Raw genomic sequence first — 113,301 nt, 5'->3', positions numbered from 1 at the left:
TGGAACGGGACCTGGGGGTCACCCTGTTCGAGCGCAGCGGCCGCCGGCTGACCCCCAGCCGCGAGGGGCAGGTGCTGTACGAACTGGCCCAGCCGCTGGTGGCGGGCTTGGACGGACTGGACGCGACCTTCCGCGAGAAGGTCAGCGGGCTGGAAGCCGGCGAGCTGAACGTGGCCGCCAACAGTTCGACCATTCTCTACCTGCTGCCGAAGATCGTGGAGCACTTCCGCCAGCAGCACCCGGACGTGAAGCTGACCCTGCACAACGCCGCCACCGCCGACGGCACCGACCTGCTGCGCTCGGACGCGGTGGACCTGGCGGTGGGCTCCGTGCTCGATGTGCCCGCCGATCTCAGCTACGCGCCGGTCTACCGCTTCGAGCCGATGCTGATCACGCCGCCGGAGCATCCGCTGGCGAAGAAGCGCGACCTGCGCCTGGAGGACCTCTCACCTTACGGCCTGATCCTGCCGCCGAAGCGCCTGATCACCTACCGCCTGGTCGACCTGGTGTTCCAGCAGGCGCGCGTGCCGTACACGGTCGCGCTGGAAGTCGGCGGCTGGGAGGTCATCAAGCAGTACGTCAGCATGGGCATGGGCATCTCGATCATCGCCTCGATCTGCCTGACCGACAGCGACCGCGACCGGTTGGCCGCACGTTCGCTGGCGCAGTGGTTCCCGTCGCGCAGCTACGGCGTGGTGGTGCGCAAGGGCAAGTTCCTGTCGCCACAGGCACGTGCGTTCATCGAACTGATCCAGCCGCACCTGTTCGAGCGTCGCGATTACGATGAGAGCGGACACTCCGAGCGCTGACGCCCCTTCATGAGCGGCCGTTACCGACAACACGATTTCGCGGCTGGCCAAGCCCTGCTGTGTCGCTGGGACTATCTGCAGGGCGCGCAGGCGATGCCTGCGCTGGTGCTGCCGGATGCCTGCGTCGACCTGCTGTGGGACGGCACGCGGCTGAGCATCGCGGGGCCGGACACGCGCGCGCAGTACGCCCGCATCTGCCCCGGCCAGCGCGTGCAGGGGCTGCGCTTTGCGCCCGCGGTGGCCGCACACTGGCTGGGCGTGCCACTGCATGTGCTCGCCGACCAGCGCGTGGAGCTGCGGGATCTCGGCGTTTCCCGCCTTGCGACGCTGGCCGACCGGATGGCGGCCCGCACCGATGCGATGGGCTGGCTCGCCGACCGGATACTGGCCGACACGCCGTCAGGCACGGACACGATGCAGGTCGTGCATGCACGACTGGCACGAGCGCAGCCCGATTCGGTCGCGCACCTCGCGCGCGACCTCGGCCTCACCGAACGCACCCTGTTGCGCCGGTGCGACGACGCGTTCGGTTACGGACCGAAGCTGCTGGCCCGCATCCTGCGGCTGCAGCGATTCCTGCAATCAACGCACGCCTCCGCCAGCGTCGTGGACGCAGCGCTCGATGCCGGCTACTACGACGCCGCCCAGCTCGCCGGCGACGCGCGACGGCTAACAGGCCTGACGCCGACACAGCTGCTGGCGCAGGTCGCGCGCTGACGGTCCGATTTCGCCAAGACAGGGCTGATGGACTCGCGCAGACTGTCGGCCTCTTCCACGGACACCTGCCATGAGCACCGCCGAACACCATCACCGCATCGACTACCTCGAGTTCAACGTCGCCTCAATCGCCGCTTCGAAGGCCTTCTATGGCGACGCATTCGGCTGGACGTTCCAGGACTACGGCCCGGACTACTGCGAATTCCGCGACGGCCGGCTGACCGGCGGCTTCGCGCACGGCACGCCGCAGCCAGGCGGCGCGCTGGTGGTGCTGTATTCGACCGCGCTGGAAGACAGCCTGGCGCAGGTCGAGAAGGCCGGCGGCCGCATCACCAAGCCGATCTTCGCCTTCCCCGGCGGACGCCGCTTCCAGTTCACCGATCCCGACGGTTACGAACTTGCCGTCTGGTCGACGACCTGAGTCAGCGCGCGTCGTAGCGGGCCAGCAACGCGCGGTGGCCCGAGCGCCATTGCGCGAGCTCCGCGGATGAACCACCGTACGCCGTGTCGATGAAGGCCAGCGACAACGACGCTGTCGCCTGCTTGACCTGCTCGCTGACCTCGCGCGAATCGAAGTAGCGGTGGTCGGTGAACACGTTGTGGGTGCCGTGGCGATACACCGCCAGCACCTTGTGCGCGCCGCCGATGGCATCGAACACCTTCAGCCGGTCCTCCACGCCCGAGCCGAAACCGGGGATGCGGATGATGTCGTCGGCCGTGGTGACGTGCAGCGTGGGCATGGTGATGCCGGCGAGGATCGGGCGGAAGTCGTCGTCGCCGTAGAACGGCGGCGCGGAGATCACGATGGCGGCGCCGAAACGCGGATCGCGCAGTTGGATCGCCTTGCCGTCGCGCACCACGCGCGCACCGGCCGACATCAGCGTGGTGTTGGCGCCATAGGAATGGCCGGCGGCGACGATGCGCGCACGATCAACGTGCTGGCCCCACTCGCCGGCCAGCACCCGGTCGAGCGCGAAGCGCTGGTCGCGCACGCGGGCGACGGCTTCTTCCTCGCTGGCGGCGTGCTGGAAGCGCGACACCAGCCCGAACGGATTGCCCTGCCACAACGCACGGTCGCTGCCGACATGCTGCACATGGAGGCTGGCGATGCCGTGCTTCGCCCAGTAGTGGCCCAGGTAGGTGTAGCCATCGCGCGCGCTGCCGATGCCGTGTGAGAACACCACCAGCGGCACCTTGCCCGTGCGCGCCGCGTCCGGCCAGAACAGTTTTACCGGCACGGCGCGGCCGCGGGCGGGATCCACCCAGTCCAGGTCCTGCACGCGGTAACCCGCGTGCATCTCGAAGCCGGCATCGCCGCCCATACGCACATGCGACGACGCCACCAGCATCGGCGCCAGCAGCAACAGGGACAGCAGGACCGCCACGCGATGGCGGCGGAAGAAGGCGGCAACGTTCATCGACACCACATCCGTAACTGGGGAATCCCACGCGCCCGACAGCGCATGGACGGGACAACACGGCCGTCGCGTGGGCGCGGCCTCTACTTCTTCTTCGGACGACCGGCCTTGACCGGCGCCAGCGCATCCAGCGCCTTCGCCAGCGCCTGCGGCGACAGGCCGGACAGGGCATGCAGGCCGGCGCGCAACAGCTCGCTCTTCTTCACCGGCCGCTGCACCTGCAGCCCGCGTGCCTTCAGCACATCGACCAGGGCGAAATCCTCGGCCGGCATGGTGAAACTGTCGCGGACCAGCCGGGCCGGCGCCGCGGCCTTGGCCTCGTCCATATCTGCGGCACCACGCGTCTTGCGGGACTTGGCCACGGCGCACCTTGAAATCGTATAAACGATTTATACCTTTTCCCGCGCGCACCGCCAAGGGCGTCGCGAGCCGACGGGCGGCACGCATTCAGCCAGTGGAGGTGCCGGCCGCGGCGGTGCCCGGACGTAGACTGTCGACTCTCCCGCCCGTGGAGCCTGCCCATGTGCCCCCGCGCCGACGCCTCCTGTACCGGCGAACGCGCCGCCGCGCTCGCGGCCGGCGATGCCGGAGCGCTGGCCGCGGCACTGGCGATCGCCCCCGTCGACCCGACGGGCGTGCACGAGGCCCGCAAGAGCGTCCGCCGGCTGCGCTCCCTGCTCGCGATGGGCCGGCGCGTGCTCGGCAGGGACGCGGTCGATGCGATCGACGATGAACTGCGTGCACTGGCACGGGACCTGTCCGCCCTGCGCGACGGGCAGGTCGTGATGGAGACGGCCCGGCAGGTGGCGGACGAGACGGACGATGCCGGCGAACGCGCCACATGGGACGCCTTGCGGCCGTTGCTGGCCGAACGCCAGCGGCAGCGGCTCGCCGACGCCCTGCGCGCGGATCCCGGCTTCGTGCGTCGGCAGGCACAGGCGCACCGGCAGGCCGAACGGCTGCAACAACTGCCCTGGCAGCGGCTCCGCGGCAGCGACCTGCGCGAGGCGCTCGAGCGCTCGGTACGCCGGCAGGCGCGGGCCCAGGCCACGGCGCTCGCATCGGGCGCCGTCGATGACCTGCATGAGTGGCGCCGGCGTTCGCGACGGCTGCGCATGCAGCTGAGTGCGTTGCGCAAGCTCCACGTGCGTCCCGGCCTGGCCGGTCGGGGCGGCGTGAGCCTTCGCCATGTCTCCCGGCTGGTCGACCAGCTCGGCGTCCTGCAGGACCTGGCGCTGCTGTCGCAGGCACTGGAAGCCCTCGAGCAGGCCCGGCCACCCTCCCGGTCCGTCCCCCTCCGCCTGGCCCGGACACCGTCCCCCATCCAGCCCCTGGCCTGAGCGTTCCGGCGCGCGCCGTTGCGCGCCCCGGTGCGTCAAGAACGTCACACAGGGGCCGATAGTGACACTGACGGTCCTTCGGGCCGGCTTCGGGGCCGGCGGAGAGGCCGCAGATCCGGTTCCCGGGGCGCGGCCCGTCTGGCACGAAGCCTGCTTCCCCTCCGGATCGGCGCCCGTCGGCTCGCCCTTCCCTCACGCAGGATCTAGGCCCAGGTGGATTCCACCCCCGCCCTTCCCGGCGATGCCCTGGCATTGCCGGCTCCGCCCCCCCGCCGCGCCGGCCTGTCGCCGCGCGCCTGGGCGGCGGCTGTCCTGCTGCTGGGCCTGGCATGCACCGCGGTCGTGGCCCAGCGCGAATGGCGCGACCTGCAGGAGCGTGCCGAAGAAGCCCACCGCGCACTGGCCGATGCCGGCACCTCCCAGTTGCGCGTGCCGCTGGAACAGGCAGCGTCGATGCTGCGCGCCATGCAGACCCTGTACCTGGCCAACGACCAGATGGACCAGGCGCGTTTCAGCCAGTACCACGCCAGCCTGCGCAGCCCGCTCGCACCCGGCGCCTACACCTCCGTGGCGTTCGCGCGCCGCATGCCGGCGGGCCAGCCGCTGGCCGACCACGTGTCGTACCGCTACGAATTCGTCGCCCCCTACCAGGCCAACACCTCGCTGATCGGCTTCGACATGGTGGGACAGAAAGCGAACCTGGCCGCGCTGCTGCGTGCCCGCGACACCGACACCGTGGTGATCTCCTCGCCGTTCGCGCTGCGGCAGACCACGCCGTCCGGCCAGAATCCGTTGGGCGTGACGCTTCGCTTGCCGGTGTATTCCGACGGCCCGACGCCGGCCACGCCGAACCAGCGCCGCGCGCGCGAGATCGGTGCACTGGCCATCGGCATCCGCCTGCAGCCGCTGGTCGAAACGGCGATGGCGGGCGCGGTGCTGGACGGCTTCCGCGTGCGCATCTACGACGCCACCGCCGACGCGCATCCGTTCTACGACTCCGCCACCGCGGCCGCGGCGGACCAGCCGGTGCAGGTGCGCCGGCTGGATTTCGGCGGTCGCCAATGGCGCCTGGAGATGCAGCCGCGTCCGCAGCCGCTGGACGCCGGGCGCCTGCAGGCAATCGTGGCCGGCGGTGGCGTCATCAGCCTGTTGCTGGCGGCGCTGGCATGGTCGCTGACCACGACGCGGCGGCGCGCGATGGTGCTGGGCCAGCAGATGAGCCAACGCTACCGCGAGAGCGAACTGCGCTTCCGTGCGCTGAACGAACTGCTGCCTGCGCTGGTGCTGCTGGCCGACGCGCGCGACGGGCGCATCGTCTACGTCAACCAGGCCGCGCGCCTGCGCCTGGGCGACACCACCGGGCTGCCGCTGTCGGCCCTGTTTTCCGACCCGCAACTGCAGGCGCGCGCCCGCGACGCGTCCACCATCGGCAACGACTGGGGCAACCTGGAGGCGGTGCTGTTGAGCCCGGGTGGCGGCGCGTTCTGGGCGAATGCGTCCATCGCCCAGGTCGACATGGACGGCGCACCGCACCTGCTGATGGTGGCGACCGACATCTCCGAGCAGCGCGAACTGACCGAGCGGCTGAGCTACCAGGCCACCCATGATGCGTTGACCGAACTGTGCAACCGGCGCGAGTTCGAGCGACGCGTGGAAGAGGCGCTCGACGAACGCAAGGGCCGCACGATGTGCGATCCATGCGCGCTGCTCTACATCGACCTGGACCAGTTCAAGCTGATCAACGACGTCTCCGGCCACATGGCCGGCGACCAGTTGCTCGCGCAGCTCGCGCTGGCCATGCGCCAGCAGCTGCGCGGCGGCGACGTGCTCGCCCGGCTGGGCGGCGACGAGTTCGGCCTGATGGCCTTCCACATGGACGCCGACGGCGCACGCGCGCTGGCCGAACGGCTGCGCGAGCGCATCGAGGCGCTGATGTTCGTCTGGCAGGACCGCACCTACACCGTCAGCGCCAGCATCGGCGTGGTGGTGGTCGACCAGCAGGAGCCGACACTGAAGGACCTGCTGGCGTGGGCGGACACCGCCTGCTACCTGGCCAAGGAGAATGGCCGCAACCGCGTGCACATGTACCACGAGGACAACGAGACCACGCGCCGGCACGGCGAGATGGAATGGGCCAACCGCCTGCGCTGGGCGATGGAACAGGACCGCCTGCTGCTGGATTACCAGGAGATCGTGCCGCTCGACGGCCGCGACACCGCCACCAGCATCGAACTGCTGCTGCGCCTGCGCGACGAGGAGGGCGGCATCGTGCTGCCGGGCGCCTTCCTGCCCGCCGCCGAACGCTACGGCCTGATGCCGGCGATCGACCGCTGGGTGATCCGCAACGCGCTCGCCCACTTCGCCGGGCTGCACCATTCGGGCATGCGCCTGGGCACCTGCGCGATCAACCTGTCCGGCGCCAGCATCGAGGACGAAGGCCTGGCCGATTTCATCCTCGCCCGCATCACCGAGTACGCGGTGCCGCCGCAGGCGCTGTGCTTCGAGATCACCGAGACGGTCGCCGTGCGCAACCTGCTGAAGGTGGTGAGCGTGATCGAACGCCTGCGCCGGGTGGGTTGCCGCATCGCACTGGACGATTTCGGCGCTGGCATGTCCTCGTTCGGCTACCTGAAGAACCTGCCGGCGGACCTGATCAAGATCGACGGCAGCTTCATCCGCGACCTCGAAACCGACCCGATGAGCCGCACCATCGTCAGCGCCATCGCGCAGATCGGCCACCAGCGCGGCCTGAAGGTCGTCGCCGAGTGGGTCGCCAGCCCGAAGATCTGCGACGCGCTGCGCTCGCTCGGCGTGGACTACGGCCAGGGCTACGCCCTGCACCGCCCCGAACGCGTGCTGTTCCAGCGCGAGGAGCCACCGCCGCGCCGGCTGGCGGTGGTGCGCTGAGGCGGATTACTCCGCCGGCCGCTCGAGCGTGCGTGGCCGCACGTACTCCAGCAGGCTGACCAGCGTCTTACCCGGCTCTTCCCACGGGATCATGTGGGCGGAGTGCTCGAACCAGACGCCCTGCTTGTACGGGGCGCGCACCTGCGCCAGCCATGCGGCGGTGGGTTCGGACGGCGTGGTGTAGTCGTGCCGGCCCATGAACATCACCACCGGAATGGGGAAGTCCTTCACGCCGGTGAAGTCCACCTGCAGGAATTCGTCCAGCAGCCGGCCGAGCGTGAACACGCTGCCTGCGTCGATCGCGCAGCGCGCCGCATCGTCATAGTCGGGCGATAGCCGCGGTCCCCGGAAGAAGTACATCGAGTCCGACCGGTAGGCACTCAGTCCGCCGTAGAACTGCGGCCACTTGCGCGCGATGACGATGCGCTCGCGCGTGATCGGCTGGTCGCCGGGATACGGCGCGATCGATTCCATCTCGCGCACCGCCTCGGCATTGCCCTTCCCGCGCGCGGTGCGCAGGCCGTAGTCGAAGCTCACCTGTTCGTTGGTGCGTACGTTGATCACCTGGCCGATGCCGACATAGGCGTCAAACAGGTCCGGCCGCTGCAGGGCGGCGTGCATCGCCACCACCGTGCCCCAGCTGTGCGCCATCAGCACCAGCTTGCGCTTGTGGTAGCGGGTGCGCAGGTGCTGGGCGAGCGCGATCGCATCGTCCACGTAGCGCTGCACGTGCAGGGTATCGGCGACAGCATCCCGCGGGTTCAGCAGCAGCGTCTTCCCTGCACCGCGCTGGTCGTAGTTCACGACGGTGAAATATTCCTCCAGCGGGCGCTGGAACTGCCACAAGGTGGGGATGACCGGCGACGCCGGCCCGCCATGCACGAACAGCACCATCGGGTTGTCGCGGTCCTGCCCGCGGACGTTCACCCACTGGCGGATGCCGCCGATCTCGACGGCATAGTCTTCCTGCACGCCTGCCGGCGCGGTGATGCGTTGCAGGTCGGCGACGATCTCGCGCGCCGGCGCGTACGCGCTGCGGTCGGGGCACGTGTCCTGCGCATGGCCCGGATGCGGCGCGCACGACAGCGCGAGCAGCAGCAACGGGGAGAAGGCGGTTTTCATCGGCACGGCTCCAGTGGCGGAGGACCAGTGTCGCCGCCACGACCGTCACGGGCGTGTGTCGATGGTCGTGCCGCGTGTGGCGCCGGTCATGTCGTCGGTGCCGGTGGCGTGAACGGAACGGTGTTCAGATGTGCGCCATCCATTGCCGCAGCAGGTCCTGCAGGCCGGCGGCCCGCGCCTCGACGTCCTCGCGCCCCGCGAACGACCACGTCGCGCGATCCGCGCCCAGCCATGCCAGCTGCCGCTGCGGATCGGCGATGGCGCCATCCGCCAGCGCGCGCTTGCCCGCACCCAGGTGCAGCACCAGCAGCATGCGGTCGGCCCGGCGCAGCTGCATCGTCGCGAAGTGGCGGCCCTCGACATGGAAGCTGGGCGCGTTCCACTTGATGGCCTCGCCGATGCGGGGATCGGCCGCCAGGATCACGGCGCGCAGGCGCCGCACGCAGGCCTGCTGCGATGGTGGAAGCGCGGCGAGGAACGCATCGACATCGTCGGTCGGCGAACGCGGCATGTCCGGACGTCCTGCTCAGCGGCCACGCAGGCCTGCACCCAGCCGGCGGTACAGCGTGCTGCGGCTGATGCCCAGGCGGCGGGCCGCATGCGCGATGTTGCCGCCGCAGGCGTCCACGGCGGCGCGCATGCTCGACAGGGTGATCGTATCGAGATCGGCATCTGCCGGCGGAGCGGCGGCGACGGTCGGCGGCAGCGACGTGCGCAGGTAGGCCGGCAGCGCGCCCACGTCGATCTCGCTGCCGGGCTCGCTGAGCGCCGCGAGCGTGCGCAGGCTGGCGACCAGCTGGCGCAGGTTGCCCGGCCACGCGTAGCGCGACAGCGTGTCCTGCGCCGCCGTCGTCAGGCGGCGACCCTGCCCGATGCGCTGCCAGAGCGTCTGCACGCGCGCCTCGCGGTCGGTGGCGTCGCGCAGCGGCGGCAGCGCGACGGTGTGGTGCGAGATGCGGTAGTACAGGTCCGCGCGGAAGCGACCCTCGGCGACCGCGTCTTCCAGGTGGCGATGGGTCGCGCAGACCAGGGCGAAATCCAGCTTCACCGGCTTGCCGCCACCCAGCGGCGACAGTTCGCGGTCCTGCAGCACGCGCAGCAGGCGCGGTTGCAGCGCCATCGGCATGTCGCCGATCTCGTCGAGGAACAGCACGCCGCCCTCGGCCTGGCGCAACAGGCCCGCGTTGCCGTCCTTGCGCGCGCCGGTAAAGGCGCCGCTCTCGTAGCCGAACAGTTCCGCCTCGATCAGCCCTTCCGGCAACGCGGCGCAATTGACCGCCACGAACGGCCGCCCGGCACGCGCGCAACGCCGGTGCAGTTCGCGCGAGAACACCTCCTTGCCCGTGCCCGTTTCGCCCAGCACCAGCACCGGGATGCCCGCGTCCAGCACGCGGCGCGCCCGCTCCAATTCGGCATGCTGGGCGTCGTCGAACAGCGGCGCATCGGCCTCTGCTCCCGCGACCGCCGGCGAGACCGTGATCGGCGACGCCGCGCGTGCGCGGCGGGTGCGCGTGGGTTCGTCCACGTGGCCGTACAGCACGCGACCGGTACGGTCGTGCACCGCGCCGTCGGCGCGCAGCCGCGAGACCGCGCCATCGAACAACGCCTCGTACGGGGCGCGTCCCAGGTCGCCGCGCTCCAGCCCGAACAGCGACAGGCCCACCCGGTTGGCGGCGACCAGCCGCCCGTTGCGGAAGGCGAGCAAGCCCTCGCGGGCGGTACCCAGCAGCGCGCGGTTGCTGTGCACGCGCAGCAGGTCGGCATCGACGATGCCTTCGTCGAAGTAGCGATGCTCGATGTGGGCCACCGCCAGTTGCGCGAGTCCGAGCGCATGCACCTGCGCGACCGCGGCATCGCCGGAGATGTCGAGTACGCCGACCATGCGGCCGTAGGGATCGAAGATCGGCGCGGCGGCGCAATTGAGGATGCGGTGCGGCGCGGCGTAGTGCTCGGCACCGCGCACTTCCACCGCATGGCCATCCGCGATCGCCGTGCCGATGGCGTTGGTGCCCACGCGCGCTTCGCTCCAGCAGGCGCCCGGCATCAGCGCCACGCGCCCGGCCTTGTCGAGGAAGGCATCGCTCCCTTCGGCATCCAGGATCCAGCCATCGGCATCGGTGAGGATGGCGATGCTGCCGGTGCTGGTGGCGTCGGCGGCGAGCATTTCCACTTCGGCCCGCGCCAGCCGCCACAGGCGCTCGTGCTGCTCACGCATCGCGCGCAGGCTCGGCGCATCGATGGGCTCGATCGCCGGACGCGCGTTCGCGGCCAGGCCCAGGCCACGGCAGCGGCGCCACGACTGCAGGATGGCGCCGGGCACCTGGCCGACCGGCGAGCGGCCCGCTTCGAAGAACGCACGCCGCGCCTCGAGGAGGGTGTCGTTGCCCGGGGATGCCTGCGTACGTGCCATCGTCCTGTCCCGCCGGCGATGTGTCGCATTCTGCGACAGCCCGACCGCCCGCTGTTCCGATACACACCACAGGCTGCGACAGCCTGCAATCGCTTTCGATGTTGCGTTGCCGCAGACGCAGGTACGAATGCACGTCGCCACGGCATCCGGCGACGTGACGCGCCGCAGCACGCAGATCTGGCACGCCGCCTGCGACTAGGGGACGCACCCGCACCGGGTCCACCTTCCCTTGGAGTCACGATGAACGCAGTCGCCTCGCCCCGCCCCCAGGCCGTCGATCCTTCCGCCCTCTTCAAGCCGCGCTACGGCAACTTCATCGGCGGGCAGTGGGTCGAGCCACGCTCGGGCCAGTATTTCGACAATCCCACACCGGTCACGGGCAAGGTGTTCACCCAGGTGCCGCGCTCCAATGCCGAGGACATCGAACTCGCCCTCGATGCCGCCCACGCCGCCAGGGACGCCTGGGGCAGGACGTCCACCACCGACCGCGCCAACGTGCTGCTGAAGATCGCCGACCGCATCGAGCAGAACCTGGAACTGCTGGCCCACGCCGAGACCTGGGACAACGGCAAGCCGATCCGCGAGACGCTCAACGCGGACATCCCGCTGTGCGTGGACCACTTCCGCTACTTCGCCAGTGCCATCCGCACGCAGGAAGGCAGCATCGGCGAGATCGGCGGCGACACCATCGCCTACCACTTCCATGAGCCGCTGGGCGTGGTCGGCCAGATCATCCCGTGGAATTTCCCGCTGCTGATGGCGTGCTGGAAACTGGCGCCTGCGCTGGCCGCCGGCAACTGCGTGGTGATGAAGCCGGCCGAACAGACGCCGGCCTCCATCCTGGTGCTGATGGAGGTGATCGGCGACCTGCTGCCGCCGGGCGTGCTGAACGTGGTCAACGGCTTCGGCCTGGAAGCGGGCAAGCCGCTGGCCTCCAATCCGCGCATCGCCAAGATCGCCTTCACCGGCGAGACCACCACCGGCCGGCTGATCATGCAGTACGCCAGCCAGAACCTGATCCCGGTGACGCTGGAACTGGGCGGCAAGTCGCCGAACATCTTCTTCGCCGACGTCATGGCCGAGGACGACGATTTCCTCGACAAGGCGGTGGAGGGCTTCGTGCTGTTCGCCTTCAACCAGGGCGAAGTCTGCACGTGTCCGTCCCGCGCGCTGGTGCAGGAATCGATCTACGACCGTTTCATGGACAAGGTGCTCGCCCGCGTCGCCGCGATCAGGCAGGGCAACCCGCTGGACCCGAACACGATGGTCGGCGCGCAGGCGTCCGGCGAACAGCTCGAGAAGATCCTGAGCTACATCGACATCGGCCGGCAGGAAGGCGCCGAGGTCCTGGCCGGCGGCGGGCAGGCCATGCTCGACGGCGACCTGGCCGGCGGCTTCTACGTGAAGCCCACCGTCTTCAAGGGCCACAACCGCATGCGCATCTTCCAGGAGGAGATTTTCGGGCCGGTGGTGTCGGTGACCACGTTCAAGGACGAAGCCGAGGCGCTGGCCATCGCCAACGACACGCTGTACGGCCTGGGCGCGGGGGTGTGGAGCCGCGACGCATCGCGGCTGTACCGCATGGGCCGCGCGATCCAGGCCGGCCGCGTGTGGACCAACTGCTACCACGCCTATCCGGCGCACGCGGCGTTCGGCGGCTACAAGCAGTCGGGCATCGGCCGCGAGAACCACAAGATGATGCTCGACCACTACCAGCAGACCAAGAACCTGCTGGTCAGCTATTCGCCCAAGGCGCTGGGCTTCTTCTGACACCGCATGCGCGGTGCCGTCCGACCGGCGGCATCGCGCCGTTCCCGTGGATTGATCGGAATCAACGTGCCTGCCGCGCTGCCGGCGTAGGTTGGGGCTTCACCAGTAATGACAGGAGCAATGAATGGACAGCACCATGAAAGCCGCCGTCGTGCGGGCGTTCGGCAAGCCGCTGGTGATCGAGGAAGTCCCCGTGCCTCGGCCTGCGGCCGGCGACATCCTGGTGAAGATCGAGGCCTGTGGCGTCTGCCACACCGACCTGCATGCCGCCGAGGGCGACTGGCCGGTCAAACCCAATCCTCCCTTCATTCCCGGCCATGAGGGCGTCGGCCACGTGGTCGCCGTGGGCGCGGGCGTGAGCCACGTGAAGGAGGGCGACCGCGTCGGCATCCCGTGGCTGTACTCCGCCTGCGGCTACTGCGAACACTGCCTCGGCGGCTGGGAAACGCTGTGCGAGACGCAGCAGAACACCGGCTATTCGGTCAACGGCGGTTTCGCCGAATACGCACTGGCCAACGCCGGCTATGTCGGCCACTTGCCGAAGAACATCGGCTTCGTCGAGGTGGCGCCGATCCTCTGCGCCGGCGTGACCGTCTACAAGGGCCTGAAGGTCACCGACACCCGGCCCGGTGACTGGGTGGTGATCTCGGGCATCGGCGGCCTCGGCCACATGGCCGTGCAGTACGCGAAGGCGATGGGCCTGAACGTGGCGGCCGTCGACGTCGACGACGCCAAGCTCGACCTGGCCCGCCGCCTGGGCGCGACCGTCGCCGTCAACGCGAAGACCACCGACCCGGTCGCCTACCTGAAAAAGGAGATCGGCGGTGCGCACGGCGCGCTCGTCACCGCGGTCTCGCCGAAGGCGTTCGAACAGGCCATCGGCATGGTGCGCCGTGGCGGCACGGTGTCGCTCAACGGCCTGCCGCCGGGCCAGTTCCCGCTGGACATCTTCGGCATGGTGCTCAACGGCATCACCGTGCGCGGCTCCATCGTCGGCACGCGGTTGGACCTGCAGGAGTCGCTCGACTTCGCCGCGATGGGCAAGGTCGCGGCCACGGTGGCGACCGACCGGCTGGAGAACATCAACGACGTGTTCGCCCGCATGCACGCCGGCGCGATCGAGGGCCGCGTCGTACTGGATTTCGCCGCCTGAGCGCGGCCGGCGTCCCGCCCATGCACGCCACGCCCCGCGCTTCCGTGCCGCCGCAGGTGACAGCCACGCCGGCGGCGCTGGCGTTGCTCGCACGGCTGCAGGCACGCCATGGCCCGGTGCTGTTCCACCAGTCGGGCGGCTGCTGCGATGGTTCCTCGCCGATGTGCTATCCGGTGGGCGACTTCATCGTCGGCGACCGCGACGTGCGGCTGGGCGAGATCGGCGGTGCCGATGTCTACATCAGCCCGTCGCAGTTCGAATACTGGAAGCACACCCAGCTGATCATCGACGTGGTGCCCGGGCGCGGCGGCATGTTCTCGCTGGAGAACGGCGAAGGCGTGCGCTTCCTGGTGCGCTCGCGGCTGTTCACCGACGAGGAGTTCGCGGCATTGGCGGAGGCGGGGCGGGTCTGACCTCAGTCGGCGGCGGTCCGTTCCTCCGTTCGCGTGCGGGCCAGTCGCGCCTGCGCGTCGCGGGCGGGAAGCGGCATCACGCGCAGCCCGTGTGCACGGCACAGGTCGAAGGCCGGATACAGTGCGCGTCGACCGTTGGCGAAGACGACATGGAGGTCGTGCACGCAGCCCTCGCCGCGGATCTCGACGGTGGCGGCTTCGCCGCCGCCGGCCAGCCGCGTGCCGGCCAGGAGCTCGCGACGGTCGTCGGCGCCGGCCGGTGCCGCGGACAGGGACACGATCGCATCGTGGGCACGGTTCACGACGTACAGATAGTGGCTGCGTTCGCCCGCCTGGACCGGGGCGAACGGAGCGGCGGCGACGAGCAGGGCAACGACGGACAGGCGATGCATGGCGTGATCTCCGGTGACGGGGGCGCCACCGGCGACGCGGGATTGCGTGCGGGGCAGGCGCATCCCGCGCTTCTCCGGACAGGGCGGCAACGGATCCGTGACGAATCGTCGTGCCACCGGGACGAATCGTAGTCCGTGACCTCCGCGCCTTCCCGCGATGCTGGCCCCGCCCTACGATGCGGACGCCGATCAGGAGGGCCGCATGAAAATCCGTCTGGGCAATACCGAGATCGGCCTGTTCCGTTACCTCGCCTTGTGGACGGCGGTCGCGCTGCTGTTCACCCTGCAGACGAAACTCAACAATGGTCTGCATCGTCCCAACTGGCCGCTGTGGGATCTGATCCGCTGGTCGCTGATCCAGTGGTACACGTGGGCAGCGCTGGCTCCCCTCGTGTTCCGCCTGGCCGAGCGCTACCCGGTGAGCAGCCCGCTGCGCCTGCGCGGGCTGGGCAAGCAACTGGTGGCCAGCCTGTGCACGACCTTCGTCGCGATGATGATCGGCGCGCTGGTCTCCACGCTGTTCGAGCCCAGCGGCTTCTTCGAACAGCTCGGCTACTTCCTGGAGCAGCACTTCGCCATCGGCCTGCTGACCTACTGGCTGCTGTTCGCCATCCAGCAGGCCATCCAGTTCCACGCCGAGAAAGCGCGACGCGAACTGGAGGCCAGCCAGCTGGCGACCGAACTCGCGCAGTCGCGCCTGCAGGTCCTGAAGACGCAGCTGCAGCCGCACTTCCTGTTCAACACGCTGCATGCCATCGTCACCCTGCTCGACGAGGACAAGGTCTCCGCCGAAGACATGCTGCTGCGCCTGAGCGAACTGCTGCGCGCGTTCCTGGAGGACTACGACGGCCAGGAGATCCCGCTGCGGCGCGAACTGGAACTGCTCGAGCTCTACCTCGGCATCCAGCGGCACCGCTTCAAGGACCGCCTGACCACACGCATCCACGTCGCGCCCGACGTACTGGAGGCCGCCGTCCCCAGCCTGGTGCTGCAACCCATCGTGGAGAACGCCATCCGCTACGGCATCGGCCAGCACGTCGGCGACGACCGCGTCGAGATCGACTGCCGGCGCGAGGGCGGCGTGCTGTGCATCGACGTACGCAACTTCAACAGCACGCTGGACGAGGGCGGCCATGCGGGCGGGCATGGCATCGGCCTGTCGAACACCCGGATGCGCATGCGCGAACTCTATGGGGACGAGGCCAGCCTGCGGCTGGACCTGATCGTCCCGCGCGGCGTCGCCTGCCGGCTGCGGCTCCCGTTCCGCGAACTGGACGACGACCCGCTGCCGGAGCACGTGCCCGCATGAGCCTCACCGCGCTGGTGATCGACGACGAACCGATCGCACGCCATGCGGTGGTGCGGTTGCTGCGCGAGGATCCCGACATCGAGGTGGCCGGCGAATGCGGCGATGGCGTGTCCGCGGTGGCGGCGATCCGCGACCGGTCGCCCGACCTGGTGTTCCTCGACATCCAGATGCCGGCCATCACCGGCCTGGACGTGGTGGCGACGATCGGCGCGGCGCGCATGCCGGCGACCATCTTCGTCACCGCCTACGAGCAGTTCGCGGTGCGCGCGTTCGAGGCGAACGCGGTGGACTACCTGGTCAAGCCCTTCAGCCGCGAGCGCTTTGCGGAAACGCTGCGCCGGGCGAAGCAGCGGCTGCTGGGTGCACGCGGTGCGGACGCGGACACGACCGCGCGCATCATGCAGGCGCTGGCGTCGCTGCAGCAGCGCAACGCCTACCTGGAGCGGCTGCCCGTCCGCGAGAACGAACGCGTGGTGCTGGTCGACGTGGACGACATCGTCTGGATCAAGGCCAGCGGCAACACGGTGCGACTGCACCTGGCCGACCGCGTGCATGAAGTGCGCGAGACGATGTCGGCACTGGCGGCGCGATTGGATCCGCGCCACTTCGCCCGCGTGCACCGCTCGGCGATCATCAACGTGCGCCGGGTGAAGGACATCCACCCGTGGTTCAACGGCTACCACGTGGTGACGATGGACACCGGCCAGCAGCTGCGCATGAGCCGCTACCAGCACGAAGCGTTCCTGAAACTGGCGACGCTGCGCCGCGAGGACTGACGCGGGCGTTATTCCGATTCCACGCCCGCCAGCGCGAGCACCCAGCCCGGCACCACCGGCTCGCCGGCGTAGAAGTCCTTCGGCTTCTTCTCGGCCATCGCCCAGCGGTGCAACCAGCTGGGGTCGTAGCGGCCGTTGTAGCCGTCCTCGCCACGCGCGTACGCGGGATCGCGCATCGCCTCGTCCAGTGTCACCACGCGGTAGCCGCGGCGCTGCACGCCGGCCACCAGGTCCGCGTAGGCCACGGCGTTCAACTCGTTGGCGTGCAGCAACCAGACCTGCGGCAAGGCATAGCCCAGCAGCGCCTGCGATTGCTGTTCGTAGTAGTCGACCTTGTTGAGCATGTACGGGATATAGCCGCGGCGCAGCCGCTCCAGCGTGGCCGCACGTTCGGGCGTGTCGGGCTGGCCGTCGAGCACGTTGGCGTAGGCGAACGCCCATACCCACTCGCCGTTGTCGACGGTCACCGGCGCGATGCGGTAGCCGTGTTCGCGGAGGAAGGCGGACAACACCGTGCGATCCTCCGGCGTGCGGCCGGCACGCAGGTAGGGATGGCGGAACCAGCGCGGCGCCTGCCCGCGCTCGGCCAGCAGCGGCCGCAGCACGCGCTCGCCGTCGAGGATGTCCTGCTGGAAGGCCGGCAGCCCCACCGCATGCACGTCGAGATGGCCATGCGTGTGGTTGCCCAGTTCGTAGCCGGCGTCGAGCCAGTCGCGCAGCATCGCCACGCGCGCCGGCTGCACCTGCCCGTGGACCTCCAGCTTCCCCTCGTTGACGAAGCCCACCACCGGCACGCTGGCCTGCTTCAGCTGCGCCATCAGCTGCGCGTGGCGCGCGGCCAGTTCCGCCGGTGGCGTCATGTCCATCCGCTGCCACGGCAGGTCGTCGATGGTGATGGCGATGCGACGGTCAGGCTCGGCGGCGTGCGCCGCCAGGGCAGCCAGCGACAACACGATGACTCGCAGGAGAAAGCGCATGCGCGCTCCGGATGGGTGGGGGAGGGGCGAGCTTACCTGTCGCCGCCGTCGCGCCACCACCCCGCCGCACGGAATCACTCACGCATCGTGGTGCGCCTGCAGCCACCGTGCGATCGCAGGCGCCAGCGCGGGATGGTCGGGCACGCGCAGGCCGAAGCCCTCCCGCAGCTCGGCGATTACGTCCTCCACGTCCACCAGCGCGCGCCGCTCGCTGGCGTGGCCGATGCGGTGCAAGGCGACGCTGCCGTTGCCCAGTGTCCTGCGCCAGCCGGGGCCGGTGCGTGCCACGCGCAGCTCGTCGAGGAAGGGCGAATCCGGATGCGTGCTGACGTACCAGTTGCCGACGACGTAGTCGATCTCGGCCTGCGGCTGCAGGTCGAACACGTACAGCGCGCGCCAGTCGGCGGCCACCTGCGCCTGCAGCAGGTACTGCTCGCCTTGCCGCGTGATGCGATACGGCTCGTGCGGCGTGAACTGTGCGTCTTCGCGGTCCAGCTGCAACGACGCGGTCGGGACCATGCCGCCGAAGCCGACATCGACGGTGTAGCGCACGCCGTCGAGGGTCACCAGCGACAGCAGGTGGGTGCGGGCCGTGACGGTACCTTCCGCCTCGCCCATCACCACGCGGCCGGTGATGCCGCGCGCGTCGAACCCCTGCGCCAGCAGCAGCGCCAGGAAGGCGCGGTTGAGCTCGTAGCAGTAACCGCCACGTCCCTCGTGCAGCAGCTTGTGCTCGATGTCGTGCAGGTCCATCGACACCGGCAAGCGCATCAGCGTCGACAGGGTTTCGAACGGGAATGCGGCCGTGTGCCGTCGCTGCAGTTCGCGAAGTGCGTCCAGCGTGGGCGGTGGCGGCCGGTCGTAATCCAGTCGTTGCAGGTATCGGCTGATATCGGTGAGGGAGGGGGACATGGCGACTCCTGGCATGGCAGGCCGCCACGATGCCCCCTCAACCGCGATTGAGGTCAAGCCTGCACAGGCTTTGCGCCAGACCTTTCCGATACCTTCATTCCGCGTGATGACGCCGTGTCCTGCCGATACGGCATGATGCGTAAGAAGGACCACGGACCCCCAAGGATCATCTGATGCGTGCATGGCTGTTGCTGCCCCTCCTGCTGCTGTCTTCCTTCGCCGCGCGCGCGGCCGATGCCTGTCCGCAGCTGTCGCAACAGACGCCGACGGACGTCGCCACGCGCATCGCCGCAGTCGCCTGCCGCGAGCACCTGATGTGGTATCGCCCCTTCATCGACCGCAACGGCCGGCTGGCGAACGCACCGGTGATGGAAGCCGAGGCGTCGCTGCTGTCGATCGGCGACGACCGCGCCTGGCAGCGCGTCGCGCGCTACTGGCGCGACAGTGGCCTGCTCGCTGCCATCGGCCACCGTCGCGGCGCGACCGATTGCCTGTACGCCTCGGCGACCGGGCCGCAGGCCGAGGCCTGCCGCGGCTTCGTGGTGGACACGCCGTGGTCGGCCGCCTTCATCTCGTGGGTAATGCGCGAAGCGCGCGTGCCGGGCTTCCGTGGCTCCAGCCGCCACTTCACGTACGTGCAGGCCGCGTTTCAGAACCCGTCGACGAATGCCTTCGACGTCATCGATGTGGCGCACGCCAAACCGCTGGTCGGCGACCTGATCTGTTACGTGCGCCAGTCCGGCCGGCTGTTCGGTCACGAAGGGCTGGTGCCGTTGCTGCGCAGTGGCAGCTCGCTCGACATGCATTGCGACATCGTGGTGGCGGTCAATCCGGGCAACGACGCCACCGCGTACGCGATCGGCGGCAACGTGCAGCAGGCCGTCACCATGCGGATGCTGCCGCTCAACCGCAACGGCGAGTTCTGGGGCGGGCTGCCGCTGCGCATCGGCGACGGCACGCTGTGCGCGCCCGACAACGAGGCGGCCTGCAACATGAACCGCCAGGACTGGGCGGCGATCCTGCGACTCAAGTCGCCGGAGCAGCTGGCGAAGCTGCCGGGCTACCTGCCGCCCGCGCAGGAAACGCCGGGCAACGAGGGGCCGGAGAAAGCGGAGTGCTGCATTCACTGTGTCGTCGGATCCGGTGTGCCAAGGTGCCCCGCCGACGCCGCCACGCCCGCCGGTACCGCCCCGACGTCCGACACGGAATAGACCCCATGATCCTGCGCCACCGCACTTCCCTGCTCGCCGGCCTGGCCGCGGCCTCGATGACGCTGCTGGGCGCCTGTGCGACGACACCTGCCGCGCCCACCAGCGCCACGCTCGCCGCGGGGCAGCAGGCCACCGTCGACGGCACCATCGTCAGCGTCGACACCACGCCGTGGACCTACGACGGCAGCGCCATCATCAGGATCGCCGCGGCCAACGGCCAGGTCGACGTGCACCTGCCCGCCCGCTGGAACCTGTGCAAGGCACCGCCGCCGGACGATGTGCAATCGCTGAAGGCCGGCGACCGCGTGCAGGCGACCGGCACGGTCACCGACGACGGTGCGCTGGTCGTCTGCGAAGGCCCGCAGCACGGGCTGCGCAGGACGCCCTAGCCCGCCGGCTCACTCCGCTTTCATCCACCGCCCGCTGCCCTGCGACACGACTTCGAAGCGGGCCCACGCACGGAACTCCTCCACGCTGCAGGCACCGGATTGCGCCGCCTGGTCGCCGGCGATCACGTGGTGGTGCAGGCGGTCGGGTGCGGCGTCCGTCGGCCGCTCCTCCTGCGTCAGCACGCGCCGCACGCTCCACAGCTTGCCCAGCTTGCCGTTGCTGTAGGCGCGGCCGGCGATGATGTCCTGCGGGTGGGTGATGTTCTTCTCGGCGTGCTGCTTGGCGAGTTCCAGGAGCTCGGTGAGGTTCTCGGTGGTGATGTCGACGTAGGAGTTGAGCTGCTCCATTGCCGCGGAGAAGTCTTCCTGGGTCAGTTCGAACTGGCGCGCGGCCGGGCGCGTGGCGGGGATGGGCTGGCGGCGCTTGTGCAGGTGCGCGGGGTAGCGGCGCCACGGGAAAAGCGCGTTGAAGGCGATGGCCATGGACAGGATGGCGACCACGTTGATCAGTACCGGCATCAGCAGGTAGCCGTAGCCGAGTTCGTGCACCTGCGAACCGCCGATCACCGCCGCCAGCGCGGTGGCGCCGCCGGGCGGGTGGATGCAGCGCAGGTAGTACATGCCCAGCACGGCGAGGCCGACCGCGAGGGCGGCGGTCCAGGCGTGGCCGGGGAACAGTTTCTGGCAGCTCACGCCGATGAAGGCGGACAGCAGGTGCCCGCCCACCACGGCCCACGGCTGCGACAGCGCGCCCTGCGGCACGGCGAACAGCAGCACGGCGGACGCGCCCATCGAGGTGACCATCAGCACGCCGCCGACGGCACCGGATGCGTGTTCGGGAAAGGTCCAGCGGGTCAGCCAGACCACCGCCACGATGCCGAGCAGCGCGCCGATGCCGGAGATCCACTTCTCGCCGTGGCGCGTGGTGTTGCGCTCGATGCCCAGCAGCAGGCGCAACTCGGTCAGGCGGGAGGGCGGGCTCATGGGCGGGCGAACGAGGGCGGCGACGCAGTCTATGCGAAGGACGCGCCCATTCCGCCACGTAGGGCGGGCCCAGGCCCGCCATCGCGGAACGTCAGGCGCGCTCGCTGAGCAATCCGATCCGGCGGAACCACATCTCCAGCGGCACGGTCACCAGCGGCGGCACGGCAACTCGTCTGTTGTCGCTCCAATCCGATGCCAATGACGGGTGCAGACAGATCCACTATCCTGGAACGCGGGGTCGGGAGTGGACGCATGGCGATCGAAGACGGGGTAGCTGGGGAATCGTGGTCGGCCGCTGAGGTCGAGGTCACGGTGCTTGCTTACCTGCGCATGCTTCGGATGCAGGAGTTGGGACAGACGTTCGTCAAGGCTCAGGTCATTCGGCAGCTTGCCAGCCAGATTCCCGCGCGGAACACGGGCGCCATCGAGTACAAGTTCCGCAACATCAGCGCCGTGCTCCATGCCTTGGGCGTGCAGTCCGTGTCCGGATACAGGCCGTTGGCCAACGTCCAGAAGCTGCTGATCAATGTTGTGGGCGAGCTACTGACGCGGGATGTGGCGCTTGATCAAGCCGCCATTCGAAGCGTGGAGACCGCTGCCGAGCCGCCGCTGATCACGGATTTCTCAGACTTCGTGGTCGGGGTGCCTGCGCCGAAGTATCGAGTCAACGATGCGGCCGCCGCAGCCATCCAGCGCATCGCCATCAAGCGCGACTATCTGGAGCGGGAGGCGCGGAATCGCTCGCTTGGGCATGCAGGCGAACTGGTCGTCATGGAGTTCGAGGCCCGCAGGTTGTTCAACGAGGGTGCCAAGCAACTGGTCGACCGCATCGAGCACACGTCCAGTCTGAAAGGCGATGGACTCGGCTACGACATCCTGTCGTATGACGCCGACGGCCGCGAGAGGTTCATCGAGGTAAAGACCACGTCCTATGACGCGGAGACACCCTTCTTCGTGAGTTCGAACGAGGTGGGCTTTTCGGAAGAGGCCGTTGACCGCTTCCACCTCTACCGCCTGTTCGACTTCCGCAAGAGCCCGCGCATGTTCTCGCTCAACGGCCCCATTACGGCGAATTGCCTGCTGGATCCGGTGAGCTACCGAGCAACACTCGTAGGCAACTGAGTCCGACAACAACGTAGGGCGGGCCCAGGCCCGCCGCCCTGCGGTATCAAACGCGTGCGCTGAGCAATCCGATCCGGCGGAACCCCATCTCCAGCGGCACGGTCACCAGCGGCGGCACGGCGGCGAGCACCGCCAGCAGCGTGGCCCACCACGGCCAGCGCAGGCGCAGCGCGGCCAGCACGGTGACGACGACGTAGAACAGGAACGCGCCGCCATGCAGCGGCCCGAATATCTTGACGCCCAGTTCGTTGGCCACCGGCCCGTACTTGAGGAACATGCCGATCAGCAGACCGGCCCAGGTGAAGCCTTCCAGGAAGGCAGCGACAGCGAACAGGCGCCCGGCGGGCGCGAGTGGGCGGGACATGCGGGAGCTCCAGTGAGGGAATGCCGGATGCGATGGCGGCTGCGCTCGCTGGCGGTGAAATTCTACGCGTCCAGCCCTTCCGAGTTCGCAGGTCAAACGAGGCAGCACACCAAGGACTCAAGGACTGGTCACTTGCATTGAACTAGCGAGGAAGAACTCATACTGCTGACAACATTGCCAACGCGCCATCTGAGACAAGCGTTTTCTTCTTTCCGGACGAGGTAGAAGCAATTGTTTCCAAGGAGTCTTTCAACCAAACAAGCAAGGCAGCCGCAACATAAGTTGCACGCTTCATCTCTGGAACTGCGGACTCCGGCTCAGGAATTGATGCCAGCCCATCTCTTGCGGCTCTTAGAATTTTTAAGAGGTCACCGACTTCAACACTGCTTCCCTCATAGGGATACCAAGAGCCGTAATCGAACCTGTAGTTCACTGAATTCCTGATCTCCGATAACCACGATCCATTGGCCGAACCGCCAAAGCTTAAACCAGAACCCAAAGAAGACAGCTCTTTCAAAGCTGCAGCTTTCTCAGCACTCAACCTGGAACTCGCCTTGATGGAGATTTTAAGGTCGTCGAGAAACCGTTTGAATCCAATCCAGAACTGGATGTGTACTCCGCCAGCGCCATTCAAAGCATCAATTCCAATCGAGCTTCCCGTCGTGCCTATCGGCCTAACAAAATAAAGTCCTTGCCCCAAAACATGCTTGCTAGAGCTTCCTTCAAAGCCGGTGAGCCGAGCCATTTCGTTGATTGATGCACACTCGACTGAGTTGAGATTCGTGCATGAATACCCAGAAAATCTCATCAACGCGTTAGCGGCAAAGAAAGCGGCGTAGTAGATAGATATGACCACCCAGGCACAGCGCCGCTCATCCATACCTTTGGGAACGCTGAGAAAAGAGCCAGCGCTCTCCAACGAAGCAATAGAGAGCCGCAATGCGTCATTTACCGACGCCTGAGCAAATCCATCATAGGCGTTCGCAGAAATTCGCGCCCGATTTTTTCCAATCCTATCGTCGAAAACCCAGTCACCGTCAACAAGCCAGTCCCTGACCCCAAGCTCAGAGGAAGCTTGCTTTCTCGTGACGCCCGACAACCACATTTCCCTACTGAGTACGGATAGTGATTTCATATGGTCAAGCCGGACTTCAACCTCTTCTTCATCTCCATTGAAAGATCGAGAATGGAGCTCTTAGGATTGACGAAGGTAGATGACGTCAAGTCAAAGATTGGCGATATGACGGCAGCGAAATTGTCCGCAGTGTATTTGGCCTTGTATTTATCTTGAACTCTTTGAACCACATCGGGAAAGACGTCCAAGAACGCCCGAAAAGTTGTCTTTCTAGCAATCGAGGCCTCTACGCTTTTTGCCCTCAGTCCCGAAGTGACGGCAATGAAGTACGCATTGAAAGTCGTGTAAGTAAAAACAATATCTTTTCCTTCAAACATATCTAGGTGCTGTCGCAACCCAACGTTGAATGTGACCCTATCAATCTTCTGCGCTGCTTTTTTTGTTGAACTTGTCCAACCAAGTAGTGCACTCTTGGAGTCAGCATGAAACAGGTCGAATAGCTGACTGAGTGTAGCCTCGACATCGCTCTCCGTTTTAGCAAGCCCCTTGATGGCCAGCAGAAGCTCCTTCGGAACAGGACGCTGCTTGGTGTTTATGTCGATGAATAGCTGCGCCTCTTGCTCTTTTGAGAGTCCGTCATAAACAACGACCGGAACGCGAAGTGAGGTCTTCGCTTTTGCGAAGCCAAAAACTCGGTGTTGCCCGTCAAGAATTAGAAATGCAGTCGGCCCAAATTTGAATGCGGCAGTCTTTGATCTGTCTACACTCCGGAAGTCAGACTCACTTTGTGCTGACAACACAACGGAGCTTGGAATGGTTCCGCCTCCATCTACATAATCAGCGATTTCCTGAGCACGCTTTTCACTCAGAACTCTCTGAAAGCCATGCTCGGGATCCTCGTCTTTAGAGGTCGCATAGCAGCAAGCCGCCAGAACGTTCGACGGCATTGTTAACGTATAGAACCGGTGATCCCCTTGGCGTACCAAGCTAATGGCGTAGCGCACCTCATCACCAACACTCGGCACTTCATCTTCCGCCAATTTGGCGAGCTTCTTCTTTCTTGCCGTGGCCATATAAGACATCACTCCTCTAATTCTCAAAGATGGGGAGACACGCGAAGTCGACCAAACAGAAGTGGACCGTTTGTCAATCTCCAAGATGCAGGCCTGTCTCCAGCTCAGACTAGGTGTCTACCAAACCTGATGAACGGCGCGAACCGTCCACGCTCTAAGCTGCTCAAGCTCGGCCTTACGGCATCCCTTACTCAAGGATTGAGGGACCTTCATCCTCCAGGCCCAGGAAGGCGCTTAGGCGCCAAAACTCTACCTCAAGCGCTACCCGAAAGGCCTTATCCCTCGGCGCACGCCCCTCCACATACCCAAACGCCGCTCGCAGCTCCCCCTCTACCACACTAAGATTCGCCCACCCGATCACCCGCTCACCCCACAGCACCGGTAGCGCGTAATACCCCAGCTTCCGCTTCGGTGCCGGCGTGTACGCCTCGAAGCGGTACGTCCAGCCCCAGAACATCTCGAACCGACGCCGATCCCACACCACCGGGTCGAACGGCGTCAGCAGGCGCACCTGGTCGTCCGGTTTCCAGCGCCGCGAGCGCGGATCCTCGTCGGCCGGCCAGTACCAGTCCACCCCGTCGACCCGCGCCGTGCCCAAGCGCTGGAGCGCACGCTTCAACGCCGCCGCACGCAGGCCCGTCCACTGCGGCACACCGCTGCGCAGATAGCCCAGCAACTGCCCCAGGCTGGCCGCCGGCAACGGGGCGTACGTGTTGACGATGATGTCGAGCAACGCATCCAGCCGCGCCTCCGCATCGGACATCGCGACCGGTGTCGCATCGCCGATGCGTGGCGCATAGACCCGCGTGCCGCCCTCGCGCCGCGCGACCCGCAACAACCCGCGGTAGTGCATGCCGTCCAGCAACTGCGTGCTGGCATTGGACGAACCGCCGAACCAGTTGGTAGTCTTGCCATGCCCGAAATGCGCATCCACCTCGCGCGGATGCGCGGTGCCGCGCTCGCTGACGAAGTCCAGCACCGCACGCGCCTGCTTCCAGCGCGCGGGCGTCCACGCCTCGCGCGCCGTGCGCGGATGCATCAGATGATGATGCTCGCGCGGGAGAAAACCGTAGTTGACGAAGAAGTCTTCTTCCAGCGGCAGGCGGGGATATCGCCGCTCCAGGTCGCCGGCGCAATAGCCGGCGACGCGGTGGCGCAGGGTCAGGTCCTGCGCGCGTGCCGGCGCCCGGATCGGGTCTGCCTGCACGAAGCCCAGCCGCTGGATCGCCCGCGGCAGGGTGGTCGGTTTGAACAGGCTGCGAGCGATGGCATAGCGGCGCAGATGGTCGAGGGTGAGTGTCATGCCGAAGGCGCACGCTGCCGGACGGTGTTGGCACTCATCCCTGTTTGACCTGCGCGACACGCCGCTTGCCTGCGCCGATTGGCGCGGCCGGTGCCACAGTCCGCTTGCCCACCTTGCGGCCCGGCTTGGCTCGCTTGCTGACCAGCGCAAACCGGTAGCCCATGGCATCGGCCACCTTCAGCACCGTGCCGAAGCTCGGGTTTCCGCTGCTGGACAACGCCTTGTACAGGCCTTCGCGCGTCAACCCGGTGTCGCGCGCCAGCTGGCTCATGTTGCGGGCCCGTGCCGCCACGCCCAGCGCATGCACCAGGAACGCCGGATCATCACCCGCCTCCTCGAAGCACGCGTCGAGATAGGCGGTGATGTCCGCCTCGGACTTCAGGTACTCCGCCGAATCCCAGGGCGTGGTCTTCAGTGCCATGTCAGTTCTCCAACGCGTTCGCCAACGCCAATGCCGCCTTGATGTCCGCACGCTGCGATGCCTTGTCGCCTCCGCACAGCAGCACCACCCACGCATCGCCGTGGCGGGTGAAGTAAACGCGGTAGCCCGGGCCGTAATCGATCTTCATCTCGCATACCCCGCCGGACAGCACGCGATGCTGCCCCGGATTGCCGAAGCCGAGCCGATCGATCCGCGCCTGGATGCGCATCCTCGCCTGACGGTCGCGCAGTGAAACGAACCAGTCCTCGAACATCCGCGTCTTCCTGACCTCGATCATGCAGCGTCATCCTTGACGTCGATCTGGCCGGAACTGTGAACCCTGGTTTACGGACTGTCAATCGGTCGGCCAACAAAAAAGCGGCCGAAGCCGCTTGCATGACGGGAGGTGCGAGGGCCGTTCCGCCATCCTTCCAGGCGTCACTTCGTCAGCGCGCGCTCACGCCGCGACGTCGACGTACTCCACTTGGCTCAAAGGCAACGGAATCGCCATGCCGTCCTCGCGCAATCCCGTGAGATGCAACGCAATGGCGTCGCGGATCAGCCGCCCCACCTCAGCCTTGGTCGCGCCGGTAGCCACACAGCCCGGCAAGTCCGGCACATAGGCGGAATAATTGCCGCCCGTTTGTTCGATGACGATGGCATAGCGCATGGACGTCACCTCTCGATAGTGCGGCTCATGGCTTCGAGGACCGCACGTAGCGTCGAGCTTGCTCGACTCCGCAGTAGCGATCGTCACGCTGAGGAATCGCGAAGCAGCGGAGCAAGCTCCGCTCTACGACTTACCTCTCCCGCATGCGGGAGAGGGAGTGCGCGACATCACACGGTGACCGGGTTCGCCTTGTCCACGTCGATCTTGTACTGCTTGATCGCGCGGGCGACGTCCTTGCCGGTCATCTTGCCTTCCTTCGCCAGCGCGGCGATGGCGGCGTGGGCGATGTAGTAGCGGTCGACTTCGAAGTGGCGACGCAGGTTGGCGCGGGTGTCGCTGCGGCCGAAGCCGTCCGTGCCCAGTGCGGTGTACGCCATCGGTACGAATGCGCGGATCTGGTCGCTGTAGGCGCGCACGTAGTCGGTGGCGGCGATGGCCGGGCCCTGGCGGCCTTCCAGCAGCTCGGTCACGTACGCCTTGCGCGGCGTCTTCGCTTCCGGGTTCAGGCGGTTCCAGCGTTCGGCATCGAATCCATCGCGACGCAGTTCGTTGAAGCTGGGGCACGACCAGATGTCGGCGGTGACGCCGAAATCCTTGTCCAGCAGCTCGGCCGCCGCGATCGCCTCGCGCAGGATGGTGCCGCTGCCCAGCAGCTGCACGCGCAGCTCGCCCTTCTTCGGCTTGCCGGCGTCGGTGAGCAGGTACATGCCCTTGATGATGCCCTCGGCCGCGCCTTCCGGCATGTCCGGGTGGGTGTAGTTCTCGTTCATCAGGGTGACGTAGTAGTACTCGTCCACCTGCTCCTGCAGCATCTTCTGCATGCCGTGCTGCAGGACCACCGCGACCTCGAAACCGAAGGTCGGGTCGTAGCTGCGCACGTTGGGGATGCTGCCGGCGATGACGTGGCTGAAACCGTCCTCGTGCTGCAGGCCTTCGCCGTTGAGCGTGGTGCGGCCCGCGGTGCCGCCCAGCAGGAAGCCGCGCGTGCGCATGTCCGCCGCCTGCCACGCGATGTCGCCGATGCGCTGGAAGCCGAACATGGAGTAGTAGATGTAGAACGGCAGCATCGGCACGTTGCTGACCGAATAGCTGGTGCCCGCCGCCATCCACGACGACATCGCGCCCGGCTCGCTGATGCCCTGCTGCAGTACCTGGCCGGACTGGTCTTCGCGGTAGTACATCAGCTGGTCGGCGTCGACCGGCTTGTACTTCTGCCCGAACGGCGCGTAGATGCCGATCTGGCGGAACATGCCTTCCATGCCGAACGTGCGCGCCTCGTCGGCGACGATCGGCACCAGGCGCGGACCGACCTGCTTGTCGCGCAGCGCGATGTTCAGGCCCTGCACGAATGCCATGGTGGTCGAGATCTCGCGCTCGCCGGTGCTCTTCAGCAGACGGTCGAAGGCTTCCAGCTTCGGCGTCTCGAACGATTCGCTGGCCTTGCGGCGACGCTGCGGCAGGTAGCCGCCGAGCGCGGCGCGGCGCGACTTCAGGTACTGGATTTCCGGCGAGTCCTCGCCCGGGTGGTAGAACGGCACCTGCGCCGACTCTTCCAGCTGCTTGTCGCTGACCGGGATGTTGAAGCGGTCGCGGAACGTGCGGATGGCTTCGTCGTCCAGCTTCTTGGTCTGGTGGGTCGGGTTGAGCGATTCGCCCGCCGAGCCCATGCCGTAGCCCTTCACCGTCTTGGCCAGGATCACCGTGGGCATGCCCTTGGTGTTCACCGCTTCGTGGTAGGCCGCATAGACCTTGTGCGGATCGTGGCCGCCGCGGTTGAGGCGCCAGATGTCGTCGTCGGACAGGTTGGCGACCATGGCCGCCGTCTCCGGGTACTTGCCGAAGAAGTTGTCGCGCGTGTACTTGCCGCCGAACGCCTTGCAGTTCTGGTACTCGCCGTCGACGGTTTCCATCATCAGCTTCTTCAGCATGCCGCTGGTGTCGCGCGCGAGGAGCGGATCCCAGTAGCTGCCCCACAGCAGCTTGATGACGTTCCAGCCGCCGCCGCGGAACACGCCTTCCAGTTCCTGGATGATCTTGCCGTTGCCGCGCACCGGGCCGTCCAGGCGCTGCAGGTTGCAGTTGACGACGAAGATCAGGTTGTCCAGGCCTTCGCGGCCGGCCAGCGCGATGGCGCCGAGGGTTTCCGGCTCGTCGCTCTCGCCGTCGCCGATGAAGCACCACACCTTGCGGTCGGACTTCTCGATCAGGCCGCGGTGCTCCAGGTACTTCATGAACTGCGCCTGGTAGATCGCCGCCAGCGGGCCCAGGCCCATCGACACGGTCGGGGTCTGCCAGTAGTCCGGCATCAGCCACGGGTGCGGGTAGGACGAGATGCCCTGGCCGTCGACTTCCATGCGGAAGTTGTCGAGCTGCTGCTCGCTGATGCGGCCTTCCAGGAACGAGCGCGCGTAGATGCCCGGCGCGCTGTGGCCCTGGATGAACAGCAGGTCGCCCGGATGGCTGTCGCTCGGGGCGCGCCAGAAGTGGTTGAAGCCGACGTCATAGAGCGTCGCGCCGGAGGCGAAGCTGGCGATGTGGCCGCCGAGGTCGCCGGGCTTGCGGTTGGCGCGCACGACGGTGGCCATCGCGTTCCAGCGGATGATCGAACGGATGCGCCATTCCAGCGCGGCGTCACCGGGGCTCTTGGCCTCGTTCTGCGGCGCGATGGTGTTGACGTATTCGGTGGTCGGCGAGAACGGCAGGTAGGCGCCGGCGCGGCGGGTGACTTCCACCATGCCTTCGAGCAACTGGTGAGCACGCAGGGCGCCGTTCTTCTCGATGACCGCCTGCATGGAATCGATCCACTCGCGGGATTCCTGCGGATCCGGATCGCTCTGCAACATCTCGTTCAACCAGTTCATTCCCACTCCTGTTGCGCCGCGCGTGGGGGCGTGGCGTTGCCGTTCTTGTAGAGCGTTGAAGTGTAACGCACGCACCCCGCGCGGGGCCTGGCTACGCAGGCGTATGGACGCGACATTGCGTGCCTGTCCCGGGACAGTGGCAACACCAAAATCAGACCTTTTCGCTATTGCGATGCAGCACGCCGCGCGGGCGTATGATCGGCGGCCAGGGGAAGGCAGCGATCGGGATCGGCATGCATGACGCAGTGCCCAACGATGTCGTGCCAGTGAAGGATGCCGGTGCCGCGCACTGGCGCAGCAGCCTGCGCACGCGCATCGCCCTGTGGGCCGGCCTGGTGAACGTGGTGCTGCTGGTGCTGCTGGTGATGGCCACGGCGTGGTTCGCGCGGCGCATGATCCTGGACGATGCGCGCCGTGATACGCAGGCCACCACGCAGGAGGCCGCGCAGCGGCTGGACGACGCCATGCACGTGGTCACCATCACCACGCTGGGCATGGCCGACCTGGTGGCCACCACGCAGTTGTCGGCCGACGAACTGACCGCGACGCTGCGGGCGATGGTGAAGGCCACGCCGGGCTGCGCCGGCGGGCTGCTTATCCTGGAGCCGCGCACGCGCGGCGACGCGCCGTTCGCCCGCTACGTGGCGCGCTCGGGCCGCGACCGCGACTTCATCGCCGACGCCTATGCGTTCCGCGACCAAGGCTGGTACCAGCGGACCGTCGCTTCGCCCGCCGGCTGGTGGTCCGAGCCCTATCTCAACCGCACCGCCGGCGACGTGTGGATGGTCACCTACAACATGCCCCTGCGCGAACCCGGTCGCGGTGCGCGGACGCGCGGCATGGTCAGCCTGGACCTGCCGCTGGCGAACCTGACCGATCCGGTGGATCCGCTGGCGCACCTGCCGGGCTGGCGGGTGTCGCTGGTGGCGCCGGCCGGCACGCTGGCGCTGAACCCGGAGGTTGGCGTGGAGCGGCTGGAAACGCTGGACGAGTACATCGCCCGCGCCGGCCGCAGCGACCTGCGTGAGGCGGCGCAGGCGGTGCGCGTGCGCGACACGCTGCAGTACGTGCACGTGGACGCGGTCAGCGGCGAACGCCGCTACACCGTGGTCGAACCGGTCGGCGACACCGGCTGGATGCTGCTGGTGGCGCAGTCGTACGACCTGGTCACCGACCGCCTGGCGCAGGCGCTGTGGCTGCTGGCGGCGATCGGCGCCTTGCTGGCGCTGACCTGCATGCTGGTGGTCGGCACGCTGGCGCGGCATATCAGCCAGCCGGTGGAAAGCCTGTCGGCCTCCGCCGCACGGCTGGCCCAGGGCGACTACGGCACGCCGGTGCCGCATGGGCAGCGCCGCGACGAGGTCGGCCAGATGGCCCGCACGCTGGAGCACGCGCGCGGCTCCATCCAGCAGCAGCTGCGCGAGATCGAGGACATGACGGCGGCGCGGCAGAAGCTCGAGAGCGAGCTGTCGATCGCGCGCGAGATCCAGCAGGCGATGCTGCCGCCCGGCCGCGTGATCGACCGCGAGCACGCGCACCTGGAAGCGTACGCGCGGCTGGAACCGGCCAAGGCCGTCGGCGGCGACTTCTACTGCTTCATCCAGACCGATCCCGACGGCCTGTGGTTCGCCATCGGCGACGTGTCGGACAAGGGCGTGCCGGCGGCGCTGTTCATGGCACGCACCGTGACCGTGCTGGAAGTCGCGGCCAGCACCCATCCGTCGCCGGAGCGCGTGCTGGCCGAAGCCTCGCGCCGGCTGGTGCAGGGCAACGACGCCTGCATGTTCGCCACCGTGCTGTGCGGGCGCGTGGACGTGCGCAGCGGCGCCTGCGTGCTGGCCAGCGCCGGCCACGACGCCCCATTGCTGCTGCACGCCGATGGCCGCCACGAAATGCTGCCGGTGCAACCCGGCCCGCCGCTGGGCTTCGAGGTGGGCGACGCCTTCCCGCTGTGGTCGGGACAGCTGCCGGCCGGCGCCACGCTGCTGGCCTGGACCGACGGCATCACCGAAGCCTTCGATGCCGGCAACCTCGCGTTCGGCGTGGAGCGCATCCCGGACGCACTGCAGCCGGGCGCGACCGCGCGCGAGCAATGCGACGGCCTGATCGCGCGGGTTCACGCATTTACCGAACCGGCCCCGCAGTCGGACGACATCACCGCCCTCGCCATCCGCCGCCGGCTGGACGGCACCCCCGCTTCCCCCGAAGCTGCGCTACCCCAGGAGAACGCACATGCAGATGCGACTGTTCATCCCGCGTGAGCACGCCCGCGTGGACGACCTCAACGCCTCGCTCGAAGCCGTGCTGGCCAACAACGGCGTCAGCCGCGCCATCCAGGGTGACGTGCGTCTCATTGTGGAAGAGCTGGCCAGCAATGCCATCGAACACGGCGACCCGGCGCGCGTGGACACCGAGGAGCACGAGCTGTGCGTGGACATCGCCATCCGCGACCGCCTGCTGACGCTGGAATTCCGCGAGAGCGGCGCGCCCTTCAACCCGCTCGAACAGCCCGCCCCCGACCTGGACGCCGACATCCTGGACCGGCCGACCGGCGGCCTGGGCCTGCACCTCGTCCGGCAGGTGGCCGAAATGGCCACGTATCAGCGAATGGGTAACTACAACATCCTGCGCCTGTCGCTGCGCATCCCCACCGAGGAGGAATCCGCATGAGCCTGGACATCGAGCTTCACGCCCCGGGCAGGGGCAGCCAGCGCGTGGCGGTGCGTGGCCGTCTGGACACGCATACCTACGAGGATCTGGACGAGGCGCTGGCACCGCTGCTGACCCGGCAGCTGCACTCGCTGGTGCTGGACCTGTCGGGGCTGGACTACATCAGCAGCGCCGGCATCCGTTCCATCTTCAAGGCGCGCAAGGCGTTGTCGCCGCATGGCGGCAAGGTCCTGCTGGTGAACCCGCAACCGCAGATCCAGAAGGTGCTCGACATGGTCAAGGCGGTGCCGTTGAACGAGATCTTCTCGTCCACGGCCGAAGCCGACGCCTACCTCGACCTGATGCAGCGCAAGGTACTGGATGCGGCCGAGGACGACGACTGACGGACGCGCGTGGTCCGCACGCCTGCCCCGCAATTGATTTACGATCCAGCGTCGCCTCCCTGCCTCCCCGGGCTCCCCCACCCGGCAGATCCGCTTCACCGAGATGCCCGATGACACTGGAGATTGAGGTCTACCCGCCCGTCAACGGCAACCAGTACGTGCTGCTGTCCGGCCGGCTGGATACGCAGAGCCATGCCCGACTCGACGAAGCGCTGGCGCCGATGCTGGCCACGCGCCCGCAGGCGCTGGTGCTGGACCTCGCGCACCTGGACTACATCAGCAGCGCCGGCGTGCGCAGCATCCTGAAGGCGCGCAAGGCACTGGCCCCGCACGAAGGCCGTCTGCTCGTCGTCCACCCGCAGGAACAGATCCGCAAGGTCATCGAGATCGTGCAGGCCGTGCCGATGGACGAGATCTTCGAATCCAGCACGGATGCCGATGCCTATCTGGACGCACTGCAGCGGCGGATCCTGGATGGGGAGGATGAGAACCCGCAGGGATGAAGGATGCGGGCCTTGAGATGTGGGATGTGGGAGCGACGTCAGTCGCGATGAAGCGTTACCGGTAGCCGATCACGACTTGCGTCGCTCCCACAACCACCGATCTCCTGGCAAAGAAAACGCCCCATGCAGGGGCGTTTTCTTTTTCCTCATGCCGGACCGCTCAACCCGGCCCGTTGCGCTCCGCTTCGCGCTGCAGGCGGATCTGCGCGTCCACCGCGGCGATGGCGGTCATGTTGATGACGCGGCGCGGCGTGGCGCTGGTGGTCAGGATATGCACCGGCTTGGAGATGCCCATCAGGATCGGACCGATGGCCACGCCGTCGGTCACCACGCGCACCATGTTGTAGGCGATGTTGGCGGCGTCCAGGTTCGGCAGCACGAACAGGTTGGCGCGGCCAGTCAGCGTGCTGCCCGGCATGATGCGGTTGCGCAGCACTTCGTCCCACGCGGTGTCGCCCTGCATCTCGCCGTCGACGTTGAGGTCCGGCTTGCGCTTGAGCAACAGCTCGCGGACCTTGCGCATCTTGATTGAACCCGGCGTCTCGTGGCTGCCGAAGTTGGAGTGCGACAGCAGCGCGATGCGCGGCTCGATGCCGAACAGCTTCAGGCGGTACGCGGCCTGCAGCGTGGCCTCGGCGATCTGCTCGGCGGTCGGGTCGTCCTGCACATGCGTGTCGAGGAAGAAATACGCGCCCTGGTGGTTGATCACGCCGGTCATGGCCGAGGTCGACTGCACGCCCGGGTCCAGCGGGATCATGCTGCGCACATAGCCCAGCTTCTTGTGGAAGCGGCCGACGATGCCGGTGATCATGGCGTCGGCTTCGCCGCGCGCCACCATCACCGCCGCGATCAGCGTGGGCCGCGAGCGCATCAGGTTCTTCGCCGCCGACGGCGTCACGCCACGGCGCGAGGTCAGCGCGTGGTAGTGCTGCCAGTAGTCGTTGAAGCGCGGGTCGTCGTCCTGGTTGGTGATCTCGAAATCGACGCCGGCGCGCATGCGCAGGCTCAGGCGCTGGATGCGCGCCTCGATCACGTCCGGGCGGCCGATCAGGATCGGGAACGCCAGGCCTTCGTCGATCACCGTCTGCACCGCGCGCAGCACGGTCTCTTCCTCGCCTTCGGCGTAGACCACGCGCTTCTTGTCGGCGCGCGCGCGGTCGTAGACCGGCTTCATCATCAGGCTGGTGCGGTAGACGAACTGGCCCAGCTTCTCGCGGTAGGCCCACATGTCGGCGATCGGCCGCAGCGCCACGCCGGAGTCCATCGCCGCCTGCGCCACTGCCGCCGCCACTTCCACCAGCAGGCGCGGATCGAACGGGCGCGGGATCAGGTATTCGGGACCGAAGCAGGGCACGTCGTCGCCATAGGCGCTACCCAGATCGGACGCCTCGCGCCGCGCCAGCTTGGCGATGGCATGCACGCAGGCGACCTTCATCGCCTCGTTGATCACCGTCGCGCCCACGTCCAGCGCACCGCGGAAGATGTACGGGAAGCAGAGCGCGTTGTTGACCTGGTTCGGGTAGTCGCTGCGACCGGTGCCGATGATGACGTCCGGGCGCACGGCCTTGGCGTCGGCCGGCGAGATTTCGGGATTCGGGTTGGCCAGCGCCAGGATGACGGGCTTGTCGGCCATCGTCGCGACCATCTCCGGCTTCAGGATGCCGCCGGCCGACAGGCCCAGGAAGATGTCCGCGCCCGCGACGATCTCGGCCAGCGAGCGCTTGTCGGTATCGCGCGCGTAACGCGCTTTGTCCGGGTCCAGGTGCGGGCGCCCGGTGTAGATCACGCCGTCGCGGTCGAAGGCCAGGATGTTCTCCGGCTTCAGGCCCAGCGCGACCAGCATGTCGAGGCAGGCGATGCCGGCGGCGCCGGCGCCGCTGGTGGCCAGCTTCACGTCCTCGATCTTCTTGCCGATCACTTCCAGTGCGTTGACCACCGCCGCGCCGACGATGATCGCCGTGCCGTGCTGGTCGTCGTGGAACACCGGGATCTTCATCCGCTCGCGCAGCTTGCGCTCGACGATGAAGCACTCCGGCGCCTTGATGTCTTCCAGGTTGATGCCGCCGAAGGTGGGCTCCAGCGAGGCGATGATCTCGACCAGCTTGTCCGGGTCGGTCTCGTCGATCTCGATGTCGAACACGTCGATGCCGGCGAACTTCTGGAACAGCACGCCCTTGCCTTCCATCACCGGCTTGCCGGCCAGCGGGCCGATGTTGCCCAGGCCCAGCACGGCGGTGCCGTTGGTGACCACGGCGACGAGGTTGCCGCGCGCGGTCAGCTCGCTGGCGGTGTTGGGGTCCTCGACGATCGCCTCGCAGGCGTAGGCCACGCCCGGCGAATACGCCAGCGCCAGGTCGCGCTGCGTCAGCATCGGCTTGGTGGGGGCGACCTTGATCTTGCCCGGCGGAGACAGGCGGTGGTATTCCAGCGCGGCCTGCTTGAAATCGTCGTTCGTCATTGCGGAAACGGTGCCTGTGATGAAGGCGGGGGAGCGGCGATTCTACCCCTTCCCCGCCGGGGCCGGACCCGGCCGGTTGCGGCGCTGCGTCATGCCACGGTCGTGCGGCATGCGCTCAGGGCGCGATGAAACGGCAGGCATCGCGCGCCTGCGACACACGGCCGCAGGTGTCCGCGAATGCGTTGGCAGCAGGGCGTTTGCCGCTGTCCAGCCACTGCTCGAGCACCTGCAGTGCGCTGGCGTACGTCGCGTCCTGCAGGCGACTGTGGTCGCGCTCGTCGGTCAGCGCCTGCAGCAGCAGATCGCCGCGGCCGGCGGCGTCCACGGTGGCCTTGTAGGCCGCTTCCGCCTCGTACGACACGGTGGGATCGTGGCGCGCATGCACGGTGACGGTGGGCAGCACGATCAGGCCGGTCAGATCGGCGTCGTAGGCGAGCATGGCGACGGCGGCGGAATCGGCGGTGAAGCGCTCGACGCCGGCGTTGAGCGCCGCATCGTCGCGTGAGCCGCGGTACTGCGTCGTCGCGTTGTCGAACGGATTGCGGCCGCCGAGCCGCTTCTGCACCAGATCCTGGAAATGGAACGTGCCCCACGCCAGGTGCGCGACCAGCTGCTTCTCGGCCACGCCGGTGACGGCGAGGATGTCGCGCAGCTTCGCCGCCTGCGCAGGCGTACGCTTCGCCGCGGGACGGTCGACGCCGGTGCACGCATCCACGCGCGTGCGCAGGTCGTCACGCGTCATCTTGGCGCCGGTCGGCAGCCCTTGCCACAGCGGGTACTGCGTTTCGCCGGCAGCCGGATGGTTGCGGCAGTAGTACTGGTAGACCGCGCGCAGGTCGGCGCGGAAGCCGTAGCCGCGCGTGCCGCCGGTCAGCAGGCCGTTGGTGGTCAGCACACCGTCGTAGTTCGGGCGCCCATCGAGGTCGAGCGCGTACAGTTCGGCGGCCTTCGCCGCCACGTTGCCGCCCCAGGACTGACCATGCAGCAAGGTGCGCTCCGGCCTGCCCCAGCGCGACCAGAAGACGCGGCGGCTGACGTCCACGTCGGCCGCCGCCATGCGCACGCCATAGCCGCCGCGGCGGTAGGTGCTGCCGATCCACGCATAGCCGCTGCGCACCATCACCGCGAAGCGGTCCAGGTCTTCCGCCGAATCGCCCGCTTCCGGCGCGCCCAGCCGCGGCCCGCCGTGCGCGTGCACGATGAGCCGGCGGTTCCATGTCTTCGGCATCGCGACCAGCACCCAGGCGCCGTTCGCATCGCGGGCCTCGTGGCAGTCGACTTGCGCGCCGACCGACGCGGGACAGGCGACCGGTGCGAACGTCGCCGCGCTGTCGGCCTCGGCCGCCCCGGCAGGCAGGGCGGCCGTGCCCAGCACGGCGAGCGCGGCAACGATCCAGCGGCGACTCATGCTTCGCATCGGGCCTGCGTCCTCCTCAGAACGAGCGGGCGATGTTGACGTACCAGTAGCTGCCCCACGGATTGTGCAGCGAACCGCGGTAACCGCCATCGGCCAGCGACGGACCCTCGTCGGTCAGGTCGCGCACGCCCAGACGAACGGCCGTGCCATCGGGGAAGCGGTACTGCCCGTACAGGTTGTGGGTCAGGCGCTGCTCGACCACCCACGGGTTGCCGGAGATGCCCAGCAGCTGCGGCTGTTCGAACGAGCTCATGTACTGCGCCGAGTACCCCACGCGCCACGCCGCCTTGTTCCAGGTCAGCGAACCGCTGGCGCGCCATTCCGGGCGCCCGTTCTGGCCGATCAGCTGGGTGGAGTCCGGCAGCGGCGTCAGCGGATCGATCGTGCCCGCCGCGCGCGCGGCGTACAGCGCATTGACGATGTCGCCCGGATCGCGGGTGAATTCCAGCAGGCGGGTCGCATTGAGGTTGACCGAGAACGAGCCGAAACGCGTGCGCCGCAGCGACCAGTCCACGCCGAAGTCCAGTCCGCCCGCGGTCTGCGGCTGCAGGTTGATGAAGCGGTCGTTGATGGCGATGACGCGACCCACCGGATCGATCCCGGTGCCCGCGAACGCGTCGATGTCTTCCTGCGTCGGCGCCTCGCGCACGACCAGCGGATTGCTGCCGCCGCCCACACGCGCCAGATAGTCCACCGTCAGCGCGGTCTGCGCGCCGAGCAGGCCGACGATCTGCTCCTGCTTGATCTTCCAGCGGTCGACGGTGAAGGTGAAGCTGCCGAAGCGTTCGGGAATGAAGGTCGGCTGGAACACCACGCCGAACGAGGTGTTGGTGCTCTCTTCCGGCTCCAGGTCCGGATTGCCGGCCACCAGCAGCGACGCGCCCGAGGTGCTCTGGCTGCATTCGCTGAACGAAGCGATGCGGCCGGCACGCAGGTCGGCTTCGCAGCGGATGTGGTCCACGCCACTGGCCAGACGCGCGTACTGCGTCGCGTTGGTCTGCTCCAGGTTCGGCGCGCGGAAGCCTTCCGAATAGGAACCGCGCAGGCGCACGCCATCCACCAGGTCCCACGCCAGCGCCACCTTGGGCTTGGCGACCGAACCGAAGTCGGAGTAGTGCTCGTAGCGGCCGGCCAGCTGCATGTCCAGCCGATGCACCAGCGGGATGCCCATGTCCTCGGACACCAGCGGCACCGCGAATTCGACATACGCCGAACCGACGTTGCGCGACCCGCGCGTATCGGGGTTCGGGCTGACCGCCGCGACATTGCTGAGGTTGGTGTCGCCGGTCACCATGTCGGTGAAGGTGTACGTACCATCGAGGTTGGCATCGCGATCGTCGCGCTGCGTCTCGCGGCGTGCTTCCGCACCGAAGGCCATGCCGACATTGCCGGCCGGCAGCGAGAACAGGTCGCCGCGGCTCATCTTGAAGTCCGCCATCGTCAGCGTGGTACGCGACTCGCGCACCAGGTCGAACACGATGCCGTCGATGGCCGCCTGCGAACTCGGCGAGCAGTCGCCGTAGGTCGGCGTGGACACGCAGCCGCCACTGAACGGGTTGTACGCGTCCGGCGTGGCGAGGGCCAGCTGCTGCTGCAGCTTCGTCATGTTGATGTTGGGCGAGCGGTCTTCGGCTTCGGCTTCGGAGTACAGCAGCGCGGTCTCCCAGTTCCAGCCGCTCCACTCGCCGCGCAGACCGGCCAGGAAGCGCGCCTGGTAGTTCTCCACTCGCACGCGCTGGAAGCCCGTGTCGACGTAACGGTAGTTGCTCATCTGCACCGGCAGGCCGGCCGCGGGCACGCCGGTCAGGCCGGGCAGGCGGTTCGGGTTCGGCGTGCCGTCGGGCAGCGTGGCGGCGCCGAACGGGTTCCAGTAATTGGTCGCGGGAATCCACAGGCTGTTGAGGTTGACCACCGGCGGCTGCGTGGCTTCGCTGACCGCATGGTAGAAGCCGACCTCGCCGAACGCCTCGACGTTGTCGCTGACGTCGTAGTGGCCGGTCAGGAACAGGTTGATCCGTTCCACCGACGGCCGCACGCTGGTGCCGTGGCGCGTGTCATAGCGCATCTCGCGGTTGGTGGTGTTGAAGTTGTGGTTGCCGCTGGCCAGGCAGAGATCATTGCCGAGGCTGACGCCGCAGCCGAAGCTCGACGGCTGGATGCGGAAGGCGCCCGCCGTGTTCGTCACGGCGGTACCGTTGGACCGGATCACCGCACGCGGACCGACGGTGAGGCGTGCCCAAGGCGTGTGCGACGAGCGGCCATCGAGCGCGGCCAGGCCGGCGAAGTCCGGATAGTCGGCCCACAGCGCGCGAAGGTCGTCGGTCGCGGTGAAGTCCTGGTCTTCCGCCATCAGTTCGGAACGATCGACGTAGTTGACGAAGGCCGACACGTTGCCACGGTCGAAGTTGCGGCCGGCGAACAGGTTCAACTCGAACTCGTTCATGCCGGTGCCTTCGGCGCCACCGTAGCGCGCGCTGGCGCTGACGCCATCGAAGTCGGTCTGCAGCACGGTGTTCACCACACCGGCCACCGCATCGGCACCGTAGATCGCGGCCGCGCCGTCGAGCAGGATCTCCATGCGGTCCAGGCCGGAGACCGGGATCGCATTCGAATTGAAGCTCTGCACCGGCACCGTGCCCGTGTCGGACGTGCCCTGGCTGGTCGGGTGCTGCACCAGCCGGCGCCCGTTGAGCAGCACCAGCGTGTTGCCGACGCCCAACGAGCGCAGGTTGACCGAGTTGACGTCGCCGCGCGCGGCGTTGCTGGTCTGCGGATTGTTGGACGCATCGAACAGCACGTCGCCCATCTGCGGGATGGTGCGCATCAGTTCGTCGCCCGAGATCGCACCGGCGGCATCGATCTGTTCCGCACCGACCACCATCACCGGCAGCGCGTCGGTCGTGGACGCGCCCTGGATGTGCGAGCCGACCACGACCACCGCGTCGAGGTTGGTCGCTTCTTCGGTCGTGGCCGAAGGCGGTACGGGCTCGCCCGGCGGCGTGGTGTCCTGCGCCGCGGCGGCATGGATCACCGCCAGCAGGGCCAGCGTCAGGCTGCTGCGCAACGGGGCGCGGCGTGGGTTCAAGGCATGCATCGTTCAGTCCCTCCTCTGAAGACGTGGTTGGCCGGCGTCAGTCGGCCGTGAGTCGTGTCGGGTCACCGGGGCCTGCGGCCGGATCCGGCGCGGCGGCGATCGGGGCGGACGGGCCACCCAGCGCGCGCGCCAGCGCGTCGCGGTCGAGCGCGTTCTCCCAGCGCGCGACCACGAGCGTGGCGACGGCGTTGCCGGTGAAATTGGTCAGCGAGCGGCACTCGCTCATGAAGCGGTCGATGCCGAGGATCAGCGCCATGCCGGCGACCGGCACTTCCGGCACCACCGCCAGCGTCGCGGCCAGCGTGATGAAGCCGGCGCCGGTGACACCGGCGGCGCCCTTCGAGCTCAGCATCGCCACCAGCAGCAGCATGATCTGGTGGCCCAGGCTCAGTTCGGTATTGGTGGCCTGCGCGATGAACAGCGCGGCCAGCGTCATGTAGATGTTGGTGCCGTCCAGGTTGAACGAGTAGCCGGTCGGCACGACCAGGCCGACGACGGACTTCGACGCGCCGGCGCGCTCCATCTTCTCCATCAGCGACGGCAGCGCGGATTCGGACGACGACGTGCCCAGCACCAGCAGCAGCTCCGCCTTCAGGTAGCGGATCAGGCGGAAGATCGAGAAGCCGCACCACCACGACACCAGGCCGAGCACGACGATCACGAACAGCAGCGACGTGATGTAGAACGAACCGACCAGCCATGCCAGGTTGACCAGCATGCCGACGCCGTACTTGCCGATGGTGAAGGCGATGGCGCCGAACGCACCGATCGGCGCGGCGCGCATCAGGATGTGCACCAGCCGGAACACCGGCGCGGTCAGCGCCTCCAGCAGGTTCAGCACCGGCCGGCCCTTCTCGCCGACCATCGCCAGCGACAGGCCGAACAGCACCGCCACGAACAGCACCTGCAGGATGTTGTCGCCCACCAGCGGGCTGACCAGCGTCTTCGGGATGATGTCCATAAGGAAGCCGACCAGCGACAGCTCGTGCGACTTCTGCACGTAGTCGTCGACCGCCGAGCGGTCCAGGTCGGCCGGATTGATGTTCATGCCGGCGCCGGGCTGCACCACGTGCGCGACGATCATGCCGATGACGAGCGCCAGCGTGGAGAAGAACAGGAAGTACGCCATCGCCTTGGCGAACACGCGGCCCACCGTGCGCAGGTGGGTCATGCCGGCGATGCCGGTGACGATGGTCAGGAAGATCACCGGCGCGATGATCATCTTCACCAGCTTGATGAAGGCATCGCCCAGCGGCTTCATCGATTCGGCCAGCGCCGGCTCGAAATGCCCCAGCAGCGCGCCCAGCACGATGGCCACGATCACCTGGAAATACAGTTGTCGGTACAGCGGCTGCTTCGGCGGCGGCACGAACGGGGTATCGGCCAGTTGCATGGCAGGGCTCCGGGACGGATGGCGTCGCCCGCGGGATCGGGGCCGGCATGTTGTACCCCCGCAACGCCGCGGCACCGATAACCTATTGGTACTAGCCCGCCACGATGCTGCGCCGCACCTTTAGACTGCGACGCATGCTGCGTGCCCGTCGCCACCGCCAGATCCTGTCCGTCGTGCTGGCGATCCTGGGCGGCGCGGCGCTGGTCATGACGCTGGCCTACCACTGGGCCGGCGCGCGGGCACAGCGCACGGAAACCGCACAGCTGGACCGCCAGCTGGACCTGCACGCGCAGGCGCTGCAGCAGCGCATCGACCGCTACCGCACGCTGCCGCAGGTGCTGGCGCAGGACCCGGACCTGCGCGCCGCGCTGGTCTCCCCGGTCGACGATGCGCGCCGCAACGCACTGAACCAGCGTCTGGAAGACGCCAACAGCGTCACCCGCTCGTCGACGCTGACCCTGATCGACCGCCGCGGCATCGCGCTGGCCGCCAGCAACTGGCGCGAGCCCACCAGCAACGTGAGCGAGGACTACAGCTTCCGTCCGTACGTGAAGCAGGCGCTGCGCGACGGCCAGGGACAGTTCTACGGCATCGGCCTGACCACCGGCGAGCCCGGTTACTTCCTCTCGCAGGCGATCACCGGCGACGGTGGCACGGTCATCGGGCTGATCGTCATCAAGATCGAGCTGGACGCGCTGGAGCAGGAATGGCTGCAGACGCCGGACATCGTGCTGGTCAGCGATGCGCATGGGGTGGTCTTCCTCGCCAGCCAGGATGCATGGCGCTACCGCACGCTGCGGACATTGACCGACGCCGACCGCCGCGAGCTGACCGCGACGCGCCAGTACGCGCGGCAGACGCTGACCGCACTGCGATGGGAGGACCTGTCGGCCACCGGCGACGGCGCGCACCGCGTGCAGATGCGCGATCCGGCGCTGGCCGGCACCCTGCTGTGGCAATCGATGGCGCTGCCCGAGGAAGACTGGCAGCTGCACCTGCTGCACGACGCCTCGGCGATCACCGCCGCCGGCCGCAGCGCCGCGCTCGCCGCCGGCGGCGGCTGGCTGGCGCTGGCGTTCCTGGCGCTGTTCGTGCAGCAGCGCCGACGCACCGCGCTGCTGCAGCGGCGCAGCCGCGAGGAACTGGAAGCCGTGCTGCAGCAGCACGCGCAGGAGCTGCGCACCGCCCAGGACGGCATCGTCGAGGCGGCGCGCTCGGCCGACGCCGGCCTGAGTCGCAGCCTCGAGCACCTGCCGCAGGGCGTGGTCATCATCGACGCCGACCTGCGGCTGGTGGCGTGGAATTCGCGCTACATGGAGCTGTTCCGCTTCCCTCCCGACCTGATCCACGTCGGCCGGCCGATCGAGGACGTCTTCCGCCACAACGCGCGCCGTGGCCTGCTCGGTCCCGGCCCGGTGGAAGAGGCGATCCAGCGCCGGCTGGAGCACCTGCGCAGCGGCAAGCCGCACATGCGCGAGAGCGAGAAGGACGACGGCGTGGTGCTGGAGATCCGCGGCAATCCGCTGCCGGATGGCGGCTTCGTCACCAGCTACGCCGACATCACCAGCTACAAGCACGCCGCCCGCGACCTGCGCTCCCTGGCCGACGCGCTGGAACACCGCGTGGAAGAGCGCACGCGCGCGCTCGCCGATGCCACCTTGGCGGCGGAGAACGCCAACCGCTACAAGACCCGCTTCGTCGCCTCGGCGGTGCACGACCTGCTGCAACCGCTGAACGCGGCGCGCATGTTCGTGTCCGCGCTGCGCGGGCGCCTGCACGAGGACGAGGCGCGCCGCATCGCCGACCACGTCGACAACGCGCTGGCCGCGCAGGACGCCATCCTCAACAGCCTGCTCGATATCGCCCGGCTGGAATCCGGCGCACTGCCCACGCGCGTGCGCGACTTCGCGCTGGCGCCGCTGCTCGAGGCGCTGGCACGCGAGTTCGGCATGGCCGCAACGGAACGCGGGCTGGTGCTGGACAGTGTGCGCACGCGCGCCGTCGTGCGCAGCGACGAAGCGCTGCTGCGGCGGATCCTGCAGAACTTCCTGTCCAACGCGATCCGCTACACGCCGCGCGGGCGCGTGCTGCTCGGCGTGCGCCGCACCGGCGATGGCGTGCGCATCGAGGTGCACGACCAGGGGCCGGGTATTCCCGACAGCCTGCAGACCGAGATCTTCGAGGAGTTCCGCCGCCTCAACGACGGCGTCGCCAGCGACCGTGGTGCCGGGCTCGGCCTGGCCATCGTCGAGCGCATCGGCCGCCTGCTCGGCCATCGCATCGGCCTGCGCTCGCAGCTGGGACGCGGCAGCGTGTTCTGGGTGGAACTGCTGCGCGGGGCCGCCGACGCGGTCGTTGCCGACAGCCCGGCGATGCTGGCCGACGTCGACGACGGCTCGCCGCTGCGCGGCCGCCGCGTGTGGTGCGTGGACGACGACCCGCGCGTCTGCGAAGCCACGCGCGCGCTGCTGCAGCGCTGGGAATGCGACGTAGCGCTGGCGGCCGGACCGGACGAGGCGATGCGGGCGGCGATAAAGGGCGCAGCGCCTGACCTGCTGCTGCTCGACGTGCGGCTGGGCGACACCGACGGACCGACGCTCTACACCCATCTGTGCGAACGCTGGGGCAGCGCGCCGCCGGTGATCCTGGTCACCGCCGAGCGGGACGACGCATTGCGGGCGCTGGCGCTGGAACGCGGCTGGGGCTTCCTGGCCAAGCCGGTCAAACCCGCGGCGCTGCGCGCGCTGATGACCCAGCTCCACGTACGCCGCGCGCGCTGAGGATCGACCGATGGCCTGCCGATGCTGACCTACGTCATTCCCGTCCTCGCCATCGTGCTGCTCGGTGCGGCGTTGCGGCGGATGCGGCGCGTGCCCGAGGGGCTGTTCCCGGCGATGGAGTGGTTTTCCTTCTACGTGGCGTTCCCGGCGCTGCTGTTCGTCGGCGCGGCACGGTTGAAGCTGTCCGCCACCGATGCCCTCGACCTGTCGCTGGCCGCGCTGCTGCCCACCCTGTTGCTGACCGGCATCGTGCTGCTGGCGTTGCGGTTCGCATCGCGCCTGCCCGACCCCAGCCGCTCCTCCGTCGTGCAGGGCGCGGTGCGTCCGAGCAGCTACTTCGGGCTGGCGGTGGCGGCGCTGCTGTTCCCGCCGGAGACCACCGCGATGGTGATGCTGGCGCTGGCGATCTGCCTGCCGGCGGTGAACGTCATCGCCGTCGTCGCGCTGGCGGTGTGGGGCAGCGGCGATGCCAGCGCGCGCGGCATTGCGCTGGCGCTGGCGCGCAATCCCATCATCCTGGCGACGCTGGCCGGCCTGCTGTTCAACCTGAGCGGGCTGCCGCTGCCGGTGCCGCTGGCCGCCACGCTCGACATCCTCGCCGACGCGGCGCTGGCGCTCGGCCTGCTGTGCGTGGGCGGCGGCCTGCAGTTCAGCCGCGATCACGTCCGTCCGCTGCTGCTCGGCGCGACGTCCGCACTGAAGCTGCTCGCCTTGCCGCTGCTCGCGGTGCTCATCTGCCGCTGGCTCGGCGCGAGCGAGCCGGTGACCGTGGCGGCCTGCTTCTACGCCGCACTGCCGACCGCATCGAACGCCTACATCATGGCGCGGCAGATGGGCGGGGACGCGCCGCTGATGGCGTCGCTGGTGACCTGGCAGACGCTGTTCTCCGCTGCGACGGTACCGCTGGCGATGCAGTTGCCGGCCTGGCTGGGCTGAGTCACTCGACCGGCGGACCTTCCGGTTCGAGCGATTTCACCAGCACCGCCGCCTGCGTGCGGCTGTGGCATTCCAGCTTCTTCAGGATCGCGGTGACATGCACCTTCACCGTGTTCTCGGCCAGGCCGAGTTCGTGCGCGATCTGCTTGTTGAGCAGGCCGTCGGCCAGGCACAGCAGCACGCGGAACTGCTGCGGCGTCAGCTGCGCCAGCCGTGCGGCGAGCGCGGCATCCTGTTCGGAACGTTCGACGGTCAGCGGCGGAAACCATGCCCCGCCGTCCAGCACCGCCGTCACCGCCTCGCCGATGGTCTCGGCCGGCGACGACTTGGGAATGAAACCGGCCGCACCGAACTGCTGCGCGCGGCGGATCACCCGCGGATGCTCGTTCGAGGAGATCACCACCACCGGCACCTCGGGATGCTCGCCACGCACATGCAGCAGCGCCGAGAAACCGTGCGCGCCCGGCATGGTCAGATCCAGCAGCACCAGGTCGGTATCCGGACGTGCATCCAGCGCCTGCCCGAGGCTGGCGGCACTGGCGGCCTCGGCCACCGTGGCGCCGGGCAGCGCACCGCGCAGCGCATGGATCACCGCATTGCGGAACAGCGGATGGTCGTCGGCAACGAGGATGGAAGGCGAACTCATGCGCCCAGTGTGCCACCACCCGCGCACACGTCGCGTACCACTTTGTGGCTAGGCGTCCGCCGACAGCTTGTCCAGGCGGATCCGGTTGGCGAACAGCGAGAACGCCAGCATGCCGGCCAGGCCGTTGGCACGGCTGACCCAGCTCGGCAGCCAGCGCGGCGGCGCCAGCACGCCGCTGTCGAACAGCGGCTCGAACAGCACCACGTCCTCCAGCGTCATCTTGCCGGCGAACAGGCGGCGGCACAGGCGCAGCCGGTCCTGCTGCAGCGAGCGGCGGAAGAAGGTGTGCACGCCGATCAGGCCGCGCAGGTACACCGTGTCCTTGGTGAACGCCGCGCCGCCCGTCGTGGGCACGCCGCGGAACACGCGCTGCGCCGAGGAGAAACTTTCCGCCGGATTCTGGCCCGCGTCGGTGAAATAGCGGAACACCTCGATGAAGTCCGCACCGGCCAGCGCCATCGCCACGGCTTCGATGCGCAGGCTGATGCGCTTCATCCGTTCGATGTCGATGCTGCCGGTGATCTGCTCCGCGAACGTGGCCAACCCCTCCTGCGTGGCGGTGACGCGCGGCGACGCCAGCGACAGGCTCGGCAGCACCGCCTGCTCACGGCCGTTCAAGGCTGTCAGCGAATGCACCAGCGCCTCATGCTGCAGCAGCTGACGCCGGTCGTAGTCGCTGAACGCCGCGCCCTGGCGCAGGCGGATACGGGTGGCGCCCGCCGCCGCCTTGGCGATCAACAGGGGATCCAGCTCCACCGTGATCACGCGGCCGTCGAAGAAGTCGTCCAGGTCCGACTGCAACTGCAGTTGCAGCGCGGTGGCCGACACCGGTACCTGCTCCTCGGGCGACAGCAGTTCATGGTCCAGTTCGTTGGCGATGGCGATGAAGTGGCCGGCCGCATCGCGCGTGGTCGGCCCGTCGCCCGGCAGGCACGCTTCCGGCGTGCCGAACAGCGCGATCGAATGCGTGGTCACCGCCGTCGTGCCCAGCGATTCCAGCAGCTGCGCGGCGATGTCCCAACTGTGCACCGATTCGCGCAGGTAACGGCCGAGCGGATGCGTTTCGTCGGCGGCAGCGGCGATGGCGGCGAACTCGCGACGTGCTTCGCCGAAGTCCAGCCGCGGATAGTCGATCACCGGCAACTGCGGCTGCCCGCGCGCCACGCCGTCGAGGAATGGCGCCTGCACGTCGGCCGGCCAGCTGGCCAGGCTCAGCAGCTTGACGCCGCGCGCGGCCTTGACCAGGCGCGCGTCGAGCGCGGCGTGATGGGCGATGTCGGGCTGCATGCGGATCCTCCGTACGCCACTGTAGCCCACGCGGCCCACTACTCGACTATGCTCGGGGTTCTTCAACAGTTGCGGGGGCAGCATGCTGGAGCTCGATGCGGTGCAGACCCTGGCCTTCGCCGGCCTGGCGCTCTTCCTCGGCTATGCGCTGTGCCGCGTGGTCCCGCTGTTCTCGAAGTACAACCTGCCGGCCCCGGTGATCGGCGGCCTGGTGGTCGCACTGGCGGTGCTGGTCGCGCGCCAGCACGAAGTAACCCTGTTCACCCTCGACACCAGCCTGCAGACGCCGCTGATGATCGCCTTCTTCACCACCATCGGCGTCAACGCCAGCGTGGCGTTGCTGAAGCTGAGCGGGCGCCAGGTGGTGATCTTCCTGCTGCTGGCCAGCGGCTTCGCCATCGTGCAGAACCTGCTGGGCATGGCGGTGGCGATGGGCTTCGGCCTGCATCCGCTGTTCGGCGTGCTCGCCGGCTCGACCACACTGACCGGCGGTCCTGCAACGGGTCTGGCGTTCGCGCCGCTGTTCGAGCAGGCGGGCGTCACCGGTGCCGAATCGATCGCGGTCGCCTCGGCGATGGCGGGGATCGTCTGCGGCGGCCTGCTGGGCGGACCGGTGGCCACGGTGCTGATCCGGCGCCACAAACTCTACGGCGGCGTGCGCCTGGGAAAGCCCGATGAATCCGCCGCCGAACCGACCGGCGCGCGCGACACGCCTGATTTCGCCACGCGCGAATCCGCGGCGCTGAAGAGCATCGTGGTGATCCTGGTGGCGATGTGGGCCGGTGCCGGCGTCAGCGCGGGCCTGTCCGCTGCGGGGCTCACGCTGCCGGCCTATGTGGGCGCGATGATGGTCGGCGCGCTGATCCGCTACATCGACGACCGCACCGGCTGGATCGGCCTGCCGGTGGCGACGACGGACCTGATCGGCAACGTGTGCCTGGCGCTGTTCCTGGCGGTGGCGCTGATGAATCTCAAGCTGTGGGAACTGGCCGGCCTGGCCGCGCCGCTGCTGGTCAACCTGGGCCTGCAGGTGGCGCTGGTCGCGCTGTTCTGCGTCGTGGTGTTCCGCGTCATGGGCCGCGACTACGACGCCGCAGTAATGGGGGGCGGCTTCATCGGCTTCATGCTCGGCACCACCGCGAACGCGATGGCGGTGATGCGCACCCTGGTCGAGCGCTACGGCATGGCCCCGCGCGCCTTCCTCGTCGCCCCGCTGGTCGGCGCGTTCTTCATCGACTTCACCAACGCGCTGATCATCACCGGGTTCATCAATCTGTGGGATTGAAGCGCACATCGCCCGCGTAGCGCGGAGCTTGCTCCGTTGCTTTCCGATCCATCACCTGCAAGACCAGACATCGCGGAGCCGAGCAAGCTCGGCTCTACGTCAGAGCGGGCCGCGCCTCTCGTAGAGCGGAGCTTGCTCCGCTGCTTTTCGAACCGTCACCCGCAAGACCAGGCATCGCGGAGCCGAGCAAGCCCGGCGCTACGACGGGGCTCAACGCTTCCCGTACTTGTCCGTCAGCCGCTTGTTCAACGCCTTGTTCTGCACCTTCGCATTCGCCTTGTCGGCCAGGCGCGAGGCGAGCTTGTCGGCAGCCGCCGCGACTTCGTCGCGCAGCTTGAGGTAGTTGAGGAAGCGGCCTTCGTCCAGTTCCTCGCGCTCGATCGCCGCGCGCACCGCACAGCCGGGTTCGCGGTCGTGCGAGCAATCGCGGAACCTGCATTGCTCGGCGAGCGCCTCGATGTCGGCGAAACCGCCGTCGGCCAGGTCTTCCTCGCCGGTCGGCTTCAGCTCGCGCATGCCGGGCGTGTCGATCAGGCAGGCGCCCGCCGGCAGCGGGATCAGCGCGCGGAACGTCGTGGTGTGGCGACCACGCGAATCGCTCTCGCGCACTTCGCCGGTCTTCATGCGCTCGTCGCCGAGCAGCGTGTTGGTCAGCGTCGACTTGCCCGCACCCGACGAGCCGACCAGCACCACCGTGTGGCCCGGCTCCAGCCACGGCGCCAGCTGCGCGACGCTCTGCGGATCCTTCGCGTTGACGGTGAACACCGGCACGCCCTGCGCGGTGAGATCGGCCAGCACCTCGACCGCATCGTCGGCGTACTCGGTGCGGTCGGCCTTGGTCAGCACCACCACCGGCTGCGCGCCACCGCCACCGACCAGCAGCAGGTAACGCTCGATGCGGCGCGGATTGAAGTCGGCATCCAGGCCGCAGACGATGAACACCGTATCGATGTTCGCCGCGATCACCTGCTGGTGGTAGTGCTCGCCGGCCGCACCGCGCTTGATGCCGGTATGGCGCGGCAGCAGCGCGACGATGCGCGGGCGCTTCGACGTCGCGTCCTCCAGCAGCACCCAGTCGCCGACGGCGGGGCGCTCATGGGCGGGAAAGCGCGGGCGCTGCCACTCTGGCAGCGACTCGGCCCTCACCCCGTCGCCGGGGGCATCGGCCACCACGTAACCGGAGCGGTGCTGCTCGCTGACCCGCGCGGGGGTGGCGGTCGGGTGCGCGGCCATGGCCTCGCGCCACGCGGCGTCCGTCGGCTCGCCCGTGTACGGCCAGCCGATGGCACGCAGAAGGGTGACGTCGGACACGCGGGGAGCAGGGGTTTCGGGCATGGCGCGCATTCTAGACGTGGGCTGAAGCCGGCGGGGCCGGGCAGGCTAAATATCCGTTAAGCTGGCCGCCCTCCCTTGTTTCGCCTACCCGCGGTCGCCGCCATGTCCACCCCGCCCATCAAACCGCTCGCCACGCGCGAACGCCTGTCCGAAGTCCGCTACGAGATCCGGGGCGAACTGGCACGGCGAGCCCGGGAGCTGGAGGCGCAGGGGCAGAAGCTGATCAAGCTCAACATCGGCAACCCGGGCGCGTTCGGTTTCCGCGCGCCGGAACACCTGCAGCGCGCGATCGCCGACGACATGGGCCGCACCGATCCGTACACGCACCAGCAGGGCCTGCCCTCGGCGCGCGAGGCCATCGCGGCCGCGTACGCCAGGCGCGGCACGCCGGATGCGCATCCGGACCGCGTGTTCGTCGGCAACGGCGTGTCGGAACTGATCGACCTGTCGCTGCGCGCGCTGCTCAATCCCGGCGACGAAGTGCTGGTGCCGTCGCCCGACTACCCGCTGTGGTCGGCCGCCACCATCCTCAACGACGGTCGCCCGGTCTACTACCGCTGCGATCCGGACAACGACTTCCTGCCCGATCCGAACGAGATCGAGCAGCTGATCAGCTCGCGCACCCGCGCCATCGTGCTGATCAACCCGAACAACCCGACCGGCGCGACCTATCCGCGCGAGCTGCTGGAGCGCATCGTCGCCATCGCGGCGAAGCACCGCCTGCTGCTGATGGTCGACGAGATCTACGACCAGGTGCTGTACGACGGCGCGACCTTCGTGCCGGTGGCACCGCTGGCCGGCGACGCGCCGTGCATCACCTTCAGCGGCCTGAGCAAGGTGCACCGCGCCTGCGGCTGGCGCGTGGGCTGGGGCGTGGTGTCCGGCCACGGCGATGTGGTGCGCGACTTCCTGCATGCGATGGACCTGCTCAGCGCGCTGCGCCTGTGCGCCAACGTGCCGGGCCAGTACGCCATCGACGCGGCGGTCAACGGCCCCGACACCATCAGCGCGCTGTGCGCACCCGGTGGCCGCCTGTACGAAACCCGCCGCGCCGTGATCGAAGCCTGCGAAGCGAGCACGCACCTGGAGCTGGTGAACCCGGCCGGCGCGCTGTACGCGTTCCCGGCGGTGGTCGGCGACGCGGCGAAGCACTTCGACGACCACGCGTTCGCGCTGGAACTGATGGAAACCGAGGGCGTGCTGGTCGTCCCGGGCTCCAGCTTCAACGTGCCCTACCGCCACCACTTCCGCGTCACCCTGCTGCCGGAAGCGGCCACGATGCGCGACGTCTTCGCCCGCATCGACCGCGCCCTGTCGCGCCGCGCCGAAGCAGCCACCAAGGTGGTGCCGATCAAGGGCAAGCCGCGGCCGGCGGCGGCGTAGGCGCACATCGACGGGCGGATCATTGCGCCTCACCTGGTTACTGCCGCTCTTCCTGTTGACGTCCCCGGTATCCGCGGATGTGCGCCGACCGCTGTCGCCACTGACCTCCGAGATCGTCGCAGCATCGGACGTCCCGCTGCCCGATTGCGGTATTGCTGGCACTCCGGGCGAGCTTGAGGCCGCACGCTCGTGCGTCGACGCCGCTGTGCGGAACAACCGGCCTTTCGTTATCCAGTTCCGCATCGACTCGGTGGTCTGGCAGGCGGCCATCCAGCTTCCCTCGGGTCGGAGGATGCTGCTCCAGCACGACAGCTTCGGCGAAGGTCGCATCACCCGGGAGACGTGCCAGACATTTTCCTTCACGGATACGCTGCTCCCCATTGGGTGTGAGCACTGACGGCTCGATGCATCCCACGGTCATGCAAGCCGGTGTCACTGCATCCCGTGGGAGCGACGTAAGTCGCTAACAGGTGTCATCGGGACGGCCCATCGCGACTTACGTCGCTCCCACGAGCAGGGTTCGTCGCTCCTACAGAAGGCGGGAAGGGCGCATGATGTCGCCATGACGACCACCACCCGCCTGCACACCACCGCCCTCACCACCGAGCTGCGCTATCTCGCACTCGGCGACTCCTACACCATCGGCGAAGCGGTGGACGACGCCGGCCGCTGGCCGATGCAGCTGGCGCGGCTGTTGCGCATGGAAGGCATCCTGCTCGGCGATCCACGCATCATCGCCACCACCGGCTGGACCACCGACGAACTCGATGCCGCGATCACCGCCGCCGAACCACTGGGCGAACATGACTTCGTCACCCTGCTGATCGGGGTGAACAACCAGTACCGTGGCCGCGACGTGGAGGAGTACCGCACGCAGTTCGCCGCGCTGCTGTGGCGTGCGATCGGCTTCGCCCGCAACCGGCCGGAGCGCGTGCTGGTGCTGTCGATCCCCGACTGGAGCGTCACTCCGTTCGCCGCCCAGTCCGGCCGCGACCTCGCGCAGATCGCGCGCGAACTGGATGCCTACAACCTCGCCGCGCGCGAGGTCTGCGCGCAGCGCGGCGTCGCCTTCGTCGACATCACCCCCGTCAGCCGTGCGCGCGGTGCCGAACCGGCGATGCTCGCCGACGACGGCCTGCATCCGTCCGCCACGATGTACACCGAGTGGACGCGGCTGGCGTTCCCCGTCGCGCATCATTTGCTCGCTTGAGCCCCTCTCCCACCGGCGACCGTAGGAAGTCCCTGTGGGAGAGAGGGGTTGGGGTGAGGGTTGGGGTGAGGGTTGGGGTGAGGGTTGGGGTGAGGGTTGGCGGAGTGGTGATGGTCCGGCGGCGCGCACACCCTCATCCGGCGCTGCGCGCCACCTTCTCCCGGAGGGAGAAGGATTCAAGCCGTCACGATCTCGCTTGAGCCCCTCTCCCATCGGGAGAGGGGTTGGGGTGAGGGTCCGGCGGAATCATCGGCGGTGGACTACCCCGACGCCGCCACGCCCGCATCCGCCGCTGCGCGCCACCCGGATGTTGCGTGCGCTGTGCGCACGACGCGTGGTGAATGGTTCATGCGTCTACGCGGCGGCGATGGTGGCGGCCGGCACCGGATCCGATTCCGGCACCACGGTCCGATAGCCCTGCACCTCCAGCCACGCCAGCAGCTGCGCCAGGATCGCCACGTTGTGTCCGTGCGCCGCGCCTTCATGCAACAGCACGATGGCGCCGGGCGCGATGTCGCGGGTGATGCGCGCCAGCACCTTGTCCGGCTGGCAATCGACACCGTCGAAACCGCGCGCGCTCCATGCCACCCGGGTCAGTCCGTGGCGCTTCAGCGACAGGCCGACGAAGGGATTGGTCATGCCCACCACGCTGCGGTACCAGCGCGGGGTGTCGCCGGTGATGGCGGTCAGGATGGACTGGTTGCGGCCGATCTCGTCTTCCAGCGCGCCGGGACCCAGGCGCCAGAAGCGCGTGTCCGGATGCGTTGCGCTGTGGTTGCCGATGCCGTGGCCACGGTCGCGGATGGCCTGTACGACCTCCGGCTGCACCAGCGCGCGCTCGCCCACGAGGAAGAACGTCGCCTTCGCCCCATGGCGGTCCAGCAGGTCCAGCATCGCGGGCGTGTCGGCCGACGGGCCATCGTCGATGGTCAGCCAGACCACGCGTTCAGCGGTGGGCAACCGCGACAGCGCCGGGCAGAACACGGTGGCGCGCGGGTACAGCGTGGCCCAGACCACCAGCAGGTGGGTGGCCGCCATCACCGGCAGGCCCAGGGCCCAGCCATACCGCCACCACATCCAGGCCACGCCCACTTGCGACAGCGCCAGCAGGCCCAATATCAGTCCGGGACGGCGCGGCGGACGATGCAGTGTTCCTGTCGTGCTCATGCCCCATGATGCCATGGGGCGTAAAATTCCCCTCCCGCTTACCGGTAGCCGTCCATGTCCCTCGACCCCGCCCTGCGCTCGCGCATCGAATCCCTCCTGCAGTCCAACCGCGTGGTGCTCTTCATGAAGGGCCAGCCGACCATGCCGCAGTGCGGCTTCTCGGCGAAGGCGGTGGGCGCGCTGTCGGCGCTGGGCGTGGACTACACGCACGTCAACGTGCTGGCCGACCAGGAGATCCGCGAGGGCATCAAGGTCTACGGCGACTGGCCGACCATCCCGCAGCTGTACATCGACGGCGAACTGGTCGGCGGCAGCGACATCATCGAGCAGATGACCAACTCCGGCGAACTGGCCACCGTGCTGGGCCTGCAGGCCCCCGACCGCACGCCACCGGCGATCACCATCACCGCCGCCGCTGCCGAGATGCTGCAGAACGCCGTGGCCGACGCCGGTCCCGGCGCCGCGCTGGCGCTGGGTATCAACGCGCAGTTCCAGCCGAACTTCCAGCTGGCACAGTTCGACGCCAACGCCATCGCCAGCGAATCCAACGGCGTTCGCGTGCAGTTCGACCTGGCCAGCGCGCGCCGCGCGGACGGCATCACCATCGACTGGGTGGACGACATCCGCGGCAAGGGCCTGGCCATCGACAACCCCAACGCGCCGAAGCCGGTGCAGGCGCTGTCGCCGATCGACGCGGACGCCAGGGCCCGCGCCGGCGAGGTGCTGATCGTCGACGTGCGCCCGGGCGACGAGCGCGCCATCGCCTCGGTGAAGCTGCCCTTCAAGACCTTCGACGGCAATGGCCGCGCCGAGCTGGAAGCGCTGCCGAAGGACACCGCGCTGGCCTTCCTGTGCCGCAGCGGCGGTCGCAGCCAGCAGGCGGCGGAAGAATTCCGCGCGCTCGGCTTCTCGAACGTCCACAACATCACCGGCGGCATCAATGCCTGGGCCGATGACGTGGATGGCACGATCAGCAAGTACTGATCATCCGGGGCGTCACCGGCGATCCAAAGGAAGCGGGCTGCGGCCCGCTTTCTTTTTGCGCGATGAGTGACGCCGGCGTTCCGTAGGGCGGGCCCTGGCCCGCCATTGCGATGTGTCAAACCGTGCCGACCATGATCGGACTCCGCCCTCCATCGCAGTCGTGAGGCATGGCGATGGTGGGCCAAGGCCCACCCTACGTCAGCCCTTGAAGCCGCCGTCCGCCAGGTAGTCGCGTTCTTCCTTTGTGGACAGGCGCCCCACCGCCTCGTTGCGATGCGGGAAGCGACCGAAGCGGGCGATCAGGTCGTAGTGCAGCTGCGCGTACTTGATGTATTCGTCGTTGCCGGTGGCGCGGAACAGGTCGAGCGAGCGCTGCTGGTCGGCCAGCGCTTCCGAGTGTTCGTACGGCATGTAGAAGAAGATCTTCAGCGCAGGATCGACCTGCGCATCGAAGCCGGCCTCGATCGCGCGCTCGGCGTAGTGCCGCGCCAAACCATCGGTGGCATAGGAATGCGCGCTCTGGCGGAAGCAGTTGCGCGGGAACTGGTCCAGTAACAGGATCAACGCCAGCGCACCCTCGGCATCGCCCATCCAGCCTTCCAGTTCGCGTCGCGCCGCACGGAAATGCAGCCCGCGGAAGCGCTGGTCGAAGTCGGCATCGAATGCATCGTCGTTGGCGAACCACTTCTCGTAGCCCGCGTTCTTCCAGAAGGTGATGACGTCGTTGGATTCGTTCATGCGCTGCCTCGTACTCGGATGAAGTGGCGGGCCTCAGCCCGGAAGGACATGCCCGATGCGCCACAGCACGCCGGTCGGATCGATCAGGGTGAAGTCACGGAGGCCCCAGGGCCGGTCGTCCGCCGTGCTGACGCGGACGGAGAACCTGTCCACGACACCCGATGCTTCGACGCTCCGGTGCCAGTCGTCCGCATTCTCGACCAGCAGGTGCATCACGAAATTCTCCGCGTGCTCGCGCAGGTAGAACTGCGACAGCAGGAACGCCGTCTTGCCGTGCTGGACATAGGCCAGGTCATCCGACTCCATCGTCACCGCGAAGCCGAGCGCCTCGTAGAACGCGATGGACTGCGCCAGATCCCGCGCGGGAACGAAGGCCTTCATCTCGATCGTTGCAAGGTTCATGCGATCCCTCCCGTCGGGATGACGTCTCGATGACGCGCTTGTCGGCGGTCACTTGCCTGTGCCGGACCGCTCCATGGATTGCAGTGTAGGAAAGAACTCCGCGTGCCGGCGGTAGTCGTATGCTCCCTCTTCGGCGGACGCCACGATCCTCGCACACGCTTCGTTGGTCACCTCACCGCCGGGAAACATCACCAGCAGTGCCTCGCGCGCGGCGTCGGTGAACTCGGCCTTGCGCGCGTTGGCGAACGCCTTGCCTTCTGCCTCGCCCGCCGTCGCGGTGACGGCGTCGGTCAGCATCAGCACGCGTTGCAGCGACGGTTCCAGATAGCGGTGATTGCGCTGCTGCCAGCTTTGCAGCGCCACTCGCGCCTGGCTGCCGGCCTCGCCTTCGTAGGTGCCGCACTGCTTGCCCAGCGCTTCCAGCAGCGTGAGGCTGGTGGTGATGGCGAACCCGGCGGCGGCGTTGCGGGCTTCGGTCTCCACGGGCGTTTCGGCCGCCACTGCCGTGCTCCCCAACGACATGGCCAACGCCATGCCGATCCATCGCTTGCGCATCATGTGGTCCTGCATCCTTGTCTCCTCAGGGGTCTTCCCGTGCATCCATCAAAGCGAAGGCGTCATGAAGCTCGCGTGCACGGCCCTCCCGCGGCCAGCCCGTGACGGTCGCCACGACGCGTCCTTCGCGCATGAAATAGAACACCGGCGTCGCCCAGCTGTCGAACTGCGGCCAGTCGCCCATTGCCACCGCGTAACTCAGGCGTGCACCGGGGTGCGCGCGGTTCCACGCCTGGACATCGCGCAGATCGAGCGACCCGTTGGGCGGTGCCAGCCACAGTGCATGGCCCAGCTGTGCGGACAGCACAGGGTCCGCCTCTATCGCGGCAATGGCGCGCTGCGAGAAGCCACAACGCGGATGCGACAACACCACCACGTGCGTCGGCACATCCTGTTCGACGACCTGCGCGGACAACGCCTCGGCATCGTCCGCCGGCCGCCACACCACGACGCGGCCAGCCGCGGGCGCATCGGCGGTGGGGACCGGTGGCAATGCCTGCAGCTGCAAGCCGGGATGCGCGCGCGCCAGGGCATTGGCATTGTCGAACTGACGCGTCACCACCCAGGCGCGGTAGAGGTCGCGGCGATGCTCGTCGGTCAGTTTCGACCGCGTTTCCAGCGATTGCGCAGTCCGTTGAAGCAGTACCGCATGCGCTGGTCCATGCGCATAGAAGACGACGCGGTTGGCAGCCTGGAACAGTTCCTCCAGCTCCTCGTCGGACGCGGTCGCCAGGCGCTCCGGCGTATAGGCCGCTGCGAGATCGCGATCGAACGTCTCCGTCATCCGGCGGGCGCGCTCACGGGCGTCGTCTCGTGTCGATTCTTCTACACCCTTGAGACGGTCGTGATGCGTCTTGATCGACGTGGATACGGCGGCCTCCCCGGCGCCGGTGTCCGCCACCATTCCGGCGGCTGCAGCCGCGGCAATGAACGTCATCAGGGCTGTCGCGAAGCCTGCTCGCGCGCCCAACCTTCCTGCGTTTCGCATCGACCTGCTCCTTGTCGGAAACCCGCATCGTGTCAGCACGGATGTTCAGCCGGAATGATCTTGGCGAACGGGCTCCGTCGTGTCGGACGGATGCTAGGCGCCAGCGCCGTGCTTGCTGACCATCGCGTCGGCGAGGCCAATGAACAGTACTGCCATGAACAGGCTCATGCCCACGTACAACAGCCGCCTCGCGGAAGTGTGCGCCCGCGCCGCATCGGGGGACAACGGCGCATCGCCGATATGGCCGGCTTTGACTTTCCCAAGGAGTCCGTAGGACTCATTGAGGCTTGGACGCTGCCGGCCCACCAGATCGGCATGATCCCGCGCCATGATCTTTCCGAACGAAGACAACGCGATGAAATACATCGGATAGACGAGCACCATCGCCAGCAGGACTACAAGGAAGATGGCGCTTATGACCGTGTTCATTGCCCTCCAATCGATGCTTTCCATCGACGCTTCGGGGGAAAGCACCAATACCGCTCGCAGTTCCAGCGCGGATGATTCCGGCGAGCCATGCCCGCCGGAATCAAGGGACGATCAATGCACTTCAGACGCACGACGCTACTCGTCGAACCGCAGATGCCGCACCGACTTGCCGTTGCGGCGGATCAGCTTCAGCGCCTCGATCCCCACGGTGATGTGGTTCTCGACGAACGAGGAGCTGACCTTGGCGTCGCTGGCCTCGGTCTTCACGCCTTCCGGGATCATCGGCTGGTCGCTGACCAGCAGCAGCGCGCCGCAGGGGATGCGGTTGGCGAAGCCGGCGGCGAAGACGGTGGCAGTTTCCATGTCGATGGCCATGCAGCGCATCGCGCGCAGGCGCTCCTTGAAAGCCAGGTCGTGCTCCCACACGCGGCGATTGGTGGTGTACACCGTGCCGGTCCAATAATCGTGGCCCAGGTCGCGGATCATCGTGGACACCGCACGTTGCAGCGCGAACGCCGGCAGCGCCGGCACTTCCGGCAACAGGTAGTCGTTGCTGGTGCCCTCGCCGCGGATCGCCGCGATCGGCAGCACCAGGTCGCCCAGCTCGTTCTTGCGCTTCAGCCCGCCGCACTTGCCGAGGAACAGCACCGCCTTGGGCATGATCGCCGACAGCAGGTCCATCATCGTCGCCGCGTTGGGGCTGCCCATGCCGAAGTTGATCATGGTGATGCCGTCGGCGGTGGCGCTGGCCATCGGCCGGTCCAGGCCGACGATGGGCGCGCCGGTGAGCTGCGAAAACACGTTGAGGTAGCCGCCGAAGTTGGTCAGCAGCACATGCTCGCCGAACTGGTCCAGCGGCACGCCGGTGTAGCGCGGCAGCCAGTTGTCGACGATCTCGTTCTTGTCCTTCATGCCTAGCCTCTTTTTCTTGTTGTTGTACTGGCGATTCTGGCACGACTGCGACGCACGCACTTGGCAAGGCGCGGCGTGGCCGGTTAGGTTTCGGGTCTCTTCCAGGGGATACACGATGCGAACGACCTTGCTGGCCGGGCTGATCCTGGCCTCGCTGGGCGGCAGCGCGCTGGCCGCCACGCCCACCTCCCGTTTCACCCAGGACCCGTACCCGAGCACCTACAAGGCGCTCGCGTCCGGCCCCGTGCTGCTGGCCAACGCCACCGTGCTGACCGGTACCGGTGAGCGCCTGGACGGCGCCGACGTCTTGCTGGCCGACGGCAAAGTGGCGGCGGTCGGCCGCGGCCTGTCCGCACCGGAAGGCGCCACGCGCATCGACGCGACCGGCAAGTGGGTGACGCCGGGGCTGATCGACGTGCACTCGCACCTGGGCGTGTACCCCAGCCCGGGCGTCAAGGCGCACAGCGACGGCAACGAGGCGACCGCGCCGGTGACCGCGAACGTGTGGGCCGAGCATTCGATCTGGGCGCAGGACCCGGGCTTCCACACCGCGCTGGCCGGCGGCGTGACGTCGATGCAGATCCTGCCCGGCTCGGCCAACCTGGTCGGCGGCCGCGGCGTGACGTTGAAGAACGTGCCGTCCACCAGCTACCAGGGCATGAAGTTTCCCGGCGCACCGTGGGGCCTGAAGATGGCCTGCGGCGAGAACCCCAAGCGCGTGTACGGCGGCAAGGCCGGTCCGGCCACGCGCATGGGCAACGTGGCCGGCTACCGTGCGGCCTTCATCGACGCCAGCGAGTACCTGAAGAAGAACGCGCCCAAGCCGCAGCAGCCGAAGAAGAAGCGCTGGTGGGAACGCGCCAGCGGCGACGACAAGGCGGACAGCGGCGGCGACAGCGGCGGCAAGCGCGACCTGAAGCTGGACACGCTGGCCGGCGCGATCAATGGCGAGATCCTGGTGCACATCCACTGCTACCGCGCCGACGAGATGACCACGATGCTGGACCTGGCGAAGGAGTTCGGCTTCAAGATCGCCGCGTTCCACCACGGCGTGGAGGCGTACAAGCTGGCCGACCGCCTGGCGCAGGACGGCGTGTGCGGCGCGCTGTGGGCCGACTGGTGGGGCTTCAAGATGGAGGCCTTCGACGGCATCCAGGAAAACATCGCGCTGGTCGACCGTCCCACCAACAGCTGCGCGATCGTGCACTCGGATTCCGATGAAGGCATCCAGCGCCTCAACCAGGAAGCGGCGAAGGTGATGGCGAATGCGCGCCGCGCGGGCATGGGCGAGATCGCGCCGGAGCGTGCGATCCGCTGGGTGACCAGCAATGCGGCGAAGTCGCTGGGCATCGCCGAGCGCACCGGCACGCTGGAGGCCGGCAAGATGGCCGACGTGGTGCTGTGGAACCAGAACCCCTTCAGCGTGTACGCCAAGGCCGAGCAGGTCTACATCGACGGCGCACGCATCTACGACCGCAACGACCGCAGCAGGCAACCGGTGTCGGACTTCATGCTGGGGCAGGAGGTGGTGCCATGAGTCGCGCCTGTCGTACATCCCTGCCGTCATCCCAGCGAACGCTGGGATCCATCCTGCTTTCGCCTTCAAGGTCGGAAGCAACAGAAGCAAAAGCCAGATGGGTCCCAGCGTTCGCTGGGACGACGGTGAAGGCATTGGCGCTGGCCGTTGCACTGGCGTCCGCGTCGTCTGTTGCCTTCGCCCAGGACATCCTGATCCGCAACGCCACCGTGCATACCGCCGGTGCGCAGGGCACGCTGAAGAACGCCGATGTGCTGGTGCGCAACGGCGTGGTGCAGGCGGTGGGCAGCGGCCTGGCTGCACCGGGCGCGACGGTGGTGGAGGCCAACGGTCGTCCGCTGACGCCGGCGTTCTTCGGCGGCATCACCGAGATCGGGCTGGAGGAGGTGTCGGGCGAGTCGTCCACCGTCGACGCCTCGGTGACGCTGCAGGACCAGCCGATGCGCCCGGAATTCGACGTGACGCTGGCCTACAACCCGGCCTCGGTGGTGATCCCGGTGACGCGCGTGGAAGGCATCGGCTTCACCCTGCTGGCCGCCTCGACCGGGGGTTCCTTCATCGCTGGCCAGGGCGGCGTGATGCGGCTGGACGGCAGCGCCGATCCGGTCGGTCCGCGTGCGCTGTTCGTGCGCCTGGGCAGCGGCGGCGCGGAGCTGGCCGGCAAGTCGCGTGCAGCGCAGTGGATGCTGCTGGACCAGATGGTGGCCGAGGCGCGTGGCCGCGTGCCGGCGGATTCGCCGCACGCACTACTGACGCCGGCCGGACGCGCGACGCTCGCACGCTATCTCGCCGGCAACGGCCGCATCGTGGTTCAGGTGAACCGTGCCGCCGACATCCGCCAGCTGCTGCGCTGGGCCCAGCGCGAGAACGTGCGCATCGCCATCGCCGGCGGTGCCGAAGGCTGGAAGCTGGCGCCGCAGCTGGCGCAGGCGAAGGTACCGGTGTTCGTGGATGCGCTGGCGGACCTGCCGGCGGACTTCGACCAGATCGGCGCCACGCTGGAAAACGCCGCGCGGCTGGACGCCGCCGGCGTGAGCGTCAGCTTCTCGCAGGCCGGCGACGCCTCGCACAACGCACGCAAGATCCGCCAGCTGGCGGGCAATGCGGTGGCCAACGGCCTGCCGTGGGAAGACGGCCTGGCCGGACTGACCCGCGTGCCGGCGGAGACATTCGGCGTGGGCGACCGCGTGGGCACCATCGCACCGGGCAAGCTGGCCGACTTGGTGCTGTGGACCGCCGATCCGCTCGACGTGTCGAGCACCGCGGAGCAGGTGTGGCTGGGAGGGCGCGCGATGCCGATGCGTTCGCGCCAGACGGAACTGCGCGACCGCTACCTGCAACCGGCCGGTCCGCTGCCGCGCGCCTATTCGAAATAGGCGCCTGGCGGCATCAGTTCACGGAGGCGCCTGCGGGCGCCTTCGTGCTGTCGGCGCCATGGCAGGGCGCGTCTTCGGCGACGATGCGGTCGCCACCGGCCCGTTTGGCCACGTACATGGCCTGGTCGGCGCGGGCGATCAGCGTGGACACGGTGTCGCCATGGCGCGCCTGTGCGGCGCCGATGCTGGCGGTGACCTCGACGGCCACGCCGTCGACCACCGCGCAATCGTGGCGGATGCGCGCACCGACTTCCTCGCCGATGCGCATGGCGGCATGCAGTTCCACCCCGGACAGCACCAGCACGAATTCCTCGCCCCCCAGCCGGCCGAGCTGGTCGCCGTACTGGAACTGCTGGCTGATCACGCGCGTCACCGCACGCAGGCAGGCATCGCCCGTGGCGTGCCCATGGCGGTCGTTGACCTGCTTGAAGTGGTCGAGGTCGATGAAGAGCAGCGACACCGGAATGCCTTCGCGCTGGCGCTCGATCAATGCCCAGTCGAGACGATGCTCGATGGCGCCGCGGTTGAGCACACCGGTCAGCGCGTCGCGCTCGGCATGCGCCTTGGCGCTGTCGCGCTCGCGGCGGAAGGTCAGCATGCGGTGCGCCAGGCCCAGGCCCAGTGCCACGGCCGTGAAGGCCAGCCACCACGGAATGCCGTATTCCAGCCACGGACCCGCCCTTTCGCCGTCGCTGAACCGCAGCGCGCGGATCATGGTGAAGACGAGCAGCGGCAACCACGACAGCAGCACGATGCTGGCGTGGCGTTCGCCGCGCCACCACGCCACCAGCAGCGTCGCCAGCGTCACCACGTTGGTCAGCAGGAACAGGCCGTTGGCGACGCTGGGGAACCAGCTGTCGTCGGCCGGCCAGGGCGAGACCAGCAGCACCAGCGTCAGCAGGCAGCCGTACACCCCGACCAGCCGCATCAGCCAGGCCAGCCGCGGCGCAGCGCGGCGCAGGTTGGCGTAGTCCTGCCACAGGTACACCAGCAGGACGGTGGCGAGGGTGCCGATGGCCCAGATGCCCTGGGCGCCGAAGTGGCGCAGCAGCGACAGGCCCGGCCACGCGTAGGCCTCGCCGTAGGAGCACAGCACGTACAGCAGTTGCAGCAACATGGCGGCGGCATAGAGCAGGTAGACGCGCTCGCGCAGCACCAGCCAGAACAGCAGCACCGCCAGCGCCACGCCCAGCGTCATGCCCACCGCCGGCAGCAACAGGCGTACGTGCCACAGGTCGGCGGCGGCGTAATCGGCGCGGGCCTCGATCGCCACCTGCATCGGATAGCGGGCGCCTTCCACCGTCACCTCGACGGGACCATCGCGCGACAGCGGGAACACCAGCGCGCGCCGGCTGAACTGGGGGTCCAGCGTGGGCTGGAACAGATCCTGCGTGCGGGGCGTGGCGTCGCCGGGTGCGCGCACCGTCACGCGGGCGTTGTAGGGGTGATAGACCACGAGCAGCGGGTCGGCGATGCCGGCACGCGGGTACACCCGCCACTGCCCGTTGCCGATCACGCGCGCGGACGCGCCGCCGCCTTCGAAGCGACGTTCCGAGAAAAGTCCGGCGCGCTGTCCGGCCTGCTGTTCCAGCGTCGAGGGCTGGAGACGGTCGATCCGCGCGATGTTCTCCCCCCGCGCAGGCCCCGCCGGCAGCAGGGCCAGCAGCAGGAGCCACCCCCATCGCTGCGTCATGTTGCCCCTTGCTTGAGGGGTGAAGTGTCGGGCCGGCCCCGGGGCAGGACAAGCCGTCGACGGCCATATATGTGACTCATGTCACGCTAATTATGGGCGCCCACCCCGCCAGGAACCGGACGCAGACCGCGCTTTGGCCGCCCTCGACTCGCCCGGAAAAGTGACACAACTCACACTTCACGCGTTTACGCGACGACTTGGCGTCTGTTGTCCGCTAGTTTTGCGGAGATAAGTACAAATGCGACGAATGCCGGGAGGGGCTAGATGCGCATTGGGATAGTCGTCGATTCGGCGTGCGACCTGCCGCTGGAGTACCTGGAACAACACAACATCGTGATCCTGCCGATCACGGTGCGCATCGGCGAAGCCGTGCTCGCGGACCATCGCGACGAGCAGGCGACGCTGAGCTTCCTGCACGCGCACGTGGCCGAGCGCGGCCACGAGGCGGAGACCACGCCGTTCACCGTCAACCAGATCCGCGACCTGTTCCTGGGCCGGCTGGTGATCGACTACGACCACGTCTTCTGCATGACGATCACCAAGACGCGCTCGCCGATCCACGAGAACGCGATGCAGGCCAGCTTCGCCATCCTCAACGATTACAAGCCGGTGCGTCAGGCCGCGGGCCACAACTCGCCGTTCGCACTGCGCGTGATCGACACGCAGAACCTCTTCGCCGCGCAGGGCATCACCGCGGTGGAGGCGGTGCGCATGCGTGACGCCGGCACCAGCGTGCAGCAGATCCGCGTGCGCCTGGAGGAACTGGCCAACAACACGCATGGCTACATGATCCCGCGCGACCTGTATTACCTGCGCAACCGGGCGCGCACCAAGGGCGACCGCAGCGTCGGCCTGCTCAGCGCCGCGCTGGGCAGCGCGCTGGACATCAAGCCCGTGCTGTACGGCCACGCCGGCAACACCGAGCCGGTGGCCAAGATCAAGGGCTTCGAGAATGCGGTGGAACAGATGTTCAAGTTCGCCGGCAACCGCGTGATGGCCGGCCTGATGACGCCGACCCTGTGCCTGAGTTACGGCGGCGAGCTGTCGGAACTGCGCGCCCTGCCCGGCTACCAGCGCCTGCGCGACATCTGCGAGAACAACAAGGTCGAGGTGTTCGAGAGCGTGATGAGCCTGACCGGCATGGTCAATGTCGGCAAGGGTGCCGTGGTCGCCGCCTTCGCCGCGCCGCCGGCGCCCTTCAAGGTGGCATAACGGCGGGCTAACGCGTCTTGCACGACGCTATGCCCCACGTTTCCACCGGGGGTGCCATGGCCGTCCGTTACTACATCAGCCTGCCGGATCCCGGCCGCGCGCGCGGCAGCGATCCGGCTTTCAGTTTCGATGCGCATGGCGCGGAGGAGTTCGCCGCCCAGTTGCAGCATGCGTTGCGCACCAGCCACCTGTTCGACCGCTGGCGTGCGCGACAGGAAGAACCCGATGAAGTCGATCCCGGCCTCGGCGTGGTGGACGAAGGCGCCACGGTCCGTGGCCAGCAGGACGACCTGAGCATCCTGCTGGTGGCGACCTCGTCGATACCGGGCCACGTGCTCAAGCATCGCCTGCGCTTGCTGGCGGGAAGTGCATGGGAACTGCGCGATGTGTCGGCCGCGTGATCCGCGGCATCGGCATGGCGTCGCGACGGCCTGATGACGGAACGCCTTCCCGTCCTGCTCGCCTGGAGCGGCGGCAAGGATGCCGCATGGACGCTGCACACCCTGCGCCGGCGCGATGATGTCCAGGTGGTTGGCCTGCTGACCACGGTGACCGAAGACTATGATCGCGTCTCGATGCAGGGCATCCGCCGCAGCGTGCTGCATGCGCAGGCGCGTGCGGCCGGCCTGCCGTTGATCGAAGCGATGATCGCTGCCCGCTGCACCAACGACGACTACGAGCGGGCGATGGCGGCCGCGCTGGCGGACGCCGCCCGCCGCTGGCCGACGCTGCGCACGGTCGCGTTCGGCGACCTGTTCCTGGACGACATCCGCGCCTACCGGGTGCGGAACCTGGCGAAGATCGGCTGGGACGTGATGACGCCGCTGTTCGGTGCGGATACCGGCGTACTGGCGCGGGAGATGATCGCTGGCGGGCTTCGTGCCCGGCTGTGCTGCGTGGATACGCAGCAACTCGACATCGCGTTCGGCGGCCGCGCCTTCGACGAGACGCTGTTGCGCGATCTGCCCGCGGAGGTCGATCCCTGCGGCGAGAACGGCGAGTTCCACACCTGCGTCTCGGCCGGCCCGATGTTCGACGCGCCGCTTGCGCTGCTACAGGGCGACACCGGACTGCGCGATGGGCGCTTCGCGTTCACCGACTTCGAGCTTGCGGATGCCTCGTAGAATGGGCCTTGGCCCACCATCGCCATCCCGCATACACCGACGACCAGGACGGCGGGCTTGAGCCCGCCCTACGCGGTCAATGCCTTCGCGTGATGCGCGATGTAGTCGCCACCCGCTTCGTAGGGTGGGCCTCGGCCCACCATCGCCATCCCGCATACACCGACGACCAGGACGGCGGGTTTGAGCCCACCCTACGCGCTCAATGCCTTCGCGTGATTCGCGATGTACTCGCCACCCGCTTTTCCGTAGGGTGGGCCTCGGCCCACCATCGCCATCCCGCATACACCGACGACCAGGACGGCGGGCTTGAGCCCGCCCTACGCGGTCAATGCCTTGCGTGATGCGCGATGTACTCGCCACCCGCTTCCGTAGGGTGGGCCTCGGCCCACCATCGCCATCCCGCACACACCGACGACCAGGGCGGCGGGCTTGAGCCCGCCCTACGTGGTCAATGCTTTCGCGTGATGCGCGATGTGTTCACCGATGAAACTGGCGATGAAGTAGTAGCTGTGGTCGTAGCCGGGCTGCAGGCGCAGCGTCAGCGGATGGCCTGCAGCGTCGGCTGCAGCCTGCAACAGCGTCGGCTTCAGCTGGGTGTTCAGGAACTCGTCCGCATCGCCCTGGTCGACCAGCAGCGGCAGGCGTTCCTGTGCGTCCGCGATCAGCGCGACGGTGTCGTACGCCTTCCACGCGGCGCGGTCTTCGCCGAGATACGCACCGAACGCCTTCTCGCCCCACGGCACCTGCGATGGCGCCACGATCGGCGAGAACGCCGAGACGCTGCGGTAGCGACCGGGATTTTTCAGCGCGATCGTCAGCGCGCCGTGCCCGCCCATCGAGTGTCCGCTGATACCGCGCGCATCGGTCACGGGGAAGTTCGCTTCGATCAGCGCCGGCAGTTCGTCGACGAGGTAGTCGTACATCCGGTAGTGCGCGGACCACGGCGCCTGCGTGGCGTTGACGTAGAAACCAGCGCCCTTGCCCAGGTCGTAGCTGTCGGCATCGGCGACATCATCGCCGCGCGGACTGGTATCCGGGGCAACCAGGATCACGCCGTGCTCGGCGGCGTAGCGCTGCGCGCCGGCCTTGGTGATGAAGTTCTGTTCCGTGCAAGTCAGGCCGGAGAGCCAGTAAAGCACGGGCAGTTTTTGTGTCTCAGCTTGCGGAGGCAGATAGATGGCGAACCGCATGGTGCAGCCGAGGCTGCTGGATGCGTGTTCATGGACGTCCTGCCAGCCGCCATGCATGGCGCGGTGTTCGATGCGTTGTAGTGTCATGGTGATTCCCGTATTCCCTTCTCCCGCCGGGAGAAGGTGGCGCGAAGCGCCGGATGAGGGTTGGACGGAGCGTGAGGGGGCGAACAGCAGCGGACGCTGCAAGAAGTGCGGCGTCCGGGCATCGGGATGTCGCCGGACCCTCACCCCAACCCCTCTCCCGAGGGGAGAGGGGCTCGAGCGTCAGTAGTGCACCACGCTGCGGATCGACTTGCCTTCATGCATCAGGTCGAAGGCTTCGTTGATGCCGTCCAGCGGCATGGTGTGGGTCACGAACGGGGCGAGTTCGATGTCGCCCTTCATCGCGTCCTCGACCATGCCCGGCAGCTGCGAGCGGCCCTTCACGCCGCCGAACGCGGTGCCCATCCACTTGCGCCCGGTCACCAGTTGGAACGGTCGCGTGCTGATCTCCTGCCCTGCACCGGCGACACCGATGATCACGCTCTGCCCCCAGCCGCGGTGCGCGCATTCCAGCGCGGCACGCATGACGTTGACGTTGCCGATGCATTCGAACGAATGGTCCACGCCCCACCCGGTCATCTCGACGACGACCTGCTGGATCGGCTTGTCGAAGTCCTTCGGATTGACGCAGTCGGTGGCGCCGAACTGCTGCGCCATCTCGAATTTGGACGGATTGGTGTCGATGGCGATGATGCGGCCGGCCTTGGCCTGGCGCGCGCCCTGGATCACCGCCAGGCCGATGCCGCCGAGGCCGAACACGGCGACCGAATCGCCTTCCCGCACCTTGGCGGTGTTGTGCACGGCACCGATGCCGGTGGTGACGCCGCAGCCGAGCAGGCAGACGTGCTCCGGGTTCGCGTCGGGATTGATCTTCGCCAGCGACACTTCGGCGACCACGGTGTATTCGCTGAAGGTCGAGCAGCCCATGTAGTGGTACAGCGGCTGGCCTTCGTAGGAGAAGCGCGAGGTGCCGTCCGGCATGACGCCCTTGCCCTGGGTGGCGCGCACCGACGTGCACAGGTTGGTCTTGCCGCTCTTGCAGAACAGGCACTCGCCGCACTCGGCGGTGTACAGCGGAATCACGTGGTCGCCCGGCTTCACGCTGGTGACGCCTTCGCCGACCTCGACCACGATGCCGGCGCCTTCATGGCCCAGCACGACGGGAAACAGGCCTTCCGGATCGTCACCCGACAGCGTGAACGCATCGGTGTGGCAGACGCCGGTATGGGTGATCTTCACCAGTACCTCGCCGGCTTTCGGCGGCGCGACGTCGATCTCGACGATCTTCAGCGGTTCGCCTGCGGCGAAGGCGACGGCGGCACGGGATTTCATGGTCAGTCTCCTGCGAGAGGGGGGATTTTTGTAGGAGCGGACCATGCCCGCGATGCTCCTCGGCCAAGGACGGGAAACGCATCGCGGGCATGGCCCGCTCCTACTTCAGATAGGACCGTACCAGCGCGACGGCGGCATCGATGCCGGCCTCGCGCTGTTCGGGGGTCGAAGCCGGATGCGCGAATTCCTCGCGCAGATGGCTTTCCAGGATCTCGGACATCAGTCCGTTGACCGCACCGCGCACCGCGGCGAGCTGCTGCAGCACCGGCGCGCAATCGGCACCGTCCTCCAGCGCGCGCTCCAGCGCATCCAGCTGTCCACGGATGCGTTTCACGCGCGTGAGCGCCTTCTTCTTGTCGGCAGGAGAGTGCGGCATGCCGTCGGGACCCGGATAGTGGGGGGCAGTATATTGGCGTTGCACCGCCGAAGCAAAATCGGGGCATCGCATCGGCCATCGTCGACGGTGCCCGCCCGTGCACTCGCGCTGCAACGCAGAGCTCGCATGATGGGTCCTGCACCCGTCAGGAGGCGGAGTCGCGCGCGTGGCGCACCCGTGGCTTGGCCGCACGGATGAGACACTGACGCCCGTGAGCAGACGCCCGCCCAGCATCGACGGACTCGCCGCCAGCACCTTGCAGCTCCCGCCGGGGGCATGGACGACGGTGCTGGACTGTCTGTGCGCGCGGTTTCCCGCCGTACCCCGCGCGCAATGGATCGAGCGGATGGCGCGCGGGCGCGTGCTGGACGACGCCGGCACACCGGTGGCGCCGGATACCGGATACCGCGTCGGCGTCGAGATCCATTACTACCGCGAAGTGGCACACGAGCCGACGATCCCGTTCGACGAGGTCGTCGTGCATGCCGACGCCCATGTGCTGGTGGCCGACAAGCCCCACTTCCTTCCGGTAACGCCCGCCGGCCCCCACGTCCATGAAACCCTGCTGGCGCGCCTGGTCCGACGTATCGGCAACCCCGCGTTGACGCCGCTGCACCGCATCGATCGCGATACGGCGGGACTCGTGCTGTTCTCGACCAATCCGGACAGCCGCGCACGCTACCAGGCATTGTTCCGTGAGCGGAGGATCGAAAAGGTGTACGAGGCGATCGCACCGCCGTTGCCGGACCTTGCGTTTCCGTACACGCATGCCAGCCGCGTGGTCACTGGCGAACCGTTTTTCCGGATGCAGGAAATGCCCGGACCGGCGAACAGCGAGACACGGATCGATGTCATCGCGCGCCAAGAGCGGCGCTGGCACTACGCGCTCACGCCGGTCACTGGACGGAAACACCAGCTGCGCGTGCACATGGCCGCGCTGGGTGCACCGATCGCCAACGACCCGATCTATCCGGCAGCGCGCCACCGCGCCGCAGGCGACTACTCGGCCCCGCTCCAACTGCTCGCCAGGACGCTCAGGTTCATCGACCCCCTCGACGGCACCGAGCGAAACTTCTCGAGCGACTTCCGTCTGCGGACGTAGAGGGAGTGGCACCCGACCCCTTTGCCTGCAACAGCGGACGATCCAGACGAGGAAGGGCCCCTTCCGGGGCCCTTCCGATATCAGCGTCGATGAGGATCAGAACCGGTAGCTCAGACCCAGGTTCACGCCGCGACCGTACCGGTAGTAGCCCTGCGACAGCAGCGGATTGCCGTTGATGCTGTAGGTCTGTGCTTCGTCGAGCAGGTTCCGGCCTTCCAGCGACAGGCTGAAGCGGTCGTTGAAGCGGTACGACACATGCGCGGTCAGCCAGGTGATCGCATCGGCCTGCTCGTTGTAGCCCTCGCCCAGCACGTTGATGGCGGTGACGAAGCCATCGGTGCGGTCGGCGGTGGCGCCCAGCGACCACGGACCCTTCTCGTACATCAGTCCCAGCGAATAGACCGACGGGGCGATGCCTTCCAGCGGACGCTCCTGGTCGCCGACGAAGCTCTTCGACCAGTTGCGCGTGTACTGCGCACGGAAGCCGAAGCCGTTCTCCCAGAAGTGCTGCAGCCCGGCCTCGATGCCGCGGACCTTGGCGTAGTCGCCGTTGATCGGGCGCATCACGTTGAAAAGGGTCGGCTCAGTCCCGATCGGCGTGCCGTCCGGTCGCAGGATGGGGCCGACGCCGATGTCCTGGCCAGGCTCCCAGCTGGTGGTCAGCTGGTTCTCGATGCGCTTGTAGAACACGGCCACGTTGAAGATCGAGTTCTCGCTGAAGTACCACTCCAGCGACACGTCGCCCTGCTTGGCTTCGTACGGCTTCAGGTCGACGTTGCCGCCGTAGATCTGGGTGAACTCGCCCCACGACACGCTCGCGGTGGTGTTGGTCGGTGCCAGCTTGTCGACCGGCGGGCGCGCCATCGTCTTGGCCGCGCCGAGGCGTAGCTGCAGGTCGTCGGTGAAGCGCCAGGTGAAGTTGCCGGCCGGCAGCACGTAGCTGTAGTCGCCGTCCTGGCGGATCGCCGTGGGTTCGGCATAGTTGGCGGTGTAGTTGAACGCGCCGTTCTCGGTGATGCTGAGGATCGGCGCATCCCAGGCTTCCGCGGTGGTCCGCGTCTTGACGAAGCGCACGCCGACGTCGGCGCTCCAGCGCTCGCCGGAGAAGTCCGCCTGCACGTAGGCGGCCTTGGTGTCCTCGCTGACGCGGTAGCTTTCCAGCGGATTCCACTGCGGCGCCGCATTGGCGAAATCGTAGGTGCCGCCGCCGGGGCGCGCGTTGCCGTTGTAGGCCGCCAGCTGGTTGAGGTAGTTCGGCACGTCGAAGGCGAGGAACGTGCGCGGGAAGTCCGCATTCACGCCGCGCATGAAGTTCGGCAGCGTGAACGAGTGCGACAGCACGTTGCCGCCCAGCGCGCCGACGTTGATCGCGTTGTCGCCGGAGTAGTAGTCGGCGCCGCCGTTGAGCGTGTTGTTGATCAGGTCGCGGGTCTTCTTGCGATCCGTGGCGGTGACACCGAAATGCAGGTCGTCCATCGCGAACTTGCCGACGTACCACTCGCCGCCGAGAGTGCCACCGGTGATCTCGTCGACGATGTTGTCGCCGCGCAGTTCCATGTAGTGGGTGTTGAAGTCCGAACCCCCGAACTGCCCGTTGGCCAGGCCGTTCGCCAGCTGGCGGCCGTCGTCGAAGAGGGCGGTGACGTTGGGCACGGCGCCGCCGCTCAGTTCGATGCGGGCGACGTTGGGCTGGTTCATGCGCAGGACCACGTAGGTGTCCTGGCCACCGGAGTAGCGCTTCGAGGTCGAGCGATAGACGTCGCCGGTCAGGGTCAGGTCGTCGCTGACCTTCCACTCGGCGTTGGCGCCGTAAAGATCAGTGTCGACCACCCGGTGCTCGGTCATGTTGAGCAGTTCCGGATTCAGGCGCATTTCCGGATCCGGATTGTCCATCGTGAAGCCGGTGACGATGCCGTTCTGGATCGTCATGTCGGACCAGCGGCCCGGCGCGAACAGCGGGTAGTACGACTGCTGGTAGCCGACCTGCGGCGAGTCCAGGCGCGTCTTCAGCCCGTCCAGCGTCAGCTTGAAGCTGTTGCTGGGGCGCCATTCGATCTTCGCCGACAGCGCGCGGCGCTTCTTCTCTTCCAGGATGGAGCCGACGCGGAACTGGCCGGGCGCGATCAGGCCGTACTCGTCCTCATCCAGCTCGCCGTTGCCGTTGGGATCGATGGCGCCGCCCCAGGTGTTTCCCCACAGCCAGCTTTCGTCGTTCGGATCCGCGTTGCGACTCCAGCCGCCGTCGTTGCCGGCGATGTCGGTGCGGTCCTTGCGCTTGCCGTACACCACGCCGAGCAGCACGCCCAGTGTGTTGTCGGCGAACAGGTTGCTGTAGGTCGCGGAGAACTTGTGCCCGTCGAGTTCGGACATCTGGTTGCGGTCGCCCTCGAGGCGGATCACGCCCTGCTGGCCGTCCTGGTCGAATGGGCTGGCCGAACGCAGGTTGATCAGGCCACCGATCGCGCCCTCGGACAAGGAGGCCTGCGCGCCCTTGACGACGTCGGCGCCGCTGATCACGTCGGCCGGCAGCACGTCGTAGGCGAAGTCGCGGCCCGCGCCGTCGGTGGCGAGGATGCGGCCATTGAAGGTCGTGAGCGTGTACTCCGGGCCCAGGCCGCGCACGCTGACCTTCTGGCCCTCGCCGCCGGCGGTGCGCGAGATGGACACGCCGGTGATATGGCTCAGCGAATCGGCGACGTTGTCGTCGGGGAACTTGCCCAGTTCCAGCGCGCTGATCGAATCCTGGACCGTGCCGGACTCGCGCTTCAGTTCGATGGCACGCGCCATGCTGCCGCGCACGCCGGTGACGACCACGGTATCCAGGGTCGCGGGATCGCCCTGGCTCTCCTGCCCTGCCGGCGCCGGGTCCGCGCTCGCGGCCTCCGCCTGCTGGGCCAACGCGCCGACCGGCACGCTCAGAGCCAGGGCCACACTACAAAAGAGCAAGTTCCGGTGCAGCCGCGCGGTCTTCATGGGTCTCTCCTCAGAAGGTGGCAGTTATGTTACGCAACCAAACGAAACCGAGCCTATAACATGTTTCGTTTTGTATCAATAGCGAAATGTAACGAAATAATCCATACTGATCGCGCTACAAGGAGGTCCCATGTCCGTCACCCGTGATACCAGCCAACGCCGCCTGCAGATCAGCGAGCTCGTGCGCCAGCACGGCAGCGTCCAGGTGGCCACGCTCGCCCGCCGGTTCGGGGTGAGCATGCAGACCGTGCGCAAGGACCTGCGCTACCTGGCCGAGCGCGGCGTGATGGCCCGGGCCTACGGCGGCGCGATCGACAGCAGCGTGGTCGGCACCGGCACGACGCCCAGCAGCGAGCCCCACTACGAAGCCAAGCGCACCTCCCACCTGGACGAGAAGCGTCGCATCGGCCAGCGTGCCGCCGCCCTGGTGAAGGCGGGCGACACCATCGCCATCGACTCCGGCACCACCGCCATCCAGTTGGCCGAGTCGCTGCCGAACATCGACGTGACCGTGGTCACCAACGACTTCGGCGTTCTCGGCGCGCTGGCGCCCAAGAACAACATCAACATCGTCATGCTGGGCGGCGAACTGCGCCGCAAGAACATGGCCTTCTATGGCGGCCTGACCGTCGAGGCGCTGGACGCGCTGCACGTGGACATGCTGTTCCTCGGCGTGGATGGCCTGGACCTGGAGCGCGGCATCACCACGCACTACGAACCGGAAGCCATGCTCAACCGCAAGATGGTGGAAGCGGCGCGCGTGGTGGTCGCGATCACCGACAGTTCCAAGTTCGGCAAGATCTGCCTGCACCGCATCGTGCCGGTCGGCGATCTCGACGTGCTGATCACCGACCGCGGCGCGCCGAACGACATCGTCCAGGCGGCCGAACAGCTCGGCCTCGATCTCATCCTCGCCTAATCGCGCGCGGCAGTGCCGAACACGCGCACCGCATTGCGGTAGTACACCTTGTCGATGACCTCGCGCGGCAGCGCCAGCCCGGGCACGTCGGCATCGAGCGTGTCCACGCGCTGGCTTTCCGCCGTCGCCAGATAGCGCCAGTCCGCGGTCCAGACGTCATGTGCGGAACGGCGGAACTCGGACGGATCGCTGTCGGGATTGACGGTCAGGTCGGTGCCGTACAGCAGGCGATCCTGGTAGCGGATGAAGAACGCGCGCACCTTCCCGCGGTCCCGCAGCGACTGGTACTGCACCTGGCTCATGCGCGCCGCCAGATCGACACTCGCGTCCGGAAAACGATCGAGGAACGCCCCCAGCCGATCGACGTCGTACTCCAGGCTGCCCATGTGCGCGCCGACGAAGCGCAGGCCCGGATGCGCCGCGACGAAGCGGTCGCGGGTGGCGATCTGGTCGTCGTAGCTGGGCTGATCCGGATGCAGGTACATGTGGTACTGCGGATGGTTGCGGAAGTACTCGCGGTCGTTGTCCGTCGTCATCTGCTCCAGCGGCAGCCAGCAGTTGTGCGGCTCGCCCTGGTGGCCGATCAGCACCAGATCCAGCGCGCGCACCTGTTCCGCGACCGGCGACAGCCCGGGATGGTCGAGCATGATCAGGCGGCCGTCGGCGTCCTTCTCGATCATGCCGACGTTCTTCCAGATCTTCACCGCGCGCGCACCCTCGGATTTCGCCTGGGCCAGGCCGGCGTTGACGCGGTCTGCCCAGCCGGGCTGCCCGAAGCCGTCCATCGAGAACGTCGCCGCCCAGTGCAGCCGCGCGGGATCGGCCTTGGCCAGTGCCGTCGCCGCCGCATGCTGGTCGGCGATGCTGGGGAAATCGGGGTAGTCGACGTTGATCGACATCAGTTCGAACCCGTCCTGGCGCGCCTGCTCGAGGAAAGCCGGGTCGTCGACGTTCGCGTGCACATGCGCGTCGAACTTGGGAACGCGTGCGAAATCGTCCATGCCGTAGGAAACCGAAGCCGCCTGTACCGGGCCGCTTGCGGACCCGCCCAGCACGACCGCCAGGACCACCCCCTGCCATACTTTGCGCATACGCCACCTGTGATGTAACGAAACCTGAAACGAAACATATCGCAACAAAAGTGTTGCATCAACCGTCCGGCCTCGCGCACAATCGGTCGCACCTCAACCGGAATGCCGCCCATGCCACCCATTGGTCGCCGCACCGTCTTGAAGCTTGCCGTCGGCAGCGCCGCCCTGGCCGCCCTGCCCTGGACGCCGGGCCGTGCCCTGGCCGCCGGCAGCGCCGCCATGACGGCCCAGGATGCCCTGCTGTCGCTGACGTTCGACCGCGCACTGCGCACCCGTGTCGCCTACAAGGGCAAGACGCTGACGCCGTTCGAGGCCAGTGAAGTGTTGCTGCTGAAGGACGGCAGCGCCATCGATGCCTTTGCGTTCGATGGCGAGGAGCGCCAGCCGGTGACCGATGCACGCCATGGCGCCGGCCTGCGCCACGTCTTCACCGGCGTGTCGAAGCAGGGCATCGAGAAGCAGGTCGCGGTGACTTTCTTCGAACAGTCCCCGGGCCTGGCCCTGATGCAGGTGCGCTACCGCAACACCGGCACGCAACCGGTCGACGTGGCCGGCTGGCGGTCGGCGGCACATGAACTGGCGAATGCGCCGGGCGGCTTCTGGAGCTTCTCCGGCACCACGCACGAAGACCGCCGCGACTGGGTGCAGCCGCTGGGCGACAACTTCGACCAGCGCAACACGCTGGGCATGGACGCGTCGGACTACGGCGGCGGCACGCCGGTCGCCAACGTCTGGCGGCGCGACGTCGGCCTGGCCGTCGGTCATGTCGAGCCGGTGCCGCGCACGCTCGACCTGCCCGTGCGCAAGACCGGCAAGGGCGCGCGCATCGCCGTGGAAGGCGTGCAGGCCATCACCCTCGCGCCCGGCCAGGCGCTGGCCACCGAACGCACGTTCCTGTGCGCGCACACCGGCGATCACTTCGCCCCGCTCGCCCTCTACCGCGACTTCATGAAGGCCGAAGGCATCGCCGCGCCGCAGGCGCCGGCGTCCGCGTTCGAGCCCACCTGGTGCGCGTGGGGCTACGAGCGCGACTTCACCGTCGCGCAGATCCTGGCCACGCTGCCGAAGGTGCGCGAGGTCGGCTTCCAGTGGGCCGTGCTCGACGACGGCTGGCAGACCAACGAAGGCGACTGGCAGATCGACCGGAAGAAGTTTCCGCGCGGCGATGCCGACATGCGCGACTTCGTGAAGGCCGTGCGCGCCCAGGGCCTGCGCCCGCGCCTGTGGCTGGCGCCGCTGGCCGCCGATCCCGGCAGCGAGATCCTCTACAAGCACAGCGACATGCTGCTGCTGGACGAATACGGCTCCTTCCAGAAGGTCAGCTGGTGGAACGCGCTGACCCAGTGCCCCGCCTACCAGCCGACCATCGACTACTACGTGGCGCTGGTGAAGAAGGCCATCGGCGACTGGGGCTTCGAGGGCATCAAGCTGGACGGCCAGCACCTCAACGCGGTCGCTCCCTGCTACAACCCCGCCCACAAGCACGCCAGTCCGACCGACTCCTGCGAGAAACTGCCCGACTTCTGGAACGCGATCTACAAGGCCGCGCACGATGCCAATCCGGATGCGGTGGTCGAACTTTGCCCGTGCGGTACCGCGTTCGCCTTCCACAACCTGCCGGCGACCGACCAGTTCCCGTCGTCGGATCCGCTGTCGTCGTGGCAGGTGCGCAGCAAGGGCAAGAGCGTCAAGGCCCTGATGGGCCGCGGCAGCAGCTATGCCGGCGACCACGTGGAACTGGCCGACGGCCGCGACGATTTCGCCTCCAGCGTCGGCATCGGCGCGGTGATCTCGTCCAAGTTCACCTGGCCGCGCGATACCGAGAACCCGACCGCACCGCTGCCCGAAGGCGGCTACGTCCTGACGCCGGAGAAGGAAGCACTGTGGAAGAAGTGGGTCGCGCTGTACCGCGACCACATGCTGCCGCTGGGCGACTACCGCGGCGAGCTGTACGACATCGGCTTCGACGCGCCCGAGACGCACGCCATCGCCAAGGACGGAGCGATGTACTACGCGTTCTACGCGAAGGACTGGAACGGCACGCTGGAACTGCGCGGACTCGGTGAAGGCCGCTACCGCGTGCGCGACCTGTTCAACGACACCGACCTCGGCAGCGTCGATGCGAAGGCGAACACGCTGCGCGCCGGCTTCACCCGCTTCCTGCTGCTGCAGGCCACGCCGGAGGCGGCCGCATGAGCGCCGTCGACGTGGCGCCGCGTCGCCGCTGGCTGGCCTATGCGCTGACCACCGTCGCGCTGTGGGGCGTGTGGGGCGCACTGGCGGGCCTGTCGGCGCAGCGCGGCTTTCCCGACACGCTGGTGTACTGCGTATGGGCGCTGACGATGGTGCCGCCTGCGCTGTTCATCCTGTGGCGCACCGGCTGGCAACTCGACCGCTCGCCGCGCGCCGTCGCCTATGGCCTGGCGATCGGCCTGCTCGGTGCGGGCGGGCAGATGCTGCTGTTCAAGGCGCTGACGATCGGGCCGGCGTACTTCATCTTCCCGATCATCTCGCTGTCGCCGGTCATCACCATCGTGCTGTCGTTCGCGCTGCTGCGCGAGCGCACCGGCTGGATGGGTGCGCTGGGCATCGTGCTGGCGCTGGTCGCGCTGCCGCTGCTCGACCTGTCGTTCGGCGGCGGTACCCAGGGCCTGGGCTGGTTCGCGCTGGCGCTGATCATCATGGCGGCGTGGGGCATCCAGGCCTATTTCATGAAGCTGGCCAACCACACGGTCAGCGCCGAAAGCATCTTCTTCTACATGATGGTCGGCGCACTGCTGCTGGCGCCGGTGGCGTGGGCGATGACCGACTGGCGCCAGCCGATCAACACCGGCCTGGACGGTCCGTGGATGACCGCCGCGATCCAGGTGCTGAACGCGGTCGGCGCGCTGATGCTGGTCTACGCCTTCCGCTACGGCAAGGCCATCGTGGTCGCACCGCTGACCAATGCCGGCGCACCGCTGGTGACCGCGGTGCTGTCGCTGGTGTTCGCCAGCGTGGTGCCCGGCCCGCTGAAGATGGTCGGCCTGGTGCTGGCCCTGATCGCCTCGCTGCTGCTGGTACTGGAACCCGAACGCCCCGCCCCGCACGACGCCTGACCGGAACGACCGCATGCACGCCCTGCTCGACCTCATCGCGCGCCACAAGCAAGGCCACGCCGTTGGCGTGACCTCGGTGTGCTCCGCGCATCCGATCGTCATCGAGGCGACGTTGCGCCATGCAGCGGAGAACGCATCGCCACTGGTGCTGTTCGAAGCGACCTGCAACCAGGTCAACCAGGACGGCGGTTATACCGGGATGACGCCGGCGGATTTCGTCGCGTTCGTGCACGGCATCGCCGGACAGGTCGGCTTCGATACCGCGCGCATCGCCCTTGGCGGCGACCACCTGGGTCCGAATCCGTGGACCGCGCTCGACGCGGACGCGGCGATGGACAAGGCCGAAGTGATGGTCGCGGCGTATGTCGCGGCCGGCTTCCGCAAGATCCACCTCGACTGTTCGATGGCGTGCGAAGGCGATCCCTCGCCGCTGCCGGAAAGCGAAATCGTCCGTCGCGCCATGCGCTTGTGCCGCGCCGCCGAAGACGCGCATGCGGTCGCCGGCGGCGAAGCGCCGGTCTATGTGATCGGCACCGAAGTGCCGGTGCCCGGCGGCGCCACCGAAGCCATCGAAGGCCTGGAGACCACAACACCGGCCGCGGCGCGCGCGACCATCGAGGCGCATCGCGAAGCCTTCCATGCCGCCGGCCTCGAGCGTGCATGGGAACGCGTCATCGCCTCCGTCGTGCAGCCGGGTGTCGAGTTCGACCACCATGAGGTCATCGACTACGTGCCGGCGAAGGCGAAGGCCCTGAGCGAGGCCATCGTGCCGCTGCCGGGCATGGTCTACGAAGCGCATTCCACCGACTACCAGACCCGCGAGGCATTGCAGGCGCTGGTGCGCGACCACTTCGCCATCCTCAAGGTCGGCCCCGGCCTGACCTTCGCGCTGCGCGAAGCGCTGTGGGCGCTCGACGCCATCGAACGCGACTGGATTGTGCCGGGCAAGCGCGCCAATCTGCGCGACGTTGCGTTGCAACGCATGCGCGAGCAGCCGAAGCACTGGCAGCGGTACTACCACGCGGATGGCGACGCGTTGACGGTCGATCTGCAGTACAGCCTCAGCGACCGCATCCGCTACTACTGGCCCGACCCGGTGATCGAAGACGCGCGTGCGCGCCTGTTCGCCAACCTGCGCGACCAACCGCCGCCGCTGCCGCTGGTCAGCCAACACCTCCCCCATGCATTGCATGCCCTCCGCCACGGCCGCGCGACGCTCGATCCGCAGTCGCTGGCCGTGGCGCACATCAGTGCCGTCCTGGACGACTACCATCATGCCTGCCATCCCCATGAACACCCCTGACCACCTCGGCGTTCCCGAATCCGACCTGCTCGCCGGCGGCGCGCTGTGGACCGCGCGCGAGATCGAGCAGCAGCCTGCGATGCTGGAACGCACGCACGCGCTGCTCGCCGGCCTGCAGGCGCAGATCGACGCGTTCGTCGGTCCCGTCGCGCAGGATCCGCGTGCGCGGGTGATCCTGACCGGCGCGGGCACGTCCGCGTACATCGGGCAGTGCCTGGCGCCGCTGCTCGACCGCCACCTGCCGGCGCGCGTCGATGCGGTGCCGACCACCGACATCGTCAGCGCCCCGCACCTCTACCTCGATCCGGCGCAGCCGCTGCTGCTGGTGTCGTTCGGCCGCTCGGGCAACAGTCCCGAGAGCCTGGCGACCGTCGCGCTGGTCGAGTCCATCGTCCGCGACGTGCGCCACCTCGTGGTCACCTGCAATCCCGAAGGCGCACTCGGTCGTGCCCCCGCACGCCAGCTGCTGACCCTGCAGCTGCCCGAGGAAACGCACGACGCCAGCTTCGCCATGACCTCCAGCTTCAGCTGCATGATGTACGCCACGCTCGCCGCGCTCGTCGGTACGACGCAGCTGGCGCCGCGCATCCAGCCCATCAGCCGCGCGACCGCGCAGGTCATCGACCGTGCCTGTCCGACCACGCAGGCGCTGGCGCTCGCCGGCTACGAGCGGGTCGTCTATCTCGGCAGCGGGGTGATGCAGGGCCTGGCGCGCGAAGCGGCACTCAAGCTGGGTGAGCTCAGCAACGGCGCCATCGCGACCTGCTACGACTCGCCCCTCGGCTTCCGCCACGGCCCCAAGACGTTCCTGCAGGCACGCACGCTGGTTGTCGTCTTCGTCTCCAACGATCCGCTGACGCGCCAGTACGACCACGACCTGATCGATGAACTGCGCGGCGACCGCGTCGCCGGCCGCGTCATCGAGGTCAGCGCGCAGCCGCGCGCCGACGCCGCGGCCGACACCATGGCCGTGCCGCTGCTCGCCGATGCCGCCGACGTCGACCTGCTGTGGCCCTACGTGGCCGTCGCCCAGATGTTCGCCTTCCACGTATCGCGTGCGCTCGGACTGTCTCCCGACAATCCGAACAAGCAGGGCACGGTAAACCGTGTCGTGCAGGGCGTGCGCCTGCATTCCGTGCCATGACACGAGGCCTCTACCTCGGCGTCGACGGCGGCGGCACCAAGACGCGGTTCGCGTTGATGGACGACGAAGGGGTGCTGGTGGGCGAAGCGCAGACCGGCACGACGTACCACCCGGAAGTCGGCCTGGACGGCGTCGGCAGGATCCTGGCCGACGGCATCGCCACCGTGCTGGCGCAGGCCGGCGAGCAGGACACGCACGCCGTCGCGTACGCCTTCTTCGGGCTGCCCGCATACGGCGAGGATACGCAGGCCACCGCGCGCCTGGATGCGATCCCGGCGCAGGCGCTCGGCCACGACCGCTACCGCTGCGACAACGACATGGTGTGCGGCTGGGCCGGCTCGCTGGCCTGCGGCGACGGCATCAACATCGTCGCCGGCACGGGCTCGATCGGCTACGGCCAGCGTCAGGGCGTGGATGCGCGCGGCGGCGGCTGGGGCGAAGCCTTCTCGGATGAAGGCTCGGCCTATTGGATCGCGGTGCAGGGCCTCAACGCCTATTCGAGGATGAGCGACGGACGCCTGCCGAAAGGCCCGCTGCATGCGCTGGTCAACGAACGCCTCGCGCTGGCCACCGACCTGGACCTGTGCGCGCGCATCTACGGCCCCGGCGTCGGCTCGCGCGCCGAGATCGCGCAGCTGTCCCGCATCGTGGCCGAGGCGGCCCGGCAGGGCGACGCCGCCGCCGCCACGATCTACACCCGTGCCGGCGACGAGCTTGCCGGCATCGTCGTCGCCATCCGCGACCGCCTCGCCTTCGACGACGACGAAACCGTCGCCGTGTCGTACTCCGGTGGCGCCTTCAGTGCCGGCGATCTGCTGATGCAGCCCTTCACCGCCGCGCTGCACGCCGCGTCGTCGCAGTTCGAACTGCGCACGCCGCTGCACGAGCCCCACTACGGCGCCGCGCTCTACGCCCGCCTGCTCGCGCACCGGCACGCCGCCGCAGCCTGACGGCCGCCGCCGCCCCTCGTCACCCACGCCTCACCCCGCCATCGCCGTGATGGCAGGGCGGCGATGCCTGCGTGCGCGGCCGGCACGGGCTGCCTGGGGCCCCGGCAAGTCCCGCAGGACCATGGCGCCTCCGTTCGTCCGACGCCTCGCGATGGGGTGGCTGGACGCGGCCGCCCCCGCCTGTCCGGCGCGTGTCCGCTGGGGATGCGTTTCTTCGCATACCACCCCATCGCCCACATCAGGAGCCGCACGCCATGCGCCGCACACCACTGACACTCGCCCTCGCCACCGCACTGGTCGTCGCGCTGCCCGCAAGCAGCGCTCCCCCGGCCGGTCCGGAAACGCAGGTGTGGATCGACGTCGCCACCCATTCGATGGCCGGCATGCCCGACATGGGCATGCTGGGCGGGCTGGCCGGGAAGATGATGGGCGGCGGGAAAGGTCCCCAGGGCTATCCGCAGTCGCGCAACATTCCCGCCACCCAGGGGCACGTCCTCGATATCGCGATGCACAACCGCCTCAAGCCGGGCGTGCCCGCGGAACAGGCGGTGCCGGCCGGGCTCGGCGTCGGCAAATCCCTGTCGTTGCTGCCGCCTCCGCCCGGCAAGGACGTAGAGGAACGCAAAGAGCACGAGATGCACGACATCGAAGTGACCATCCGCCAGTACTGGGGCTGCGGCGCCACCGTGCGGCCCGGCCAGCCGAAGGTGATGACGCTGAAGGTCAGGAACGGCCAGTTCCAGCAGGACGGCTCCATCGCGCCCGGGTTGTTCGTTCCCGACCGCGACATCGACGTCAATCCCAGCTATGCGCTGTGGCCCAACCTGAAGAACAACAAGCGCGTCGGCGAACGCTCGTCGATGGTCGGCCAGCACCGCATCACCGGTGATGGCGTACCGGCCTCGCTGCAGTTCGAGCTGGGGCAGAACGCGGACTTCCTGCCGAAGATCGCACTGCAGACGCGTGGCGAACTGACCGACAGCATCGGGCTGAGCTGGCAACCGGTGGATCGCGCGAAAGCCTACTTCCTCAATGCGATCGCGATGCAGGACGAACGCAACTTCACCGTATGGAGCAGCGCCGAAGTGCCCGGGGCCGGCCATGAACTGGTGAACTACCTGACCGGCTCGTACACCGACAAGTGGCTGAAGCAGAAAGTGCTGCTGCCGCCTGGCACGACGACCTGCGCGATTCCGCAGGGCATCTTCAAGACCACCGCCAAGGGCGGTGAGCAGGGCGGCTTCGCCTCGCTCAACATGATCGCCTACGGTCCCGAGACCAACCTCACCTGGCCACCGAAGCCCACGGACCCGAAGCAGCCGTGGGATCCGGAATGGAACGTGCGCGTGCGCACCAAGGCCACCACGGTGGCGATGCTGGGCATGGACTTCGGCGACATGGGCGGCATGCCTGCCGACGAGGGCGATGGCGACGGCAAGCGGGACCCGGAGAAGAAGGAAGAAGGCGGCGCGAAGAAACTGCTGCGCGGCCTGATGCGGAACTTCTGAACCACGTCGCGGGCAGGCCGCGTGCCTGCCCCACTGCCATGGATGACACCCGATGAAACCCGTCTCGCTGCTGTTGTTCGTGCTCGCCGCGCTCTGGTACACGCCAAGCGCGCGTGCCGCCGATCCCTGTCCGCAGCTGCGCACGCAACTGGCGTCGACCGACATCGCCACGCGCATCGCGGCGGTCGCCTGCCAGGAAAACCACGCCTGGTTCCGCCCCTTCATCGATGCCGACGGCCGTGCCGGCGGACAGACGGTGTACGAGGCCGAGAACGATGCGCTGGCCGATGGCGCGCAGGCGTGGCGCAAGGTCGCCGCGTACTGGAGTGGAAGTGGACTCGGCAGCGGCTGCGGCAATGCGGGCGCGGCCTGCCGCAGCTTCGTGGTCGATATGCCGTGGTCGGCCGCGTTCGTGTCGTGGGTGATGCGGCAGGCACGCGTGCCGGGCTTCAGCGCCTCGTCCCGCCATGTGGACTACGTGCGTGCGGCACGCCGTGCGTCGCCAACGGCGCCTTACCGGTTGGTCGCACCGGATGAGGCGACGCCTGCGGCCGGTGACCTGCTCTGCTACGTGAGGGCGCAGTCGCGGACGCTCGGGTATCCGGGCCTGCTCGACATCCTCGATGCCGGCGACGGTCTGCCGATGCATTGCGACATCGTGGTGGCCACGCAGGACGGCATCGCGTGGCTGGTCGGCGGCAACGTGCAGCAGACCGTTGCGTTGCGGATGCTGCGGCTGGACGAGATGGGCCGCTTCGCCAACCTGCCGACGCGCGGCGCCGGGGATGCGCCGTGCAGTCCGGACGTGCCCGCCCATTGCAACCTCAACCGGCAGGACTGGGCCGCGCTGTTGAAGCTCACCGCCGACGTGCCGGCGTCGCTGCTGGCCGCACGGCCCTGATCGCAGTGGACGGCCGCAGCACACCGACTTCACCGGAGAATCGCACGTGACGCATTCGAAGCCCGTTCGCTGGTCAGCATTTCCCACGCTTGCCGGGCTGCTCCTGTCGCTCGCGTCATGCACGCAAGGCGACGGAGGCCAGGCGACGACAGCGCCCGTCGAGAGCAGAACGCCGACGAAGGCGCAGCTCGACAAGTTCATGGCCGAAGGGCCGGAACCTTCGTTGCAGGCGTTGCGTCCGCTCGACTACTGGCTGCACTACCGGCTGATGCAGGCCACCGGCGTCGAAGAGGCGCTGGGCGGCGAGGCGCAGGCGGTGGCCGCGCTCAAGGCGCTGGCTGAAGACTACGAACGCCAGGCCCGCGGCACGCAGGCCCACGTCCCGAAAATGATCCCCGCCGCGTTCACCGGCGAGGGTATGTCCAGCGGCTTCCTGGGCTTGGGCATGGGCACCTTCGGCGGGTTCATGACGGGTGGACTGTTGTCCGGCATGGTCGCCGGTGCCTCCGACGACAAACTGGCCGAGCTGGCGAAGGAAGGACCCATCCAGTTGGGCGGCAAGGAAGGTGGTGCGCAGGTCACCATCGGGGCGGACGGCAGCATCAGCCAGGAGTACACCTACGACGGGAAGATCGACGACGGCCTGACCGGCAAGATCAAGATGAAGATGAAGATGGAGGCCTGCCCGGACGCGCAGGGCAAGATCACCGTGGTGTCGGACATCGACTCGTCTGTGCGCGTCACCGGCAAGGAGGGCACCGGTGGGTACGTGCACTCGCGCTTCGTTTACGAACGCTGGCTGGACGACGACGCCCAGCTGATGCAGGGTCCCGACGGATCGTCTTCGCGCATGGACCTGAAGATGGGCGGCTATGAGAACTATGCGTCGCAGCACGTCGACATCAGTGCCGGCTGGTCGCGCGGTGGTCGCGAGACCTTCGAGAACCGGGGGGAACAGGGTTTCAGCATCTTCCGGCCCGACGAAGTGCAGCGCACGCAGCAACTGATGCATGGCGCGCAGCTGATCCAGACCCTGTTCGCCGAGATGATGCTGCGCGGCTCAGGCAAGCAGGGGCCCTGGGAAAGTGGCCGGTGCGTGGAGCTGAAACCCACCAGCACCCCCGCCAAGCGCAAAGGCGCCAAGCCCTCCACCCACTACGAAGTGGAGGCCGCGCCGCGCGCGAAGTCCGACGGCGCACCGGCGGGCGGCACCGTGACCGCCACGCTGAGCGGCGGCGCCAGCCTGCAGCCATCCGGCGGCAAGGTGCCGGCCGATGCGAAGTACGCCTACATGGGTCCGGCGCAGAAAGATGAAGCAGCGACCATCACGTTCGAGGCCCGCAGCAAGCGCGGCGTGGGCCGGGCGACGCTGGAGTTCGATACCAAAGAGACGCATGCGTACCGCATCAAAGTGTTCCCGGGTTGCTCGGGCGTCAGCGGCAAGGACATCTGCGACCTGTCCAAGCCATTCTCGATCCAGGGCGTCGGCTGCGGAGGTGGCGTCACCAGCGGCATGACCTTCACCCCGTCGGGCAACGCTGCGGGAAAGATGGACTGGAAAACCGGGGTCGGCGCGATCAGCGCCGGCTTCAGCGGCACCTACACCGTGGAAGAGGGAGAAGAGGTGGGCTACCTGCACACCACGCTCACCGGCTGCGCGATGGGACCCGGGGCCAAGGCCTGTGGCGGCACGGGCCCCAGCATCACGATGGCGCGGATCGACACCTGCGAGGAGTGACGTCTTCAGGCGCAGGCGGATGTCATCTGCGGACGAGCCACGCCACCTCAACAGATCGGGCTGGTCCGCATCCGCGGTCGTCGCATTACAGGCGCGACGACAGCGCCTCCGCGTCGATGCGGTTGCGTTCGCCGGGCAGCAGCGTCTCGCGCATCATCGGCAACGCGTCGTCCAGCAGCTTGCGCGCCTCCTTCCGGTCGCCGCGCGCCGCGATGTCGCCCGCAAGCGTGGCGCGCGCGATCGCCACGTCGACCGCACTGGCGCTGGTCTGCAGCCGCCGGAGCGCCTCGCGCTGGTGCCGCTCGGCGGTGGCGGGATCGCCGCGCAGACGGTCGAGCGTGGCTTCGATGGCGAAGAAGTAACCGAACTGCTCGTGGTTGTCGGCAACGCCGCGCTGCGTCATGCGCGTGCGCAGTTCGGCCAGCAACGGCGCCGCGCGTGCGGCATCGCGCTTGCGCAGATGCAGGTTCAGCTGGTCGCCCAGCACCTGTGCGTACTCGTCGGAGTCCTCGCCATCCAGGCGCGCCGCGCGCGCGCGCAGATCCTCCAGCCGCGTCGCCGCCTCCTCGAAGCGGCCGTTCGCCACCAGCGCGCGCGCATGCACCCGTTCGATCGTGCGGCGGAACGTGTCCTCGGGCGACACCGCCGCCTCGTCCAGCCGCGCGATGCCTTGCGTGGAGCGCGCCAGCGCGGTCGCGTAGTCGCCATACATCAGGTTGATGGCGGTGAGGTTGGCGAGTGCCATGGCCAGATTGCGCGGACCCTCGCCCTGCTGGCTGGACAGGGCGTAGCTCCTGTCGGCGGCGTCGCGCGACTCGCGGTAACGCCCCTGGCCCAGCAGCGCATCGGCCAGTGTCTGGTACAGCACCGTCGCACTGGTGCCGCCGTAACCGCCGGTCTTCTCCGCATCCGCAATCGCCTGCCGGACCACGCGCTCGGCCTCGGCCGCATTCCCTTCCAGCAACAGCCCGGACACCAGGCTGCGGACCAGCGTGCGCCGCACCGGCGAATCGACCGCGATGCCATGCGCGTCCGCGTACGCCAGACCTTCGCGACTGACCGACAACAGGCGTCGCCGGTCGTTCTGGAAGTTGGCCGCCGTGCTGATGTCGGAGTAGATGTCCAGCACCACGTCCACGGGTGGCGACGGCAGCCGCTTGGCGAAGGCGAGCGAGGATTCGGCCCGCTTCCTGCACCACTCCAAGCCGTACTTCTCCACATGGCCCAGCGTCAGGTGCGCCATGGCGCGCAGTTGCTGTTCGGGATCATCCGGCGCGAAACGCTGGCGCAGGGCCACGGCCTGTTCGGCCGCCGCCAGCGATTCGGCATTGCGCTCCAGATCGCCCAACTCGTCGGAGTAGGCCACCAGGTCGTCCGCCAACGCCAGTGCTTCCTCGCGCGTCTGCGGCGTCACGCCTTTCAGACCCGCCGCGAACAGCTTCACCGCCTGCTGGTCATCGCCGATCGAACGGTACAGCCGCCCGAGCATGCGCTGTACCGGCTGCCGCACCTGCGGCTCGAGGCTGCGTCCGTCGAGCTTGGCGCGCGCCTGGTCGAGCAACTGGCGCACGCTGACTTCGGTGCTCATCGCCTGTTCGGGCGCTGCCGCCGCCAGCGTGTCGGCGAGGAAGGTCAGCGTAGCGCGCGCAGTCTCCGACTCACGCTCGGCGATGCGCGCCTGTGCGCGTGCTTCATGCGCCTGCCACAGCGCCACGCCGGTGCCGGCGAACAGTGCGACCACGACGATGCCGGCAGCGGTGGCGATTCCCCGGTTGCGGCGCAGCCACAGCCGCGCACGATCGGTACGCGACAACGGCACCGCACTGATCGGACGGTCATCGAGCCATGCGCGCAGGTCGTTCGCCAGCACATCCGCGGAGGCATAGCGTGCTTCGGGATCGCGACGCAGGCAGGCTTGCACGACCTGCGCGAGGCTGCCACGCAGTGCGCGCGCCAGGGAGGCGGGGCTGTGCCCGCCACGATGTGCGGCCTGCTCGTCGCTGGCCTGCGACGCCGCCCGTGTCAGCGGTTCGGGATCGCGGTCGAGCTGCTGCAGCTGGTGCGCCACCGGGGTTTCCCGCGTCACCCCGAACGGATGCGCGCCCGACAATAGCCGGTGAAGCACGACGCCCAGCTGCCACAGGTCGGTGGCGGTGGTGATCGGTGCATCGAGCAGTTGTTCCGGCGAGGCGTATTCGAACGTCAGTGCGCGATCGACGGTCACGGCGCGCGTGGTGTCGGCGAGTTCCTTGGCGATGCCGAAGTCGAGCAGCTTCACCCGGCCCTCGGCATCGACCAGCAGGTTGGACGGCTTCAGGTCGCGATGCACCACCAGGTTGCGGTGCGCGTGGCGCACGGCGTCCACGACCTGCAGGAAAAGCACGATGCGCTGGCGCAGGCCGAGTTGCCGCTCGTCGCACCAACGGTCGATCGGCTGGCCATCGACCAGCTCCATGACGAACCAGGGGTCGCCTTCGCTGCTGATGCCGCCATCCAGCAGGGTGGCGATGTTCGGGTGGCGCAACCGCGCCAGGATCTGCCGTTCGCGCAGGAAGCGCTCGCGCGCCGCCTGCGAATCGGTACCGGCACGGATCAGCTTCAACGCGGCGTGCTGCGTGTACGCCCCGTCGTCGCGGTCCACGCGGTACACCGCGCCCATGCCGCCGTGGCCGAGAATGCCGGTGATGCGCCACGGCCCGATGCTGCGGCCGACCAGCGCATCGCGCGCCACGTCGCCGCGCTCGTCGCGGAAGGCCCGGCCCCACGCCAGCGCATCGCCGGCGAACGGCTCCATGCAACTGGCGTCCGCCACCAGCAAGGCATCGACGGCACTGCGCAACCCGGGATCGTCGCGGCAGGCCTGCTCCAGCCAGGCCTCGCGCTCGGTGGGCGCGATCTCGACGGCCTCGCGGAACAGGGCCAGGGCCTGCCGCCTGCGTTCGAGATCGCCGTGGTCGCTCACTTGCCCAGTTCCGCCAACAGGAAGGCACGCGCCGTGCGCCAGTCGCGGCGCACGGTGCGCTCGCTGACACCCAGCATCTGCGCGATCTCCGTTTCCTCGTAGCCGCCGAAGTAGCGCAGCTCGACGATCTGCGCCGCGCGTGCGTCGGCCTGCTGCAGCGCGTCGAGCAGTTCGTCCAGCGCCAGCACTTCGACCACCGCACGCTCGTCGCCACCGAGCCGCGCCGTGAGCGTCAGGGCGTCCACCCCACCGCCGCGTTTCTGCGCCTGGGCGATGCGCGCATGGTCCACCAGCACCTGGCGCATCGCGCGCGCCGACATCGCCAGCAGGTGCGCGCGGTCGTTGGCGGCAAGACGCTCGCCGGTCGCCATCTTCAGATAGGTCTCGTGCACCAGCACGGTGGTGTCGAGGTTGTCGTGGTGCCGGCGCAGCTGCAGGTGCGCGGCCCGCTTCAGTTCGTCATACAGACTGGCGAACACGGCATCGGCGGCGCGGACATCGCCTTCGCGCGCGCGCTTGAGCAGTTGGGTGACAGGAACCTGATCCATGCGTCGCTCGCCGGCTACGCCACGCGCCACGACGGCGCTCCGCGCCGTCTCCCCCTGTTACCGGAAGGCAGGTCGCCCTGTGATCCGGTCCATCGATGACATCAACGCAAAGACCCCGACCGCGAGGACAGGCACGCCCGGCCCGTCTCCGCGCACCGGCCGGATGCTAGTACGCGAACTCGCGGAACACGCGGTCGATGTCGCCGTTCCATTCGCCGTGGAACAGCGCGAGCTTGCGCTCGGCCGGCGTCTCGTTCGCCTCGACGATCTCGACCAGCGCATCGAGGAAACCGCTCTCGTCCACGCCCTTGCTGTTCAGGCGAGCACGACGCTGCAGGCCGCCGATGGCGATCTTCACCGCCTCACGCGCCAGGTCGCGGACCGTGCCGCCGCGGAACGGCAGCTTCAGCGCGTGCTTCGGCACGCCGTCGCGCAACGCGTGGCGTTCTTCCAGCGAGAAGTCCTTGACCAGGTCCCACGCCGCGTCGAGTGCAGCATCGTCGTACAGCAGGCCCACCCAGAACGCGGGCAGCGCGCACAGGCGGTTCCACGGGCCACCGTCGGCGCCGCGCATTTCCAGGAACTTCTTCATCCGCACTTCGGGGAAGGCCGTGGTCAGATGGTCGGACCAGTCGCGCAGCGTCGGCAACGCACCCGGCAACACGTCCAGCCTGCCCTGCATGAAGTCGCGGAACGACTTGCCGCTGGCATCGTGGTAGATGCCGTCGCGGTAGGAGAAATACATCGGCACGTCGAGGATGTAGTCGACGTAGCGCTCGTAGCCGAACCCATCCTCGAACACGAAATCGAGCATGCCGGTGCGGTCGCCGTCGGTATCGGTCCAGATGTGCGACCGGTAGCTCTGGTAACCGTTCGGTTTGCCCTCGGTGAACGGCGAGTCGGCGAACAGCGCGGTCGCGATCGGCTGCAGCGCCAGCGACACGCGGAACTTCTTCACCATGTCCGCTTCGGTGGCGTAGTCCAGGTTGACCTGTACCGTGCAGGTGCGCGTCATCATGTCCAGGCCGAGCTGGCCGACCTTGGGCATGTACGACTTCATGATCTGGTAGCGGCCCTTGGGCATCCATGGCATCTCGTCGCGGCGCCACTTGGGCTGGAAGCCCATGCCGAGGAAGCCGAGCCGCAGTTCGTCGGCGACCTGCTTCACTTCCTTCAGGTGCGTGCCGACCTCGACGCAGGTCTGGTGGATGGTCTCCACCGCCGCGCCGGAGAGTTCCAGCTGGCCGGCCGGCTCCAGCGTGACCGAGGCGCCATCCCTGGTCAGCGCGATGACGCGGCCCTTCTCTTCGACCGGATCCCATCCGAAACGCGTCAGTCCCTTCAACAGCGCCTCGATGCCGCGGTCGCCGTCGAAGGTCGGCGGGCGCAGGTCGTCGAGGCGGAAGCCGAACTTCTCGTGCTCGGTACCGATGCGCCAGTCCTGCACCGGCTTCTCGCCGGAAGCGATGTAGTCGACCAGCTGGGTGCGGTCGGTGATCAGCGTGTCGGCGACGTGGCTGGGGCTGGACAAGGGCGGGACTCGCGAGGGGGAGGCGCGCCGGTACGGCGTCGCGGCAAGGGCGGCACTATAGCGTGACCACCCGCACGCGTTCAGCGCCATCGCGACGCTGCAGCATCCCATCCGTGGTGCAGATCCGGCCCCGCCGCCTCGACGCACGCCGCATCGCCGGCGTAGGCTGCACGGCATGCCCCGCCATCCGCGCGATCCCCTGCAGCGCCACCGCGAACGCCATCGCACCGACCGCGTGGGCTGGTTGCGCGCGGCCGTGCTGGGCGCCAACGACGGCATCGTGTCGATTTCCGGACTGGTGGTGGGCGTTGCCGCCGCCGGCGCGACGCCGTCGACCATCCTGATGACCGGCGTGGCCGGGCTGGTCGCGGGCGCCATGTCGATGGCGGCGGGCGAATACGTCTCCGTGCAATCGCAGGCCGATGCCGAAGCCGCCGACGTGGCGGTGGAAACGCGCGAACTGCGCGAGATGCCGGAAGGGGAACTGGCCGAGCTCACCCAGATCTACGTCAAGCGCGGGCTTGACCCTGCACTGGCTCGCCAGGTCGCCGAACAACTCACCGCGCACGATGCGCTCGAGGCGCACATGCGCGACGAGTTGGGCATCACCGACGCATTGCGGGCGCGCCCGGTGCAGGCGGCACTCGCTTCCGCCGCCGCCTTCACGGTCGGCGCGCTGCTGCCCATCGCCAGCACCCTGCTGGCGCCGCCGGACCGCGTGGCGCTGGTCACCACGGTCGCGACCCTGGTCGGCCTGCTGGCTTCCGGCGGACTGGCAGCCCGGGTCGGCGGCGCACCGGTGCTGCGCGGTGCGTGGCGGGTCGGCTTCTGGGGCGCGATGGCGATGGCGGCAGCGGCGCTGGTCGGCCGCCTGTTCCACGTCAGCGTCTGAGCGTCGGCTCAGGAAAGTTCCAGCCAGTCGCCCACGATCAGGCGGGCTTCGTCCACGCCCTGCTTCGACTCGGCCGAGAAGGTCTGCACGCTGACGGTGTCGCCGAAGGACGAGAACAGGTCCTTCTTCACCGCCTGCAGCGCCTGCGCCTGCTGGCCGCGGCCCAGCTTGTCGGCCTTGGTCAGCAGCGCATGGGCGGGCAGGCCGCGCTGGACCGCATACCCCAGCATCTGGCGGTCGTAGTCCTTCAGCGGGTGGCGGATGTCCATCACCACTACCAGCCCCTTGAGCGCCTCACGGGTGCGGAAGTAGCGGTCGATGAAAGCCTGCCAATGCGCCTGCAGGTCCTGCGGCACCTTGGCATAGCCGTAGCCCGGCAGGTCGACCAGGTAGCGCTCGGGCTGGACCTGGAAGAACACCAGCTGCTGGGTGCGACCGGGCGTCTTGGAGACCCGCGCCAGGCGGTTGTGGTTCACCAGGGCATTGAGGGCGCTGGACTTGCCGGCATTGGAGCGGCCGGCGAAGGCCACCTCGTTCCCGCCATCCTCCGGCAACTGGCGCGGGGTGTGGGCGGAGAGCAGGTAGCTGGCGGAATTCAGGGGGTTCGACATGCCGCTAGGATCGCACGGGCGGGGCTGCCTGCCATGCTGAATTGACCGCAACGGGCCGCCGCGACGATAATTCGGCGGTTTCGCGGCCCCTGCGGGTGCCGCCTCAATCAAGGGTTTCGGAGCTTTAGCATGCGCCACGCTCGCGTTATGGGACTTGCCGGATTGGCCGTACTGGCCGTGGGCGCAGTCGCTTTTGCACAGACCACGGTCGTTCCCGTGCCGGACAACGCGCCGGTCGAGACCGCGCCGCTGGAGATCAACCTGGCCAAGACCACCTGGGGCGACGCCAAGGCCGGACAGACCAAGGCGGCCGCCTGCGCGGCCTGCCATGGCGCCGACGGCAACCCGAGCGATCCGCAGTATCCGCGCATCGCCGGCCAGAGCGAGCGCTATGTCGCCCAGCAACTGGCGCTGTTCGCCTCGGGCGAGCGCAACACCGGCATGGCGGCCGTGATGGCCCCGTTCGCCCAGACCCTCAGCGCGCAGGACATGCGCGACGTGGGCGCCTACTTCGCCACCCAGAAGTCGGGGGCCGGCCTGGCCGACGACAGCGTCATCGCCGATGGCACGTACAAGGACATGAAGTTCTACGAAGTCGGCCAGCAGCTGTACCGCAACGGCGACGCCAAGCGCGGCGTGCCGGCCTGCATGGCGTGCCACGGCCCGACCGGCGCCGGCAACCCGGGCCCGGCCTACCCGCACATCGGCGGCCAGATGCAGGACTACACCGTGCGCCGCCTGACCGAATACAAGGCCGGCACCACCACGCTGAAGGATGCAGCCCACTTCAACATCATGGCGCAGGTCGCCGGCCCGCTGACCGAGCAGGAAATCCAGGCGCTCGCCAGCTACCTGCAGGGCCTGCACGCCCGCGCCGACGATCTCGCGGCGGGCAAGGCCGGCGGCAAGTAATCCCGGGACCTCCGTCGCCTCGCGCGACCGGAGGTTCAAGCTCCTGTTCATCGCGCCGGCCCCACCATGGCCGGCGTTTCTTTTTTCAGCGAATGCCCGGTCGACGGGCCCGCATACCGAGGAAGAGTCCCGATGGCGTCGCGCCTGCTGCCCGTGCTGATCACCCTGCTGGCCCTGGTGCCGGTTGTCGCCCTCGCCGCGCCGCCGGCGCCCGCCCCGCTGGTCGAGGGCCAGGACTACGTGGTCATTCCGGATGGCACGCCGTTCGCGCCCGCCAAGGGCAAGATCGAGGTGGCCGAGGTGTTCGGCTACACCTGCATCCACTGCGCCCATCTCGAGCCGACGCTCGCCACCTGGAAGAAGACGCTGCCGCGCGACGTGCAGCTGACGCCGGTGCCGGCGGCGTTCGGCGGCTACTGGATCCCGTATGCGCGCGCCTTCTTCGCCGCAAAACAGCTGGGCGTGCAGGAGCGCACCCACCAGGCGGTGTTCGACGCCCTGCACAAGGTCGGCAGCCTGCCCATCCAGAATGCATCCGCCGACGAGATCGCCGGCTTCTACGCCGACCAGGGCGTGGACCGGGCGAAGTTCATGGCCGCCCTGCGCGGTCCCGAGGTCGATGCGCAGCTCGCCAAGGCCCGCGACTGGGTGGGCGCGGCCGGTGTGGAAGGTACGCCGACGATCATCGTCAACGGCAAGTACCGCGTGATCGGTGGCCGCAACTACAGCGACATGCTGAAGATCGCCGACCGCCTGATCGCGCGCGAGCGCGCCCGCAAGTGACGATTCCGTCATGGCGACCGCAACGGGCGCCATGCAGAATGCGATGTCCGCCGGTACCGCCGGCACCCCTTTCCCCTGATCCTCCGGAGTTCGCGCGATGAAGTCCCGCCACGTCCTGATGCTGTCCCTGTTGCTGCCGCTGCTGGCGGCCTGCGGCCCGAAGCCCTCCACCGACACCACCCCGACCCAGGAAGCCCCGGCCGCGCCGGCGACCGATGCCAGCGCCACGCCCGCCCCCGAGGCTGCCACCGCGCCCGCCGACACCGCCACGGCCGCGCCGGGCGAAAGCGCCGAGACCAGCGCCGCGCCGAACAGCAACCCGGTCTTGCCGCCGCAGGGCCCGGCGCCGGTCGCGGGCAAGGACTACGTCGTGATTCCCAACGGCCAGCCGTTCGCGCCGCTCAACGGCCAGGTCGAGGTCGTCGAGGTGTTCGGCTACGTCTGCCCGGCCTGCGCCCGCTTCGCGCCGGAAGTCTCCTCGTGGAAGAAGAAGCAGCCCGCCGACGTGCGCGTGACCTACGTGCCGGTGGTGTTCGGCCCCGTCTGGGCGCCCTACGCCAAAGCGTTCTATGCGGCCCAGGCCAAGGGTGTGGCCGACAGGAGCCATGACGCCGTATTCAGCGCCATCCACCTGCAGCGCGCGCTGCCGGGCGAAGGCCAGCCGCCGACCGACCCCGCGACCATCGCGCAGTGGTATGCCAAGCAGTACGGCGTGGATGCGAAGGAATTCGTGTCGCTGATGAACGGCTTCAGCACCAACGCGCAGATCGCGCGCGGCATGCAGTTCGCCAAGAACAGCGGCGTGGAAGGCACGCCGACGATCATCGTCAACGGCAAGTACCGCGTCACCGGCGGCCAGACCTACGCCGACGTGCTGCGCATCGCCGATCACCTGGTCGCGATGGAACGCGCGCAGCGCTGAGCCCCGCGGAAGCCCCCACTTCCATGACCGAATCCGCGCCCGCAGCCGCACGACGGCTGCGCCTGCTCAGCGCCAACATCCAGGCCGGCTCCAGCACCCGCCGCTACAGCGACTACGTGACCCGCAGCTGGTCGCATGCGCTGCCGGCGGGCAACAAGCGCGGCAGCCTGGATGCGATCGCGCAACTGGCCGGCGAGCACGACATCGTCGGCCTGCAGGAGGCCGATCCCGGCAGCCTGCGCTCGGGCTTCACCAACCAGACGCACTACCTGGCCGAGCGCGCGGGGTTCGACTACTGGACGCACCAGCCCAACCGCAATGTCGCGCGCGTGGCCGGCAGTGCGAACGGATTGCTGAGCAAGCTGGAACCGGTGGAAGTGAGCGACCACAGCCTGCCCGGCCGCATCGGCGGCCGCGGCGTGCTGGTGGCGCGTTTCGGCGAAGGCGACGAAGGCCTGACCGTCGCCGTCGCCCATCTCTCGCTCGGCGCCAACTCGCGCCGCTCGCAACTGGCCTTCATCGGCGAACTGCTGTCGGACCATCCGCACGCCGTGCTGATGGGCGACTTCAACTGCGTCCCCGACACGCCGGAAATGGAACTGCTCTACAAGCGCACGCGCCTGCGTCCGCCGGCGTTCTGCGTGCCCACGTTCCCGAGCTGGCGCCCACAGCGCGCGATCGACCACATCCTGCTCAGCGAAGGCCTGCGCGGCGACAACGCCCGCGCCATGCCTGCCGCCAACTCGGATCACCTGGCGCTGGCGATGGACATCGACGTGCCGCACAGCGCATTGCGTTGAACGTCGGGGTTCACGGCGTGGCCGTGACGCGCTGGCGGAAGGCCGTCGCGTCCATCGGCCGGCCGAACAGGTAGCCCTGGAACAACCGGCACCCCTGCTCGCACAGCAGTGCGAACTGCTCGTCCTGTTCGATGCCTTCGGCGATCACGTCGATACCGAGATCGCGCCCCATCTGCAGCAGGTTGCGGGTGATCGACGCGGCATGCGCGTCGCGCACGATCCCGCGGGTGAACGCGCGATCGATCTTCATCTCGGCGAACGGCAGGTCACGCAGGTACGACAGCGAGGCGTAGCCCGCACCGAAATCGTCGAGCGACAACCGCACGCCCATCGCGTGCAGCGCCCGCATCTTGCCGACCGCGTCGTCCATGTCGTGCACCAGGACGCTTTCGGTCAGCTCCAGCGTCAGCAGCCCGGCATCGATACCGCTGCGCGTCACCGCATCGTCCACCTGCTGCACGAAATCGGGTTGCCGCAGCTGCAGCGCGCTGATGTTCACGGACAGCCGCATGCGCTGCAGCGCGGGCTCCCGCCGCCATTCCGCCAACTGGCGGCAAGCATCCTGCAGCACCCACTGGCCGAGCGGCAGGATGAAGCCGGTGTCCTCCGCCGCCTGCATGAAATCGGCGGGGCGGACCAGCCCGCGTTGTGCATCATGCCAACGCAGCAAGGCCTCCGCCCCGATGATGCGGCCACCTGCATCGACCTGCGGCTGATAGAGCAGCCGGAAGCGGCGTTGCGACAGCGCATCGCGCAGCGCGCGGTGCAGCGCGCGGTGTTCGGCGACGTCGGTTTCGGCCAGCCGCAGCACGATCAGGAGGCTGGCTGCCGCCGTGGCCAGGTTGATCCAGATGCCGATGCGCCGCACGTCTTCGGTGATCGCGAAGCGGTCCGGCGTCCCGACCGGCGCAGCGGCGAAGAACACGAACACGCCCACCAGCACCGTGACCACGCCATAGCGCAGCCACGGCCGCTCGTCACGGAACACGTGGTGCGCACAGACGGCGAGCACCAGCAGGAAGACATGGACCGTCCTGGGAACCGCCGCGGTCGAGACATCCAGGAACGCCGAGAAGAAGCACAGCAGGGCGAACAGGCCGGTGAATGCCAGCCACGATGCCGCGCGTATGCGGCGGAGGCGCGCCATCACGATGACCACCCCGCCCAGCAAGGCCAGCGCCATCTCCACCGCCGCCACGACCCACGCGCCGCGCGATGCGAAGAACACGCCCCAGCCGAAGCCCAGCGACGCCATGATCACACCTGTCGCCAGCAGCAGGTGCAGGGCACGCCGCTGGCGACGGCGCGCCATCATGCCGGACCAACCCATGCCATCCGCCTTGTCGACCGGCGCGTCCATTCGATGAGAGTCCCTCCCGCCTGCCCACATCGTACTCCCGTGGCGGACGGGAAGCGCTGCAGCCTGTCCTCCGTTGGAAAGCGTCAGCAAGACGCCACCAACGGAAACAGGCTGGCGTCCGTCGCGCGTCGCGCTCAGCCGCCGGCGATGATGGCGACGCCCATGACGACCATGAAGATGGCGAACACGCGCTTCAACGCCTTGCCACCGATGCGGTGCGCGAGCTTCGTCCCATAGGGCGCGGCGAGTACCGAGGCGATCGCGACACCGATGGCGGCCGGCAGGTAGATGTAACCGATCGCGTGCGATGGCAACGCGCCCGGCGGTGCGTGCAACGCATACCCGAATGCACTGGCGAGGCCGATGGCGACACCACAGGCGCTGGAGGTACCCACGGCACGCACCGGCTGGACGCCCCGCGCGACCAGCAGCGGCACGGTCATGCTGCCGCCCCCGATACCGACGACCGCGGACACCGCCCCGATCACCGAGCCCGCCAGACTCATCACCGGTCCACGCGGCGCGGGCACGCCGCGCCCTTCCGGATGTGCGTTGCCGCCGAATGCCATCTGCGCGCCGGCGATGAAGCAGTAGCCCGCCACGATCCAGCGCAACACGTCGTCATCCAGATATACCGCCAATCCGCTGCCCAGCCAGCCACCCAGCAGCAGGCCCGGCACCATCCAGGCGACCGTCGGCCACAGCACACTGCCGCGGCGATGATGCGAATACGCGGACGATGTGGCCGTCAGCACGATGCTCGCCAGCGAACTCGCGAGTGCGGCATGCATCGCGGCCTCTTTCGGAATGCCATGCAACGGCAGGATCCACGCCAGCGCGGCCACCAGCACCAGGCCACCGCCGATACCCAGCAAGCCCGCGAGAATGCCGGCCAGTACACCCAGCACCGGGAAAATCCACACACCTTCCACTCACCACCTCATGGTCACGGCCTGTCTACGGGTCGGTTCAGGCGGCTTGGGTATAGTCCCGGCATGATCCGTTTTCCCCCCGTCATCGTACTCGCTGCTCTCGCTGGCCTGTGTGCCGCACCCGTCCTCCACGCGCAGTCGCTCGACGCGCAGCGGCCCGCGGTGCGCGATGCGCTCGCCGCCGCGGAGGCGGGTCGCTTCAACGCCGCGGCCTCGTCATCCCTCTCGGGCCATCCGCTGTACGGATGGGTCGAACTGGCGGCCCTGCGCCGCGATCCCGATGCGATATCGACGGCGCAGGCGCAGGCGTTTCTCGCGCGCTACGACGGCCAGGCCGTCGCCGCACAGCTTCGCAACGTGTGGCTGGCCGCCCTGGCGCGCCGCCAGGACTGGCCCACCTTTCTAGCCGCCTGGAAGCCGACCGACAGCGTCGCCCTGCAATGCGCCCACCTGCAGGCGCGCCAGGCGACTGGTCGCACGGATGCCGCGTGGACCGGGCAGGCGCAGGCGCTCTGGCGCAAGGGCGCCAAGTCGCTGCCCGATGGCTGCGATCCGGTGTTCAACGTATTGGCCAGCCAGGGCGGACTTGCGCCGGCCTTGAGGTGGGAACGCATCGAGGCCGCCGCCGCCGAGCGCCAGACCGGCGTGATGCGCAGTGCTGCGCGTGGCCTGCCGTCCGACGAAGCCACGCTCGCCAACGATTACGCGGCCTTCATCGATGCGGTCCATCCGCGCGCGCTGAACTGGCCGAAGACCGACCGCAGTCGCCGGATGGCGGCCTACGGACTGGCGAAACTCGCGCAGAGCGATCCCGATACTGCCGAACGCCTGCTGCCGCAGTACGCCGATGCGCTCGGCATGGGCGAAAACGAGCGCGGCCAGGTGCTCTACCAGATCGCGCTGTGGACGGTCGCGTCGTACGGACCGGACTCCGCGCGCCGGCTTGGCAGCGTCCCGGAATCCGCCTACGACGAGCGCCTGCATGAGTGGCGCGTGCGCGAGGCGCTGTCCCGCGGCGACTGGCCGTCTGCGCTTGCGGCGCTGAAGAAGATGCCACCCGCGCAGCGCAACGATTCCCGCTGGCGCTACTTCGAAGCGCGCATGAGCGAGAAGACCGGCGATCGCGCCAACGCGCAGCGCCTGTTCCGCGAGACCGCGTCCAGCCCCACCTTCCATGGCTTCCTCGCGGCCGACCGCCTGGAACAGCCGTACGCGCTGTGCGCCTGGATCCCCAACGATCCCGCCACGGCCAAGCAGGCCATCGCGCGCGATCCCGCCATCGTGCGCGCGATGGAGTTGTGGCAGCTGGAACGTCCCGGCTGGGCGACGTCCGAATGGAACGATGCCCTGTCACGCTTCGACGACACCCAGCGTCGCCTCGCGGTAGAGATCGCGCAGGACAACGGCTGGTTCGACCGCGCCGTGTTCTCGCTGGGCAGCGTGCGCGGCGAGAGCCGGCCCGACGAACAGCGCCTGTACCAGCTGCGCTTCCCGCTGCACCACGGCGACACCATCAAGCGCGAAGCGGCGAAGCACGACATCGATCCGGCCTGGGTTGCGGCCGAGATCCGCGCCGAAAGCATCTTCAATCCGAAGGCGCGCTCCGGCGCCAATGCGATGGGGCTGATGCAGGTGCTGCCGTCCACCGGCGCCGGCGTCGCCAAGCGGTGGAGCATCCCGTATGCCGGCGCGGCGAGCCTCTACGATTCCGACACCAACATCGCCATCGGCACCGCCTACCTGCGCGAGATGGAAGACAAATACGGTGTGCCCTATGTCGCCATCGCCGCCTACAACGCAGGGCCGGCACCGACGGCACGCTGGCAGTCGCAGCGCCCCGGCTTCGATCCCGACATCTGGATCGAGACGATCAGCTACAAGGAGACACGCGAGTACGTCGCGCGCGTGCTGGCCTTCAGCGTGATCTACGACTGGCGCCTCAACGGCAACGCGCTGCCGGTGAGCGACCGCCTGATGGGCCGCGTGCAGGCGAAGCGGAAGGCTTTCACCTGCCCGACGGCGCAGATGCCGAAGAGCTGAGGCCGATAGCGCCTGCTGTGGGAGCGACGTAAGTCGCGAATCAGGTCTGCATTACGCCATCGCGACTCACGTCGCTCCCACACCACCCCCCCCCCGCGCAGACAGTGGGCACACCCATCCGGCATCATGCCGCCATGAAAACCTATCTCGTCGGTGGCGCGGTACGCGACCGGTTGCTGGGCCTGGAACCCGGCGACCGCGATTGGGTCGTGGTCGGCGCGACGCAGGCGCAGATGGAGGCGCAGGGCTTCAAGGCCGTCGGCCGCGACTTTCCGGTCTTCCTGCATCCGGACACCGCCGAGGAGTACGCCCTCGCGCGCACCGAGCGCAAGAGTGGCCGCGGTTATCGCGGCTTCGTCGTCGACGCCGATCCCTCCGTGACGCTGGAGGAAGACCTGCAGCGGCGCGATTTCACCCTCAATGCGATCGCGCAGGACGAGGACGGCACCCTGGTCGATCCTTACGGCGGTGCGCGCGACATCGAGGCGCGCGTGCTCCGCCACGTGGGCGACGCCTTCGTCGAGGATCCGTTGCGCGTGCTGCGTGCGGCCCGCTTCATGGCGCGCTTCGCATCGCTCGGGTTCACCGTTGCGCCGGATACGATGGCGTTGATGCGGGACATGGTCGCCGGCGGCGAACTGGACACGCTGGTGCCCGAGCGCGTCTGGCAGGAACTGCGCCGCGCACTGGCCTCGGCGACGCCTTCGGCCTTCCTCGCCACGCTGCGCGCCTGTGGTGCGCTGGCCGTGGTGCTGCCCGAAGTCGATGCGCTGTACGGCGTGCCGCAGCGCGCGGAGTACCACCCGGAAGTGGATACCGGCATCCACCAGCAGATGGTCAGCGACATGGCGGCACGGCTCGCACCCGGCGACGCGCGCATCGGCTTCGCCGCGCTGGTGCACGACCTCGGCAAGGCGTTGACGCCGGCCGACGTCCTGCCGAAGCACATCGGCCACGAACATGCCGGCGTGAAGCCGGTGATCGCGCTGTGCGAACGGCTCAAGGTGCCGGTCGACCACCGCGAGCTGGCGGTGATGGCCTGCCGCGAACACCTCAACGTGCACCGTTTGGCCGAACTGCGCGATGCGACCGTGGTCGAGCTGCTCACGCGCTGCGATGCGTTCCGGCGGCCGGAACGCATCCCGTGGCTGGCCACGGTCTGCGAGGCCGACAAGCGGGGCCGCGGCGGCAGCGAGAACGCGGACTATCCGCAGGGCCGCGCGCTGGTGCGCCTGCACGAGGCGGCCTGCCGTGTCGGCGCACGCGACGTGGTGCGCGAGGGCATGACGGGGCCGGAGATCGGCGCCGCCGTGCAGGCCGCACGGGTGGCGGCGGTGCACCGCGCCCGTCAGACCGGCGGTTGATCCGCGCGCGCCATCGTCAGCCCGCACGGAGTATCGTCGCGTTCGCGGCGTCGGGGCCGCTCACCGCACCCAGGGGATCGACATGGAACGCACGCGCACCCTGCTGTATGCCTGCCTGGCAGGCGTCGGACTCTGGGGCTTCGATGCCCGAGCCGACGACACCATCACCTGCGAAAGCCGCAACGACCGTTACCAGAGTTGCGCCATCGCCACCGCCGGCTACGTCACGCTGGACCGCCAGCTGTCCGGCACCGCCTGCACGCAGGGCCGTACCTGGGACTACGACCGCCGCGAGATCTGGGTGGACGACGGCTGCCGCGCCACGTTCCGCGTGCACACCGATTCATCGGGACACCACGGCAACGACCACGATGCCAAGGTCGCCGCCGGCGTGCTGATCGGCGCCGCCATCCTCGGCGCCCTGGCGCACAACGCCGACAAGAAGGACGACAAGTACGACGACGACCGCTACCAGGGGCCGCGGCACACCTCGTACGTGCCCTCGTGGATGATCGGGACGTTCGAGGGCTACAACCCGGTCTACGACCGCGACGTCACCCTGACCATCGGAGCGGATGGCCGCGCCAGCGCACGCACGCGCGACCAGACTGTGGAGGGCTGGATCAACGAGGGTCGCCTCAACGTGGGCAGCACGTCGTTCGACATCGACCGGTCACGCGAGGGCCTGGTGACCACGCAGCTCGGCGACCGCCACAACGAGGTGCGCTACCGCCGGGTGCGCTGACAGCGATGCGCGGCGCAGGCGCGCATGCTGGCGCATCACTTGATCGGCGTGCAGCTCAGCTTGTTGCCGAAGAAGTCCACGCTGGCCTCGCCCTGGTGCTCCCAGTACTCGACGCCGACACGTCCGTACTTGGCGCCGCTGGCCGCCGGCTGCGGGAACACGATGGCCTGGTCGTTGCCCAGCATCATCACCGCGGCCTGCGGATCGATGTCGTTGTAGTAGGTCATGGTGAACGGCTCGCGGTTGTTGCTGCAGCGGAACGCCACCGGCTTCGGCACGGGCGCACCGGGCGCGGCGATGGCCAGTTCGACCAGGCGCGTGCGGTAGGCGTCCAGCACGCACAGGCGCAGGTCCTGCTGCTTCCAGCACTCGTCGCGCCCCTTGGCCCAGCCGCGCTGCACGGCGGGATCGGCGTCCTTCGCCTCGGCGTACCTCGCGGCCAGCTGGCGATCCAGCGCGGCGAGTTCGGCATCGCGGCAGACCAGCTTCTCCGCCTCGCTCGCCGCCCTGGCGCAATCGAACGAGGGTGGGGCCACGGCAGCGGTCGTGGCGGCGTCGGCCTGCCCGGCGGGAACCGCGCTCGCCGCGGCACCGGTATCCGCCGGCCCGGGCACGGTGGCTGCGGGCGCGACGGCCTCGGGCTTGCATCCGGCAAGCAGCAGCAATGCGATGCAGGACAGGGGTGCTTTCATCGACAGGCTCCGGCGAGGGCGGATGCGCATGCTAGCGCCATGCGCGTGACGGCGGCCTTCAGCGCGACAGCCGCAGGCGACTGATCGTGCCGCGCCCGGGTGCCGACTGGATCGACAGCGTCCAGCCAAGGTGTTCGCACAGGCGCGCCAACAGGTCCAGGCCGATGCCTCCGCCCTCGCGGCCACCGCCACGCGCCATCTGCGCGTAGAGGCGGCTGATGTCCTCGGGCGTCATGCCGTGGCCGGGATCCTGCACGGTGACCGTGGCGTCGCCGTCCAGGCCCACATGGATTTCGCCGCTGTCGCTGTTCTCGATGGCATTGCGAAGCAGGTTGCCGATCGCCGCCTGCACGATGTGCAGCGGTGCCGCCACGCTGCATGGCGCCAGGTCGTCGATGACGACCGACAGGTCCTTGCCCTCCATCAGGTGGCGATGGTCGTCGATGATGTCGGGCAGCAGTTCATGCAGCGGCACCACCTCGTTGCTTCGCGACAAGCGTGCCGGATCCTTGGCCAGCGTCAGCAGCAGCGCGATCAGCCGCTCGACGTCGCGCGCGGTCCGGTGGATGCGCAGCACCTGCTGGCGCGCCGACCCCGGCAGGTCGTCGCGCCCCAGCGCGAGCTCGCTGGCGCCGGCGATGATGGCGATGGGCGTGCGCAGTTCGTGGCTGGCGGTATCGATGAAGATGCGCTCGCGCTCGACGAAGGCATCATGGCGCCGCAGATAGTCGTTCAGCGCATTGGTGATGACCTGGAGCTCCGAGCTGGCATCGTGCCCCACCGCCACGCGCCGGCCGGCGCGGTCGGGGGACAGTGTGCCGATGTCGCGGGCCAGGTCGGACAGCGGGCGCAGCGCATTGCGCACGCCGCGGGCAACCAGCACGCCGACGATGATCAGGACGACGAACGCGAGCCCCAGCGATCCGAGCAGCAGCGCGTCCTCGATGGTCTCGATGCCGGTGATGTCGCGTACGACGAAGTAGTCCACGCCCCGCACGCGCTGCACCAGCACGACGTTCTCGCGCCCGCCGAACCAGAAATCGTCGTGCACCCCCTGGGGCAGCATCGACAATGCGGGCGGGGGCGGACGGCCCGGGGCGCTGTAGATCTGCAACGTGTCGGTGTCCCGCCACGCATGCTGCGGGTCTTCCGCCTGCCGCTGCAGGTGGTGCGCTATCTCCCGCTGCAGCAGCGACTTCCACACCCTGTCCTCGAGAAAATCATCCGCGAAGACCAGCAGGATGACGGCGGCCAGCAGGACGGCGTAGCCGCCGAGCAGGCGCCGGATCTGCGTGTGCAGACTGCGGGGGGGCTTCACGCGCCCCCCGCGTCGTGGGGAAGTGCGAGACGGTAGCCCGTCCTTGGCAATGTCTGGATCAGCTTGACCGGGAACGGCCCATCCACGCTGCGCCGCAACTCGTAGATGTGCGACCGGAGCATGTCTCCGTCCGGCGGATCGTCACCCCACAGCGCGTGTTCCAGTTGCTGGCGGGTGACCGCCGCCGGACTGGCCTGCATCAGCGTCTCCAGCAGCTTGCGGCAGGCCGGATACAGGTGCAGCGGCTGCCCCGCACGGGTGACCTCCAGGGTGCCCAGGTCCAGTTTCAGATCGTGGACTTCCAGCACCTTGCGCCGCTGGCGTCCGTGCATGCGCGCCATCAGGGCTTCGAGCCGCACCTCCAGTTCAGGCAGTGCGAACGGCTTGGTCAGGTAGTCGTCGGCACCCGCCCGGAAGCCGGCGATCTTGTCCGGCAGTTCATCGCGTGCGGTCAGCATGATGACCGGCAGGCTGGAGTCGTGCTCCTCGCGCAGCCGTCGCAGGACCTCCGGGCCCTCCAGCCGCGGCAGCATCCAGTCGAGCACCAGCGCGTCGTAGGCCTGCGTGGTGGCCAGGTGCAGCCCGGTGACGCCGTCCGGGGCCGCGTCCAGCGTGTGGCCGCGCGCCTCGAAGTAGTCGAACAGGTTCGCCACCAGGTTCCGGTTGTCTTCGATCACCAGCAGCCGCATCGGCAGGACCCGCGCGAGGAAGGAGGACCGGCAGCATGGCAGGCCGGACGTCGAAGCGACGTCGGAGTTCCGACGAATCTCTTACGCGCCATGATCCACCATCGCGCACCGACTTGCCGGACAACCGCCCACCCATGCGATCGATGCACCTCCGACTTGCGCCGCGCTGGCAGACACCCTTGCTGGCCGCGCTCATGGTGTGGGCGTTGCTGGCCGGGCTGGGCCTGCGTGAACCGATGCCCGCCGACGAGCCACGCTTCGTGCTCGCCGCGCGGACCATGGTGGAGACGGGGCAGTGGTTGTTCCCCCACCGCGGTACAGAGCTGTACGCCGAGAAGCCGCCGACCTTCATGTGGCTGCAGGCGGCCAGCTACGGGCTGGTGCGCAGCTGGCAGGTGGCGTTCCTGCTGCCGTCGCTGCTCGCCGCGCTGCTGACGCTGTGGTTGTCCGGCGATCTTGCGCGCCGCCTGTGGGGACGTCGCGCCGTACCGTACGCCGTGTTCGGCCTGTTCGTCTGCCTGCAGTTCGCGCTGCAGGCCAAGCGCGCGCAGATCGACATGGCGCTGGTGGGCATGACCACGCTGTCGCTGTGGGCGCTGCTGCGCTACCTGCTGGAGAAGCCGAGCCCGTGGTTGCTCGCACTGGGCACGTTCGCGGCCGGGCTGGGCACGGTGACGAAGGGCGTGGGCTTCCTGCCGCTGCTGGTGTTCCTGCCGTGGCTGTGGGTGCGATGGAAGTCGCCGCAGACGCTGCCCGCGCACCGCGGTGCCCATGCCCTGGCCGGCGTGGCGGGTTTCCTGCTGGGCGCGGGTGTCTGGCTGGTGCCGATGCTGTCGGTCGCGCTGACCTCTGCCGATTCCGCGCTGCATGCCTACGCGCGCGAGATGCTGTTCAAGCAGACCGGTACGCGCTACGCCAACGCATGGCACCACGTGAAGCCGGCCTGGTACTACCTGCAGACGATGCTGACGCTATGGCTGCCGGGCGTGCTGCTGGCGCCCTGGTTGCTGCCGGCCTGGTGGCGACGCCTGCGCCGCGTCGATCCGCGGTACGCACTGCTGCTGGGCTGGGCGCTGCTGGTGCTGGTGTTCTTCAGCGCCAGTCCGGGCAAGCGCGAGGTCTACATCTTCCCGATGCTGCCGGCGCTGGCCGTGGCGGCGTCGCCGCTGCTGGCGGGCCTGCTGCGGCGACGCGGCGTGCGTGCGGTGCTGTGGACCTACCTGTCGGCCCTGGTGCTCGTCACGGGGGCACTCGGAGCCTGGCTGCTGCTGGCTCCGCCCGAACGCGTGCAGGCGCTGCTCGATGGCCGGGGCATGGACATGGCCACCGCGGCGCGGATGGGACGCTGGCTGCTGGGCTTCGCCATCACGGCACTGGTCGCGATGGTGTCCGCGCGACGGCATGTCGCCGCCGCCCTGGTCGCGGTCACCGCGGCACTGTGGACCGCGTACGGCATGGGCTTCATGCCGGCGATCAGTCCGGACAGTTCAGCCAGGGCACTCATGCAGCGCGTGGGCGAGCGCATCGGTCCCGATGCCGAACTGGCGATGCTCGGCTGGCGCGAACAGCACCTGCTGCAGGCCGACCGGCCGGTCACCGACTTCGGCTTCAAGCAGCCCTGGGTGGACCAGTGGCAGCACGCGCACGCCTGGCTGCTGGAAGCGCCGGGCAAGCGCTGGCTGTTCCTGCGCAAGGAGGCCATCGGGCCCTGCCTGGATCCCGCCAAGGTCATCGACATCGGCGCGTCCAACCGGCGCGACTGGATCCTTGCGCCGGGCGGCGCATGGATCGAGGGATGCGACGTGCCCGCGGACTGGTCGGCGGACGTCAGCGAAGACTGAACGCCGAACAACATCGCACGGCACCCCGCGGCGTTTAACGCAGCTCCGACAGCGGTCCGACTGCGCTACGACATCGCGGTGACCAGCATGCACGCACTCCCCTCCGTGCGAACCGCATGTCCGCTTCTCCGACCTCGTTGACTGTCGTGCCCGAGCAGCGCCTCCCGGGCCTGCTGCCGGTTTCGGTGATCCTGCTGGTGGCCGCGTGGCTGGCGGCGCAATCGCTCGACCATGCCTGGGCGTCGTGGCTCTTCCATCAGCAGGGCGACGCATGGTCGCTGAAGAACAGCGTCGTGCTGGAGACGCTGCTGCACCGCGGTGGCCGCCTGCTCAGCCAGCTCGCCTGGGCGGGCGTGCTGGTGGCAACGCTGTGGCATTGGCGCACGCCCTCCGCGCAACGCTGGACCCGCCCTGCCGCGCGGCTGCTGGTGGCGGTGCTCGCCTCGACCGCGGTGGTGGCATGGCTGAAGGCCACCACGCACATGGATTGTCCGTGGGACCTGGCCGGTTTCGGCGGAGACCGCCCGTTCGTCGCGCTGTTCGAGCATCGACCCGCCGGACTCGGCGCGCCCGGCTGCTTCCCCGCCGCGCATGCCGCGGGTGGCTACGCCTGGGTGGCGTTGTACTTCTTCTTCCTGGCCGTCGCGCCGCGCTGGCGCCATGTCGGCTTGGCGGCCGGGCTGCTGGCCGGTCTCGTGTTCGGACTGGCCCAGCAGCTGCGGGGCGCGCATTTCCTGTCGCACGACATCGCCAGCCTGGCGGTGTGCTGGGCGGTGGCCTGCAGCGTGGACCGCCTCGCCGCCTGGCGCAGGCCGGGCGTCGACATGGAGTCGCACGCATGAGCGCGTCGGTCCTCGGCCATCCCGCGCTTCCCTCGCGCTGGCAGCGCCTGCTTGCGCTGGTGCGGACGCGTCCGCGGGTGTCGCAGGAGGCGCTGATCCTGTTCGCCTGCCTGTACTTCAGCCTGTTCGCCAATGCGGTGTTCTGGCAGTCCGCCGCACCGCACCCCTGGCAGCAGTGGCGCTGGACGCTCTCGCTGTTCCTGCTGGTCACGGCCGTGCACGGCATCTGGCTGTCGCTGCTGGTGTGGCGCCGCACCGCCCGCGTGGTGCTGTCGGCGCTGGTGGTGGTGGCGGCAATGGCGGGCCACTACATGGCGGCGTATGGCATCTACATCGACGCCGACATGATCCGCAACGTGCTGCATACGGACTGGCGCGAAGCCAGCGATCTGGTGGGGGGCGACATCCTGATGCCCTTGCTGGTGGCGCTGCCGGCGCTGCTGGTGATCTGGCGCGTGCGCCTGCGCGATCGCCGGTGGACGCGCGCGCTCGGCATGCGCGCGGCGTTCCTCGCCGGCATGGTGGTGACCGGCGTGCTGGGCGTCCTGCCCTCCACCCAGCAGCTGACCGCCTTCCTGCGCAACCAGCGCGAAGTGCGCTACTTGGTCACGCCGGCCAACGTGCTGGTGTCGCTGGCCAAGGTGGTCAACGAAGAACCTCCGGGGCACAAGCGCGTCCTGCAACCGATCGGCGAGGATGCCGTGCAGTCGCCCGCCGCCACCATGCGCCGCCCGCGCCTACTGGTGCTGGTGGTGGGCGAGACCGCGCGCGCCGCCAACTGGGGGCTCAACGGCTACGCCCGCCAGACCACGCCGGAACTGGCGAAGCGCGACGTCCTCAACTTCCCGCACGTCACCGCCTGCGGCAGCAGCACCGAAGTCTCGCTGCCCTGCATGTTCTCGCCCTGGGGCCGCGAACATTACGACGAGAAGGAGATCCGCAGCCACCAATCGCTGTTGCACGTGCTGCAACGTGCCGGCGTGGCCACGCTGTGGCGCGACAACCAGTCCGGCTGCAAGGGCGTATGCGACGGCCTGCCCGTGGAAGACCTGCATGCCCGCACCGATGCCGCACTGTGCAACGGCAAGCGCTGCTACGACGGCATCCTGGTGTCGGGACTGGCCGATGCCGCGCGCGGGCAGAAGCGCGACCAGGTCATCGTGCTGCACATGCTGGGCAACCATGGGCCCACGTACTCCGAACGGTATCCCGCCGCGTTCGGCGTCTATTCGCCGGTCTGCGCGACCTCGGACCTGGAGCGCTGCACGCGCGCGCAGATCGCCAACGCCTACGACAACGCCCTGCGCTATACCGACCACGTGCTGGCGTCGGCCATCGACCAGTTGAAGGGCCTCGAGGACTACGACACCGCCCTGCTGTATGTCTCGGACCATGGCGAGTCGCTGGGCGAGAAAGGCCTGTACCTGCACGGGATGCCGTACGCGATCGCCCCGCGCGAGCAGCTCGAGGTGCCGATGGTGGCCTGGTTTTCCCAGGGCTGGCGCGCCTCGACCGCGCTGGATGCCGCCTGCCTGCGCCGGCAGGCGGCCGGCGCGCGCAGCCACGACGACCTGTTCCACACCGTCCTGGGCCTGACGGACGTGAAGACGGCCCTCTACCGGCCGGACCACGACATTTTCCTGACCTGCCGGGGAGGAGCATGACGCCACCCAACCCGAGCCTGCCGCCATGACGAGCCTCTCCGTCGTCATCCCCGTCTTCAACGAACTCGAGAACATCGGGCCGCTGGTCCACGAAACGGTGTCCCACCTGCGCGGTCGGGTGGCCTTCGACATCGTCTGCGTGGACGACCATTCCGACGACGGCACACGCGACGTCCTCACCACCCTGAAGGCGGAGGTGCCCGAGCTGCGCGTGCTGCTGCACCAGCAGCGCAGCGGCCAGAGCGCGGCCATCCGCACCGGGGTGAAGCACGCACTGTCGCCGTGGATCGCCACCCTCGATGGGGACGGACAGAACGACCCCGCCGACATCCTCAAGCTGCTCGCCGCCCGGGCCAACGCGAACCCGCAGGTGCGCCTGTTCGCCGGCTGGCGCGTGGACCGGAAGGACTCGGCGAGCAAGCGCTGGGCCTCGCGCTGGGCCAACCGCATCCGCCAGCGCCTGCTGCGCGACGACACGCCCGACACGGGCTGCGGGATCAAGCTGTTCGAGCGCGCCGCCTTCCTCGACCTGCCCTACTTCGACCACATGCATCGCTACCTGCCGGCCCTGATGCAGCGCGCCGGCTGGCAGACGGTCAGCGTGCCGGTCTCGCACCGCCCGCGCGGCACCGGCCAGTCCAAGTACACCAACCTCGGCCGTGCGCTGGTCGGCATCCGCGACCTGATCGGCGTGTCGTGGCTGATCCAGCGCAGCCACGTGACCCCCATCAGCGAGCTCAACCTGGGGCGCAAGCCATGAGCGCGATGGACCAGGAACTGGTATGGCTGGCCTGGACCGGCCTGCACATGACCCCGTGGAAACTGATCGGCCTGACCGGCGCGGCGCTGTTCGGCGCGCGCTGGCTGGTGCAGTTCGTCGCCTCGCGTCGCGCACGTCGCCCGGTGATCCCGCGCCTGTTCTGGTACATGAGCCTGGCGGGCAGCCTGATGGCGCTCAGCTACTTCATCTTCTCGTCGAAGCAGGATGCCGTCGGCGTGGTGCAGAACCTGCTGCCGGCGTTCACCGCCGCCTACAGCCTGTACCTGGACATCCGCCACCGCCGCGAACAGGCCGCCACCGGCGCGGATGCGCGAGCGCATCCGGTGCGCTGATCAGCTCCGGTTCGGCGTGAGCTTCAACAGGCGTCCACCGCTGCCGTCTTCCAGCAGCCACAACGCACCATCCGGCCCCTGTTCGACCTCGCGGATGCGCTTGCCCATCGCGTAGCGCCGGGACTCGCGCGCCTGCGTGCCGTCGAACTCGATCTCGACCAGTGCTTGCGATGCCAGGCCACCGATGAACCCCTTGCCACGGAACCACGGAAACAGGTTGCCGGAATAGATCACGAAGCCGGCCGGCGCGATCACGGGCGTCCACCAGGCTTCCGGCGCGTTGAAGTCGGGACGCGTGGAGTGGCGCGGAATCGGTGTGCCGTCGTAGTTGTCGCCGTTCGATACCACCGGCCACCCGTAATTGGTGCCGCGCTCGATCAGGTTCAGCTCGTCGCCGCCCTTGGGTCCCATCTCGTGGACCCACAGGCGCCCGGCATTGTCGAACGCGATTCCCAGCATGTTGCGGTGCCCGAGCGTCCAGACCTGCGCGGCGATGCCGCCCTGCGCGGCGAACGGATTGTCGGGTGGCACGCTGCCATCGTCGTTGAGCCGGATCAGCTTGCCGAGCGAAGACTGCAGGTCCTGCGCGGGCGTCGACGCCTGCCGGTCGCTGGAGGTGATCCACAGCTTGCCGTCCGCCCCGAACGCGAGACGGTGCCCGTAGTGCGCTTCACCACTCACCTTGGGCAGCTGCCGCCAGATCACCTGCAGGTTCGACAGGCTGCCGCCGTTGCCGCTGGCGTCGAGCTGCAGCGTCGCACGCGCCACCGCCGCGCCACGGGTGCCGCCACTGCCGGCTTCCGCGTAACTGAGATAGACCAACCGGTTGTCTGCGAAACGGGGATGCAGCAGCACGTCGCCAAACCCGCCCTGCCCGCCGTACGCGACGGCCGGCACGCCGACGACCTCGCCGACCTGTCCCGTGGCGACGTTGGCCAGCCGCAGCTTGCCGGACTTCTCCGTCACCAGCAGGCGTCCGTCGGGCAGGAACGTCATCGCCCAGGGCTCGTTGAAGGTCGCGACCGGCGTACTGGTGAACGGTGGGTCGGGCACCAGGCGGGCTCGCGACAATCCGGCCATCACGCGCCCGGTCTCCGGCGTCGCCGGTGGCGGCAACGCGACAACCGACGGCGGCACCACCGATGCGGTTCGGGACGCCACGACCGCCGTCACGCCCTCTTCGTTCACGGTCGCCCGCTGGCATGCGGACAGGCACAGGCAGCAGGCGAGCAGCAGCGGCATCTTCATGCGGGCGGCATCCGGCGGTGGGCTGCCTGTCGTTTTAACCCGGCCCGGGGCAGGAAAGCGTGACGATGGCGGCGCTTCAGACCTTCACGTACCAGCCGCGACGGTCCATCGCCCGGACCACCAGCCACCACACGCCGACGAAGGCGAGTGCGAACGCCAGCGAAGGCACGTAGGCGCCGAAGCGCGGCGTCATCCAGTCGGCGAAGCCGTACCGGTACAGCGGCCCCATCCAACCCAGGGCGAGCACGACGTACGTCATCACCGCCGCACCCACATAGGCGGCGATGGCATTGACGCCGAAGCGTCGGCCGACGGCCGGCCAGCCAAGGCGATCCACCACCGCATGCGCGAACAGCAGGGCGAGCATCGCGCAGCCGGCCGCGAAAAGCGCGTACGACGACGTCCACAGCGCCTTGTTCAACGGAAACAGCGGCGACCACGCCAGGCCCAGCACGACCATGGCAGCACCCGTACCACCGATCGTGCGAAGCGCACCGGCGCGCAACGCGCTGCCCCCCCGCACGCCGAGCAGCGCGGTGGCGACGGCGGGCAACGTGCTCAGCAGTCCTTCCGGATCCTGTCCGCGCATCGCGGCGGCGTCCCACTGGTACAGCCACGGGCCGAAGAGCGTGGTGTCCACACGCGCCGCCAGGTTCGTGTACGGGTCGTAGCCCCAGGGCGCCATCAGCACCCAGTAACCCAGCAGCAACGCCACGATCAGCGCCCACTGCGTGCGCGGCTTCAGGTACAGCGCGAGCAGACCGGCGATGGCGAAGCACAGCCCGATCCGTTGCAGCACCCCCCACGGCCGGAACGAGGGACGGTCCAGCAGCAGATACGCCAGCAGGTGCAGCGCCAGACCGAGCGCGACGATCTTCGCGGCGCGCCACAGCACCGCGCGCACCAGCGCCGGCCTGGCCACGCCCGCTTCCGCGCGGGGCACCACGCCGAGGGCGATCGACACGCCGACGATGAAGAGGAAGAAGGGAAACACCAGGTCGGTCGGGGTGACGCCATGCCACTCGGCATGCAGCAACAGCGCGTACACATGCGACCAGTCGCCCGGCGTGTTGACCAGCAGCATCGCCGCGACTGTCAGGCCGCGCAGGGCATCGACGGACGCGAACCGGACCGGTGCGGCGCTCATGCAGCGAACGTCACTCGCCGCCGATCCACGTACCGATCACGCGCAGGTCGGCATCCAGTGCGACCAGATCGGCGCGCCAGCCCGGCGCGATGCGTCCGTGCGTGTCGCCGAGGCCGAGGAACTCGGCCGGATAGGTCGATGCCATGCGCGCCGCCTCGTCCAGCGGCAGGCCCAGCAGGCGCACCGAGTTGCGCACGGCACTCGCCATGTCCAGGGCCGATCCCGCGAGCGAGCCCGCGGCATTGCGTACCACGCCATCGACGGCGGTGATGGTCTCGCCATAGAGATCGAACGCGGGATCGTCCGAGCCGACCATCGGCATCGCGTCGGTCACCAGGAAGACCTTGCCGCGCGGCTTGGCGGCGAGCGCCACGCGCAGGCTGGCCGGATGCACGTGCACGCCGTCGACGATCACGCCGCACCAGCTGCCTTCGTCCTCGAGCGCGGCACCGACCGCACCCGGTTCCCGCCCCAGCAACGGCGACATCGCGTTGTACAGGTGGGTGAAGCCGGACACGCCGGCGTCGATGCCGGCACGGATCTGCTCGTACGTCGCGGCGGTATGACCCGCCACCACGATCGCGCCCCGTTCGACCATCGCGCGGATCGTGTCCACCGGCACCTGCTCCGGCGCCAGCGTCAGCAGCGTCACGCCGTTGTCGAGCGAGGTCGCCATCGCCACTTCGCCGTCATCCGGCACGCGGAACTTCGTGGCGTTGTGCGTTCCCTTGCGTGCGGGCGCAATGTACGGACCTTCCAGGTGGATGCCGAGCACGCCCGGCACCTTCGCTTCGATGGCGGTGCGCGTGGCCTCCACCGCGCGCGCCATCACCTCGGCATCGTCGCTGATCAGCGTCGGCAGCAGGCCGGTCGTGCCGAA

The 113,301-nt window shown here is 68.5% G+C and carries 100 protein-coding genes and 1 pseudogene (2 of these 101 cut by a window edge); 52 read left to right on the top strand and 49 right to left on the bottom strand.

Annotated elements, in window-relative coordinates; translation table 11 throughout:
- The 3 genes from ACGHX3_RS01735 to ACGHX3_RS01725 form a co-directional block, all read left to right on the top strand.
- A protein-coding gene (locus tag ACGHX3_RS01735; protein ID WP_213604451.1) for a LysR family transcriptional regulator crosses the window boundary here: on the top strand, positions 1 to 809 show its 3' portion. 160 nt of this gene lie to the left of the window's left edge; only the last 809 of its 969 coding nucleotides appear in the window; its start codon lies beyond the left edge, outside the window; it ends in the stop codon at positions 807 to 809.
- A gap of 9 nt (positions 810 to 818) precedes the next feature.
- Positions 819 to 1,526: a helix-turn-helix domain-containing protein gene (locus ACGHX3_RS01730; protein ID WP_394696179.1), complete on the top strand. Its 708-nt coding sequence runs from the start codon at positions 819 to 821 to the stop codon at positions 1,524 to 1,526.
- Between the two features lie 70 nt (positions 1,527 to 1,596).
- Positions 1,597 to 1,947: a VOC family protein gene (locus tag ACGHX3_RS01725; RefSeq protein WP_394696178.1), complete on the top strand. Its 351-nt coding sequence runs from the start codon at positions 1,597 to 1,599 to the stop codon at positions 1,945 to 1,947.
- Position 1,948: 1 nt separating this feature from the next.
- Here the strand turns inward: ACGHX3_RS01725 and ACGHX3_RS01720 are convergent, their stop codons facing one another.
- Together ACGHX3_RS01720 and ACGHX3_RS01715 are read right to left on the bottom strand one after the other, a co-directional pair.
- Complete coding sequence (locus tag ACGHX3_RS01720) at positions 1,949 to 2,944, bottom strand: alpha/beta hydrolase family protein (protein ID WP_394696177.1); 996 nt, start codon at positions 2,942 to 2,944, stop codon at positions 1,949 to 1,951.
- Between the two features lie 83 nt (positions 2,945 to 3,027).
- Complete coding sequence (locus tag ACGHX3_RS01715; protein WP_162337721.1) at positions 3,028 to 3,306, bottom strand: hypothetical protein; 279 nt, start codon at positions 3,304 to 3,306, stop codon at positions 3,028 to 3,030.
- Between the two features lie 159 nt (positions 3,307 to 3,465).
- Here ACGHX3_RS01715 and ACGHX3_RS01710 point away from each other — a divergent pair, with 159 nt between their 5' ends.
- Complete coding sequence (locus tag ACGHX3_RS01710; protein WP_394696176.1) at positions 3,466 to 4,284, top strand: CHAD domain-containing protein; 819 nt, start codon at positions 3,466 to 3,468, stop codon at positions 4,282 to 4,284.
- A gap of 213 nt (positions 4,285 to 4,497) precedes the next feature.
- Positions 4,498 to 7,191 (top strand): EAL domain-containing protein, encoded by a 2,694-nt coding sequence (locus tag ACGHX3_RS01705; protein WP_394696175.1) that lies wholly within the window; start codon positions 4,498 to 4,500, stop codon positions 7,189 to 7,191.
- Positions 7,192 to 7,197: 6 nt separating this feature from the next.
- Here ACGHX3_RS01705 and ACGHX3_RS01700 read toward each other — a convergent pair whose 3' ends face one another.
- The 3 genes from ACGHX3_RS01700 to ACGHX3_RS01690 form a co-directional block, all read right to left on the bottom strand.
- The gene (locus ACGHX3_RS01700) at positions 7,198 to 8,313 is read right to left on the bottom strand and encodes an alpha/beta hydrolase (protein ID WP_313928400.1); all 1,116 of its coding nucleotides are present in this window, start codon (positions 8,311 to 8,313) and stop codon (positions 7,198 to 7,200) included.
- A gap of 124 nt (positions 8,314 to 8,437) precedes the next feature.
- The gene (locus ACGHX3_RS01695; RefSeq protein ID WP_394696174.1) at positions 8,438 to 8,824 is read right to left on the bottom strand and encodes a DUF1801 domain-containing protein; all 387 of its coding nucleotides are present in this window, start codon (positions 8,822 to 8,824) and stop codon (positions 8,438 to 8,440) included.
- Between the two features lie 15 nt (positions 8,825 to 8,839).
- A complete protein-coding gene (locus ACGHX3_RS01690; RefSeq protein ID WP_394696173.1) occupies positions 8,840 to 10,723 on the bottom strand; it encodes a sigma-54-dependent Fis family transcriptional regulator in 1,884 nt (627 codons plus the stop codon).
- 240 nt (positions 10,724 to 10,963) lie between these two features.
- Between ACGHX3_RS01690 and adh the strand changes: the two genes are divergently transcribed.
- From adh to ACGHX3_RS01675, 3 genes are all read left to right on the top strand, one after another.
- Positions 10,964 to 12,493 (top strand): aldehyde dehydrogenase, encoded by a 1,530-nt coding sequence (gene adh, locus ACGHX3_RS01685; protein WP_394696172.1) that lies wholly within the window; start codon positions 10,964 to 10,966, stop codon positions 12,491 to 12,493.
- 124 nt (positions 12,494 to 12,617) lie between these two features.
- Positions 12,618 to 13,646 carry an alcohol dehydrogenase AdhP gene (gene adhP / locus ACGHX3_RS01680; RefSeq protein ID WP_162335860.1) on the top strand — a complete coding sequence of 343 codons (1,029 nt, stop codon included), beginning with the start codon at positions 12,618 to 12,620 and terminating at the stop codon, positions 13,644 to 13,646.
- 20 nt (positions 13,647 to 13,666) lie between these two features.
- Complete coding sequence (locus ACGHX3_RS01675; protein WP_394696171.1) at positions 13,667 to 14,059, top strand: DUF779 domain-containing protein; 393 nt, start codon at positions 13,667 to 13,669, stop codon at positions 14,057 to 14,059.
- A 2-nt stretch (positions 14,060 to 14,061) separates the two neighbouring features.
- Here ACGHX3_RS01675 and ACGHX3_RS01670 read toward each other — a convergent pair whose 3' ends face one another.
- Positions 14,062 to 14,514 (bottom strand): hypothetical protein, encoded by a 453-nt coding sequence (locus ACGHX3_RS01670; RefSeq protein WP_394696170.1) that lies wholly within the window; start codon positions 14,512 to 14,514, stop codon positions 14,062 to 14,064.
- 139 nt (positions 14,515 to 14,653) lie between these two features.
- Between ACGHX3_RS01670 and ACGHX3_RS01665 the strand changes: the two genes are divergently transcribed.
- Positions 14,654 to 15,760: a sensor histidine kinase gene (locus ACGHX3_RS01665; protein WP_162335863.1), complete on the top strand. Its 1,107-nt coding sequence runs from the start codon at positions 14,654 to 14,656 to the stop codon at positions 15,758 to 15,760.
- The gene (locus ACGHX3_RS01660) at positions 15,757 to 16,536 is read left to right on the top strand and encodes a LytR/AlgR family response regulator transcription factor (protein ID WP_394696169.1); all 780 of its coding nucleotides are present in this window, start codon (positions 15,757 to 15,759) and stop codon (positions 16,534 to 16,536) included. Before ACGHX3_RS01665 ends, ACGHX3_RS01660 begins: the two co-directional genes overlap by 4 nt.
- An 8-nt stretch (positions 16,537 to 16,544) precedes the next feature.
- Here the strand turns inward: ACGHX3_RS01660 and ACGHX3_RS01655 are convergent, their stop codons facing one another.
- A complete protein-coding gene (locus ACGHX3_RS01655) occupies positions 16,545 to 17,513 on the bottom strand; it encodes a polysaccharide deacetylase family protein (protein WP_394696168.1) in 969 nt (322 codons plus the stop codon).
- A 78-nt stretch (positions 17,514 to 17,591) separates the two neighbouring features.
- Entirely contained in the window at positions 17,592 to 18,425 is an 834-nt protein-coding gene (locus tag ACGHX3_RS01650; protein WP_394696167.1) for an arylamine N-acetyltransferase, read from the bottom strand.
- Positions 18,426 to 18,598: 173 nt separating this feature from the next.
- Here ACGHX3_RS01650 and ACGHX3_RS01645 point away from each other — a divergent pair, with 173 nt between their 5' ends.
- Together ACGHX3_RS01645 and ACGHX3_RS01640 are read left to right on the top strand one after the other, a co-directional pair.
- Positions 18,599 to 19,636, top strand: coding sequence for a DUF2272 domain-containing protein (locus ACGHX3_RS01645; RefSeq protein WP_394696166.1), 1,038 nt, complete (start codon positions 18,599 to 18,601; stop codon positions 19,634 to 19,636).
- A 5-nt stretch (positions 19,637 to 19,641) separates the two neighbouring features.
- Positions 19,642 to 20,025, top strand: coding sequence for a hypothetical protein (locus tag ACGHX3_RS01640; protein ID WP_394696165.1), 384 nt, complete (start codon positions 19,642 to 19,644; stop codon positions 20,023 to 20,025).
- A gap of 9 nt (positions 20,026 to 20,034) precedes the next feature.
- Here the strand turns inward: ACGHX3_RS01640 and ACGHX3_RS01635 are convergent, their stop codons facing one another.
- Positions 20,035 to 21,009 carry an HPP family protein gene (locus tag ACGHX3_RS01635; RefSeq protein ID WP_394696164.1) on the bottom strand — a complete coding sequence of 325 codons (975 nt, stop codon included), beginning with the start codon at positions 21,007 to 21,009 and terminating at the stop codon, positions 20,035 to 20,037.
- A gap of 252 nt (positions 21,010 to 21,261) precedes the next feature.
- On the opposite strand from ACGHX3_RS01635, the gene ACGHX3_RS01630 reads away from it, so the two are divergent.
- Positions 21,262 to 22,131, top strand: coding sequence for a DUF3883 domain-containing protein (locus ACGHX3_RS01630; RefSeq protein WP_394696163.1), 870 nt, complete (start codon positions 21,262 to 21,264; stop codon positions 22,129 to 22,131).
- Between the two features lie 46 nt (positions 22,132 to 22,177).
- Here the strand turns inward: ACGHX3_RS01630 and ACGHX3_RS01625 are convergent, their stop codons facing one another.
- From ACGHX3_RS01625 to aceE, 8 genes and pseudogenes are all read right to left on the bottom strand, one after another.
- Positions 22,178 to 22,495 (bottom strand): DUF3817 domain-containing protein, encoded by a 318-nt coding sequence (locus ACGHX3_RS01625; protein WP_394696162.1) that lies wholly within the window; start codon positions 22,493 to 22,495, stop codon positions 22,178 to 22,180.
- 157 nt (positions 22,496 to 22,652) lie between these two features.
- The gene (locus ACGHX3_RS01620; RefSeq protein ID WP_394696161.1) at positions 22,653 to 23,630 is read right to left on the bottom strand and encodes a hypothetical protein; all 978 of its coding nucleotides are present in this window, start codon (positions 23,628 to 23,630) and stop codon (positions 22,653 to 22,655) included.
- Complete coding sequence (locus ACGHX3_RS01615; protein ID WP_394696160.1) at positions 23,627 to 24,652, bottom strand: DGQHR domain-containing protein; 1,026 nt, start codon at positions 24,650 to 24,652, stop codon at positions 23,627 to 23,629. The genes ACGHX3_RS01620 and ACGHX3_RS01615 overlap by 4 nt, the downstream gene beginning before the upstream one ends.
- Before the next feature lie 178 nt (positions 24,653 to 24,830).
- A complete protein-coding gene (locus tag ACGHX3_RS01610; protein ID WP_394696159.1) occupies positions 24,831 to 25,946 on the bottom strand; it encodes a DNA glycosylase AlkZ-like family protein in 1,116 nt (371 codons plus the stop codon).
- A gap of 142 nt (positions 25,947 to 26,088) precedes the next feature.
- Positions 26,089 to 26,367 (bottom strand): annotated as a pseudogene (locus tag ACGHX3_RS01605) (addiction module antidote protein); the annotation flags it as partial.
- Position 26,368: 1 nt separating this feature from the next.
- A complete protein-coding gene (locus tag ACGHX3_RS01600; protein WP_313928080.1) occupies positions 26,369 to 26,665 on the bottom strand; it encodes a type II toxin-antitoxin system RelE/ParE family toxin in 297 nt (98 codons plus the stop codon).
- Between the two features lie 159 nt (positions 26,666 to 26,824).
- Positions 26,825 to 27,037 (bottom strand): type II toxin-antitoxin system HicB family antitoxin, encoded by a 213-nt coding sequence (locus ACGHX3_RS01595; RefSeq protein ID WP_313928081.1) that lies wholly within the window; start codon positions 27,035 to 27,037, stop codon positions 26,825 to 26,827.
- Between the two features lie 167 nt (positions 27,038 to 27,204).
- Positions 27,205 to 29,898, bottom strand: a complete 2,694-nt coding sequence (aceE, locus tag ACGHX3_RS01590; protein ID WP_162335877.1) for a pyruvate dehydrogenase (acetyl-transferring), homodimeric type — start codon at positions 29,896 to 29,898, stop codon at positions 27,205 to 27,207.
- 233 nt (positions 29,899 to 30,131) lie between these two features.
- On the opposite strand from aceE, the gene ACGHX3_RS01585 reads away from it, so the two are divergent.
- The 4 genes from ACGHX3_RS01585 (at position 30,132) to ACGHX3_RS01570 (ending at position 33,454) form a co-directional block, all read left to right on the top strand.
- Positions 30,132 to 32,159, top strand: a complete 2,028-nt coding sequence (locus ACGHX3_RS01585; RefSeq protein WP_394696158.1) for a SpoIIE family protein phosphatase — start codon at positions 30,132 to 30,134, stop codon at positions 32,157 to 32,159.
- Positions 32,131 to 32,568, top strand: a complete 438-nt coding sequence (locus tag ACGHX3_RS01580; protein ID WP_162335879.1) for an ATP-binding protein — start codon at positions 32,131 to 32,133, stop codon at positions 32,566 to 32,568. Before ACGHX3_RS01585 ends, ACGHX3_RS01580 begins: the two co-directional genes overlap by 29 nt.
- Positions 32,565 to 32,951: an STAS domain-containing protein gene (locus tag ACGHX3_RS01575; RefSeq protein WP_313928083.1), complete on the top strand. Its 387-nt coding sequence runs from the start codon at positions 32,565 to 32,567 to the stop codon at positions 32,949 to 32,951. Before ACGHX3_RS01580 ends, ACGHX3_RS01575 begins: the two co-directional genes overlap by 4 nt.
- A gap of 110 nt (positions 32,952 to 33,061) precedes the next feature.
- Complete coding sequence (locus tag ACGHX3_RS01570; protein WP_313928084.1) at positions 33,062 to 33,454, top strand: STAS domain-containing protein; 393 nt, start codon at positions 33,062 to 33,064, stop codon at positions 33,452 to 33,454.
- Positions 33,455 to 33,614: 160 nt separating this feature from the next.
- Here the strand turns inward: ACGHX3_RS01570 and ACGHX3_RS01565 are convergent, their stop codons facing one another.
- From ACGHX3_RS01565 to ACGHX3_RS01550, 4 genes are all read right to left on the bottom strand, one after another.
- Positions 33,615 to 35,912 carry an NADP-dependent malic enzyme gene (locus ACGHX3_RS01565; protein WP_313928085.1) on the bottom strand — a complete coding sequence of 766 codons (2,298 nt, stop codon included), beginning with the start codon at positions 35,910 to 35,912 and terminating at the stop codon, positions 33,615 to 33,617.
- Positions 35,913 to 36,027: 115 nt separating this feature from the next.
- Entirely contained in the window at positions 36,028 to 37,320 is a 1,293-nt protein-coding gene (locus ACGHX3_RS01560) for a hypothetical protein (RefSeq protein WP_394696157.1), read from the bottom strand.
- Between the two features lie 25 nt (positions 37,321 to 37,345).
- On the bottom strand, positions 37,346 to 40,414 hold the full coding sequence (locus ACGHX3_RS01555; protein WP_394696156.1) for a TonB-dependent receptor plug domain-containing protein: 3,069 nt from the start codon (positions 40,412 to 40,414) through the stop codon (positions 37,346 to 37,348).
- Between the two features lie 46 nt (positions 40,415 to 40,460).
- A complete protein-coding gene (locus tag ACGHX3_RS01550) occupies positions 40,461 to 41,816 on the bottom strand; it encodes a dicarboxylate/amino acid:cation symporter (protein WP_162335888.1) in 1,356 nt (451 codons plus the stop codon).
- Between the two features lie 137 nt (positions 41,817 to 41,953).
- Here ACGHX3_RS01550 and ACGHX3_RS01545 point away from each other — a divergent pair, with 137 nt between their 5' ends.
- Together ACGHX3_RS01545 and ACGHX3_RS01540 are read left to right on the top strand one after the other, a co-directional pair.
- Positions 41,954 to 44,596, top strand: coding sequence for a PAS-domain containing protein (locus ACGHX3_RS01545; protein WP_394697215.1), 2,643 nt, complete (start codon positions 41,954 to 41,956; stop codon positions 44,594 to 44,596).
- Positions 44,597 to 44,617: 21 nt separating this feature from the next.
- Positions 44,618 to 45,532 carry an AEC family transporter gene (locus ACGHX3_RS01540; RefSeq protein WP_394696155.1) on the top strand — a complete coding sequence of 305 codons (915 nt, stop codon included), beginning with the start codon at positions 44,618 to 44,620 and terminating at the stop codon, positions 45,530 to 45,532.
- Between the two features lies 1 nt (position 45,533).
- Here the strand turns inward: ACGHX3_RS01540 and ACGHX3_RS01535 are convergent, their stop codons facing one another.
- Entirely contained in the window at positions 45,534 to 46,178 is a 645-nt protein-coding gene (locus ACGHX3_RS01535) for a response regulator transcription factor (RefSeq protein WP_162335890.1), read from the bottom strand.
- Between the two features lie 48 nt (positions 46,179 to 46,226).
- Positions 46,227 to 47,465, bottom strand: a complete 1,239-nt coding sequence (locus tag ACGHX3_RS01530) for a flavohemoglobin expression-modulating QEGLA motif protein (protein WP_394696154.1) — start codon at positions 47,463 to 47,465, stop codon at positions 46,227 to 46,229.
- An 82-nt stretch (positions 47,466 to 47,547) separates the two neighbouring features.
- Here ACGHX3_RS01530 and gltS point away from each other — a divergent pair, with 82 nt between their 5' ends.
- Complete coding sequence (gene gltS / locus ACGHX3_RS01525; protein WP_162335892.1) at positions 47,548 to 48,750, top strand: sodium/glutamate symporter; 1,203 nt, start codon at positions 47,548 to 47,550, stop codon at positions 48,748 to 48,750.
- Positions 48,751 to 48,960: 210 nt separating this feature from the next.
- Here the strand turns inward: gltS and rsgA are convergent, their stop codons facing one another.
- Complete coding sequence (gene rsgA / locus ACGHX3_RS01520; RefSeq protein WP_394696153.1) at positions 48,961 to 50,094, bottom strand: ribosome small subunit-dependent GTPase A; 1,134 nt, start codon at positions 50,092 to 50,094, stop codon at positions 48,961 to 48,963.
- Positions 50,095 to 50,187: 93 nt separating this feature from the next.
- On the opposite strand from rsgA, the gene ACGHX3_RS01515 reads away from it, so the two are divergent.
- The 3 genes from ACGHX3_RS01515 to ACGHX3_RS01505 all read left to right on the top strand — a co-directional run bounded on the left by ACGHX3_RS01515 (position 50,188) and on the right by ACGHX3_RS01505 (position 52,678).
- Positions 50,188 to 51,468, top strand: coding sequence for a pyridoxal phosphate-dependent aminotransferase (locus ACGHX3_RS01515; protein WP_394696152.1), 1,281 nt, complete (start codon positions 50,188 to 50,190; stop codon positions 51,466 to 51,468).
- Positions 51,469 to 51,490: 22 nt separating this feature from the next.
- Positions 51,491 to 51,865 (top strand): hypothetical protein, encoded by a 375-nt coding sequence (locus ACGHX3_RS01510; RefSeq protein ID WP_394696151.1) that lies wholly within the window; start codon positions 51,491 to 51,493, stop codon positions 51,863 to 51,865.
- A 165-nt stretch (positions 51,866 to 52,030) separates the two neighbouring features.
- Entirely contained in the window at positions 52,031 to 52,678 is a 648-nt protein-coding gene (locus tag ACGHX3_RS01505; RefSeq protein ID WP_394696150.1) for an SGNH/GDSL hydrolase family protein, read from the top strand.
- 354 nt (positions 52,679 to 53,032) lie between these two features.
- On the opposite strand, the gene ACGHX3_RS01500 is transcribed toward ACGHX3_RS01505, so the two are convergent.
- Complete coding sequence (locus ACGHX3_RS01500; RefSeq protein ID WP_394696149.1) at positions 53,033 to 53,860, bottom strand: polysaccharide deacetylase family protein; 828 nt, start codon at positions 53,858 to 53,860, stop codon at positions 53,033 to 53,035.
- A 39-nt stretch (positions 53,861 to 53,899) separates the two neighbouring features.
- Here ACGHX3_RS01500 and grxD point away from each other — a divergent pair, with 39 nt between their 5' ends.
- Positions 53,900 to 54,829 (top strand): Grx4 family monothiol glutaredoxin, encoded by a 930-nt coding sequence (gene grxD, locus ACGHX3_RS01495; protein ID WP_394696148.1) that lies wholly within the window; start codon positions 53,900 to 53,902, stop codon positions 54,827 to 54,829.
- A 198-nt stretch (positions 54,830 to 55,027) separates the two neighbouring features.
- On the opposite strand, the gene ACGHX3_RS01490 is transcribed toward grxD, so the two are convergent.
- From ACGHX3_RS01490 to ACGHX3_RS01465, 6 genes are all read right to left on the bottom strand, one after another.
- A complete protein-coding gene (locus tag ACGHX3_RS01490; protein WP_394696147.1) occupies positions 55,028 to 55,567 on the bottom strand; it encodes a DUF924 family protein in 540 nt (179 codons plus the stop codon).
- A gap of 33 nt (positions 55,568 to 55,600) precedes the next feature.
- A complete protein-coding gene (locus ACGHX3_RS01485) occupies positions 55,601 to 55,969 on the bottom strand; it encodes a VOC family protein (protein ID WP_394696146.1) in 369 nt (122 codons plus the stop codon).
- 48 nt (positions 55,970 to 56,017) lie between these two features.
- A complete protein-coding gene (locus ACGHX3_RS01480; RefSeq protein ID WP_394696145.1) occupies positions 56,018 to 56,539 on the bottom strand; it encodes a hypothetical protein in 522 nt (173 codons plus the stop codon).
- A 10-nt stretch (positions 56,540 to 56,549) separates the two neighbouring features.
- Positions 56,550 to 57,461, bottom strand: coding sequence for a hypothetical protein (locus tag ACGHX3_RS01475; protein WP_394696144.1), 912 nt, complete (start codon positions 57,459 to 57,461; stop codon positions 56,550 to 56,552).
- Between the two features lie 144 nt (positions 57,462 to 57,605).
- Positions 57,606 to 57,965, bottom strand: coding sequence for a hypothetical protein (locus ACGHX3_RS01470; RefSeq protein WP_394696143.1), 360 nt, complete (start codon positions 57,963 to 57,965; stop codon positions 57,606 to 57,608).
- Positions 57,966 to 58,076: 111 nt separating this feature from the next.
- Positions 58,077 to 58,853, bottom strand: coding sequence for an AMP nucleosidase (locus ACGHX3_RS01465; protein WP_162335905.1), 777 nt, complete (start codon positions 58,851 to 58,853; stop codon positions 58,077 to 58,079).
- A 115-nt stretch (positions 58,854 to 58,968) separates the two neighbouring features.
- Here ACGHX3_RS01465 and ACGHX3_RS01460 point away from each other — a divergent pair, with 115 nt between their 5' ends.
- The gene (locus tag ACGHX3_RS01460; protein WP_394696142.1) at positions 58,969 to 60,390 is read left to right on the top strand and encodes an amidohydrolase; all 1,422 of its coding nucleotides are present in this window, start codon (positions 58,969 to 58,971) and stop codon (positions 60,388 to 60,390) included.
- A 125-nt stretch (positions 60,391 to 60,515) separates the two neighbouring features.
- Positions 60,516 to 61,766, top strand: coding sequence for an amidohydrolase family protein (locus tag ACGHX3_RS01455; protein WP_238391113.1), 1,251 nt, complete (start codon positions 60,516 to 60,518; stop codon positions 61,764 to 61,766).
- 13 nt (positions 61,767 to 61,779) lie between these two features.
- Here the strand turns inward: ACGHX3_RS01455 and ACGHX3_RS01450 are convergent, their stop codons facing one another.
- Entirely contained in the window at positions 61,780 to 63,459 is a 1,680-nt protein-coding gene (locus ACGHX3_RS01450) for a diguanylate cyclase (protein ID WP_394696141.1), read from the bottom strand.
- Positions 63,460 to 63,723: 264 nt separating this feature from the next.
- Here ACGHX3_RS01450 and ACGHX3_RS01445 point away from each other — a divergent pair, with 264 nt between their 5' ends.
- The 3 genes from ACGHX3_RS01445 to ACGHX3_RS01435 are packed head-to-tail and all read left to right on the top strand — an operon-like array spanning position 63,724 to position 65,795.
- Complete coding sequence (locus ACGHX3_RS01445; RefSeq protein ID WP_394696140.1) at positions 63,724 to 64,671, top strand: DegV family protein; 948 nt, start codon at positions 63,724 to 63,726, stop codon at positions 64,669 to 64,671.
- A gap of 56 nt (positions 64,672 to 64,727) precedes the next feature.
- Positions 64,728 to 65,072, top strand: a complete 345-nt coding sequence (locus tag ACGHX3_RS01440; protein ID WP_394696139.1) for a hypothetical protein — start codon at positions 64,728 to 64,730, stop codon at positions 65,070 to 65,072.
- Positions 65,073 to 65,105: 33 nt separating this feature from the next.
- Positions 65,106 to 65,795 carry an ATP-binding protein gene (locus tag ACGHX3_RS01435; RefSeq protein ID WP_394696138.1) on the top strand — a complete coding sequence of 230 codons (690 nt, stop codon included), beginning with the start codon at positions 65,106 to 65,108 and terminating at the stop codon, positions 65,793 to 65,795.
- 440 nt (positions 65,796 to 66,235) lie between these two features.
- Here ACGHX3_RS01435 and fghA read toward each other — a convergent pair whose 3' ends face one another.
- The 3 genes from fghA to frmR all read right to left on the bottom strand — a co-directional run bounded on the left by fghA (position 66,236) and on the right by frmR (position 68,738).
- On the bottom strand, positions 66,236 to 67,072 hold the full coding sequence (fghA, locus tag ACGHX3_RS01430) for an S-formylglutathione hydrolase (protein WP_394696137.1): 837 nt from the start codon (positions 67,070 to 67,072) through the stop codon (positions 66,236 to 66,238).
- A 180-nt stretch (positions 67,073 to 67,252) separates the two neighbouring features.
- Positions 67,253 to 68,362: an S-(hydroxymethyl)glutathione dehydrogenase/class III alcohol dehydrogenase gene (locus ACGHX3_RS01425; protein WP_394696136.1), complete on the bottom strand. Its 1,110-nt coding sequence runs from the start codon at positions 68,360 to 68,362 to the stop codon at positions 67,253 to 67,255.
- Between the two features lie 100 nt (positions 68,363 to 68,462).
- On the bottom strand, positions 68,463 to 68,738 hold the full coding sequence (gene frmR, locus ACGHX3_RS01420) for a formaldehyde-responsive transcriptional repressor FrmR (protein WP_162335914.1): 276 nt from the start codon (positions 68,736 to 68,738) through the stop codon (positions 68,463 to 68,465).
- A 211-nt stretch (positions 68,739 to 68,949) separates the two neighbouring features.
- Between frmR and ACGHX3_RS01415 the strand changes: the two genes are divergently transcribed.
- On the top strand, positions 68,950 to 69,840 hold the full coding sequence (locus ACGHX3_RS01415) for a pseudouridine synthase (RefSeq protein ID WP_394696135.1): 891 nt from the start codon (positions 68,950 to 68,952) through the stop codon (positions 69,838 to 69,840).
- A 96-nt stretch (positions 69,841 to 69,936) separates the two neighbouring features.
- Here the strand turns inward: ACGHX3_RS01415 and ACGHX3_RS01410 are convergent, their stop codons facing one another.
- A complete protein-coding gene (locus ACGHX3_RS01410; protein WP_394696134.1) occupies positions 69,937 to 72,813 on the bottom strand; it encodes a TonB-dependent receptor in 2,877 nt (958 codons plus the stop codon).
- A 130-nt stretch (positions 72,814 to 72,943) separates the two neighbouring features.
- On the opposite strand from ACGHX3_RS01410, the gene agaR reads away from it, so the two are divergent.
- The gene (gene agaR, locus ACGHX3_RS01405) at positions 72,944 to 73,732 is read left to right on the top strand and encodes a transcriptional repressor AgaR (RefSeq protein WP_213604795.1); all 789 of its coding nucleotides are present in this window, start codon (positions 72,944 to 72,946) and stop codon (positions 73,730 to 73,732) included.
- On the opposite strand, the gene ACGHX3_RS01400 is transcribed toward agaR, so the two are convergent.
- Positions 73,729 to 74,733, bottom strand: coding sequence for an amidohydrolase family protein (locus ACGHX3_RS01400; RefSeq protein ID WP_394696133.1), 1,005 nt, complete (start codon positions 74,731 to 74,733; stop codon positions 73,729 to 73,731). The two genes, agaR and ACGHX3_RS01400, sit on opposite strands and share 4 nt — an antisense overlap.
- A gap of 201 nt (positions 74,734 to 74,934) precedes the next feature.
- Here ACGHX3_RS01400 and ACGHX3_RS01395 point away from each other — a divergent pair, with 201 nt between their 5' ends.
- From ACGHX3_RS01395 to ACGHX3_RS01360, 8 genes are all read left to right on the top strand, one after another.
- Positions 74,935 to 77,019 carry a glycoside hydrolase family 36 protein gene (locus ACGHX3_RS01395; RefSeq protein WP_394696132.1) on the top strand — a complete coding sequence of 695 codons (2,085 nt, stop codon included), beginning with the start codon at positions 74,935 to 74,937 and terminating at the stop codon, positions 77,017 to 77,019.
- Entirely contained in the window at positions 77,016 to 77,921 is a 906-nt protein-coding gene (locus ACGHX3_RS01390; RefSeq protein WP_313928112.1) for a DMT family transporter, read from the top strand. The genes ACGHX3_RS01395 and ACGHX3_RS01390 overlap by 4 nt, the downstream gene beginning before the upstream one ends.
- A 13-nt stretch (positions 77,922 to 77,934) precedes the next feature.
- Positions 77,935 to 79,224 (top strand): D-tagatose-bisphosphate aldolase, class II, non-catalytic subunit, encoded by a 1,290-nt coding sequence (locus ACGHX3_RS01385; RefSeq protein ID WP_394696131.1) that lies wholly within the window; start codon positions 77,935 to 77,937, stop codon positions 79,222 to 79,224.
- On the top strand, positions 79,196 to 80,368 hold the full coding sequence (locus ACGHX3_RS01380) for an SIS domain-containing protein (protein ID WP_394696130.1): 1,173 nt from the start codon (positions 79,196 to 79,198) through the stop codon (positions 80,366 to 80,368). Before ACGHX3_RS01385 ends, ACGHX3_RS01380 begins: the two co-directional genes overlap by 29 nt.
- On the top strand, positions 80,365 to 81,318 hold the full coding sequence (locus ACGHX3_RS01375) for an N-acetylglucosamine kinase (RefSeq protein ID WP_394696129.1): 954 nt from the start codon (positions 80,365 to 80,367) through the stop codon (positions 81,316 to 81,318). The genes ACGHX3_RS01380 and ACGHX3_RS01375 overlap by 4 nt, the downstream gene beginning before the upstream one ends.
- A 254-nt stretch (positions 81,319 to 81,572) precedes the next feature.
- Entirely contained in the window at positions 81,573 to 82,826 is a 1,254-nt protein-coding gene (locus ACGHX3_RS01370) for a hypothetical protein (RefSeq protein ID WP_394696128.1), read from the top strand.
- Positions 82,827 to 82,878: 52 nt separating this feature from the next.
- Positions 82,879 to 83,727, top strand: a complete 849-nt coding sequence (locus tag ACGHX3_RS01365; protein WP_394696127.1) for a DUF2272 domain-containing protein — start codon at positions 82,879 to 82,881, stop codon at positions 83,725 to 83,727.
- 199 nt (positions 83,728 to 83,926) lie between these two features.
- A complete protein-coding gene (locus ACGHX3_RS01360) occupies positions 83,927 to 85,465 on the top strand; it encodes a hypothetical protein (RefSeq protein WP_394696126.1) in 1,539 nt (512 codons plus the stop codon).
- A gap of 85 nt (positions 85,466 to 85,550) precedes the next feature.
- On the opposite strand, the gene ACGHX3_RS01355 is transcribed toward ACGHX3_RS01360, so the two are convergent.
- The 3 genes from ACGHX3_RS01355 to ACGHX3_RS01345 all read right to left on the bottom strand — a co-directional run bounded on the left by ACGHX3_RS01355 (position 85,551) and on the right by ACGHX3_RS01345 (position 90,617).
- Positions 85,551 to 88,427 carry a protein kinase gene (locus ACGHX3_RS01355; RefSeq protein WP_394696125.1) on the bottom strand — a complete coding sequence of 959 codons (2,877 nt, stop codon included), beginning with the start codon at positions 88,425 to 88,427 and terminating at the stop codon, positions 85,551 to 85,553.
- Complete coding sequence (locus tag ACGHX3_RS01350; protein ID WP_213604784.1) at positions 88,424 to 88,975, bottom strand: ECF-type sigma factor; 552 nt, start codon at positions 88,973 to 88,975, stop codon at positions 88,424 to 88,426. Before ACGHX3_RS01350 ends, ACGHX3_RS01355 begins: the two co-directional genes overlap by 4 nt.
- A gap of 166 nt (positions 88,976 to 89,141) precedes the next feature.
- A complete protein-coding gene (locus ACGHX3_RS01345; protein WP_394696124.1) occupies positions 89,142 to 90,617 on the bottom strand; it encodes a glutamate--cysteine ligase in 1,476 nt (491 codons plus the stop codon).
- Positions 90,618 to 90,681: 64 nt separating this feature from the next.
- On the opposite strand from ACGHX3_RS01345, the gene ACGHX3_RS01340 reads away from it, so the two are divergent.
- A complete protein-coding gene (locus tag ACGHX3_RS01340; protein ID WP_394696123.1) occupies positions 90,682 to 91,398 on the top strand; it encodes a VIT family protein in 717 nt (238 codons plus the stop codon).
- An 8-nt stretch (positions 91,399 to 91,406) separates the two neighbouring features.
- On the opposite strand, the gene yihA is transcribed toward ACGHX3_RS01340, so the two are convergent.
- Positions 91,407 to 92,009 (bottom strand): ribosome biogenesis GTP-binding protein YihA/YsxC, encoded by a 603-nt coding sequence (yihA, locus tag ACGHX3_RS01335; RefSeq protein WP_162335931.1) that lies wholly within the window; start codon positions 92,007 to 92,009, stop codon positions 91,407 to 91,409.
- Positions 92,010 to 92,138: 129 nt separating this feature from the next.
- Between yihA and ACGHX3_RS01330 the strand changes: the two genes are divergently transcribed.
- The 4 genes from ACGHX3_RS01330 to ACGHX3_RS01315 all read left to right on the top strand — a co-directional run bounded on the left by ACGHX3_RS01330 (position 92,139) and on the right by ACGHX3_RS01315 (position 95,426).
- Complete coding sequence (locus ACGHX3_RS01330; protein ID WP_162335932.1) at positions 92,139 to 92,921, top strand: c-type cytochrome; 783 nt, start codon at positions 92,139 to 92,141, stop codon at positions 92,919 to 92,921.
- Positions 92,922 to 93,053: 132 nt separating this feature from the next.
- The gene (locus ACGHX3_RS01325) at positions 93,054 to 93,704 is read left to right on the top strand and encodes a thiol:disulfide interchange protein DsbA/DsbL (protein WP_394696122.1); all 651 of its coding nucleotides are present in this window, start codon (positions 93,054 to 93,056) and stop codon (positions 93,702 to 93,704) included.
- 97 nt (positions 93,705 to 93,801) lie between these two features.
- A complete protein-coding gene (locus tag ACGHX3_RS01320; protein ID WP_394696121.1) occupies positions 93,802 to 94,626 on the top strand; it encodes a thiol:disulfide interchange protein DsbA/DsbL in 825 nt (274 codons plus the stop codon).
- A gap of 23 nt (positions 94,627 to 94,649) precedes the next feature.
- Positions 94,650 to 95,426 carry an endonuclease/exonuclease/phosphatase family protein gene (locus ACGHX3_RS01315; RefSeq protein ID WP_162335935.1) on the top strand — a complete coding sequence of 259 codons (777 nt, stop codon included), beginning with the start codon at positions 94,650 to 94,652 and terminating at the stop codon, positions 95,424 to 95,426.
- 10 nt (positions 95,427 to 95,436) lie between these two features.
- On the opposite strand, the gene ACGHX3_RS01310 is transcribed toward ACGHX3_RS01315, so the two are convergent.
- Together ACGHX3_RS01310 and ACGHX3_RS01305 are read right to left on the bottom strand one after the other, a co-directional pair.
- Positions 95,437 to 96,786: a putative bifunctional diguanylate cyclase/phosphodiesterase gene (locus tag ACGHX3_RS01310; RefSeq protein ID WP_394696120.1), complete on the bottom strand. Its 1,350-nt coding sequence runs from the start codon at positions 96,784 to 96,786 to the stop codon at positions 95,437 to 95,439.
- 134 nt (positions 96,787 to 96,920) lie between these two features.
- Positions 96,921 to 97,718 (bottom strand): sulfite exporter TauE/SafE family protein, encoded by a 798-nt coding sequence (locus tag ACGHX3_RS01305; RefSeq protein WP_394696119.1) that lies wholly within the window; start codon positions 97,716 to 97,718, stop codon positions 96,921 to 96,923.
- 66 nt (positions 97,719 to 97,784) lie between these two features.
- On the opposite strand from ACGHX3_RS01305, the gene ACGHX3_RS01300 reads away from it, so the two are divergent.
- The 3 genes from ACGHX3_RS01300 (at position 97,785) to ACGHX3_RS01290 (ending at position 101,867) form a co-directional block, all read left to right on the top strand.
- Entirely contained in the window at positions 97,785 to 99,758 is a 1,974-nt protein-coding gene (locus tag ACGHX3_RS01300; RefSeq protein WP_394697214.1) for a transglycosylase SLT domain-containing protein, read from the top strand.
- 134 nt (positions 99,759 to 99,892) lie between these two features.
- Positions 99,893 to 101,122: a multifunctional CCA addition/repair protein gene (locus ACGHX3_RS01295; protein WP_394696118.1), complete on the top strand. Its 1,230-nt coding sequence runs from the start codon at positions 99,893 to 99,895 to the stop codon at positions 101,120 to 101,122.
- An 82-nt stretch (positions 101,123 to 101,204) separates the two neighbouring features.
- The gene (locus ACGHX3_RS01290; protein WP_394696117.1) at positions 101,205 to 101,867 is read left to right on the top strand and encodes a DUF3011 domain-containing protein; all 663 of its coding nucleotides are present in this window, start codon (positions 101,205 to 101,207) and stop codon (positions 101,865 to 101,867) included.
- Between the two features lie 35 nt (positions 101,868 to 101,902).
- On the opposite strand, the gene ACGHX3_RS01285 is transcribed toward ACGHX3_RS01290, so the two are convergent.
- From ACGHX3_RS01285 to ACGHX3_RS01275, 3 genes are read right to left on the bottom strand one after another with little or no spacing between them, the layout of a single operon-like run.
- Positions 101,903 to 102,559 carry an MliC family protein gene (locus tag ACGHX3_RS01285; protein WP_394696116.1) on the bottom strand — a complete coding sequence of 219 codons (657 nt, stop codon included), beginning with the start codon at positions 102,557 to 102,559 and terminating at the stop codon, positions 101,903 to 101,905.
- A gap of 58 nt (positions 102,560 to 102,617) precedes the next feature.
- Positions 102,618 to 103,877, bottom strand: a complete 1,260-nt coding sequence (locus tag ACGHX3_RS01280) for a sensor histidine kinase (RefSeq protein WP_394696115.1) — start codon at positions 103,875 to 103,877, stop codon at positions 102,618 to 102,620.
- On the bottom strand, positions 103,874 to 104,566 hold the full coding sequence (locus ACGHX3_RS01275; protein ID WP_162335941.1) for a response regulator transcription factor: 693 nt from the start codon (positions 104,564 to 104,566) through the stop codon (positions 103,874 to 103,876). The genes ACGHX3_RS01280 and ACGHX3_RS01275 overlap by 4 nt, the downstream gene beginning before the upstream one ends.
- 134 nt (positions 104,567 to 104,700) lie before the next feature.
- On the opposite strand from ACGHX3_RS01275, the gene ACGHX3_RS01270 reads away from it, so the two are divergent.
- The 5 genes from ACGHX3_RS01270 (at position 104,701) to ACGHX3_RS01250 (ending at position 110,026) form a co-directional block, all read left to right on the top strand.
- On the top strand, positions 104,701 to 106,407 hold the full coding sequence (locus ACGHX3_RS01270; protein ID WP_394696114.1) for an ArnT family glycosyltransferase: 1,707 nt from the start codon (positions 104,701 to 104,703) through the stop codon (positions 106,405 to 106,407).
- Positions 106,408 to 106,523: 116 nt separating this feature from the next.
- Entirely contained in the window at positions 106,524 to 107,249 is a 726-nt protein-coding gene (locus ACGHX3_RS01265) for a phosphatase PAP2 family protein (protein ID WP_394696113.1), read from the top strand.
- Complete coding sequence (locus ACGHX3_RS01260) at positions 107,246 to 108,913, top strand: phosphoethanolamine transferase (protein ID WP_394696112.1); 1,668 nt, start codon at positions 107,246 to 107,248, stop codon at positions 108,911 to 108,913. Before ACGHX3_RS01265 ends, ACGHX3_RS01260 begins: the two co-directional genes overlap by 4 nt.
- A 25-nt stretch (positions 108,914 to 108,938) precedes the next feature.
- A complete protein-coding gene (locus ACGHX3_RS01255; protein WP_394696111.1) occupies positions 108,939 to 109,673 on the top strand; it encodes a glycosyltransferase family 2 protein in 735 nt (244 codons plus the stop codon).
- Positions 109,670 to 110,026 (top strand): lipid-A-disaccharide synthase N-terminal domain-containing protein, encoded by a 357-nt coding sequence (locus ACGHX3_RS01250; protein ID WP_162335946.1) that lies wholly within the window; start codon positions 109,670 to 109,672, stop codon positions 110,024 to 110,026. Before ACGHX3_RS01255 ends, ACGHX3_RS01250 begins: the two co-directional genes overlap by 4 nt.
- Here ACGHX3_RS01250 and ACGHX3_RS01245 read toward each other — a convergent pair whose 3' ends face one another.
- The 3 genes from ACGHX3_RS01245 to nagA form a co-directional block, all read right to left on the bottom strand.
- Entirely contained in the window at positions 110,027 to 111,106 is a 1,080-nt protein-coding gene (locus ACGHX3_RS01245) for a PQQ-dependent sugar dehydrogenase (protein WP_394697213.1), read from the bottom strand. It lies immediately after the preceding gene.
- A 244-nt stretch (positions 111,107 to 111,350) separates the two neighbouring features.
- Complete coding sequence (locus tag ACGHX3_RS01240; RefSeq protein ID WP_394696110.1) at positions 111,351 to 112,421, bottom strand: acyltransferase family protein; 1,071 nt, start codon at positions 112,419 to 112,421, stop codon at positions 111,351 to 111,353.
- Between the two features lie 10 nt (positions 112,422 to 112,431).
- On the bottom strand, positions 112,432 to 113,301 hold the 3' portion of the coding sequence (gene nagA, locus ACGHX3_RS01235; protein WP_394696109.1) for an N-acetylglucosamine-6-phosphate deacetylase. Its footprint extends 276 nt past the window's final position; the window shows 870 of its 1,146 coding nt (coding positions 277-1,146); its start codon lies beyond the right edge, outside the window; the stop codon is at positions 112,432 to 112,434.

It is taken from the genome of Pseudoxanthomonas japonensis (genome assembly GCF_043632995.1).
GTDB classification, from domain to species: domain Bacteria; phylum Pseudomonadota; class Gammaproteobacteria; order Xanthomonadales; family Xanthomonadaceae; genus Pseudoxanthomonas_A; species Pseudoxanthomonas_A japonensis.
The sequence above is the reverse complement of the archived record's forward strand: the minus strand, read 5'-3'. Positions and strand labels throughout refer to the sequence as shown.

Coding starts and splice junctions, on each gene's coding strand:
- ACGHX3_RS01535 (WP_162335890.1), bottom strand. CDS start 46,178: ATGAGTTCGCCTTCCATCCTCGTTGCCGACGACCATCCGCTGTTCCGC.
- ACGHX3_RS01560 (WP_394696157.1), bottom strand. CDS start 37,320: ATGAGTCGCCGCTGGATCGTTGCCGCGCTCGCCGTGCTGGGCACGGCC.
- ACGHX3_RS01650 (WP_394696167.1), bottom strand. CDS start 18,425: ATGTCCCCCTCCCTCACCGATATCAGCCGATACCTGCAACGACTGGAT.
- ACGHX3_RS01295 (WP_394696118.1), top strand. CDS start 99,893: ATGAAAACCTATCTCGTCGGTGGCGCGGTACGCGACCGGTTGCTGGGC.
- ACGHX3_RS01385 (WP_394696131.1), top strand. CDS start 77,935: ATGCACGCCCTGCTCGACCTCATCGCGCGCCACAAGCAAGGCCACGCC.
- ACGHX3_RS01485 (WP_394696146.1), bottom strand. CDS start 55,969: ATGAACCTTGCAACGATCGAGATGAAGGCCTTCGTTCCCGCGCGGGAT.
- ACGHX3_RS01475 (WP_394696144.1), bottom strand. CDS start 57,461: ATGACGTTCATTGCCGCGGCTGCAGCCGCCGGAATGGTGGCGGACACC.
- ACGHX3_RS01395 (WP_394696132.1), top strand. CDS start 74,935: ATGCCACCCATTGGTCGCCGCACCGTCTTGAAGCTTGCCGTCGGCAGC.
- ACGHX3_RS01270 (WP_394696114.1), top strand. CDS start 104,701: ATGCGATCGATGCACCTCCGACTTGCGCCGCGCTGGCAGACACCCTTG.
- ACGHX3_RS01710 (WP_394696176.1), top strand. CDS start 3,466: ATGTGCCCCCGCGCCGACGCCTCCTGTACCGGCGAACGCGCCGCCGCG.
- ACGHX3_RS01325 (WP_394696122.1), top strand. CDS start 93,054: ATGGCGTCGCGCCTGCTGCCCGTGCTGATCACCCTGCTGGCCCTGGTG.
- ACGHX3_RS01365 (WP_394696127.1), top strand. CDS start 82,879: ATGAAACCCGTCTCGCTGCTGTTGTTCGTGCTCGCCGCGCTCTGGTAC.
- ACGHX3_RS01445 (WP_394696140.1), top strand. CDS start 63,724: ATGCGCATTGGGATAGTCGTCGATTCGGCGTGCGACCTGCCGCTGGAG.
- ACGHX3_RS01500 (WP_394696149.1), bottom strand. CDS start 53,860: ATGGCATCATGGGGCATGAGCACGACAGGAACACTGCATCGTCCGCCG.
- ACGHX3_RS01240 (WP_394696110.1), bottom strand. CDS start 112,421: ATGAGCGCCGCACCGGTCCGGTTCGCGTCCGTCGATGCCCTGCGCGGC.
- ACGHX3_RS01450 (WP_394696141.1), bottom strand. CDS start 63,459: ATGACGCAGCGATGGGGGTGGCTCCTGCTGCTGGCCCTGCTGCCGGCG.
- ACGHX3_RS01600 (WP_313928080.1), bottom strand. CDS start 26,665: ATGATCGAGGTCAGGAAGACGCGGATGTTCGAGGACTGGTTCGTTTCA.
- ACGHX3_RS01610 (WP_394696159.1), bottom strand. CDS start 25,946: ATGACACTCACCCTCGACCATCTGCGCCGCTATGCCATCGCTCGCAGC.
- ACGHX3_RS01255 (WP_394696111.1), top strand. CDS start 108,939: ATGACGAGCCTCTCCGTCGTCATCCCCGTCTTCAACGAACTCGAGAAC.
- ACGHX3_RS01725 (WP_394696178.1), top strand. CDS start 1,597: ATGAGCACCGCCGAACACCATCACCGCATCGACTACCTCGAGTTCAAC.
- grxD (WP_394696148.1), top strand. CDS start 53,900: ATGTCCCTCGACCCCGCCCTGCGCTCGCGCATCGAATCCCTCCTGCAG.
- ACGHX3_RS01690 (WP_394696173.1), bottom strand. CDS start 10,723: ATGGCACGTACGCAGGCATCCCCGGGCAACGACACCCTCCTCGAGGCG.
- ACGHX3_RS01250 (WP_162335946.1), top strand. CDS start 109,670: ATGAGCGCGATGGACCAGGAACTGGTATGGCTGGCCTGGACCGGCCTG.
- adhP (WP_162335860.1), top strand. CDS start 12,618: ATGGACAGCACCATGAAAGCCGCCGTCGTGCGGGCGTTCGGCAAGCCG.
- adh (WP_394696172.1), top strand. CDS start 10,964: ATGAACGCAGTCGCCTCGCCCCGCCCCCAGGCCGTCGATCCTTCCGCC.
- ACGHX3_RS01340 (WP_394696123.1), top strand. CDS start 90,682: ATGCCCCGCCATCCGCGCGATCCCCTGCAGCGCCACCGCGAACGCCAT.
- ACGHX3_RS01505 (WP_394696150.1), top strand. CDS start 52,031: ATGACGACCACCACCCGCCTGCACACCACCGCCCTCACCACCGAGCTG.
- fghA (WP_394696137.1), bottom strand. CDS start 67,072: ATGACACTACAACGCATCGAACACCGCGCCATGCATGGCGGCTGGCAG.
- ACGHX3_RS01390 (WP_313928112.1), top strand. CDS start 77,016: ATGAGCGCCGTCGACGTGGCGCCGCGTCGCCGCTGGCTGGCCTATGCG.
- ACGHX3_RS01375 (WP_394696129.1), top strand. CDS start 80,365: ATGACACGAGGCCTCTACCTCGGCGTCGACGGCGGCGGCACCAAGACG.
- yihA (WP_162335931.1), bottom strand. CDS start 92,009: ATGTCGAACCCCCTGAATTCCGCCAGCTACCTGCTCTCCGCCCACACC.
- ACGHX3_RS01460 (WP_394696142.1), top strand. CDS start 58,969: ATGCGAACGACCTTGCTGGCCGGGCTGATCCTGGCCTCGCTGGGCGGC.
- ACGHX3_RS01260 (WP_394696112.1), top strand. CDS start 107,246: ATGAGCGCGTCGGTCCTCGGCCATCCCGCGCTTCCCTCGCGCTGGCAG.
- ACGHX3_RS01330 (WP_162335932.1), top strand. CDS start 92,139: ATGCGCCACGCTCGCGTTATGGGACTTGCCGGATTGGCCGTACTGGCC.
- ACGHX3_RS01645 (WP_394696166.1), top strand. CDS start 18,599: ATGCGTGCATGGCTGTTGCTGCCCCTCCTGCTGCTGTCTTCCTTCGCC.
- ACGHX3_RS01675 (WP_394696171.1), top strand. CDS start 13,667: ATGCACGCCACGCCCCGCGCTTCCGTGCCGCCGCAGGTGACAGCCACG.
- ACGHX3_RS01490 (WP_394696147.1), bottom strand. CDS start 55,567: ATGAACGAATCCAACGACGTCATCACCTTCTGGAAGAACGCGGGCTAC.
- ACGHX3_RS01465 (WP_162335905.1), bottom strand. CDS start 58,853: ATGAAGGACAAGAACGAGATCGTCGACAACTGGCTGCCGCGCTACACC.
- ACGHX3_RS01470 (WP_394696143.1), bottom strand. CDS start 57,965: ATGGAAAGCATCGATTGGAGGGCAATGAACACGGTCATAAGCGCCATC.
- ACGHX3_RS01275 (WP_162335941.1), bottom strand. CDS start 104,566: ATGCGGCTGCTGGTGATCGAAGACAACCGGAACCTGGTGGCGAACCTG.
- agaR (WP_213604795.1), top strand. CDS start 72,944: ATGTCCGTCACCCGTGATACCAGCCAACGCCGCCTGCAGATCAGCGAG.
- ACGHX3_RS01660 (WP_394696169.1), top strand. CDS start 15,757: ATGAGCCTCACCGCGCTGGTGATCGACGACGAACCGATCGCACGCCAT.
- ACGHX3_RS01665 (WP_162335863.1), top strand. CDS start 14,654: ATGAAAATCCGTCTGGGCAATACCGAGATCGGCCTGTTCCGTTACCTC.
- ACGHX3_RS01550 (WP_162335888.1), bottom strand. CDS start 41,816: ATGCAACTGGCCGATACCCCGTTCGTGCCGCCGCCGAAGCAGCCGCTG.
- ACGHX3_RS01595 (WP_313928081.1), bottom strand. CDS start 27,037: ATGCGCTATGCCATCGTCATCGAACAAACGGGCGGCAATTATTCCGCC.
- ACGHX3_RS01730 (WP_394696179.1), top strand. CDS start 819: ATGAGCGGCCGTTACCGACAACACGATTTCGCGGCTGGCCAAGCCCTG.
- ACGHX3_RS01380 (WP_394696130.1), top strand. CDS start 79,196: ATGCCTGCCATCCCCATGAACACCCCTGACCACCTCGGCGTTCCCGAA.
- ACGHX3_RS01265 (WP_394696113.1), top strand. CDS start 106,524: ATGTCCGCTTCTCCGACCTCGTTGACTGTCGTGCCCGAGCAGCGCCTC.
- ACGHX3_RS01410 (WP_394696134.1), bottom strand. CDS start 72,813: ATGAAGACCGCGCGGCTGCACCGGAACTTGCTCTTTTGTAGTGTGGCC.
- ACGHX3_RS01360 (WP_394696126.1), top strand. CDS start 83,927: ATGGCCGAAGGGCCGGAACCTTCGTTGCAGGCGTTGCGTCCGCTCGAC.
- ACGHX3_RS01435 (WP_394696138.1), top strand. CDS start 65,106: ATGACGGAACGCCTTCCCGTCCTGCTCGCCTGGAGCGGCGGCAAGGAT.
- ACGHX3_RS01700 (WP_313928400.1), bottom strand. CDS start 8,313: ATGAAAACCGCCTTCTCCCCGTTGCTGCTGCTCGCGCTGTCGTGCGCG.
- ACGHX3_RS01670 (WP_394696170.1), bottom strand. CDS start 14,514: ATGCGCCTGCCCCGCACGCAATCCCGCGTCGCCGGTGGCGCCCCCGTC.
- ACGHX3_RS01615 (WP_394696160.1), bottom strand. CDS start 24,652: ATGTCTTATATGGCCACGGCAAGAAAGAAGAAGCTCGCCAAATTGGCG.
- ACGHX3_RS01575 (WP_313928083.1), top strand. CDS start 32,565: ATGAGCCTGGACATCGAGCTTCACGCCCCGGGCAGGGGCAGCCAGCGC.
- ACGHX3_RS01540 (WP_394696155.1), top strand. CDS start 44,618: ATGCTGACCTACGTCATTCCCGTCCTCGCCATCGTGCTGCTCGGTGCG.
- ACGHX3_RS01580 (WP_162335879.1), top strand. CDS start 32,131: ATGCAGATGCGACTGTTCATCCCGCGTGAGCACGCCCGCGTGGACGAC.
- ACGHX3_RS01320 (WP_394696121.1), top strand. CDS start 93,802: ATGAAGTCCCGCCACGTCCTGATGCTGTCCCTGTTGCTGCCGCTGCTG.
- ACGHX3_RS01640 (WP_394696165.1), top strand. CDS start 19,642: ATGATCCTGCGCCACCGCACTTCCCTGCTCGCCGGCCTGGCCGCGGCC.
- frmR (WP_162335914.1), bottom strand. CDS start 68,738: ATGCCGCACTCTCCTGCCGACAAGAAGAAGGCGCTCACGCGCGTGAAA.
- ACGHX3_RS01630 (WP_394696163.1), top strand. CDS start 21,262: ATGGCGATCGAAGACGGGGTAGCTGGGGAATCGTGGTCGGCCGCTGAG.
- ACGHX3_RS01530 (WP_394696154.1), bottom strand. CDS start 47,465: ATGCAGCCCGACATCGCCCATCACGCCGCGCTCGACGCGCGCCTGGTC.
- ACGHX3_RS01290 (WP_394696117.1), top strand. CDS start 101,205: ATGGAACGCACGCGCACCCTGCTGTATGCCTGCCTGGCAGGCGTCGGA.
- ACGHX3_RS01625 (WP_394696162.1), bottom strand. CDS start 22,495: ATGTCCCGCCCACTCGCGCCCGCCGGGCGCCTGTTCGCTGTCGCTGCC.
- ACGHX3_RS01515 (WP_394696152.1), top strand. CDS start 50,188: ATGTCCACCCCGCCCATCAAACCGCTCGCCACGCGCGAACGCCTGTCC.
- ACGHX3_RS01570 (WP_313928084.1), top strand. CDS start 33,062: ATGACACTGGAGATTGAGGTCTACCCGCCCGTCAACGGCAACCAGTAC.
- ACGHX3_RS01585 (WP_394696158.1), top strand. CDS start 30,132: ATGCATGACGCAGTGCCCAACGATGTCGTGCCAGTGAAGGATGCCGGT.
- rsgA (WP_394696153.1), bottom strand. CDS start 50,094: ATGCGCGCCATGCCCGAAACCCCTGCTCCCCGCGTGTCCGACGTCACC.
- ACGHX3_RS01635 (WP_394696164.1), bottom strand. CDS start 21,009: ATGAGCCCGCCCTCCCGCCTGACCGAGTTGCGCCTGCTGCTGGGCATC.
- ACGHX3_RS01370 (WP_394696128.1), top strand. CDS start 81,573: ATGCGCCGCACACCACTGACACTCGCCCTCGCCACCGCACTGGTCGTC.
- ACGHX3_RS01425 (WP_394696136.1), bottom strand. CDS start 68,362: ATGAAATCCCGTGCCGCCGTCGCCTTCGCCGCAGGCGAACCGCTGAAG.
- ACGHX3_RS01400 (WP_394696133.1), bottom strand. CDS start 74,733: ATGGACGATTTCGCACGCGTTCCCAAGTTCGACGCGCATGTGCACGCG.
- ACGHX3_RS01440 (WP_394696139.1), top strand. CDS start 64,728: ATGGCCGTCCGTTACTACATCAGCCTGCCGGATCCCGGCCGCGCGCGC.
- ACGHX3_RS01345 (WP_394696124.1), bottom strand. CDS start 90,617: ATGGGATGCTGCAGCGTCGCGATGGCGCTGAACGCGTGCGGGTGGTCA.
- ACGHX3_RS01350 (WP_213604784.1), bottom strand. CDS start 88,975: ATGGATCAGGTTCCTGTCACCCAACTGCTCAAGCGCGCGCGCGAAGGC.
- gltS (WP_162335892.1), top strand. CDS start 47,548: ATGCTGGAGCTCGATGCGGTGCAGACCCTGGCCTTCGCCGGCCTGGCG.
- ACGHX3_RS01315 (WP_162335935.1), top strand. CDS start 94,650: ATGACCGAATCCGCGCCCGCAGCCGCACGACGGCTGCGCCTGCTCAGC.
- ACGHX3_RS01310 (WP_394696120.1), bottom strand. CDS start 96,786: ATGGACGCGCCGGTCGACAAGGCGGATGGCATGGGTTGGTCCGGCATG.
- ACGHX3_RS01720 (WP_394696177.1), bottom strand. CDS start 2,944: ATGAACGTTGCCGCCTTCTTCCGCCGCCATCGCGTGGCGGTCCTGCTG.
- ACGHX3_RS01285 (WP_394696116.1), bottom strand. CDS start 102,559: ATGAAAGCACCCCTGTCCTGCATCGCATTGCTGCTGCTTGCCGGATGC.
- ACGHX3_RS01695 (WP_394696174.1), bottom strand. CDS start 8,824: ATGCCGCGTTCGCCGACCGACGATGTCGATGCGTTCCTCGCCGCGCTT.
- ACGHX3_RS01480 (WP_394696145.1), bottom strand. CDS start 56,539: ATGCAGGACCACATGATGCGCAAGCGATGGATCGGCATGGCGTTGGCC.
- ACGHX3_RS01565 (WP_313928085.1), bottom strand. CDS start 35,912: ATGACGAACGACGATTTCAAGCAGGCCGCGCTGGAATACCACCGCCTG.
- ACGHX3_RS01655 (WP_394696168.1), bottom strand. CDS start 17,513: ATGCGCTTTCTCCTGCGAGTCATCGTGTTGTCGCTGGCTGCCCTGGCG.
- ACGHX3_RS01245 (WP_394697213.1), bottom strand. CDS start 111,106: ATGGCCGGATTGTCGCGAGCCCGCCTGGTGCCCGACCCACCGTTCACC.
- ACGHX3_RS01620 (WP_394696161.1), bottom strand. CDS start 23,630: ATGAAATCACTATCCGTACTCAGTAGGGAAATGTGGTTGTCGGGCGTC.
- aceE (WP_162335877.1), bottom strand. CDS start 29,898: ATGAACTGGTTGAACGAGATGTTGCAGAGCGATCCGGATCCGCAGGAA.